Origin of the sequence: Carnobacterium mobile DSM 4848, assembly GCF_000744825.1 — a bacterium.
GTDB classification, from domain to species: Bacteria; Bacillota; Bacilli; order Lactobacillales; family Carnobacteriaceae; genus Carnobacterium_A; species Carnobacterium_A mobile.
Window position 1 is genome coordinate 980415 of sequence record NZ_JQMR01000001.1, and the last position, 115343, is coordinate 1095757.

At 36.0% G+C, this 115343-nt stretch carries 137 protein-coding genes, 1 pseudogene and 1 riboswitch (1 of these 139 only partly in view); of the genes and pseudogenes, 29 read left to right on the top strand and 109 right to left on the bottom strand.

Annotated features, from left to right (window positions below; translation table 11 throughout):
* The 4 genes from BR87_RS04420 to BR87_RS04435 form a co-directional block, all read right to left on the bottom strand.
* Nucleotides 1-1099, bottom strand: partial view of an ABC transporter ATP-binding protein gene (locus tag BR87_RS04420; RefSeq protein ID WP_425304605.1) — the 5' portion only. The gene continues 449 nt to the left of window position 1, outside the view; 1099 of the gene's 1548 nt are visible here — the first part of the coding sequence; the start codon lies at nt 1097-1099; its stop codon lies beyond the left edge, outside the window.
* 282 nt (nt 1100-1381) lie between these two features.
* Complete coding sequence (locus BR87_RS04425; RefSeq protein ID WP_035029202.1) at nt 1382-2443, bottom strand: BMP family lipoprotein; 1062 nt, start codon at nt 2441-2443, stop codon at nt 1382-1384.
* A gap of 334 nt (nt 2444-2777) precedes the next feature.
* Nucleotides 2778-5120: a DNA translocase FtsK gene (locus BR87_RS04430; RefSeq protein WP_035029205.1), complete on the bottom strand. Its 2343-nt coding sequence runs from the start codon at nt 5118-5120 to the stop codon at nt 2778-2780.
* A 130-nt stretch (nt 5121-5250) separates the two neighbouring features.
* Nucleotides 5251-7332, bottom strand: a complete 2082-nt coding sequence (locus BR87_RS04435; RefSeq protein ID WP_035029208.1) for a DNA topoisomerase 3 — start codon at nt 7330-7332, stop codon at nt 5251-5253.
* Between the two features lie 344 nt (nt 7333-7676).
* Here BR87_RS04435 and BR87_RS04440 point away from each other — a divergent pair, with 344 nt between their 5' ends.
* The gene (locus tag BR87_RS04440; protein ID WP_035029211.1) at nt 7677-7952 is read left to right on the top strand and encodes an acylphosphatase; all 276 of its coding nucleotides are present in this window, start codon (nt 7677-7679) and stop codon (nt 7950-7952) included.
* Between the two features lie 68 nt (nt 7953-8020).
* A complete protein-coding gene (yidC, locus tag BR87_RS04445; protein ID WP_035029213.1) occupies nt 8021-8950 on the top strand; it encodes a membrane protein insertase YidC in 930 nt (309 codons plus the stop codon).
* Between the two features lie 177 nt (nt 8951-9127).
* On the opposite strand, the gene BR87_RS04450 is transcribed toward yidC, so the two are convergent.
* The 3 genes from BR87_RS04450 to gndA all read right to left on the bottom strand — a co-directional run bounded on the left by BR87_RS04450 (nt 9128) and on the right by gndA (nt 13075).
* The gene (locus BR87_RS04450) at nt 9128-10615 is read right to left on the bottom strand and encodes a HAMP domain-containing sensor histidine kinase (protein WP_244877026.1); all 1488 of its coding nucleotides are present in this window, start codon (nt 10613-10615) and stop codon (nt 9128-9130) included.
* 68 nt (nt 10616-10683) lie between these two features.
* Nucleotides 10684-11376: a response regulator transcription factor gene (locus BR87_RS04455; RefSeq protein ID WP_035029218.1), complete on the bottom strand. Its 693-nt coding sequence runs from the start codon at nt 11374-11376 to the stop codon at nt 10684-10686.
* 265 nt (nt 11377-11641) lie between these two features.
* Complete coding sequence (gndA, locus tag BR87_RS04460) at nt 11642-13075, bottom strand: NADP-dependent phosphogluconate dehydrogenase (protein ID WP_035029219.1); 1434 nt, start codon at nt 13073-13075, stop codon at nt 11642-11644.
* A gap of 430 nt (nt 13076-13505) precedes the next feature.
* Here gndA and BR87_RS04465 point away from each other — a divergent pair, with 430 nt between their 5' ends.
* Nucleotides 13506-14462, top strand: a complete 957-nt coding sequence (locus BR87_RS04465) for a magnesium transporter CorA family protein (protein WP_035029220.1) — start codon at nt 13506-13508, stop codon at nt 14460-14462.
* Nucleotides 14463-14537: 75 nt separating this feature from the next.
* Entirely contained in the window at nt 14538-14669 is a 132-nt protein-coding gene (locus BR87_RS12815; protein WP_084683560.1) for a DUF4044 domain-containing protein, read from the top strand.
* 350 nt (nt 14670-15019) lie between these two features.
* Here the strand turns inward: BR87_RS12815 and recN are convergent, their stop codons facing one another.
* The 16 genes from recN to comGC form a co-directional block, all read right to left on the bottom strand.
* On the bottom strand, nt 15020-16732 hold the full coding sequence (recN, locus tag BR87_RS04475; RefSeq protein WP_035029222.1) for a DNA repair protein RecN: 1713 nt from the start codon (nt 16730-16732) through the stop codon (nt 15020-15022).
* Nucleotides 16733-16772: 40 nt separating this feature from the next.
* The gene (gene argR / locus BR87_RS04480; protein ID WP_035029223.1) at nt 16773-17222 is read right to left on the bottom strand and encodes an arginine repressor; all 450 of its coding nucleotides are present in this window, start codon (nt 17220-17222) and stop codon (nt 16773-16775) included.
* Between the two features lie 160 nt (nt 17223-17382).
* Nucleotides 17383-18210, bottom strand: a complete 828-nt coding sequence (locus tag BR87_RS04485; protein ID WP_035029224.1) for a TlyA family RNA methyltransferase — start codon at nt 18208-18210, stop codon at nt 17383-17385.
* Nucleotides 18211-18225: 15 nt separating this feature from the next.
* A complete protein-coding gene (locus tag BR87_RS04490) occupies nt 18226-19125 on the bottom strand; it encodes a polyprenyl synthetase family protein (RefSeq protein WP_035029227.1) in 900 nt (299 codons plus the stop codon).
* Nucleotides 19126-19142: 17 nt separating this feature from the next.
* Nucleotides 19143-19385 (bottom strand): exodeoxyribonuclease VII small subunit, encoded by a 243-nt coding sequence (locus tag BR87_RS04495; RefSeq protein ID WP_404813335.1) that lies wholly within the window; start codon nt 19383-19385, stop codon nt 19143-19145.
* Complete coding sequence (gene xseA / locus BR87_RS04500) at nt 19382-20716, bottom strand: exodeoxyribonuclease VII large subunit (RefSeq protein WP_035029233.1); 1335 nt, start codon at nt 20714-20716, stop codon at nt 19382-19384. The genes BR87_RS04495 and xseA overlap by 4 nt, the downstream gene beginning before the upstream one ends.
* A gap of 28 nt (nt 20717-20744) precedes the next feature.
* On the bottom strand, nt 20745-21593 hold the full coding sequence (gene folD / locus BR87_RS04505; RefSeq protein ID WP_035029237.1) for a bifunctional methylenetetrahydrofolate dehydrogenase/methenyltetrahydrofolate cyclohydrolase FolD: 849 nt from the start codon (nt 21591-21593) through the stop codon (nt 20745-20747).
* A gap of 120 nt (nt 21594-21713) precedes the next feature.
* Entirely contained in the window at nt 21714-22157 is a 444-nt protein-coding gene (nusB, locus tag BR87_RS04510) for a transcription antitermination factor NusB (RefSeq protein WP_035029239.1), read from the bottom strand.
* Nucleotides 22154-22579: an Asp23/Gls24 family envelope stress response protein gene (locus tag BR87_RS04515; protein ID WP_035029243.1), complete on the bottom strand. Its 426-nt coding sequence runs from the start codon at nt 22577-22579 to the stop codon at nt 22154-22156. Before BR87_RS04515 ends, nusB begins: the two co-directional genes overlap by 4 nt.
* 40 nt (nt 22580-22619) lie before the next feature.
* The gene (gene efp, locus BR87_RS04520) at nt 22620-23177 is read right to left on the bottom strand and encodes an elongation factor P (RefSeq protein WP_035029245.1); all 558 of its coding nucleotides are present in this window, start codon (nt 23175-23177) and stop codon (nt 22620-22622) included.
* A 95-nt stretch (nt 23178-23272) separates the two neighbouring features.
* Nucleotides 23273-24334, bottom strand: a complete 1062-nt coding sequence (locus BR87_RS04525) for a M24 family metallopeptidase (RefSeq protein ID WP_035029248.1) — start codon at nt 24332-24334, stop codon at nt 23273-23275.
* Between the two features lie 117 nt (nt 24335-24451).
* Nucleotides 24452-24883, bottom strand: coding sequence for a hypothetical protein (locus BR87_RS04530; protein ID WP_035029251.1), 432 nt, complete (start codon nt 24881-24883; stop codon nt 24452-24454).
* Nucleotides 24880-25437, bottom strand: a complete 558-nt coding sequence (comGF, locus tag BR87_RS04535) for a competence type IV pilus minor pilin ComGF (RefSeq protein ID WP_084683561.1) — start codon at nt 25435-25437, stop codon at nt 24880-24882. The genes BR87_RS04530 and comGF overlap by 4 nt, the downstream gene beginning before the upstream one ends.
* Nucleotides 25334-25681, bottom strand: coding sequence for a hypothetical protein (locus tag BR87_RS13165; protein ID WP_035029254.1), 348 nt, complete (start codon nt 25679-25681; stop codon nt 25334-25336). Before BR87_RS13165 ends, comGF begins: the two co-directional genes overlap by 104 nt.
* Nucleotides 25659-26072 (bottom strand): competence type IV pilus minor pilin ComGD, encoded by a 414-nt coding sequence (comGD, locus tag BR87_RS04545; protein ID WP_051929661.1) that lies wholly within the window; start codon nt 26070-26072, stop codon nt 25659-25661. Before comGD ends, BR87_RS13165 begins: the two co-directional genes overlap by 23 nt.
* Before the next feature lie 20 nt (nt 26073-26092).
* Nucleotides 26093-26368, bottom strand: coding sequence for a competence type IV pilus major pilin ComGC (comGC, locus tag BR87_RS04550; protein WP_051929663.1), 276 nt, complete (start codon nt 26366-26368; stop codon nt 26093-26095).
* Between the two features lie 170 nt (nt 26369-26538).
* Here comGC and BR87_RS04555 point away from each other — a divergent pair, with 170 nt between their 5' ends.
* From BR87_RS04555 to BR87_RS04575, 5 genes are all read left to right on the top strand, one after another.
* Nucleotides 26539-26778, top strand: coding sequence for a hypothetical protein (locus BR87_RS04555; protein WP_035029258.1), 240 nt, complete (start codon nt 26539-26541; stop codon nt 26776-26778).
* A gap of 111 nt (nt 26779-26889) precedes the next feature.
* The gene (locus tag BR87_RS04560; RefSeq protein ID WP_244877027.1) at nt 26890-27153 is read left to right on the top strand and encodes a hypothetical protein; all 264 of its coding nucleotides are present in this window, start codon (nt 26890-26892) and stop codon (nt 27151-27153) included.
* Between the two features lie 85 nt (nt 27154-27238).
* Nucleotides 27239-27550 (top strand): single stranded DNA-binding domain-containing protein, encoded by a 312-nt coding sequence (locus tag BR87_RS04565; protein WP_035029262.1) that lies wholly within the window; start codon nt 27239-27241, stop codon nt 27548-27550.
* Nucleotides 27551-27685: 135 nt separating this feature from the next.
* Entirely contained in the window at nt 27686-28216 is a 531-nt protein-coding gene (locus tag BR87_RS04570; protein ID WP_035029264.1) for a Panacea domain-containing protein, read from the top strand.
* Entirely contained in the window at nt 28213-28947 is a 735-nt protein-coding gene (locus BR87_RS04575; protein ID WP_035029267.1) for a hypothetical protein, read from the top strand. The genes BR87_RS04570 and BR87_RS04575 overlap by 4 nt, the downstream gene beginning before the upstream one ends.
* Nucleotides 28948-29026: 79 nt before the next feature.
* Here BR87_RS04575 and BR87_RS12590 read toward each other — a convergent pair whose 3' ends face one another.
* The 22 genes from BR87_RS12590 to BR87_RS04685 all read right to left on the bottom strand — a co-directional run bounded on the left by BR87_RS12590 (nt 29027) and on the right by BR87_RS04685 (nt 47524).
* Nucleotides 29027-30298: a peptidoglycan recognition protein family protein gene (locus BR87_RS12590; RefSeq protein WP_051929665.1), complete on the bottom strand. Its 1272-nt coding sequence runs from the start codon at nt 30296-30298 to the stop codon at nt 29027-29029.
* Nucleotides 30299-30300: 2 nt separating this feature from the next.
* Nucleotides 30301-30567 (bottom strand): hypothetical protein, encoded by a 267-nt coding sequence (locus BR87_RS04585; protein WP_035029270.1) that lies wholly within the window; start codon nt 30565-30567, stop codon nt 30301-30303.
* 2 nt (nt 30568-30569) lie between these two features.
* Nucleotides 30570-30917: a hypothetical protein gene (locus BR87_RS04590; RefSeq protein WP_035029273.1), complete on the bottom strand. Its 348-nt coding sequence runs from the start codon at nt 30915-30917 to the stop codon at nt 30570-30572.
* A 22-nt stretch (nt 30918-30939) separates the two neighbouring features.
* Nucleotides 30940-31299 (bottom strand): hypothetical protein, encoded by a 360-nt coding sequence (locus BR87_RS04595; RefSeq protein ID WP_035029275.1) that lies wholly within the window; start codon nt 31297-31299, stop codon nt 30940-30942.
* An 89-nt stretch (nt 31300-31388) separates the two neighbouring features.
* On the bottom strand, nt 31389-31757 hold the full coding sequence (locus BR87_RS04600; RefSeq protein ID WP_035029277.1) for a hypothetical protein: 369 nt from the start codon (nt 31755-31757) through the stop codon (nt 31389-31391).
* A 67-nt stretch (nt 31758-31824) separates the two neighbouring features.
* Nucleotides 31825-32070: a hypothetical protein gene (locus BR87_RS04605; RefSeq protein ID WP_035029280.1), complete on the bottom strand. Its 246-nt coding sequence runs from the start codon at nt 32068-32070 to the stop codon at nt 31825-31827.
* Between the two features lies 1 nt (nt 32071).
* Nucleotides 32072-32545 (bottom strand): DUF1617 family protein, encoded by a 474-nt coding sequence (locus BR87_RS04610; RefSeq protein ID WP_035029284.1) that lies wholly within the window; start codon nt 32543-32545, stop codon nt 32072-32074.
* Nucleotides 32542-36516 (bottom strand): hypothetical protein, encoded by a 3975-nt coding sequence (locus BR87_RS12595; protein WP_051929667.1) that lies wholly within the window; start codon nt 36514-36516, stop codon nt 32542-32544. The genes BR87_RS04610 and BR87_RS12595 overlap by 4 nt, the downstream gene beginning before the upstream one ends.
* A gap of 13 nt (nt 36517-36529) precedes the next feature.
* Nucleotides 36530-36895 carry a DUF6711 family protein gene (locus tag BR87_RS04620; RefSeq protein ID WP_035029287.1) on the bottom strand — a complete coding sequence of 122 codons (366 nt, stop codon included), beginning with the start codon at nt 36893-36895 and terminating at the stop codon, nt 36530-36532.
* 15 nt (nt 36896-36910) lie between these two features.
* Entirely contained in the window at nt 36911-41806 is a 4896-nt protein-coding gene (locus BR87_RS13470) for a peptidoglycan DD-metalloendopeptidase family protein (protein WP_035029289.1), read from the bottom strand.
* The gene (locus tag BR87_RS04630; RefSeq protein WP_035029292.1) at nt 41807-42160 is read right to left on the bottom strand and encodes a hypothetical protein; all 354 of its coding nucleotides are present in this window, start codon (nt 42158-42160) and stop codon (nt 41807-41809) included. It lies immediately after the preceding gene.
* A gap of 35 nt (nt 42161-42195) precedes the next feature.
* Nucleotides 42196-42606: a DUF6096 family protein gene (locus BR87_RS04635; protein WP_035029295.1), complete on the bottom strand. Its 411-nt coding sequence runs from the start codon at nt 42604-42606 to the stop codon at nt 42196-42198.
* Nucleotides 42607-42735: 129 nt separating this feature from the next.
* Entirely contained in the window at nt 42736-43215 is a 480-nt protein-coding gene (locus tag BR87_RS04640; protein ID WP_211249969.1) for a phage tail tube protein, read from the bottom strand.
* Between the two features lie 19 nt (nt 43216-43234).
* A complete protein-coding gene (locus tag BR87_RS04645; RefSeq protein ID WP_035029298.1) occupies nt 43235-43597 on the bottom strand; it encodes a hypothetical protein in 363 nt (120 codons plus the stop codon).
* The gene (locus tag BR87_RS04650; protein ID WP_035029300.1) at nt 43597-44142 is read right to left on the bottom strand and encodes a hypothetical protein; all 546 of its coding nucleotides are present in this window, start codon (nt 44140-44142) and stop codon (nt 43597-43599) included. The genes BR87_RS04645 and BR87_RS04650 overlap by 1 nt, the downstream gene beginning before the upstream one ends.
* A 4-nt stretch (nt 44143-44146) precedes the next feature.
* Nucleotides 44147-44473 carry a hypothetical protein gene (locus BR87_RS04655; RefSeq protein WP_035029304.1) on the bottom strand — a complete coding sequence of 109 codons (327 nt, stop codon included), beginning with the start codon at nt 44471-44473 and terminating at the stop codon, nt 44147-44149.
* On the bottom strand, nt 44470-44802 hold the full coding sequence (locus tag BR87_RS04660; RefSeq protein ID WP_051929669.1) for a phage head-tail connector protein: 333 nt from the start codon (nt 44800-44802) through the stop codon (nt 44470-44472). The genes BR87_RS04655 and BR87_RS04660 overlap by 4 nt, the downstream gene beginning before the upstream one ends.
* A gap of 11 nt (nt 44803-44813) precedes the next feature.
* Nucleotides 44814-45131 (bottom strand): hypothetical protein, encoded by a 318-nt coding sequence (locus BR87_RS04665; protein WP_035029307.1) that lies wholly within the window; start codon nt 45129-45131, stop codon nt 44814-44816.
* A gap of 15 nt (nt 45132-45146) precedes the next feature.
* The gene (locus tag BR87_RS04670; protein ID WP_035029311.1) at nt 45147-45407 is read right to left on the bottom strand and encodes a hypothetical protein; all 261 of its coding nucleotides are present in this window, start codon (nt 45405-45407) and stop codon (nt 45147-45149) included.
* Nucleotides 45408-45426: 19 nt separating this feature from the next.
* Nucleotides 45427-46494 carry a major capsid protein gene (locus tag BR87_RS04675; protein ID WP_244877028.1) on the bottom strand — a complete coding sequence of 356 codons (1068 nt, stop codon included), beginning with the start codon at nt 46492-46494 and terminating at the stop codon, nt 45427-45429.
* A gap of 27 nt (nt 46495-46521) precedes the next feature.
* Entirely contained in the window at nt 46522-46836 is a 315-nt protein-coding gene (locus BR87_RS04680; RefSeq protein ID WP_035029314.1) for a hypothetical protein, read from the bottom strand.
* Nucleotides 46837-46852: 16 nt separating this feature from the next.
* A complete protein-coding gene (locus BR87_RS04685; protein WP_051929672.1) occupies nt 46853-47524 on the bottom strand; it encodes a DUF4355 domain-containing protein in 672 nt (223 codons plus the stop codon).
* A gap of 276 nt (nt 47525-47800) precedes the next feature.
* Here BR87_RS04685 and BR87_RS04690 point away from each other — a divergent pair, with 276 nt between their 5' ends.
* Nucleotides 47801-48298 (top strand): hypothetical protein, encoded by a 498-nt coding sequence (locus tag BR87_RS04690; RefSeq protein ID WP_035029317.1) that lies wholly within the window; start codon nt 47801-47803, stop codon nt 48296-48298.
* A gap of 66 nt (nt 48299-48364) precedes the next feature.
* Here BR87_RS04690 and BR87_RS04695 read toward each other — a convergent pair whose 3' ends face one another.
* From BR87_RS04695 to BR87_RS04860, 38 genes are all read right to left on the bottom strand, one after another.
* Entirely contained in the window at nt 48365-48616 is a 252-nt protein-coding gene (locus BR87_RS04695; RefSeq protein ID WP_035029318.1) for a hypothetical protein, read from the bottom strand.
* Nucleotides 48617-48634: 18 nt separating this feature from the next.
* Complete coding sequence (locus BR87_RS13015) at nt 48635-48784, bottom strand: hypothetical protein (RefSeq protein ID WP_156959082.1); 150 nt, start codon at nt 48782-48784, stop codon at nt 48635-48637.
* A gap of 9 nt (nt 48785-48793) precedes the next feature.
* Nucleotides 48794-48991, bottom strand: coding sequence for a hypothetical protein (locus BR87_RS04700; RefSeq protein ID WP_035029321.1), 198 nt, complete (start codon nt 48989-48991; stop codon nt 48794-48796).
* A gap of 64 nt (nt 48992-49055) precedes the next feature.
* Entirely contained in the window at nt 49056-49232 is a 177-nt protein-coding gene (locus BR87_RS13020; protein WP_156959083.1) for a hypothetical protein, read from the bottom strand.
* A complete protein-coding gene (locus BR87_RS04705; protein WP_084683562.1) occupies nt 49229-50956 on the bottom strand; it encodes a minor capsid protein in 1728 nt (575 codons plus the stop codon). Before BR87_RS04705 ends, BR87_RS13020 begins: the two co-directional genes overlap by 4 nt.
* Nucleotides 50957-51011: 55 nt before the next feature.
* On the bottom strand, nt 51012-51770 hold the full coding sequence (locus tag BR87_RS04710) for a hypothetical protein (RefSeq protein ID WP_035029324.1): 759 nt from the start codon (nt 51768-51770) through the stop codon (nt 51012-51014).
* A 65-nt stretch (nt 51771-51835) separates the two neighbouring features.
* Nucleotides 51836-52147, bottom strand: a complete 312-nt coding sequence (locus BR87_RS04715; RefSeq protein ID WP_035029328.1) for a ribosomal-processing cysteine protease Prp — start codon at nt 52145-52147, stop codon at nt 51836-51838.
* On the bottom strand, nt 52144-52419 hold the full coding sequence (locus BR87_RS04720; protein WP_035029331.1) for a hypothetical protein: 276 nt from the start codon (nt 52417-52419) through the stop codon (nt 52144-52146). The genes BR87_RS04715 and BR87_RS04720 overlap by 4 nt, the downstream gene beginning before the upstream one ends.
* A complete protein-coding gene (locus BR87_RS04725; protein WP_035029333.1) occupies nt 52400-53803 on the bottom strand; it encodes a phage portal protein in 1404 nt (467 codons plus the stop codon). Before BR87_RS04725 ends, BR87_RS04720 begins: the two co-directional genes overlap by 20 nt.
* A gap of 11 nt (nt 53804-53814) precedes the next feature.
* Nucleotides 53815-55107, bottom strand: a complete 1293-nt coding sequence (locus BR87_RS04730; protein WP_035029335.1) for a PBSX family phage terminase large subunit — start codon at nt 55105-55107, stop codon at nt 53815-53817.
* Nucleotides 55097-55894, bottom strand: coding sequence for a phage terminase small subunit (gene terS / locus BR87_RS04735; RefSeq protein WP_035029337.1), 798 nt, complete (start codon nt 55892-55894; stop codon nt 55097-55099). The genes BR87_RS04730 and terS overlap by 11 nt, the downstream gene beginning before the upstream one ends.
* 99 nt (nt 55895-55993) lie before the next feature.
* Nucleotides 55994-56320, bottom strand: coding sequence for a hypothetical protein (locus tag BR87_RS04740; protein ID WP_035029339.1), 327 nt, complete (start codon nt 56318-56320; stop codon nt 55994-55996).
* A gap of 163 nt (nt 56321-56483) precedes the next feature.
* Nucleotides 56484-56888 (bottom strand): hypothetical protein, encoded by a 405-nt coding sequence (locus tag BR87_RS04745; protein WP_035029341.1) that lies wholly within the window; start codon nt 56886-56888, stop codon nt 56484-56486.
* Between the two features lie 13 nt (nt 56889-56901).
* Nucleotides 56902-57105 carry a hypothetical protein gene (locus BR87_RS04750; RefSeq protein WP_035029342.1) on the bottom strand — a complete coding sequence of 68 codons (204 nt, stop codon included), beginning with the start codon at nt 57103-57105 and terminating at the stop codon, nt 56902-56904.
* A gap of 72 nt (nt 57106-57177) precedes the next feature.
* Nucleotides 57178-57663 carry a single-stranded DNA-binding protein gene (gene ssb / locus BR87_RS04755; RefSeq protein WP_035029345.1) on the bottom strand — a complete coding sequence of 162 codons (486 nt, stop codon included), beginning with the start codon at nt 57661-57663 and terminating at the stop codon, nt 57178-57180.
* On the bottom strand, nt 57660-57854 hold the full coding sequence (locus BR87_RS04760) for a hypothetical protein (protein ID WP_035029348.1): 195 nt from the start codon (nt 57852-57854) through the stop codon (nt 57660-57662). The genes ssb and BR87_RS04760 overlap by 4 nt, the downstream gene beginning before the upstream one ends.
* A complete protein-coding gene (locus BR87_RS04765) occupies nt 57851-58039 on the bottom strand; it encodes a hypothetical protein (protein WP_035029352.1) in 189 nt (62 codons plus the stop codon). Before BR87_RS04765 ends, BR87_RS04760 begins: the two co-directional genes overlap by 4 nt.
* Before the next feature lie 11 nt (nt 58040-58050).
* Complete coding sequence (locus BR87_RS13025; protein WP_156959084.1) at nt 58051-58221, bottom strand: hypothetical protein; 171 nt, start codon at nt 58219-58221, stop codon at nt 58051-58053.
* On the bottom strand, nt 58221-58532 hold the full coding sequence (locus BR87_RS04770; RefSeq protein WP_035032824.1) for a DUF1140 family protein: 312 nt from the start codon (nt 58530-58532) through the stop codon (nt 58221-58223). The genes BR87_RS13025 and BR87_RS04770 overlap by 1 nt, the downstream gene beginning before the upstream one ends.
* Nucleotides 58533-58609: 77 nt before the next feature.
* Nucleotides 58610-58819, bottom strand: coding sequence for a hypothetical protein (locus BR87_RS04775; RefSeq protein WP_035029354.1), 210 nt, complete (start codon nt 58817-58819; stop codon nt 58610-58612).
* A complete protein-coding gene (locus BR87_RS04780) occupies nt 58816-59073 on the bottom strand; it encodes a hypothetical protein (RefSeq protein WP_035029356.1) in 258 nt (85 codons plus the stop codon). Before BR87_RS04780 ends, BR87_RS04775 begins: the two co-directional genes overlap by 4 nt.
* 85 nt (nt 59074-59158) lie before the next feature.
* A complete protein-coding gene (locus tag BR87_RS04785; RefSeq protein WP_035029357.1) occupies nt 59159-59545 on the bottom strand; it encodes a hypothetical protein in 387 nt (128 codons plus the stop codon).
* Complete coding sequence (locus BR87_RS04790; RefSeq protein WP_035029358.1) at nt 59546-59731, bottom strand: hypothetical protein; 186 nt, start codon at nt 59729-59731, stop codon at nt 59546-59548.
* Entirely contained in the window at nt 59731-59955 is a 225-nt protein-coding gene (locus tag BR87_RS04795) for a helix-turn-helix domain-containing protein (RefSeq protein WP_035029361.1), read from the bottom strand. The genes BR87_RS04790 and BR87_RS04795 overlap by 1 nt, the downstream gene beginning before the upstream one ends.
* A 43-nt stretch (nt 59956-59998) precedes the next feature.
* On the bottom strand, nt 59999-60787 hold the full coding sequence (locus BR87_RS04800; protein WP_211249995.1) for a DNA-methyltransferase: 789 nt from the start codon (nt 60785-60787) through the stop codon (nt 59999-60001).
* Between the two features lie 11 nt (nt 60788-60798).
* Complete coding sequence (locus BR87_RS04805; protein WP_035029368.1) at nt 60799-61131, bottom strand: hypothetical protein; 333 nt, start codon at nt 61129-61131, stop codon at nt 60799-60801.
* A gap of 10 nt (nt 61132-61141) precedes the next feature.
* Nucleotides 61142-61723 carry a Holliday junction resolvase RecU gene (locus BR87_RS04810; protein ID WP_051929674.1) on the bottom strand — a complete coding sequence of 194 codons (582 nt, stop codon included), beginning with the start codon at nt 61721-61723 and terminating at the stop codon, nt 61142-61144.
* A complete protein-coding gene (locus tag BR87_RS04815) occupies nt 61720-62004 on the bottom strand; it encodes a hypothetical protein (protein WP_035029371.1) in 285 nt (94 codons plus the stop codon). Before BR87_RS04815 ends, BR87_RS04810 begins: the two co-directional genes overlap by 4 nt.
* Nucleotides 62005-62219: 215 nt before the next feature.
* Nucleotides 62220-63212, bottom strand: a complete 993-nt coding sequence (locus BR87_RS04825; protein ID WP_051929677.1) for a Lin1244/Lin1753 domain-containing protein — start codon at nt 63210-63212, stop codon at nt 62220-62222.
* A gap of 15 nt (nt 63213-63227) precedes the next feature.
* Nucleotides 63228-63923, bottom strand: coding sequence for an MBL fold metallo-hydrolase (locus BR87_RS04830; RefSeq protein ID WP_035029376.1), 696 nt, complete (start codon nt 63921-63923; stop codon nt 63228-63230).
* A gap of 2 nt (nt 63924-63925) precedes the next feature.
* Nucleotides 63926-64828, bottom strand: coding sequence for a recombinase RecT (locus BR87_RS04835; RefSeq protein ID WP_051929678.1), 903 nt, complete (start codon nt 64826-64828; stop codon nt 63926-63928).
* Complete coding sequence (locus BR87_RS04840) at nt 64829-66883, bottom strand: AAA family ATPase (protein ID WP_035029379.1); 2055 nt, start codon at nt 66881-66883, stop codon at nt 64829-64831. It abuts the gene before it with no gap.
* Between the two features lie 54 nt (nt 66884-66937).
* Nucleotides 66938-67153, bottom strand: a complete 216-nt coding sequence (locus BR87_RS04845; protein ID WP_035029383.1) for a hypothetical protein — start codon at nt 67151-67153, stop codon at nt 66938-66940.
* Nucleotides 67150-67404 (bottom strand): hypothetical protein, encoded by a 255-nt coding sequence (locus BR87_RS04850; protein ID WP_035029386.1) that lies wholly within the window; start codon nt 67402-67404, stop codon nt 67150-67152. The genes BR87_RS04845 and BR87_RS04850 overlap by 4 nt, the downstream gene beginning before the upstream one ends.
* A gap of 196 nt (nt 67405-67600) precedes the next feature.
* Nucleotides 67601-67753 carry a hypothetical protein gene (locus BR87_RS13170; protein WP_169741132.1) on the bottom strand — a complete coding sequence of 51 codons (153 nt, stop codon included), beginning with the start codon at nt 67751-67753 and terminating at the stop codon, nt 67601-67603.
* Between the two features lie 39 nt (nt 67754-67792).
* On the bottom strand, nt 67793-68110 hold the full coding sequence (locus BR87_RS13175) for a hypothetical protein (protein WP_169741133.1): 318 nt from the start codon (nt 68108-68110) through the stop codon (nt 67793-67795).
* Nucleotides 68086-68241 carry a BOW99_gp33 family protein gene (locus BR87_RS13180; protein WP_169741134.1) on the bottom strand — a complete coding sequence of 52 codons (156 nt, stop codon included), beginning with the start codon at nt 68239-68241 and terminating at the stop codon, nt 68086-68088. The genes BR87_RS13175 and BR87_RS13180 overlap by 25 nt, the downstream gene beginning before the upstream one ends.
* A 16-nt stretch (nt 68242-68257) precedes the next feature.
* Nucleotides 68258-68455 (bottom strand): helix-turn-helix domain-containing protein, encoded by a 198-nt coding sequence (locus BR87_RS04860; protein ID WP_035029390.1) that lies wholly within the window; start codon nt 68453-68455, stop codon nt 68258-68260.
* 138 nt (nt 68456-68593) lie between these two features.
* Here BR87_RS04860 and BR87_RS04865 point away from each other — a divergent pair, with 138 nt between their 5' ends.
* Complete coding sequence (locus BR87_RS04865) at nt 68594-68797, top strand: zinc ribbon domain-containing protein (RefSeq protein ID WP_035029393.1); 204 nt, start codon at nt 68594-68596, stop codon at nt 68795-68797.
* A gap of 49 nt (nt 68798-68846) precedes the next feature.
* The gene (locus tag BR87_RS04870) at nt 68847-69032 is read left to right on the top strand and encodes a hypothetical protein (RefSeq protein WP_035029395.1); all 186 of its coding nucleotides are present in this window, start codon (nt 68847-68849) and stop codon (nt 69030-69032) included.
* 123 nt (nt 69033-69155) lie between these two features.
* Here the strand turns inward: BR87_RS04870 and BR87_RS04875 are convergent, their stop codons facing one another.
* Complete coding sequence (locus BR87_RS04875) at nt 69156-69872, bottom strand: BRO family protein (RefSeq protein ID WP_035029398.1); 717 nt, start codon at nt 69870-69872, stop codon at nt 69156-69158.
* Nucleotides 69873-70130: an XRE family transcriptional regulator gene (locus BR87_RS04880; protein WP_244877029.1), complete on the bottom strand. Its 258-nt coding sequence runs from the start codon at nt 70128-70130 to the stop codon at nt 69873-69875.
* A 141-nt stretch (nt 70131-70271) separates the two neighbouring features.
* Here BR87_RS04880 and BR87_RS04885 point away from each other — a divergent pair, with 141 nt between their 5' ends.
* From BR87_RS04885 to BR87_RS04905, 5 genes are all read left to right on the top strand, one after another.
* Entirely contained in the window at nt 70272-70661 is a 390-nt protein-coding gene (locus BR87_RS04885) for a helix-turn-helix domain-containing protein (protein ID WP_035029401.1), read from the top strand.
* Between the two features lie 3 nt (nt 70662-70664).
* Entirely contained in the window at nt 70665-71096 is a 432-nt protein-coding gene (locus BR87_RS04890; protein WP_035029403.1) for an ImmA/IrrE family metallo-endopeptidase, read from the top strand.
* Nucleotides 71097-71116: 20 nt separating this feature from the next.
* Nucleotides 71117-71428, top strand: a complete 312-nt coding sequence (locus BR87_RS04895) for a hypothetical protein (RefSeq protein WP_035029406.1) — start codon at nt 71117-71119, stop codon at nt 71426-71428.
* A 97-nt stretch (nt 71429-71525) separates the two neighbouring features.
* Nucleotides 71526-72092 carry a DUF5067 domain-containing protein gene (locus BR87_RS04900; RefSeq protein ID WP_035029409.1) on the top strand — a complete coding sequence of 189 codons (567 nt, stop codon included), beginning with the start codon at nt 71526-71528 and terminating at the stop codon, nt 72090-72092.
* Nucleotides 72093-72210: 118 nt separating this feature from the next.
* A complete protein-coding gene (locus tag BR87_RS04905; RefSeq protein WP_035029412.1) occupies nt 72211-73644 on the top strand; it encodes a recombinase family protein in 1434 nt (477 codons plus the stop codon).
* 71 nt (nt 73645-73715) lie between these two features.
* Here the strand turns inward: BR87_RS04905 and comGB are convergent, their stop codons facing one another.
* From comGB to mgtA, 5 genes are all read right to left on the bottom strand, one after another.
* On the bottom strand, nt 73716-74789 hold the full coding sequence (comGB, locus tag BR87_RS04910; RefSeq protein WP_342341575.1) for a competence type IV pilus assembly protein ComGB: 1074 nt from the start codon (nt 74787-74789) through the stop codon (nt 73716-73718).
* Nucleotides 74737-75804, bottom strand: coding sequence for a competence type IV pilus ATPase ComGA (gene comGA / locus BR87_RS04915; RefSeq protein ID WP_035029417.1), 1068 nt, complete (start codon nt 75802-75804; stop codon nt 74737-74739). Before comGA ends, comGB begins: the two co-directional genes overlap by 53 nt.
* A gap of 307 nt (nt 75805-76111) precedes the next feature.
* Nucleotides 76112-76837, bottom strand: coding sequence for a YebC/PmpR family DNA-binding transcriptional regulator (locus tag BR87_RS04920; RefSeq protein ID WP_035029419.1), 726 nt, complete (start codon nt 76835-76837; stop codon nt 76112-76114).
* A 105-nt stretch (nt 76838-76942) separates the two neighbouring features.
* The gene (locus tag BR87_RS04925) at nt 76943-77470 is read right to left on the bottom strand and encodes a VanZ family protein (protein ID WP_035029422.1); all 528 of its coding nucleotides are present in this window, start codon (nt 77468-77470) and stop codon (nt 76943-76945) included.
* Nucleotides 77471-77665: 195 nt separating this feature from the next.
* Nucleotides 77666-80281 carry a magnesium-translocating P-type ATPase gene (gene mgtA / locus BR87_RS04930; protein ID WP_035029424.1) on the bottom strand — a complete coding sequence of 872 codons (2616 nt, stop codon included), beginning with the start codon at nt 80279-80281 and terminating at the stop codon, nt 77666-77668.
* A gap of 353 nt (nt 80282-80634) precedes the next feature.
* Nucleotides 80635-80800: riboswitch (M-box (ykoK) riboswitch) on the bottom strand.
* Nucleotides 80801-80953: 153 nt separating this feature from the next.
* Between mgtA and BR87_RS04935 the strand changes: the two genes are divergently transcribed.
* The gene (locus BR87_RS04935; RefSeq protein WP_035029427.1) at nt 80954-82762 is read left to right on the top strand and encodes a M3 family oligoendopeptidase; all 1809 of its coding nucleotides are present in this window, start codon (nt 80954-80956) and stop codon (nt 82760-82762) included.
* Between the two features lie 158 nt (nt 82763-82920).
* Here the strand turns inward: BR87_RS04935 and BR87_RS04940 are convergent, their stop codons facing one another.
* The 3 genes from BR87_RS04940 to BR87_RS04950 form a co-directional block, all read right to left on the bottom strand.
* Nucleotides 82921-85203, bottom strand: a complete 2283-nt coding sequence (locus tag BR87_RS04940) for a nitric-oxide reductase large subunit (protein WP_244877030.1) — start codon at nt 85201-85203, stop codon at nt 82921-82923.
* Nucleotides 85204-86031: 828 nt separating this feature from the next.
* Nucleotides 86032-87507: a C40 family peptidase gene (locus BR87_RS04945; protein WP_035029434.1), complete on the bottom strand. Its 1476-nt coding sequence runs from the start codon at nt 87505-87507 to the stop codon at nt 86032-86034.
* A 178-nt stretch (nt 87508-87685) separates the two neighbouring features.
* On the bottom strand, nt 87686-88231 hold the full coding sequence (locus BR87_RS04950) for a DNA-3-methyladenine glycosylase I (RefSeq protein ID WP_035029437.1): 546 nt from the start codon (nt 88229-88231) through the stop codon (nt 87686-87688).
* 322 nt (nt 88232-88553) lie between these two features.
* Between BR87_RS04950 and BR87_RS13320 the strand changes: the two genes are divergently transcribed.
* From BR87_RS13320 to trhO, 3 genes are all read left to right on the top strand, one after another.
* Complete coding sequence (locus BR87_RS13320; protein ID WP_051929680.1) at nt 88554-88862, top strand: transposase; 309 nt, start codon at nt 88554-88556, stop codon at nt 88860-88862.
* Entirely contained in the window at nt 88805-89587 is a 783-nt protein-coding gene (locus tag BR87_RS13325) for a transposase (protein WP_244877031.1), read from the top strand. The genes BR87_RS13320 and BR87_RS13325 overlap by 58 nt, the downstream gene beginning before the upstream one ends.
* Nucleotides 89588-90120: 533 nt before the next feature.
* Nucleotides 90121-91089 carry an oxygen-dependent tRNA uridine(34) hydroxylase TrhO gene (trhO, locus tag BR87_RS04960; RefSeq protein WP_035029440.1) on the top strand — a complete coding sequence of 323 codons (969 nt, stop codon included), beginning with the start codon at nt 90121-90123 and terminating at the stop codon, nt 91087-91089.
* Nucleotides 91090-91136: 47 nt separating this feature from the next.
* On the opposite strand, the gene BR87_RS04965 is transcribed toward trhO, so the two are convergent.
* Genes BR87_RS04965 through BR87_RS04975 form a run of 3 tightly spaced genes read right to left on the bottom strand, consistent with a single transcriptional unit; the run spans nt 91137 to nt 93838 of the window.
* Nucleotides 91137-91940 (bottom strand): ABC transporter ATP-binding protein, encoded by an 804-nt coding sequence (locus BR87_RS04965; RefSeq protein WP_035029443.1) that lies wholly within the window; start codon nt 91938-91940, stop codon nt 91137-91139.
* A 1-nt stretch (nt 91941) separates the two neighbouring features.
* Nucleotides 91942-92847 carry an ABC transporter permease gene (locus BR87_RS04970; protein ID WP_035029445.1) on the bottom strand — a complete coding sequence of 302 codons (906 nt, stop codon included), beginning with the start codon at nt 92845-92847 and terminating at the stop codon, nt 91942-91944.
* Nucleotides 92848-92875: 28 nt separating this feature from the next.
* Nucleotides 92876-93838: an ABC transporter substrate-binding protein gene (locus BR87_RS04975; RefSeq protein ID WP_035029448.1), complete on the bottom strand. Its 963-nt coding sequence runs from the start codon at nt 93836-93838 to the stop codon at nt 92876-92878.
* Nucleotides 93839-94399: 561 nt separating this feature from the next.
* On the opposite strand from BR87_RS04975, the gene BR87_RS04980 reads away from it, so the two are divergent.
* A complete protein-coding gene (locus BR87_RS04980; protein WP_244877032.1) occupies nt 94400-97375 on the top strand; it encodes a transglycosylase domain-containing protein in 2976 nt (991 codons plus the stop codon).
* 55 nt (nt 97376-97430) lie between these two features.
* On the opposite strand, the gene ccpA is transcribed toward BR87_RS04980, so the two are convergent.
* Nucleotides 97431-98435: a catabolite control protein A gene (gene ccpA / locus BR87_RS04985; protein WP_035029451.1), complete on the bottom strand. Its 1005-nt coding sequence runs from the start codon at nt 98433-98435 to the stop codon at nt 97431-97433.
* 240 nt (nt 98436-98675) lie between these two features.
* On the opposite strand from ccpA, the gene BR87_RS04990 reads away from it, so the two are divergent.
* Complete coding sequence (locus BR87_RS04990) at nt 98676-99773, top strand: M24 family metallopeptidase (RefSeq protein ID WP_035029454.1); 1098 nt, start codon at nt 98676-98678, stop codon at nt 99771-99773.
* A gap of 128 nt (nt 99774-99901) precedes the next feature.
* On the opposite strand, the gene BR87_RS04995 is transcribed toward BR87_RS04990, so the two are convergent.
* Both BR87_RS04995 and BR87_RS05000 read right to left on the bottom strand, forming a co-directional pair.
* Nucleotides 99902-100720, bottom strand: a complete 819-nt coding sequence (locus BR87_RS04995) for a YtxH domain-containing protein (protein WP_035029457.1) — start codon at nt 100718-100720, stop codon at nt 99902-99904.
* 58 nt (nt 100721-100778) lie between these two features.
* Nucleotides 100779-101201, bottom strand: coding sequence for a DUF948 domain-containing protein (locus tag BR87_RS05000; protein WP_035029458.1), 423 nt, complete (start codon nt 101199-101201; stop codon nt 100779-100781).
* A 333-nt stretch (nt 101202-101534) separates the two neighbouring features.
* On the opposite strand from BR87_RS05000, the gene BR87_RS05005 reads away from it, so the two are divergent.
* From BR87_RS05005 to BR87_RS05015, 3 genes are all read left to right on the top strand, one after another.
* Complete coding sequence (locus tag BR87_RS05005) at nt 101535-102431, top strand: mechanosensitive ion channel family protein (protein WP_035029461.1); 897 nt, start codon at nt 101535-101537, stop codon at nt 102429-102431.
* 205 nt (nt 102432-102636) lie between these two features.
* A complete protein-coding gene (locus BR87_RS05010) occupies nt 102637-103797 on the top strand; it encodes an MGDG synthase family glycosyltransferase (RefSeq protein WP_035029464.1) in 1161 nt (386 codons plus the stop codon).
* Nucleotides 103769-104917 carry an MFS transporter gene (locus BR87_RS05015; RefSeq protein ID WP_244877033.1) on the top strand — a complete coding sequence of 383 codons (1149 nt, stop codon included), beginning with the start codon at nt 103769-103771 and terminating at the stop codon, nt 104915-104917. Before BR87_RS05010 ends, BR87_RS05015 begins: the two co-directional genes overlap by 29 nt.
* A gap of 52 nt (nt 104918-104969) precedes the next feature.
* Here the strand turns inward: BR87_RS05015 and cbpB are convergent, their stop codons facing one another.
* The 4 genes from cbpB to racE form a co-directional block, all read right to left on the bottom strand.
* Nucleotides 104970-105446, bottom strand: a complete 477-nt coding sequence (gene cbpB, locus BR87_RS05020) for a cyclic-di-AMP-binding protein CbpB (RefSeq protein WP_035029467.1) — start codon at nt 105444-105446, stop codon at nt 104970-104972.
* 124 nt (nt 105447-105570) lie between these two features.
* Nucleotides 105571-106089 (bottom strand): YfcE family phosphodiesterase, encoded by a 519-nt coding sequence (locus BR87_RS05025; protein ID WP_035029470.1) that lies wholly within the window; start codon nt 106087-106089, stop codon nt 105571-105573.
* 10 nt (nt 106090-106099) lie between these two features.
* The gene (gene rph, locus BR87_RS05030) at nt 106100-107464 is read right to left on the bottom strand and encodes a ribonuclease PH (RefSeq protein ID WP_035029473.1); all 1365 of its coding nucleotides are present in this window, start codon (nt 107462-107464) and stop codon (nt 106100-106102) included.
* Nucleotides 107465-107491: 27 nt separating this feature from the next.
* The gene (gene racE / locus BR87_RS05035) at nt 107492-108298 is read right to left on the bottom strand and encodes a glutamate racemase (protein WP_035029475.1); all 807 of its coding nucleotides are present in this window, start codon (nt 108296-108298) and stop codon (nt 107492-107494) included.
* 193 nt (nt 108299-108491) lie between these two features.
* On the opposite strand from racE, the gene BR87_RS12825 reads away from it, so the two are divergent.
* Nucleotides 108492-109190 carry a YslB family protein gene (locus tag BR87_RS12825; protein WP_084683566.1) on the top strand — a complete coding sequence of 233 codons (699 nt, stop codon included), beginning with the start codon at nt 108492-108494 and terminating at the stop codon, nt 109188-109190.
* 56 nt (nt 109191-109246) lie between these two features.
* On the opposite strand, the gene BR87_RS05045 is transcribed toward BR87_RS12825, so the two are convergent.
* The 3 genes and pseudogenes from BR87_RS05045 to BR87_RS05050 form a co-directional block, all read right to left on the bottom strand.
* A complete protein-coding gene (locus BR87_RS05045; RefSeq protein WP_035029477.1) occupies nt 109247-110512 on the bottom strand; it encodes an ABC transporter permease in 1266 nt (421 codons plus the stop codon).
* Nucleotides 110505-110714: an ATP-binding protein DrrA1-3 family domain-containing protein gene (locus BR87_RS13660; RefSeq protein WP_425304606.1), complete on the bottom strand. Its 210-nt coding sequence runs from the start codon at nt 110712-110714 to the stop codon at nt 110505-110507. Before BR87_RS13660 ends, BR87_RS05045 begins: the two co-directional genes overlap by 8 nt.
* Nucleotides 110714-111404: pseudogene (locus BR87_RS05050) on the bottom strand (ABC transporter ATP-binding protein); the annotation flags it as partial. The pseudogene BR87_RS05050 and the gene BR87_RS13660, both read right to left, overlap by 1 nt.
* A gap of 209 nt (nt 111405-111613) precedes the next feature.
* Between BR87_RS05050 and BR87_RS05055 the strand changes: the two are divergent.
* Complete coding sequence (locus BR87_RS05055) at nt 111614-112321, top strand: Bax inhibitor-1/YccA family protein (protein ID WP_035029481.1); 708 nt, start codon at nt 111614-111616, stop codon at nt 112319-112321.
* Nucleotides 112322-112465: 144 nt separating this feature from the next.
* On the opposite strand, the gene BR87_RS05060 is transcribed toward BR87_RS05055, so the two are convergent.
* From BR87_RS05060 to BR87_RS05070, 3 genes are all read right to left on the bottom strand, one after another.
* Nucleotides 112466-112903 carry a PH domain-containing protein gene (locus tag BR87_RS05060; RefSeq protein WP_035029484.1) on the bottom strand — a complete coding sequence of 146 codons (438 nt, stop codon included), beginning with the start codon at nt 112901-112903 and terminating at the stop codon, nt 112466-112468.
* An 18-nt stretch (nt 112904-112921) separates the two neighbouring features.
* Entirely contained in the window at nt 112922-113635 is a 714-nt protein-coding gene (locus BR87_RS05065) for an alpha/beta fold hydrolase (RefSeq protein WP_051929684.1), read from the bottom strand.
* Nucleotides 113636-113812: 177 nt separating this feature from the next.
* A complete protein-coding gene (locus BR87_RS05070; protein ID WP_035029487.1) occupies nt 113813-114067 on the bottom strand; it encodes a hypothetical protein in 255 nt (84 codons plus the stop codon).
* A 383-nt stretch (nt 114068-114450) separates the two neighbouring features.
* On the opposite strand from BR87_RS05070, the gene BR87_RS05075 reads away from it, so the two are divergent.
* Nucleotides 114451-115326 (top strand): helix-turn-helix domain-containing protein, encoded by an 876-nt coding sequence (locus BR87_RS05075; RefSeq protein ID WP_035029490.1) that lies wholly within the window; start codon nt 114451-114453, stop codon nt 115324-115326.
* Nucleotides 115327-115343 lie beyond the last annotated feature (17 nt).

A 115343-nucleotide genomic window follows, 5' to 3' on the forward strand; every position in this document is an offset into this window, starting at 1 on the left:
TCAAGAAACCGTTCTTGCTCAGTGGTTTTTGATAGTACGTTTGCAATGCAATATTTTCTTCTAAACTCATAGGTAGGATCAACCCATATTTATGTCGGTCTTCCGGAATATGTCCTAAGCCATTTTCAGTGATTTTACGTGGCGGATTATTTTGAATTTCTTTTCCATTCAAACTAATTTTTCCACTCTCTACTTTAGCCAATCCTGTGATAGCTTGGATCAACTCGCTTTGTCCATTTCCATCTATTCCAGCAATTCCCAGCACTTCACCTGCATGTACTTCTAAACTCAGTTTCTTAACAGCTTCTAACCCGCGATCTTCTTTGACTGTGATATCTTGAACAGAAAGAACAACTTCTTTAGGCTGCGCTTCTTTTTTTTCGGTTTTAAAGGAAACTGAACGCCCTACCATCATATCTGCTAGTTCTTGTTGAGAAGTAGCAGATACATCTACTGTATCAATACTTTGTCCGCGACGAATAACAGTACACCGATTAGCCACTTGCTTAATTTCATCCAGTTTATGTGTAATTAAAATAATTGATTTTCCTTCATGCGTAAGAGCCTTCATAATTTGCATCAATTCTTTGATTTCTTGAGGAGTCAATACAGCGGTAGGCTCATCAAAAATCAAGATTTCTGCTCCACGATATAACGTTTTAAGAATTTCTACCCGTTGCTCCATTCCAACTGAGATAGATTCTACTTTTGCAGCTGGGTCTACTAATAATCCATATTTTTCCGATAAATCTTTTATTGCTTGTTTTGCTGTTTTTTTATCCAAAAAACCAGCTGTATTTGGTTCACTGCCTAAAATGATATTTTCAGTTACCGTGAACTTTTTTACCAGCATAAAATGTTGATGAACCATTCCGATTCCCAGTTTATTAGCCACACCTGGAGAATGAATCGTCACTTCTTTTCCATTCATCAGGATTTTTCCTGAAGTCGGCTCTAAAAGTCCTGATAAAATGTTCATCAAAGTAGATTTCCCTGCTCCATTTTCACCTAACAGCGCATGAATTTCACCTTTTTTTAGCTGCAAATTGATATTATCGTTCGCTTTAAAGGTACCAAATTCCTTGGTAATACCTTTCATTTCTATGACGAAATCCGTTTCCGACACGATAGACTCACTCCTTTTCACCTGCTTGAATTCATTATCCATTATACGTTATTTACTAACAAGGAGCTACAGAGAATTTTCTTTTTATTCTAATCGTAAATCCAGCGCTTTCACTTTTTTCATTTTTTAAGCTGCTCCTCAATATGGTACAGTGCAAGAAATATTTTAGTGTTTTATAAAAAACGATAAGAGATGAAAAGGCCGGAATAAATACCCGGCCTTTTTGTCGACATTCAACTTCGTCTTACTAATTTCTTATTTTTCTGGAGTTTGAGGTACTTCAATGTCGCCATTGATGATTTTTTCTTTGTAATCTGCTACTGTCTTTTTAACTTCGTCTGTTAAGTTGCCGTCTGTTATATCAACGCCGCCTTCAGCTAAACCAAAGTTTGTTGTTTCTCCACCAGTAAAGTTTCCAGCCATTGCATCATTCGAAATATCTTTCACTGCTGCGCCTACACCTTTAAGCGTAGAAGTTAAAGTCAAGTTACCTGAATCATATTTACCTTCAGCTTCTTGGTCGCGGTCTACACCGATTACCCATATTTTTTTAGAAGAATCAGCTTTCATACGGTCTTTAGCCTCTGAGAACACGCCATTACCTGAATCACCAGCTGCTTGATAAATAATATCGATGCCGCTGCTGTACATTGCCGCTGCTAATTGTTTTCCACGTGCTGCATCTCCGAAAGAACCCACATATTCCACTTTTACATCGATAGATGGATCAACTTCTTTAACGCCGGCAACAAAACCAGCTTCAAAACGTGAGATAACATCACTTTCTTGTCCGCCGATAAATCCGATTTTACCTGTTTCTGTTGATTCTGCTGCAGCTACACCTGCTAAGAAAGCTGCTTCATGGTCTTTGAACAAAACAGATTCAACGTTTGGAGCATCTATAACATCATCAATAATAACAAAATGTTGATCTTCGTTTTGTTCTGCCACATCTGTCATGGCTTCTTTTAATTTATAACCGATACCAAAAATCAAGTCAAAATCAGCATTTACTCCACTATTTAAATTGGTTACAAAATCTGAGTCTTCATTTGATTGTATATAAGTATACCCTTCTGCGCCTTCTTTTTTACCGTTATCTTTACCCCATTCTTGCATACCTTCCCATGCAGATTGGTTAAAAGATTTATCATCTACTCCACCTACGTCAGTGACCATCATGACAGAAAAATCGTCACCTGATTTTTTTGCAGAATCTGAAGAAGCTGTATCTGAATCATTTGATCCACAGGCTGCTAACGTCGCACCTGAAACTAATCCTAAAGCTAAAAGACTCATAAAATTGCGTTTTTTCATTAAAAAAACCCCCAACATTTTTTTAGTGCGAATAAATTACCATTCATTCACCCTCAATAAGTATAGTACCATCTTTAATCTATAAAATAAACAACAAAACGATGATTGCAAACGTTTTACTCAAAAATTGTTCACTTTTTAATCTCCTTCTCATCTAAGATAAAAAAACTTGTTAAAACAGGAATAGGGCAAACAACATTTAGAGCTGAAGCTGATGCATTCCTAATAAATCCGAGTCCGATTTTTTTTGTAAATCTCAGATAACAACTGTGACAATAAGCAAAAAGAGATAAGCATTTGTCTCATCTCTCCTCACTCTTTCCTTTTACTTTATTTAAATTCCTGCATTTTCTTCTTCAGGATTACCAGGTACTTCTGTAATGTTTACTTTTCTTGGCTTGCTTCCTTCTGAAGGTCCTATTATCCCCCGCATCTCCATCTCGTCAATCAAACGAGCAGCTCGGTTGTATCCAATTCTAAAACGTCTTTGCAATAAAGAAATACTGGCTGTCTGCATTTCCACAATCATTTGGACAGCTTCATCGTATACTTCGTCTTGGACTTCTCCACTGACAGATTCCGGTTCATCAACAGGCATCATTTCCTCTACGTAGTTGGCTCCCTGTTGACCTGTAACATATGAAACGACACGTTCTACTTCATCGTCTGAAATAAACGCTCCTTGAACACGAACCGGTTTGTTTTCTCCCATTGGCAAGTAAAGCATATCTCCTCTTCCAAGAAGTTTTTCAGCTCCGCTGCTATCAATGATCGTTCGTGAATCCGTTCCACTTGAAACGGCAAACGCAATACGTGAGGGAACGTTTGCTTTGATGATACCAGTTATGACATCGACACTTGGCCGTTGTGTAGCCAAAATCATATGGATTCCAGCTGCTCTTGCCATTTGTGCCAAGCGTATAATAGCATCTTCCACTTCATTACTTGCTACCATCATTAAATCAGCCAACTCATCTACAACGACTACAATAAAAGGAAGTGTAGGATGATTCGCACCCTCTTCTAAGTTCTTTTCTAGCACGAACTGATTGTACCCGGTAATGTTCCGCTGACCGCTGGCAGCAAAAAGTTCATACCGTTGTTCCATTTCAGCAACTACTTTTTGTAGAGCCTGTGCTGCTTTCTTAGGATTTGTGACAACAGGTGTCAATAAATGCGGGATACCGTTATAAACATTCAATTCTACCATTTTAGGATCGATCATCATTAATTTCACTTCATTTGGTTTAGCTTTCATCAACAGACTAGTAATTATTCCATTAATACAGACCGATTTTCCGCTTCCTGTTGAACCCGCCACTAATAAATGGGGCATTTTAGTTAAATCAGCCATCGCCACATTGCCTGAAATGTCTCTGCCTAGAGGTACTTCTAAAAGTTTTTCGTTGTTTTTTACTTGTCCTTCAATTACATTACGAAAAGCCACTAAACTCACTTCACTATTTGGAACTTCTATTCCAATAAACGGTTTCCCCGGAATCGGAGCTTCCATTCGAATGTCTTTCGCTGCTAATGCTAGTGCTAAATCATCGCTTAAACTTACTATCTTGCTAACTTTTACGCCGACAGCCGGTTGAATCTCATATTTAGTCACAGCCGGTCCCAAATTAGCTTTGGTTACTTTAGCATCTACACCAAAACTTGCAAAAGTTTCTTCTAGTTTTTTTACATTTTGTTGAATCAACGTGTATTCATTTGTTTGGTCCGTCTCTTTTATTTCATCTAGTAACGTAACCGGCGGAAGTTGGTAATCTGTATTTTCAACTTCCATTTTAATTTCAAAATCTAAATTATTTTCATTGACTGGCTCTTCTTCGACTGCTCTTTTTTTATTTTGTTCATCTGTTTGTACCCGTCTTTGATAACTGTCGATTTCTAATTGCTGCTGCTCGACATCATCAGGTAGCACATTATTTTCTATTTGTCCTGATGAATGTTCTTTTTTTAATGGTTTTTTTTCAGGTTTTAACGTCTTCTTGTTCGTTTCCTTATCCATTACTGAGGAAGTTTTATTTTTTTCTTTCAGTTTCTGCCGTTCTCGAATCCTCGCTAAAATTGAAGCAAAGAATGATTGAACAAATTGACTGATCTGTTTAACTGCGCTTCGTATTATCTCCATAAATTTTTTAAAAGATAAGTCAAAAATAAAAAAGAACCCGATAAACCAAAAAATGCCAACTAACAAATACGTCCCCCATTGAGAGAATAGGAAATAACTGGCTGCGTATAAAACTGCTCCAATCAGCCCGCCGCCTAAAGACTGGACAATTTCATTTTTAGCCATGTCCGTCATAAAAAAACGCAAGGTTGCTGAGATCACATTTAAATCTGAGTGAATAATGGGAGAAAACAAGCGAGCATGCAGCAACAATAAAATACCTGCATAAAGTATTCCCAAGCCAATCAATCGTTTGTTTTTAAACGGCGGCTCTGTTCCTTTAAAAATTAAATAGCCACCGTATAAAGCGACTAATAATGCAGCAAACATAAATGTATTCCCTACAAAAAAGCGGAATAAGTTCGCACTTAAAATACCGACAAATCCTAATTGAGAGGCTGCAAATAAACTTAAAATAATAAATAGTATTCCAATAATTTCAATTGAAAAACTTTGTTGTTCTCTTTTTTTAGTCGTACTCTTTTTTTTAGCTGCCACAACTACAGAACCTCCTTTGACACTTCTTTCCTATTATACACAAAATAAATAAAAAGCGGAATCGTCTCTCTAAACAAACACAAAGCCTTATATTTCAACTTTCAAAATATAAGGCTTTTGTATTTTCCTTTTAATTTCCTTGTTTTTCCATAGCAGCTTTTAAAGCAAGTGCCAATGGGCTTTCAACTTCTTCTTGGGCTTCTTGATTTACTTTTTTCAACAAGCGCTTGGTTTCGTGTTTAGTGATTTTTTTGTTTTTATTGTCTCCCATTTTTTCAGAAAGATTGCAGTATTTGCATTTAAAATATTTTCCTTTTTTTCCTTCATGAATCTCCATTTTCCGATGACATTGAGCACAACGTCGATTAGAGATTTTTGGTTCTTTAAACCGTCTGTACGAACAAGATGTGCTGCTGCAAACTAATAATTTACCTTCTCGCCCATTGCGTTCTTTTAATAATTCACCGCAATCTGGACAAATTTTAGTGGTAATCGAATGGTCTTTATATGTTTGTTCGCTCATTTTTATTTCTTTAACTAATCGATTGGCTTCTTTTTTTATTTCTTTCAAAAAAGCTTCTTTTTTTAGTTGACCTAAAGCTATTTTTTCCAGTGAGTTCTCCCATTTGCTTGTCAATTCCGGTGTGACCAAAGCCGGATTCACTAACGTTAATAATTGTTTCCCTTTTGGAGAAACTGATAATTTCGTAGTTTTTCGCTCCATTAATTCACTGCTGATCAATTTCTCAATGATTTCCGCCCGAGTCGCCGGTGTCCCTAAACCATATCTTTCCATTTTTTGAAGCAAGGCCGATTCAGTTAAACGATTGGGAGCTTTAGTTAATTGTTTTTTCACCTTGACTGTCGCTTGCTTTAATTGTTCGCCTTGCTTGTACTGTTTTTTACTTTTTGTCGGCTCAACTTGCCGCCAGCCATTTTCCAATACGACTTCTTGCTGCAACTTAAATGTTACATCTTCAACAGCTAACCAATAAGTTGTTTGAGCCACTTTATAAGCTGGTAAAAACAAACCTAAAAACCGTTCTACGATCATGCGATAAACACGCAATTCATCCTGATCCATTTTTTCTGGTCGCGGCCGTTCTTCCGTTGGAATAATCCCGTGGTGATCAGTAACTTTACTGTTATCAAATACGCCTTTTTGAGTCACTTTTGATCCTTTTTTCACTACCTCTTTTACTTCTGAGCTGGCAAATGACTGGATAGCTTGTAAGCGATCTTTCATTGTATTTTGCATATCCGTTGTCAGATGCTTTGAATCTGTTCTGGGATAAGAAACAACTTTATGCCGCTCATAAAGAGTTTGCATAATATTCAATGTCTTTTTCGCTGAATATTGATAACGCTGATTGGCTTCTCGTTGCAGTTCTGTTAAATCATAGGGCAATGGAGCTGCAGAACTGCGGATTTTCTCTTTCACTTCTTTAACTAAGATTGGTTTCGAAGATAGGCGGTCAGCTAATTTTTCTGCTTCTATTCGTTCATGAAATTTTTGTGGAGCTCCTTCCACCAAGCTAGCAGCTTGCTCATCCACAATTATCTCTAGCGTAAAGTAGGTTTCTGGTACAAATGCTTCAATTGCTGCTTCTTGTTTCCTCACCATCGCTAAAGTTGGAGTTTGGACCCGTCCAGCTGATAAGCTATCTTGGTATTTAACTGTCAAAGCCCTAGTTACATTCAATCCTATTAACCAATCTGCTTCAGAACGTGCTATCGCTGCGTCATATAAGTCATCGTATTTCTGGCTCGGCTGCAGCTGTTTAAAACCTGTACGGATAGCTTGATCTGTTTGCGACGAAATCCATAAACGTTTTACCGGTTTATTGAACTTGCTATATTCTAGGATCCAACGAGCTACAAGTTCTCCTTCGCGTCCTGCATCTGTTGCTATCACAGCTTGGCCAACATCTTTTCGTTGTGCTAAGCGTTTAATTGCTTTTAGTTGATGTTCTGTATTTTTTAAAGGTTTGATTTGCATCTTTTCTGGAATCAATGGCAAAGTTTCCATATTCCACGTCGCCCATTCTGGTTTATAATCTTCAGGCATCTTCAATCCCACTAAATGGCCTAGCGCCCAGGTGATAATGACTTCTTTACCTTCAATATAATTTTTGTTTTTTTGATTTGCTCCTAGTACTCTGGCGATTTCTTTGCCAACACTTGGTTTTTCAGCAATAATTAGAGTTTTCATTTTATTTCCTTTCTGTGCGTATCTATTCGTCTATGGTCTTTATTCCGTCCGTTTGTTTTCCTTTAATAAGGACAAAGCTAAAATAATTGTATGCTATCTTTAGACCCAACGCAATACCAGTACTCTGATTCTTTGCTCATCTATAAATTATTTGACGGATTCCTTTTGTACTTATAAAATAGAGATAATAACATACCGAAATTTCAACTGTTTTTGCCAACTTTCCATTAGAAAGTGAGGTCTCTAAGAGATGGTTAATTTTAATCGAATCAAAGAGAGCATGCAACAGTACTTGCCTTTCAAAAAAAAAAACAAACATATCTGAACCACTAGGAGGAAAACCGATGAAAAAAGTGAAACTGACAGTAAAGGGACGTGTTCAGGGAGTAGGATTTCGTTACATGACAAAGACGGTAGCCGACCAATTGGGTGTCTTCGGGATAGTTCGCAATGAATCCGATGGCAGTGTTTATATTGAAGCAAATGGCGAACCAGAAAAAATTGATGCTTTTATTGAAGAAATAAGAAAATCGCCATCTCCAAGCGGAAAAGTCGAACATATTGATCTGACAGAAGATGCCACATTGCCTACAAAAGATAATTTTTCAGTAAGTAATTGAATTCGCTTCACAAATCCTGTATAGTTGGTGTGTTATCGGTAAAAAACATTAATGAAGGATAGTGAACAATGAAAAAAAATAACAAACTTCTCTTAACTGGATCACTTTTAGGCGTCATGCTCTTTCTTTCTGGTTGTATGAGTACAGATAAACAAGGTAATCCTAAAGGTTTTATTTACGAATTTTTAGTTGTTCCTACACAACAACTGATTATTTGGTTAGCTGATACATTTAACGGTAACTATGGTTTTGCAATTATTATCATTACATTAATTGTTCGAATCATTATCTTGCCTTTAAATTTAAGCCAATCGAAGAAATCTTTAACACAACAGGAAAGAATGGCTTTTATCAAACCTGAAATGGATGCCATTCAAGCTAAACAAAAAGCTGCTGTTACTCCTGAAGAAAAAGCAGTTGCTCAACAAGACTTAATGGCGTTATATAAAGATAATAATATGAGTATGCTCGGTGGAATCGGCTGCTTGCCATTATTGATTCAAATGCCAATTTTTACAGCCATGTTCCAAGCCATTCGGTTATCGCCTGAAATTGCTAATAGTACATTTTTGGGTATCAGTTTAGGTGTCCGTAATATTCCTTTAGCTATTGCAGCTGGGCTGATTTATCTTGTACAAGCTTATGTTTCGATGATTGGTGTAGCACCTGAACAAAAGAAACAGATGAAAACCATGATGTATATGAATCCAATCATGATTTTGATGTTTACCATTTCTTCTCCGGCTGGATTAGGTTTATATTGGTTAGTTGGTGGATTCTTCGGAGTTTTCCAAACTTTGATTACCAACTTCTACTTCAAACCAAGAATCAAAGCACAAATAACAGAAGAAATGAAAGATCGTCCAAAAAAAGAACGAGTCATTAAAACTGTTGAACCTTTAAATGAACAACCTACGTTAACAGCTAATTCTATGCCTAGACAAACTGCTTCTAAAAATAGAAATGGCCGCAATGCGGGTAAACAACAAAGAAGATAAAAAAAGATTCCTGCTTTTAAAAAAGCAGGAATCTTTTTTTTTAGAGTTGAGTATTATAAGTTTTTCTGCAATCAATGTCTAGCGTTCAAGCCCTGATCTCATGGTACGCTTGATCTTTGCTCACAGTGCTACTTTCCTAAATTTCTTTCGAGTCAAAGCGGGCTTGTCCCGCTTTTCTTATTTAACGGTATTTTCTATTTCTTGGGCTTCTTGGTCATTTAGTTCTTGGTAAAGCGGTAATTTGATTCTAAAAATAGAGCCGTATCCTAAAACACTATTTACAGAAATAGAACCTTTATATCCTGTCAAAAGTTCTCTAGCAATTGCTAATCCTAATCCATTTCCGCCTTTGTGCCGACTTCTGGCTTTATCTACACGATAAAATCGGTTAAAGATTTTTTCTGTGTCTTCTTGTGTCATACCTTCCCCAAAATCTTGAATCGCAATATTCAATTCTTGATTTTCTACCGCAATAGAAACATGAACTTCTTGACGGTCGGTAGAATATTTTACAGCATTATCCATTAAAATAATGAGGATTTGTTCTAAATGATTTCGATAGATAGGTACATAAACTTCTCCATCAATTGCATCATCTAAATTAAACACAAAATCCGGATAAATCATTTTAAAATTGTTAACTGTTTGCAAAACCAGCGGCCGAATGGCTGTTTTTTCATTTTTATAATGAATTTCGACTTGTTCAGCTCTTGATAGATCCAGCATTTCTTGTACTAAACTTTTCATTCGTTCAATTTCTTGCAAAGAAGCTAAAAGAGACTCATCTAAAATTTCAGGATCATCTTTTCCCCAACGATTTAATAATTTCAAATGTCCTTCCATTACAGCAACAGGTGTTCTCAACTCATGAGAGACATCTTCAACAAATTGCTTTTGTTGTTCAATGTATTGTTGCATTTTGTCCAACATATCATTAAACACATTCGATAAATGTGTCAGTTCGTCATTGCCTTCAGCAACTTCGATTCGAGAAGTTGATTGAGTATCTTTTCGAATGTCGTTCATTGTATTGGTAATTTGTTTGATGGGCTTTAAGAAATTTACAGCCAACATATACCCTATGATACTGCTGAATACCAGCGCTAGGATATTAATAGTAACCAGAGCGAAAAAAATCCGTTCGTTCGTTCGATAGTAGTTGGCCATTTCGCTTGTAACTTGAATATAGCCAATCAGCTGCTGAGTTCTTTTTGAATAAATGGGCATAGTCCCTTGCAACCCTTGTACACCATTGATATCGATCGGTACGACCACTGGTTGAGCGGTTCTTTCAAAAGGAATATCTTTCTGTTTAGACTCAAATAATAAACGAGAAGTCGGACTGTACACACGTACCATTACTCCTTCTTCGTTCATTTTCGCAAAAATAGTATCTTGAAAATTACTCGGCTGTCCATAGGCTAAATTACGCTGGTCGAATTCATCGTCCATTTCAATAGGAGTTGATGTATACATACCGCCTAAAGCCATGTAAACTGCTTCTTTTGATAAACTTCCAGTTTCATTGTTCAATCGATTGGCGACTCCAAATAATGTTTCTTTTACATCTTCATTTTCTTGAGTCAGCAAGATTTGCCGGAAGCCGATAAAAATGATGATAGAAAATATAGAGAAAGTGAAGAAAATGGCTAATGCAGCTCCCATTGTCCACTTCCATTTTAACGAAATTCGTTTTTTCCTTTTTCGTTCTTTTCCTTTAAAAGAAAATGATTTCACGAACGCATCACGTATCCTGTTCCACGAACGGTTTGGATATAGCCTTCCCCACCCGGAACATCAATTTTATTTCGCAAATAGCGGATATAAACATCTACCACATTTGTTTCTACTTCTGTTTCATAACCCCAAACTTTATTTAATAAAACATCTCGTGCCAATACAACGTTGACATTTTCCATTAATTCCAATAATAATTCATATTCTCTTTTTGTCAGCTCAATGATCTCATCACCACGGCGAACAACCCGATTTTCTTTTTCAATAGTTAAATCACGGTAAGTTACTGTTGTCTGTTTGGTAATATTTTGTTCATTTTCAATTTCTATCCGGCGGAATAATGCACGCATCCGCGCCAATAATTCTTCTATAGCAAACGGTTTGACAATATAATCGTCTGCTCCATGATCTAAACCAGAAACACGGTCGATAACTGAGTCTCTAGCAGTCATCATAATAATGGGTACACTGCTAACTTGACGAATACGACGGCAAACATCAATTCCGTTCAGTTCTGGAAGCATTAAGTCAAGCAAAATAACATCCCACTTTTCCTCTTCATTCAATGCTGCTTCCAATCCCGCGCGTCCATTATAACGTACCTCTGTCTCATACCCTTCATGTTTTAATTCTAATTCAACAAAACGGGCCAAGTTTTTTTCATCTTCAATAATTAATATTCTATTCATTCTATTCCCACCTGTTCTTCTATTTTCATCGAACTTCGCTTTTGTTACAATACCATGCTATTCTTAAATTCTCAATAAGATTCTCATCTCATTATAATTTTACCATAAAACAGATGAAAATAAGAAGTTTTAAAAATCCTTTTGTTTTTTTAAATCAATTTGATTTTCAAGTAAGAAAAACGTTCGAAAAAAAAGGAGCTGAGATCGGTCCTCAGCTTCCTTAATCAATGAGTGATTCAATTATCTTATCGTTGTCTCCAAACGATTAAAGTTCTTCTTGTCCATTGTCTCCATACCAATCAAAATGAAAAGTTCCACTTCTGTCTGTTCTTTCATATGTGTGAGCGCCAAAATAGTCTCTTTGTGCTTGAATGATATTAGCAGGCAAACTAGCTGCACGGTATGAATCATAATAAGCAATTGCAGAAGAGAATGTCGGAACAGGAACACCTGATTTTACAGCAATCCCAATAACATCACGAACTGCATCTTGATAATTTTTTGTAATGTCCATAAAGTAATCATCCAACATTAAATTTTTCAGTTCTGGATTTTTATCATAAGCATCTGTAATTTTTTGTAAGAAACGTGCACGGATAATACAACCTGCGCGGAAAATCTTTGCAATTTCTCCATATTGTAAATTCCAGTCGTATTCTTCACTAGCTGTCCGCATTTGAGCAAATCCTTGAGCATAACTCATGATCTTGCTGAAATACAAAGCTTTACGAATATTTTCTACTAAAACCGCTTTGTCTCCATCAAATGAATACTCAGCTGGCTTTGGTAAAATTTCACTTGCGGCTACTCTTTCTTCTTTCAAAGCAGAGATGTAACGGGCAAAAACGGATTCCGTAATCAATGGAAGAGGGACACCTAAGTCTAATGCACTTTGTGAAGTCCATTTACCTGTTCCTTTGTTCCCCGCACGGTCTAAAATAATATCTACCATTGGCTTACCTGTTTCAGGATCTTTTTTTGTTAATGCATTAGCCGTAATTTCAATTAAAAAGCTATCTAACTCGCCTTTGTTCCATTCAGCAAAAACTTCTGCCACTTCATCAACTGATAGACCAACCACTTTACGCAATACATCATAAGATTCAGCAATTAATTGCATATCTCCGTATTCGATTCCATTATGAACCATTTTAACATAATGACCGGCTCCATTAGGTCCAATGTAAGTTACACAAGGTTCTCCGTCTTCAGCAACGGCAGCAATTTTTTCTAAGATGGGCGCTACTAGATCGTAAGCTTCTTTTTGTCCGCCTGGCATAATTGCAGGTCCTAGTAAAGCTCCTTCTTCTCCGCCGGAAACTCCTGTTCCAATAAAGTTAATACCAGATTCGGCTAACTCTTCGTTACGGCGCATTGTATCTTTGAAGAAAGTATTTCCCCCATCAATCAATACGTCTCCAGCATCAAGGTGAGGTAAAAGACCTTGAATTGTTGCATCTGTACCTTTTCCAGCTTGAACCATCAATAAAATCCGACGCGGTTTTTCTAATGAAGCAACAAACTCTTCAATTGTATAGGTAGGAACTAATTTTTTATCTGGGTGTTCTGCCACCACTGCTTCTGTTTTTGATCCAGTTCGGTTAAAAATCGAAACAGTATATCCTCTACTTTCAATATTTAAAGCTAAGTTTTTTCCCATTACGGCCATGCCCACTACGCCAATTTGTTGTTTACTCATGCGTAAACTCTCCCCTCGGTACTCGATTTTCTTGTTACTTGTTATATTTCTTCTGTCTTTACTATCCTACCAAAAAAATCCTGAAATTAAAAGGAAGGAATGTCCGAGAAAAGTTATTTATCAGCTAATGCAGCCAACTAGTTCTCAACTTTTGCTGGCTATTTTTGTAGAGAATTTTGATTAGCCATTCGCCTATAAATTCCAGCTGCATTCTTGGTCGCGTTTTGCTCCCTAACTTCTTCTTTAATTGTATTTAAGCATTATAGCTGATTATTTAAAGGAGTCTTCCATACAGTGTAAATTAACCCCAATGTTTTCATTTAGCTGCCTTTTACTACCTGCTTTTATTTAAAATAGTGTATGATAAGCTTATCTAAGTAAATAAATTACATTTCTCTTAGATTTTTATTCTATCTCAAGGGGGATTATCATGTATCAATCTTATCACACTGATTCTGACGGCAAAATAGTAGTAGATGAAAAAGACCAAATAACCGATTGGCTGCACGTGGCAAAGTCGACTGATGAAGAAATAGAACAATTGTCAAAAAAATTTCATTTCCCAAAAGACTTTCTTACAAGTGTAAAAGATCCTGATGAGGTTGCTCGACAAGAAAAGTTGGGGATGGATCCGGCAAAAGAACCTAACTTGATTGTATTTAACTACCCTTATAAAGAAACAAATGAACTAGGGTATGATGAATACATAACCATACCTTTGGCGATTATTCTAACTGAACATACTATTATTACGACTGCTGAAAAAACACCTTTTTTCATAGATAAAATGATTCGCAATCAAACAGATAATCCAATAAATACAAAAAATCCGGAACAATTTGTCTTAGAAGTAGCTTGGCAAATCTCTTCTCTTTATATCTTTTATTTAAAAGAAATTGTCAAAAAAACAGAAGCAATGGAACAACAACTGACACGATCAACCGAAAATGAACAGCTTTTTGCTTTGATGTCGCTCCAAAAAAGTCTCGTTTACTTTAATTCTTCTATTGAGGCAAGTCATCCTATTTTTAATGAATTAAAAGAAATTGAAGTCTTTACACAGCATCCTGAAAATCGTAGTTTGCTGCATGATGTGATTGTCGAAAACCGACAAGCTGAAGTAATGATCAAAGAAACCAACCAACTATTGACGCAAATCAGTGCTGTTTTTTCTTCCGTTATTTCTAATAATTTAAATAATATTATGAAATTTTTGACTTCTATTACCATCGTTTTAACTATACCTACCATTATTGGGGGGCTTTGGGGGATGAATGTTAATTTACCTATTGACGATACACCTGGAGCTTTTTGGATTATGATGTTCTTGATTGTCGTGGTCAGTATCTTTACCACTTGGGTTTTGAAAAAACACAATTATTTTTAAAAACCACTTGATATTACGTCCTTATTCAGGGTAAAATAGAGGAAATATACGCAATGAAAGTAGGCGAATCACCTCATGGCGAATAAAAAAGATACTAAACAGATTTCGGCAACTAAAAAATGGACCAAAGTTTTTGTTTGGGTCATGTTAGTTTCTATGCTAGGTTCCGGATTTATTTCTGTGATTTATACATTATTAGCTTCTTAAAAAAATAAACTTCATTGCTCACTTAGTGAGTAATGAAGTTTTTTAATGGTTCTATTATTTTTAGTGTTGGTAAGAAGAATGAGTCTATTCCACAACTTGAAATTTTCGGAGGAATAGCGGCTCCTTGCAGCCGTGTAAAGGATTCTTAAAAAACGAAGAACTGTGGGCATACGCCCAAGTGTATCATGTCTGTAAAACTGCTAAAGCAGCAACAGCCATGACAAGGCTTGAAAGGCTGGAGACATGTAAGGCTCCAGTCGTTCCCATGGCTCTTGCAAGCAGACGCGTAAATTCCGGAGGAAATTTCATTATTAAGCATGACCAACACAATTCGATAAAGAACCGTTTAATTATATCAGTTGTTTGCTCTTTTGTGTTTTAGCTAGTTCTCGCAGCTCTTTTGCATGTTCTAATGTCAGCTTCGTAATTTCTGTACCGGCTAACATGCGGGCAACTTCTTCTACTTTCTCCTCTTCTTCCAAAGGTTCAACATGTGTTTCAGTTCGTTCATCCACTTCTGTTTTAGAAATAAATAGGTGATGATCGGCCATAGCGGCAACTTGTGGTAAATGAGTGATACATAAAACTTGTGAATGCATGGCCACCATATAAATTTTATTAGCAATGGCTTGAGCTACACGACCGCTCACTCCGGTGTCTACTTCATCAAAAATAATACTAGTCAACCCTTGTGTTTTTGAGAATATAGTTTTCATAGCCAGCATCATTCTAGATAATTCGCCTCCAGATGCTACTTTCACAAGTGCTTTAAGTGGTTCTCCTAAATTAGCAGCAATATAAAATTCAACTTGATCAAAACCAATTTCGTGAGCATGGGCTGCATCGCTTTCTTTTTCTTGATTAAAGAAGCGTACTTCAAAGATTACTTTTTCCATAAACAATTCTTTTAATTGATCGTGGATGGCTGTTTCTAATTGTTTCGCCACGGCTTGTCTTTTTTTAGTTAACTCTTTTCCTTGTTGAATCAATTTTTCAGAAAGGCTGCTCAATTTTTTAACTAATTGATTAACGTGATCTTCTCGGTTTTGCAATTGATCTAATTCAACTACGATTTTTTCATAATAAGTTTTGATTTCTTCAAAAGAATCCCCATATTTTCGTTTCATCTGATGAATTAATTCTAGCCTTTTTTCAATTTCATTCAATCGATCTTCATCGTAAGCTAGTTGATCCAATTCTCTTAACATATCACTGGCTAGTTCTTGTAGCTGAAAGTAACTATTCGCAATATTTTCAGAAAACTGTTTATAAGTAGTATCAATATCTTCAATTGTACTTATTTCTGTCATGGCACGTCCGATTAAATCAATTCCGTTGGTTTCTTCTCCTTGTAAAGCATCATAACTTTCCGCTAAAACAGACGTAATCTTTTGAAAATTAGTTAACAGATTTCTTTCTTCTAGTAACTCCTCTTCTTCTTGTTCACGTAACTCAGCCATTTCGATGTCATTAACTTGGAATTGAAGCATATCCAACCTTTGAGCTAATTCTTGTTCGCTATTTTGCCACTTATCATAAGCTGTTTTAGCAGCTTTATATGCCGCAAAAGTTACAGCATAAGCTTCTTTCATCTTTAACAATTCTTTGTCGCCAAATTGGTCTAACATTTCCAAATGACGTTCTGGATTCATCAATTCTTGGTGTTCATTTTGTCCATGAATATCGATCAATGTTTCACCAATCAGTCGCAGTGTAGCAATATTAACTAAACGTCCATTAATACGGCAAACATTTTTACCGTTACGGTGAATATCTCGTTGAATAATTAATGTATCATCTTCTGTTTCGATATCATATGTTTTCAATAATTCATAAGTGATGGGGTTACTTTCCATTGTAAAAAGTCCTTCCAGCACACATTTGTTTTCGCCATACCGGATAAATTCATTTGACCCGCGTCCGCCAGCCAATAAGCCGACTGCATCAATAATAATTGATTTTCCGGCTCCCGTTTCTCCTGTCAAGACAGTCATTCCAGATTCAAAGCTTAAGCTTAAATCATGAATGATGGCAAAATTTTTAATCGTCAATTCCTGTAACATTTTATTTCACTCCTGTCAGCTTTTCTATAATTAAACTTAGTTAAATTAAACTGATAAAATGATTTTTTAATTTTTTTGCTGACTCCGCAGAGCGACAAATGATCAAAACACTATCGTCGCCAGAAATCGTCCCAAAAATTTCTTCAAAATTTGATAAATCAATTAAAGATCCCATAGCAAAAGCATTACCGGGAATCGTATGAAGCAGCAGAAAATAGTCTTGTATATCAACAGATACGAATGCATCTCTCATTAAGCGTTCTAATTTTTTGGATGTATCATACTGAACATCAGGCGGCAAACTATAGCGGTATCCTCCAGATAAAGCAGGAACTTTTACTAATTGGAGTTCTTTAATATCTCTTGAAATAGTAGCTTGTGTTACTTCAATACCCTTTTCCTCTAAAATACGCACGAAGTCCTCTTGCTTTTCAATTACATGATCTTGAATGAGATTTTGTAATAATTGATGCCGATCCTTCTTCTTCATATTTTCACCTCAATTTAATATTCAGTATAAATATACATTATTTTCTTTATCATACCCTACTTGGCACAGATAGAAAAGTAAATTATTACAAGGATTTTCGGTTGGATATCAGTAAAAACAAAAAAACAAACTTTGTATACGAATATACAAAACTTGTTTTCTAATTGTGTTTGCTTGCAAATGTTTCATGAGCAGCTGCTACTGTTTCTTTAACTTTTACATCAGCAGCTTTAGTTCCAGTAGGTTTTCCAGACCATTTTAAATGTGCTAAAAATTCAATGTTGCCTTCTCCGCCAGTAATCGGTGAAAAATCGAGCGCTTGAACATCATAACCCAAGGTAAGAGAAAAATGAAGGAGTTCTTGTACTATTTTCTGGTGAATATCGGAATCTCGGATAATACCTTTTTCTCCCACATCTTCTCGATTGGCTTCAAATTGGGGTTTGATTAAAGCTAACACGTCTCCATTTATGGCTATAATATCTTTTAACACAGGCAAAATTACGCGTAAAGAAATAAAAGAAACATCAATCGAAACCAGGTTAGGTTGACCTTTTGTAAAGTCCTTTAATGTACTATTTCTAAAATTGGTTTGCTCCATGACCACAACCCGCGGGTCTTGTCTTAATTTCCAAGCCAACTGATTGGTCCCTACATCTAAGGCATAGCTCATTTTCGCTCCATGCTGTAAAGCAGCGTCTGTGAAACCGCCAGTTGAAGATCCTATATCCAATAGAATCTTATCTTGCACCCCTACATTAAAAACTTTTATCGCTTTTTCTAACTTTAAACCTCCACGGCTGACATACCGTAGCTGTTCCCCTTTACACTTTAATTGAGTAGTCACAGGAATTTTTTCTCCAGCTGTATCAATTCGCTCGTTGTTATCGGTTAATACAATCCCTGCCATAATTGCTCGTTTAGCTTTATCAATAGAACTAAATAAACCTTGTTCTACGAGAAGGACATCTGCACGTTCTTTTTTCATAACTTCTTCCCCTCTTTACTGAACGGATAGTAAATCAAGCAAATCAAACAATAACTGACTATCCAATTCTTTATCCGCTTGCTTATACGCCATTTCAATTTGTCTCAAGTTTTCTTTAGCTTTTGTAATTTCGTTTCTTAAAGCTTCTTTTGCTCCTTCTAAAGTTAACAAAGCCGGATAAGTACTTTTACTTAAGACTGCATCCTTACCAGTCTGTTTACCTAATGTCTTTGTATCGCCGATCACATCAAGAATATCATCTAAAATTTGAAAAGCCAATCCAAAATGAGTCGCAAAATCAAGCAACAACCGTTCAACATCTGCTGAAACTTCAGCTATGAGCCCGCCTGCATAAACAGCAAACTTCAATAGTTCACCTGTTTTTTTCTCATGAACAGCCTTTAAAGCTGCTAACGATAATGCTTGATTTTCTCCTTCCATGTCTTCTACTTGTCCAGCTACCATCCCATTTGGTCCTGCAGCTTGAGCCAAAGCTAGAATCAAGGCTACTTTTTTTGAAGCCGGCAATAAACTGCCAGCTAAAATTTCAAACGCTTGTGTCAGTAAGCCATCTCCGGCTAAAATCGCTATATCTTCGCCATAAACTTTATGGTTAGTAGGTTTCCCACGTCTTAAATCATCATCATCCATTGCAGGGAGGTCATCATGAATCAAAGAATAGGTATGAATAAATTCCAATGCTGCTGCAGCTTCGTAGCCTTGGCTTACTTCTCCACCGAGAGCTTGAATAGTAGCTAACAATAACAGTGGCCGGATTCGTTTGCCGCCAGCAGTCAGCGAATAATGCATCGCTTGATGAAGTGTGCCATTTGAATTTGATTGTTCTTCTAAATAAGCGACAAGAACTTTCTCAATTTGAGGTTTTTCTTTTTGCTGAAACAGATTAAATTCCATTCGTTGCTTTCCCCCTTTTACTCTGTACCCTCTGCATTTTCAAAAATGGTTTCTGCTCCATTTTCATCGACAATTTTTGTGAGTGTCTTTTCTGCATTTTGCAAAGTCTCTTTACAAACTTTACTCAACGCTACACCTTTTTGGAATTGGTCTAATGCTTCTTCTAAAGGAACGTCTCCTCTTTCCAGTTTAGTAACTATTTCTTCTAGTTGCTGCATAGCTTCTTCAAATTTTACAGTTTCTTTTGTACTCACTTTTATTCCTCCATTTTGTTCACTACTTTTGCTTCAATACTGCCTTCATGTAAATGAATATGCACTAAATCTTCAACTTGAACTTGTTCTGCATTTTTAATAACTTTATCGTCTTTTGTAATGTAGCTGTACCCGCGATTCATGATTTTTAACGGACTTAGATAATCCAACGACTGTACCGCGTAATCAAATCGCTTTACTTGATTCTCCATAAAACGATTCATTTCAGTTTGCAACTGTTGGTTCAGTGTTTGTAAGTCGTCTTGCTTTTGCTTTACAAGGTGGCTTGGATCACTCAACATCAGTTTGTAAGTCAATAAACTATAATGTTGCTTTTCGGTTTTTACTCTTTCTGACAATGAACGTGTCAAACGTTCTGAAAGAAAATCTAAATTTTGAGCGTATCCTTCATAAAGTCTCTGAGGCTGTTTAAAAATATAAGATTCTAGACTTCGATTCAACCGCTGACTCAGAACTTCTAATTTTCTTATATAACTTTGAATCAAACGCAACCGCATTTGTTCTATTTTTAAAATTTCATCTGATAATAACGGTACGGACAATTCTGCTGCGGCAGTAGGTGTAGCTGCACGAACATCTGCCACTAAATCAGCTATCGTTGTGTCTGTTTCATGTCCGACTGATGAAATAATCGGCGTCTTCGCTTCAAAAATAGCACGGGCTACTTTTTCTTCATTAAACGGCCATAAATCTTCAATCGACCCTCCGCCTCGCGCTATTATCATTGTATCAAAATCTCCTTTAGCTTCTACCAACTCAATGCTTTTAACAATATCGTCAGCAGCTTTAGTTCCTTGTACTAAAGTAGGAAATACAACCAATTGGACTATAGGATAGCGACGTTTGATCGTTGTCATGATATCTCGCACTACAGCACCTGAAGGACTTGTAACAACCGCTATTTTTTTAGGAAATGTAGAAATCAGTTGTTTAGGTGCATCAAAAAGCCCTTCTTTTTTCAATTTTTGTTTCATTTCTTCTAAAGCTTGATACAAAGCTCCTATTCCATCGGGTTCCATGTGTTCAATGTACATTTGGTAATTCCCGCTTGCTTCATACAAAGAAATACGTCCGATAACTAAAACTTTCATTCCTTCTTCTGGTGTAAATTTCAACTTTTGATAAGCTCCTTTGAACATCATCGCTGAAATTTTTGCGCGGTCGTCTTTTATACTGAAATATTGGTGTGCATTAGGTCTATTTCTAAAGTTAGAAATTTCGCCGGTTAAATAAACACGTTCTAAGTAAGGATCTTGTTCAAACTTTCTTTTAATATATTTTGTCAAGGCCGTGACAGTTAAATAGTGTTCTGACAAATAACCCCTCCTGACTTTTTATGCTGATTTAGATTGTTTTTTGGGCACTTATAATTGTTTGGTACAATAACATCGTAATCGTCATCGGTCCGACTCCGCCTGGTACAGGTGTCAAATATCCCGCTACTTCTGAGACTTCATCAGCTTTAACATCACCTATCAATTTTCCGTTTTGATCACGATTCATGCCAACATCGATTACCGCAGCACCTGGCTTAATAAAATCTTTCGTGACAAAGTGACCGCGTCCAATTGCCACAACCAAGATATCCGCTGTTCGTGCGATAGCAGCTAAGTTTTTTGTTTTTGAATGAGCCATTGTCACTGTCGCGTCGTTCATTAATAATAATTGCGCCATTGGTTTCCCCACAATATTACTACGTCCGATAACAACAGCTGTTTTCCCTGCTATCTCAATTTGATGGCGTTCCAATAGTTTCATGATTCCATATGGTGTACACGCAATTTTATCAGGTTTCCCAATCAACAGCTTCCCCATATTGATAGGATGAAAGCCATCGATATCTTTTTTTGAATCAATCGCATTTAATATTTTCTCAGAATCGATTTGTTTAGGCAACGGCAATTGAACGAGAATACCATGAATCATCGGATCTTGATTGAAACGGTCAAGTTCATTTAAGAGTTGTTCCTCACTGATTGTATCTGAGTAGCGTTCTATTACTGAATGAAAACCTAAAGCTTGTGCACGCTTTTCTTTATTGCGTACATAGGTTTGACTAGCCGGATCTTCTCCAACTAACAGTACCACTAGTCCGGGAATGACACCTTTCATTTTCAGCTCTTCAACCATAGCTTGCATTTCTTCGTTCATTTCAGCTGCTAGTTCTTTTCCGCTCATCATAATTGCACTCATAGAAAACCCCGCCTTTTTCTGTCTAATTGACGCTCTTTAATTTCATTATGCTCATTTTACCATACAGATTCTTAATGTAGTATGGCTTTTATACCTTTTTAATCTAAAAGAAAAAGAGGCCTATTCAGCCTCTTTTTCCTCTAACTCATTGACAATATTTGCTAATACTCCATTAACAAATTTTCTTGATTTTTCATCACTGTATAATTTGGTAATTTCAAGTGCTTCATTCAAAGCAACTTTTGCTGGTACATCTGGCACATACAGCATTTCAAAAATAGCAATGCGCATAATGACTCTATCCGTTTTTGCTAATCGATCCATTGACCAATTTTCAAGATGACTTTGAATCTTCTCATCAATTTCTGCTTGGTACTCCACCACGCCGGTTACCAATAAATCTAGGTAACTTGGCACTGAAACTATTTCTACTTCATCTGATAAATCTTCTGCACTTGTTAAAGCCTGTTGCATAGCTTCTTCAATCGTAAGATCTTTATTAGCCGATAGTTGAAATAGAGACTGTAAAGCTTTTTCTCTAATTTCACGTCTAGTTAAACTCACTCTTCTTCACCGTCTTCGTCATCCAAACTAAACAAATCTTTTAATTCTGTTTTTTCCGGTACGATCCCTACAATATGGACGTTTACTTCTTTTAACTCGATATCAGTCATTTGAACTAATTGTTCGCGTACTTTTTCTTGCAGTTCTAACGCTACTTTCGGTACTGAAACCCCATAGTTTAAATAACAATAAATATCGACCTTTAAGCCCTCTTCATCAGAGGTTAAGTGCACTCCTTTTTTATGATCTACGCGACCAAATAATTCGGAAACACCTGAAGTTAACTTGCCTTGCATTGCATAAACACCGGCTACTTTATTTGCAGCAATCCCCGAAATGATTTCAATGACTTCTGGTGCCACTTCGATTTCGCCAAGAGTTCCTTTTGTCTCGTTTACTGCAAAATTTAATTCTTCAGCCATAAGGCAGACCTCCTAATTGGTTTTTCTCTAAAAAGTATTCTTATGCACGCGAAACGTATGAACCATCTTGGGTATTGACCACGATCATATCATCCACATTTACAAAAAATGGAACGTTAACATTTGTACCTGTTTCTAACTTAGCCGTTTTAGTTCCGCCTGAAGAAGTATCGCCTCGGATGCCAGGTTCAGTTTCTGCAATTCTTAAAATAACCGTGTTTGGCAATTCAACCCCTAATATTTCTGAGTTATACATCATGATATGAACTTCCATATTTTCTTTCAAATATTTTAGCTCTTCTGTAATAGACTCTGCGGGCAGTTCAATTTGTTCATAGTTTTCTGAATCCATGAAAACATGAGAATCTCCGCTTTCATACAAATATTGCATTTTACGATTATCAATTTGAGCTTTCCCAACTTTTTCACCAGCCCGGAAAGTTTTTTCTTGAACCGCGCCATTTCTTAAATTTCTTAATTTAGAACGGACAAAAGCAGCACCTTTACCTGGTTTAACATGTTGGAAATCGATAACACGCCAAATTCCTCCATCAAATTCAATCGTTAATCCTGTTTTAAAATCATTTACAGAAATCATTTAATTTTCCTCCTAGAATCGTTCCTATTTTCTGTTTCAGTGTATCATTTTTTCAAACAACTTCCTAATAAAAATTGTTCTGTTATCACTAATTTCTACAGAATAATCAGTTCTTTAGGCGAATGAACGATTACTTCATTTCCAAATTCTGTGATGACTAAATCGTCTTCTATCCGTACGCCTCCGATTCCCGGCAAATAAATACCCGGTTCGTCTGTGATCACATTTCCTGGAACAAATAATTTAGTGGCTGATTTTGAAACATTCGGTCCTTCATGGATTTCTAATCCAATACCATGTCCTGTTGAATGACCAAAAGCTTCGCCATAACCGTAGCTTGCGATATGATCACGCGCCACAGCGTCTAATTCCACTCCTGACATTCCTGGTTTAGCAGCATCAATTACTTTTAATTGAGCTTCCAACGTAATTGCATAAATTTCTTTTAGCTTTTCATCCGGTTCTCCCACAGCAAAAGTACGTGTCATATCTGAAACGTATCCTTCGTAGTAACAACCAAAATCAATGGTAACGAAGTCGCCTGTTTCAATCAATTTCTGACTTGCTACACCGTGAGGCATAGCTGAACGAATACCGCTGGCTACGATTGTATCAAATGAAACCCCTGTTGCTCCTAATCCACGCATATGGAAATCTAGTAAATTTGCCACTTCTATTTCAGACATTCCTGGTTTGATCTCACCTAAAATATATTGGAAAGCTGCATCAGAAATTGAACAAGCTTTTTTGATCGTTTCAATTTCAACATCTTCTTTGACTTCTCGTAATTCTTCTATTAAGTTTGAAACAGGTATTAATTCACTTGAGATAACTTGTTCTAATAATTCAAATGTACTAAAAGTAACAAAGTCCTGTTCAAAACCAAGCGTTTCAATTTTATCTGCTTCTGCTATCCGCGCTACTTCATCATAAATAGGTCCACTATTTTGTACAATTTCAAATCCGACGGCTTGAGCAGCAGCTTGTTCTGTATAACGAAAGTCAGTTATAAAGTAAGCAGTATGATGAGTGATCACACTTAATCCTGTAGTGCCGGTAAAATTGGATACGTAACGTAAATTATAAGGGCTAGTGATTAGTAATGCATCTAAGCCTCTTTGTCTCATGCCTTCTCTTACTTTTTTCAATCGAGACATTCATCCTCACTCCTCATCTTTTAGTTTCTTGTTAAAACTAATTGTCGTGCATAACTCAGCATAATTCAACCCATTATACCAAATTATGAATTAAAAAGAAATAACCCTCAGATTTTCCTAAGGGCTACTTCTTTTTTGAGAGACCTGCTCATTTTCAGTGTATTCTGCAGATTCGTATTCACTTGTGTCTTGTTCCGCCGTACCTGATACTGTTGAATCAGCAGGCATATCAACCGTAATAGACAGTTGCTTTAAAAATGATTTATCTGCTGTACCAGTCAATAAATAAGAGGTTCCGCTAATCTTTTTCACGCGTACTGTTCCAGTTTTGAAAGTAAAAAAAGCTTCTTGCAGATCAGGATCAATCGTTAACTGCTCTCTTAATTCTGCTTTAGATAGTTCTAACATGGTTTGGATCACATAATAATTTTCAGTTGTCTTCATTTGCTGCATCTGATTTTTATAAATCCGAGCTGTGCTCATCGTAACGGTTGCTAATAGAAAAACAAAAATAACTACAGAAGGTAAAATAGCTCCTTTTTGATTCATTTTTGCGGCACCTCAATCGTTTGAGCAAGGTTTATTTGGGCTGCATACGTTTCTTTGTTGGAAAATGTCACTTGTAAAATCAAAATATCTTCTTTTTTTGAAAAAGAAAATTTACTGACTTGCATCAATAACGGTTGGTAACCCCCCGCATCAGTAGTTTTGATAAACACCGGTTTCTTCAGATCTTTTTGATAAATAATTATACGTTGAACTTTTCCTACTGTATTTTTTTCTTCAAATCTTACTTTACTAGCCGTTACATCACTCAGTGCCAGCCCTTTGATTTCATATTCAAATTGATTTAGAAATAGCTGCCATTCTAGTTGGCGATCTTGAAAAGTTTGAGCGCGAATCGTTTGAAATTGGCCGATTGAAAAACTGATCAAGGAAACACTCAACATTAAAACGGACATACCAATAAGCGTTTCTAATAAAACAAACCCTTTACTGTTAAGGGAGATTGATTTTAGATGAAAGCAGTTCGACTGTTCGTTGGTGTTGATTATCCCGGATGCAGATTTTCTTTTTTTGGCTGCTTTCCACAATAATTTCATATACGTTGCCTCCTGTTTGCCAAGAGGTATCTACTTCTTGACCAAGCGCAATTTTTTGTGATTGTTCATATCCAATTCGCACCATATCCACTGTCTTTTTTTCTTCTTTAATAGTAACGAGTAGATCTGTAACTACCGGCAGATAAACGCTGATACAAAGAGTGATGATCAAAAAAGCCGTTAAACTTTCTAATAAAACATATCCCTTTTGATTTAACCGTTTAATCCCAATGATAACGACCACTTCCTAACTGAAATACTAACCCATGCCGTATTCCATCAATATCAAAATACAAAGTGGAAAAACTTTGCAGATTTCCGCTGCCTCCATTAAAAATATATTGCTTGTTTGACGGTGTTGTTACATTTTCCGGTAACTGCAATTGATATGTCACTTCTTTTTCTGCTTCAGGAAACGTTCTAAAAGAAATCATGCCTTTCTTTGCCGAAACATCTATTACAGACCAATTTCCTGATAATACCGCATGATTTTGCGCCATTGTTATGCTGCTCTGCAAATCTTCAATAAATAATTGTGTTGCTGTATCTTTAATTATTTTTTGAGAAAATACTGTTGGAACACTTAACATCGTAGCTGTGATCAATAAGACTAAAAGCATTTCAATGAATACCATTCCTTGGCAATTTAACCTCTTCATGGACTAGTAGACTTAGCGCTGACTTTTCCGTTGCTTATTTCAAGTTTTTCATTTGCCTGCTTTAATTGGGCATCGCTTAGATAATCAGCAGCTTTCAATACTTCAAAATTAGGTGCTTTTTCATTTTGTTCCATCTCATATAATTCGACTTGAGTTTGTACAACGGTCACAAGTGCTTTCGTACCTTGGTTATCGACTTTTTGTTTTTGCTGTACTACATTTGGTATGATCAATAACATCAAAATTGAAATCACAAAAAGCACTAAAACCATCTCAATAATAGATATTCAATATATTTAATTGTGCAAAAAAAGAACCTACCTATATAATAGGCGGGTTCTTTTTCATTGTGAGTAGGATGACAATTTATTTTAACGTTTTTAAAGTTAATTGATATTATCTGCATATATTATAAGTACCACATAAAAAAGGAGAATAATTTATGGAAAAGAATTTGAAAGAACTGCATCCCGATTCATCAATGTTCCTGTTTGAAGATAATGGTTTAAGAATTGAAGCTTTTGGTTCAATTGATGGTCCTTATGTAAAAGTTAGCTATGAGGAACATCTATCCACCTATTCTTGCTACAATGTTATGAAGGCAATTGTGCTTGCGAAAACATTGGTCAATGAATACAAAAATAAGATAAAATCTATTGAAGATCTTTTTGATGCACTTTAAATATAATGAATCATCCTTTTACCCTTACAGATTATTTGTGAGGGTATTTTAATATTCTGTTCGCTTTACAAATCGAACACTCGTTCGTATAATAAATGTGAGGTGAAGGATATGAAGAAAAAGATGACTATACAAGAATTCAATCAGGACTACATGCTAATAAACGAGCAGCAAATGCTATTTGAAGACTATCCAGAAAAAGCACAATTCGATTACATACGAAAGCACTGTTACCATGAAGAAAATATAAAGTTCACTATCAACTATATGGGAATGCTTTCTGATATCCGTATGGGAGAACCAGGAAGTCACAGAATGGATGGAGTTCCTTTTGGGTACAATGCTTTTAGATTCATTATTGAAGCGGAGGTATGATTATGGATGACGTTTGGGGTTTGGGAGAAAGTAGTTTAGTCAATATAGAAAATGAAATAGAGAGCCTATTGAAGGAGGAACAATCATGAATTTTGCTATTTTGACAGGTAAAGTTATTTCGGAAGTTAAAGTGATCAATACGGAAAATGGCACTCCCCTATGCCGTTTCACGTTAGAAGTAGATGATCGCAAATTTAATTGTATAGTCGCTGGAATGAAGGCTTACAAATTTATGTATGACGTCGAAGAGGATGCAGTCATTACTATCGAAGGAACTATCAATGATCGGATGCAGTTAGTTGTTCAGAAGTATGTGATTGAGTCTAGACCTAGCTATTTCGGGCAGATATTTGATTATAAAGGAAGAAAGATGCCACATAAGAAGGTTATGTTTTAGATAACTTGGTTTTATTTTTTTGGCGTTAAAGCAAATTCCCTTTACATAGGTTTTTTCTACCTATATACTAAGGTTAATAATAGATTATTTATAAAGCAAACTAAAAACTAATAGCAATAAAAGGAGTTGACTGTGATGACAAAAGATAACAACTACTTTTTTAAAAGCGTAGATGATCTTGTCACTCATTTAAAAACATTAAATCCGGATATCGGGCCACTTAGATTACAAAAAACGTTGTATTTCCTCTATGCTTTTTATGGCGCAACATACGGTTCAATCAAGGCCGGCGATGGCATCTCAGAAATCAGTAGCAATACAAATTATCCAACTAGACTTTTTGAGGGTAATTTCGAAGCTTGGCAATACGGTCCGGTTTTTAGAGAGGTCTATTTTAAAAACAAAGCAGGCAATTATGATGGTGTTGCAGATAAAACAGAAACTGATTATAAAACTACTAAACAACAAGATGTAATTAAATTTGTTGATGGACTGGTGGAAGATTTGGACGAAATGAGTGATTTTGCGCTGGTAGATAGAACTCATCAAGACGAAGCGTGGAAAAATAAATTCGATCAGGCTGATCCTCGTAAAAGCAGCGATATAGATAATGACGAACTTGTAGCAGAATACGTCAAAAAAATTGCTGAGACAAGTTCTATATGAACTCATTGTTTAAGCAAGTTTTAAATAATGATGCACATAAAGAGTCTGCTTCCATCCATAAAAAAGTATTGACGGAGAGTGCTTCTGCAAATAAAGAAGTGCTCTCTTCTTCCAGTAGCAAAAAAGTTTTAGATACTAAACCTAATTATTCAGCAGCTATTCAACAACCTGAACCTACTATAAAATGTAGATTATTCAAGGATAAGGTTTTTGATTCAATTGACATACCTAATGAAGAGTTTATAAATTTTCTTCCAGAAAAGCTTTTAATAGATGATGACACTATAACCCAATTAAATATTATTGCTGAGGATGAAAGTTGCCTTCACAAAAATTATGATCGTCGAGAAGCTCCGCCAGTTGGTTATTATGGATTACATAAGAATCATATATTAAATATTATCAGAGCGTATGAAAATAAATTCAACTGTAGTAGCAAAGAATTAGAAAATGCATTATTAGAAGGTAGGATAAGAAAATCTACTCTACCTAGCGGTACATCTAAAGGCAAAACAAGAGTCATTTCTTTGTATGAAAAAGATATTGAAGAAAACCAATCATATTTTAATCTGCTTTTTATTGACCTTTATCATCTTTTTGTTCCTAGCGGACACGCCGGGCTTGATTCCGTGACGTCTTTAAAACGAACGTATAATGACTATAAACGTAACCCCACTCATATCCACGAGATTTTAAAAAAAGAAAAGTTTACTTGGCATAATGAGTCGTAATATGTATAAAAGACCTCCAACCATAATCGGCTAGAGGTCTTTTTCTAAACTGGTCGATTTCGACCATGTTAGATTTATATTATCTAAACAACGCTGCAAAAGTAGCTTTACCTACAATACCATCAACTTTCAACCCGTTTTTACGTTGGAATTCTTTAACAGCTTTTTCAAGTCCTTCTAAGAATATTCCATCGAATCCACCGACTTTGTAGCCTTTGCAGATTAATGTTGCTTGAATTAAGCGACTGATATCTCCGCGAGCACCTGGACGTACCGTGATGCAAGCATTTTCTGTCTTAGGTCCCCATGCGCCATCTTCATTTAATCCGGCTTTAAACTGTTTGTTTAATTCCATTTGAAGAGCTTTGATTAAAGCTTTTTTAGTTGCTTGACCCATTTTATTATCTACTTCTAACTTGCCGTAGAACCATCTATTTAAGAACATTTGCACACCCGCAACTGATTCTGACTGAGTTGTTGTTCCTGTAATAGCAGGTTTGGTTGTAGGGGTAGCTTTATCAGTATTGCCTCCGCCTGCTGTTTTAAACCCTTCTACGTCTTGTTCTAATAGCCAACCAGTGGCAACCTTTCCTTTACCGATCAAATAGGCTTTTTTAGAGCGAGATTTGCTAACTGGTTTAGAAGCTAATACATCATAGCGTTGTCCAATGACGAACGCCGGGATATTTGAACCTGTCTCCCATTGTTTAGCTTGTTTTCCCACCACTAATGTTTTTCCATCAGGTTGTGGTGTAACTGTGTTTGGTACAGTTGGTGCTGGTGCCGAAACACCTTCTTTTTTCAACATTTCTTCAACTGTTTTACCTAATGACATATAGTGTGCGATTTTGCTAATGAAATAATCTTTAACAGAATTAACAGACTTACCGTGTAGATCCCACGAGCGGTGTGGACATGTTGTAGAAGAGAATTGTTTATGCAACATAACCGTATTCCGATTAGGTTTCAATCCATAAAAATGGAAGTCTTCAGCTACTTGCCGTAAAACCATGTCTTCATTTAAAAGGAAATCTTTGTCTGAAATGATTCCGTAGTAACTTTGAACAACTTCATACCCTAAGAACCATGTGTTGCCTTCTGGATTTGCTGTATGCCATTCTTTGTTATTTGTGTTGTCTACGCGTAGCATAGTTGTACGGTCTCCGTAATATCCAGCAAACCCTAAAGGTAGTTGTCCGCGGTTTTTGCGAGAAATAAGCCAAGGTAAGTATGCTTCTGCCGACATAGCGCCTGCATCGTTGTGAATTACTCCTCCTTTTGGCTTACCAGGTCTTTTACCAGCAATACCATTAATAACATCGTCACGATTAATTTTAATAACTTCGCCCATCTTTACATTCCCCCTTTAGATTCTTTATAAGTGTTGAATGCCCCAACGCTTGCCCAACCTGTTAAGAAGCCGGTCAGCAATGATTGAGCGAGTGGCAAGGCAAAGACCAAAGCAATAGCTCCGAATAGCACTACGCCTGTAAGTAAGGCAAATACAATAACCCAAATACCGGATAACTTGCTGTTTTGTTTCACTACTTCTGTAATTCCGGAAACAACCATGCTGCCTCCGATTGCTGATAAAATTAATGTGGTTAAAATTTCTTCCATGTTTAAATCTTCCTCTCTTTTTCTAATTCTCCGACACGTTTCTCAAGGTTTTCTACTTTTTCTTTTAAAGCTCCGTTTTCTTCAACCAATTGTTCTTTTTCAGCTTTTTCTCTCTTTAGCTGCCATTCCAAAGATTTGTTTTCATTCATCAACGTTTGATTCCGTTCTTCCGATTGACGATAAAGCCGGTACAATTCATCTATTTTGTTATCTTGTTCTTTTAATTCTTTGTTGATGTCTGCGCGTTCTTCTTGAAGCAATTTAATAAAATTTTGTTCGTTAACTTTTGTATTGTTTTTACCCGCAATAATATTTCCAAGAAATCCACCACCAATTAAAGTAGTGATCAACCCTAATATCTCGCGCCAGTATTCAATCAGAATAATCACCTCGATAAAGTTGGATGTAACACAACCCAGCCATACCGATAGAAATGACGTAACTTGTGTTCGTTGTGGGACTGTTTAAATAAAACCAAGTGACCAATAGCCACATTAGCGCGATCCCAATTAATGATATTTTTTTTACGTACTGCCATCTTGAAAGAAGCGAAACAACTTTCGTAATTGATAAAACGATCATGCACAATCCGACGTAAATATCAAAGCTGTCTTCAAATAACTTCAAACGCTCAATCACGTTTTCGGCATTGTAAATCAGCAAAAAACCGAACCATGCTGTTACGAAACAAATCCAATAAGTCACGGCATAGTATTTTATTGCGTTTTTCATTCGACACCGCCTTTCGATAAAATAAAAAGAGCAACCCGGTTAGGAAGCTCTTTGGTAATATAAAAAGGCTGCCCGAATGGACAACCTTTTTATTGATATTTAAAAAATAATTTTAATGCTCCTACAACAACTCCTATAACAAATCCCTCAAGGCCTCTATCGAAAAGTTGTTTTCCAATATATATATTTATATTCTCTGACGAATCATTCTTTTTTTCATTTATTCCAAGTGTTAGCAATCCCGCCCCCATACAACCAATTAAGATTCCCTCTATTGAAAGTATAAGATTTATATCTCTAGAACCAAGAAAGAAAAGAATTGCTCCTACTGCTAATAATAATCCACCTATCTCTTTTTTATTGCAATGATTAGAGTAGTAAATACTACTTTCTTTTCTTAACTTATCCATTATTTTATTACTTTTTTTATACTTTTTAAAGTCTTTACTATCTTTCAACTTTTATCACTCCTATTGTATATATACAAACAATATCGGAGGATATACGAAAAACTTTAATTAGATTTTATTCTACGACTTCTTCAGTACGCACCATTTCATCTTCAACTTCATATACATCATTTTGAAATTCAGTGACGTCTCGTCTCGCTTCAGTTTTATTAGTATTATATAGTTCAGCGTTTTGTACATATTGACTAACTTGTCCAACTCCTGTATTGCTTGGAACTGTAGCTGATAAATTCATGACTGGTTGATCTCCGACAAAAGCTGTAGCATTTAATGTGATTGATTTTTGCTTATTTCTTAACATATTATTTTTCCTCCTCTTTTTTATCTTCATTTACTTCAAAAGCCTCTTCCAAAATCTCCATCAGCGTTTCGAAATCCTCATCACGTAATCCTTCTTTTCCGGTAAATTCGTCTTTTTCTAAAGCATCAAAAAAGGATTTTATTTTGGATTCATGTTCTACCAAATCAATTCCTATTTCTTCTTCATTCAATTCTTTAATCTGATCGTTTGCTTTCTTTTTAAGATGTGGGTCTTTTTCGCATTCGTCCAACCAAACAAAAGAATCGCCGTTGACTTCAAAGGTTCCATCTTCTTTTTTCTTGAAGAAGTCAGAACGAATCTCTTCTAAGTCTTCCGAATATTCCGTGTTCTTTTGACTCAATTGTTTTTGAAGTTGTCCCTTTCCGCGACGTGGCTTTCTGCCTTCAACGACGATATTTTCTAAAGCTTGATAAACGGGAATGACTTCTTTATTTTTTAATTTGATTGTTTTCATGCTGCACTCTCCAGTTTCTCTATTTTTTGTTTGAGTAATTTATTTTCTTTTTCTAAGACGGCTAGTCTCTTGTCGTGTTCATTTAAAAATCGATCATGTGAGTAAGTGATTTGGGTTAACTCCTGAACAGACCTTCCTGTCAAGCTAATCAATGAATACAAATCAACTGTTGTCTGGTCTTTAGAAAGAAGTTGCAAAGGTGCTTCATCAGTTATTAGCCCGATTTCTGATTCCCCATTTTTGATGTACTTATGGAATTTAATTGAACTTAAAAGGCTTAGTGCATTATCAAAATCGTTGATGTCGCTCTTGAATCGTCTTTCTGAAGAAACTTTGAAGTTGGAAGCCTCAACAGCATGGTATTGCTTCAAAGCTCTATCGGCTACTCTTATATTCCCATTTCGTGAAGGTTCGATATAAATGTGTGTGTCGTTTGTATTGGTCGTTCTAATCCAGTTCTCAATAATCTCCATGTCATTTACAGTTCCAGAAGTTTCGAAACTCCTTGCCTTTATTGGTCGCCATTCGCCTGTTCCGTAATACCTTTGCACCCGGAATGAATCATTAACATATGCCGTTAAATAAATTGAGTCACTTTCCAAGCGTTGTAAGGTCAGCCCAGCATTAGAGATAAATTGAAGATACGCTTTATCACCTTGTAAGTGTAATGAGGTGTTTCGAGTATACCCGGTGTTCTCTGTTCCATGAGTAATAATGATACCTTCATCATGATAGTTAATGTATCGGGATCCCATTCCACCTCTAACGAATCTAATTTGACCTTGGGTTAGTACTAGATTACCGCCAGCTGATACAGGATTATAGAAGGTTTGCATTCCAGTATTTAGGTTTAAATCTAAATTAGCACCTCTTAAAGTTCCAGAAGTTATGCTGCCTGCATTTAAACCAATCACGTTCATAGTAGCTGCATTAAATATTCCGCCATTGATTTTATCAGCGCTGATTTCCACAGCTTTTACTGAATTGATAAATGCTGTTTTTGCCGTAAACCGCTGTACGTTTGCATCATTGATAAATATTTTATCAATCAAGGCCGTATCAGATTTGAGCATTGTTGAAGTAATGACATCGGACGTTAACATTTTCGTTCTTACAGTCGCTATGTCTGCAATAACTGCATCTACCGAATGAACTTTCATTTTATTGATAAAAGCTGCATCCATATAAGTGTCGCCACTTAGCGTAATCTTGTTTGAAGCAATTAGAATTGATTCAGGACTTATGTTGATTTGGCTAATTAGTCTATTAGCATCTGCTACCTTTTCCCAAACTCCCCAGCTCGAGGAACCTCGCCGTTGGTAAACTCCTGATGCAGTGCTAAACGTTTGAGTAATTGCACCACCAGAACTATCAGACCACGGCACCTTAGTGGTTAACAGACCATAAGCATTATTGGAAGCGGGCAACGCCCCTATCACATTACCGGACTTAAATTCTTCTACTGTTTGCTTTTTATAGTTAGTAAAATACCAACTTGGTAGCTGGTTATCATTGCGGGTATCTTTAACAGTTTTATCTACCAATATAGCCTCTGTCACTTGCGAAGAAGTGACTCTTAAATTGATTTGTTCTCCTAGATTACTAATTTGACCAGTGTGTCCATTGACCAACGCAGTGGTTTGTGTCCACTGATTAGCTAGTTGAGTCACTTCTGTTTTGTCAGCTTTATTCCCTACAGTAGTCTGCAAACCTCTTACAGTAGCGTCTATTGTGGTAAACTGTTCTAGTGTTGCCATATCTTCTGGTGCAGGTGTCCAACCAGTGTCTTTTTCGCCTTCAACTACTTTTATTTCAAAATAAAATTCTCGGTTCCCAGAAACTAAATTTTCATCAGCACTATAAAACAAAATTGTGTCAATAACTTGGCTTGTGTTTGTAAAAACATTAGTCACACTACCACCTATAGGCACTGTGAAAACAGTTCCAACTGCATTTCCGATACTAGTAGATGTCCCGCCCCTATCGTCTCTTGTAGAAACTAACACAGAATCGTGACTAACTACTTCCGTAACATACTCTCTGTAACCAATAGAAATAGTGTATTTTTGGTTCGGAAAAATAGGTTTACTCAATCTTTTTGTTACATACCTAGTTGTAGGCGATATTTCTATTTTTTTGGATTCTAGTAGTAAGTTCCGCCCACCAATCTCCAAATTACTCAGATCAGAACTAACTTGAGTCAGTGCTAAATTCCATTGTGTAGAAGTAGCTGTCAACTGCGCCTGATTCACATAGCCCTTAGCAGAAACCAAACTATCAACTTGAGTAGAAGTCATACGCAAATCGATTTCTCTAGCATTAGTAGCGATAGATAATTCATGTTGGTTAACTTGTTTCGTAACGGCATCAACTGTTGTTTTCTCCGCTTTAAAACTAACTGTTTTAGTCAACTCGTCCACATTAAAAGATAACGTATTAAGATTATCTGTGGCCGTCTGCGCTTTTGTTAAAGCATCGATAGCGTTCTGTTTCGTTGTGTTTAAATCAATTTGCATGAAACCAACATCAGCAATGGATTGATTAGCCCTGGCTACCGCATCGTTTGCTTTTATAACCGTATCAGCCACATCAGCTCTAACTATTTCTAGCTGACCGTTGAATTCGTTCGCTTTTTGTTCGGTGTAGGCTTTTGCGTCGGCAACTGATTGATCGAGTTTTTGTTCGGTTTCTATGCGGTCGGCGTCGGCTTGATTAATCACATCTTCGACTTCTTTAGCCACTTTATCTATATCGGCAGTGGATATCTGAGGTTCCCAAAATAAAGAGCCGTCTGCACGTTTTTTATAGATTAAGATTTCCTTATCTGGACCAACTACTTTAAACCACAAGTCGCCTTCTTTTGGATTGGCCGGTTCGTCAATACCTTCATAAACAACGTTCCCACCAGCTGCATCAATTCGTGCGTGAATCCATTCAATCTTTTGCTGTAAAGGACTTTTATACTGGTAAGTGGCATCTGATTGAGTGACTGTCTCAGCACTACTTTTAGCAGACAAACCACCATTAAAAGATAGAGAGTAACTAAGGTTAGGCGTTTTGAACTTATTCCCTTGTAAATCTTCAACTTCTATCCAATCACCAGTTTCTAATACTGGATTTCCTTGCCAATTTAAAGAGAAGGGATAATAATTTATCGTTTGAATCTTTTGATAAATTTTATCTAACAAAGTTTTAGTCATTACCCTGTTTTCTAAAATCACTTGATTCCCTGCTGTATTTCCACTTTGGATAACTGTGTCGCTATCATCCGTTGTACAACTAATTCCACCTAAACGAAAAAATACCTCGTTTTTTACGAGACCTTTTGAAAAATAATTATCAGGTGGTATAGCAAAGTTTGGATCAGATAGTGTTCTAATTTCTAATTTTCCGTAACGGTTAAAAGTAGCGAATCCTGCTTCAAACTGAGCGATTAAACCGATTGCTTCCCGATACGTATACCCTTCTGGTTTGGCTATTATATCTGCATTTAAACGATCAAACGTATCAGCTACTTGAACACCAGCTTTATTGGCTATTTCTAGCGCAACTTCTCGAATAGCTGCTGGATAACTTAAAGACGACACATAAGCGCCGCCCAACATGACCATTCTATCCATACATTCGATTGTTGTTTTGTTATTGTTGCGGTCCATTTCAATTGCATCATTGATAACGAAAACACCCATAGGCACGTATTCAATCTTTCCGTTAGCTAATTTAATACCAATTTCATAGGTTACTTCATCCAATTCTTTTAAGCCTTCTACTAATTCACTAAACGTGATTTTAATAGAATTTGAATACGTTGATCCAATCGCAAAAACTTCACCTGATAAACTTCCAGCATCATAATCAACAGAAATAACATTGTTGTTATCAAACGTTCGATTCCCAATTTTTATTCGTACATAAATGGTTCTTTCGTCTTTCATAAATGCATTCTTTAATTCATTACTTACTGTTAACACATAACATCACCTCCTACTGTTCAATAAAGTTCATGGATAAACCTTCCCATTTCATTGACTTATATTTATCACTCCAAGAATATGAAGGAGCTGTTCGATCTCCTACATAAAACGTTCCTGTTCTTTGGCCACCTGTCATTGCATCTGGATAGCTAACAGAAAAGAAAGGGGCATTGACTGCTTGTAGGATAGAAGATATTTCTCCATCGCTAAGTGATCCCCACTCTAATTCTATTTTGCGGATGCCTGTCCGGATAATATCTCTTGTCATTTTCCCTCTAGCATTACGCGTAGATTCTCCATCTAGGTCCATCACACCAAAATTAAAAGATTTAGGAGCCTTGATTTGCACTCCATTTATCGCTAAACTTCCAGCCATATCTAAGACTCCTTTCTACATAATAATTTGTGGTTTACCTGTTTTCTTCGTTTGTTTATTGATACTCTTTATAGCGATTTTTCCAAATGTATCAGAATCAACTACCATCGTTACTTCAATCGGTCCGCTATCTGAAGATTCTTGTTTTTCTCCTAAAATGACCGTTATAGCTTTCTTGAATGCTGAACTCATTGAATCAGCCATGCTTTCAATATTTTCAGTAGAACCAGAACTGTCGAATGAACTGTCACCTAAAGCAAACGATTCATAAGAAGGCTGTAAAGCTGTTGGCATAGTCAAGTCACCAAAATCCATTCCCATGTAGTCTAACGATTGAGCGATTAATTCAAGCGCACGACTAGGTTTAGTTAGTGGGATGATCATTTCATCATTGTTACCTTCGCCAACTCGAATCATTTGTTCTTGCCTGATTAAGCCGCCATTGTCATAGCCGTGACCATGACCAATAACACCTAACATGCTTGTGGAGCCATAGCGATTCTTAGCGTAATTGATAGCTGCTAAAGCGTTATCGTAACCATTGAATATATTTCCATGACCACTGTGTTTGTAGGCATTAAACGTAGCAGAAATGGTTTGTAATAACCCTTTTGCCAAGTCGCCGGTTCTGTTGTTAATATCTCCAATGTTTCCTTGGACAGCTTTTTCGTTTCCGCCGGATTCAGACTGAACTTGTCTCAACCACGCGTTAGTGTATACAGCATTCGCTGGCAATCCGTTCATAGACAATGCTCTTTGAATCGTTGAGCGCCATCTTTCAACGCCTCTACCTGCAGGTGCAGCAAGTCCAACTCCTGGTACCGTTTCTGGATTAATTGGACTTCCGTTTTTACGAACTTCATAGTGGACGTGTGGCCCTGTACTATCTCCCGTGCTTCCCATTAAGCCAATCTTTTGACCGGCTTTAACGTTATCACCACGAGAGACTAAGGCCTTAGACAAGTGAGCGTAGATGTAATCATAGACACCTTTTTGCATATTGACCCATGTTCCGTAACCACTACCTGATGGACCAGCTTGTTTAACCTTACCAGCTGTTTGTGCATGAATAGGATGGCCAATACCGCCGCCACCGCCATAATCGACACCAGCATGAAGTTTACGTTGTCCTGTAATTGGATGTGTTCTCCAACCAAAATCAGATGTCTTTACTAGACCTTGGAAGTTGACTCCGCCACCTCCACCAAAAGCAAAGGCATCTTTTACCATTTGGATTGCTCCAGATGAAGCAGTAGAAATAGCCCCTTTAGCAATCGATAGTCCAGGATCTTTAACCTTGCTTAAGTTGGTAAATTTACTAATGGCGTTTTTAACTAATTCTTCTGGTTTTTTGACATAATCCCAAACATCTCCAGCTAGTTCTTTTGCACCATTCCATTTTTCTGATAACCAATTACCTACTCCATTTTTATATTGAGGTATGATTTGTTCTTTAGCAGTTCGTGCAGCAGTTAAAACTTTTGTGTTAGCTGGCAAATCAACCATCATATTGCGGACTTTAGGGAACAAACCTTTAGTTCCGTCTGGTAGTTCGTAAGCCTCTTGGTAAGTTGAACCAGGAGCATCATTGACTAAAGCGGGTCCTCCCGGATGTCGGTTTGTACCCTTAGCGTATTCCGGCACTTTCCACTCTGCTAGTTTTTTGTCTGAACCAACTTTGTCTAGTACCCAATTGACCCCTTTAATTGTTCCGTTCACACCTTTTCCGAGGGCATTAACTAAACCTTGTGACATTTCCTTAGCTGCTTTTTTTACGCCGTCAATTCCGTCACGCAAGCCTTTGGAAATACGACCACCAAGATCTGAAGCCCAGCTTACAACTTGGTCAAACCCTTTTTTAGAACTATCTTTGATGTTAGTCATATATTCACCCGTTCTATCTTTCATGACAGACCAGGCTATAATGGCATTATCTCTTGCATTTTGTGAGTTTTTAGACACCGAATCTTTCAAATCAGTAAATTTGGTTTTTGCAGCACCGCTAACTTCGCCAAATCTTGTAGAAGTGTTTTCAGACAATTCTTTCCACTTTCCAGATGCTGCATCATAAGCTGATTTTGCTTTTGTCGTGACTTTAGAACTGACTTCTTCCCAGGTATCCTTCGTCTTGGACCACACTTTTCCAAACCAGCTTACAGTAGCACCTGATACTTCTGTCCAGTTTTTGACTACTGATTTTTTAGCTGCTTCTGTATTTTCAGATATCGTTTTACTTAAATTAGGGAATATTTTAGAAACTAATTTTCCTATGTTGCCAAAAACGCTTGAACTGTTAACTTCTAGCTCGTCAAAATTAAATTTAGCATCATCTTTCGACTTTTTAGATCCACCAGTTATAAACTCGACGACACTTCCCCAAACTTTACCGCCTTTTTCTTTTAGATCTTTAAACTTTTCAAGTGTCTTGTCAGATAATTCAGCAAAAGCTTTTTTAGGATTTTCAACCGCATCTGCTAAGAACTTAAATCCGTCTCTTATACTTTCTAATTCAGCTACTAATTTTTTACCAACCCATTTACCCATAGGTTTTAATAAATTTTCCCAAAGCCAACTTAAGACAGGCTTGGCTCTTTCAATAACATTTCCTAAGAATCTGAACGCTTCAGAAATTGCATCAATAGCAACTGGTAATGCATTCTCTATGGCCCATTTAGCTATTGGAAGTAAAATATTTCGGTATAACCAACTTAAACCAGCACCGATATTGTCAACTACAGGACGGATATTTTTAAACAAACCAGCAATAGAAGATAGTAAAGGCGTAAAGTCTAACTTTTTGGCCCATTTCTCTGTTGCATCTGTCACATCATTGATATGCCCTAATATATCGCCTACAGTTCCTAAAATGCTGTCAAATATACTAGTGCCATTATCTCCTTCTCTCCACGCTTTTTTTAGACCATCAGCAATGTTACCAATAGTTTTAAAAATGTTAGTGAAGATTTCTAAAAGATGTCCTGCGATTCGTTCACCGTTGCCATTATTCCAAGCTTTTCTAAATGAAACGGCTATTTCATGTAGCAATTCAAGCACACCGTTCCAAGCATTGAAAATCGATTGGATAAGCTTCGTTCCTCGGTTATTATTATTCCAGGCATCTTTAAACGCTTTTGCAATATCCCCGATAATATTTAGAACATCCGCTAACAAAATCAATAAGTTTCCGACAAATCGTTCTCCTGTTCCATTTGTCCAAACTTCCATGAAGCTCTTGCCTATGGAAGAAATCAATCCACCTACTTCGCTAAGTGCATATTTCCAGGCATCCATGACCTTTTTTCCATGTTTATCCCAAGCTGCTTTGATCGGTGCGAATAAATCTTTTAGGACAGATTTAAATCGATCAGCAAAAGTATTTAGCCATGCGGGAATACCTGGATCGGCAATCCCAAAATCAATCCCGTTAGCAGGACCTTTACCTGTTAAGCTGTCATCATCGGAATCTGTTTTAAAATCAAGAGTGTTAATCTCATCAAATCCAGCTAAGACGTTTTGGAACTTTTTGACTTTCTCTTTCGCTTTATCCGCATTCGCTCCCGTGTCACCCATAGCAGCTATATTTTCGTTTAAAGCACTAGCGCCCTTTTTAGCTGCGCTGTATGTGGTTCCGAATAAAGTAGCAATGAATGACGCCATATAGGCTGTTGCTTTAGATAACCATGAAATCAAAGCATTTAAAGCCGGCATCACTGCTGTATAGATTGGATAAAAAGCCGTGGCCAAATTTACTTTCACTTCATTTAGTGATTTAGAGAATTGTTCATTTGATAGAACAGCTTTACCCATATAAGAAGCCATTCCAGCAAAGGATTTATAAGCTAACCCGGCAATGAGCAATCTTCTTACAAATGAACGAAGTGTCTTGTTAACAGAGTTGAATGGCTTATTCATAGATGGACCGCTTTTTGACATATTCCTGCTTGTTCGATTGAACAGGTTAGAGAACATCCCTAACTTGTTTCTGCTTTTACCAATTGAATCTCCTACTTTGTCTACGTTTTTACTTGTAGCTTGGTAGTCCTCAGTAGAACCTAAAGTAGTATTTAATTTACTAATAACCGGACTAAGAGCCCTAGCCCTGTCCTGGGTCTTGGCATAAGCTTGTTGTAGATTGTCATTTTCTGCAATCAACTTATTCATGGCTGCCGTTTGCTTATCAATTAAAGCTGCTGTTTTAGCTGAAGACTTGGTTTCACCACTATCTTCAAACCCTTTACCAAAGCTACCTACAGGTTTTAGTTGATCGTTATAAGTAACTTGTAGATTCCTTATTTTCGAACGCATGCTCTCGATTTGAGCTTCATTCTTGTCCATTGCAGTAGAAATGCCTTCTAATGATTTAGGCAACGAAATAAATTCCCGCCTCATGGTACGCGCTAGATTTTCAGCAGACGTTTGATACCTAGTCATAGCTGCTTGAGCGTTTGCTATTTGTTCATCAAATTTCACTACACCACTTGTATCGCCAACGTTAGTAGCTGCTTGACGTTGCGTTTTAAGAAAGGCTAGCTTCTCTTGTTGCGACTTAGCTTGCATCATTTTTGCATTAATATCTTTAACGAGGGCATCTACATCTTTGTTCACTTGTGTACGTCCTTTAGCAAAGCCTTTTGACATGCTTTTACCAACATTAGCAGAAGTTCTTTCGGTTACTTTTTCCATAACAGCCATTTGTTTTTCCATTATGTTATTCATCTTTTCTAGCTGCTTCTCAATGTTCGTTGCACCTTTATCAATGTCCAGGTTCTTTTCTGTCTGGTCCATTGATTTACCAGTTACACGTTCAATTTTTCCCATCATATTATTAATTGAAGGTAAAATTTTATCAATACCAGCTTGAACCTTCTCCGTATTCATCTCTAGCACGACTTGTAGTGTCTCTAAATCCACTTACTCACCTCCCATTCGTTTTCTTCTATCTCTTGTTGCTTTAATCTGCATAGCTTGCTGCATCATTAATGCTTTATCAGATTGCCAATCTTCTAAATCTGGTTCAGGTTGTTCGATCTTTCTTACTTTTTCATCAACTAGATACGGATAATGTTTTTCTGCAGTCGGCATCTTGCTCGGATCGTTGAATGCATACATATTCAATTGAGCTGATTTGTAGTCAAACATGGCTTTCTCTTTCAGTTCTGTCTCACGCTTACGCTTATTTGACTCAACTTGTGCCATAATCTCTCCAAAAGTCATCATCCAATATTCAGTAGCCGGGATTCCATAATCAATTGCTGCAGGTTCCATATCATTTAAAAGGTCTGTGACTCGTTCATAGGTTTTTACTCCAGAAGGCTGCTGTGTTCCTCTAGATTCGCTTCCGGTTCCTCTAGCAGTACCAATCCCCCATCTTGGTTCTCTTCTTCCGTCTCTTTCTTTCCGAAAAAACCGGCTTCATCCAGTAACTCTTGAATAATCGTCATTAGGTCAGTCGTGCTTTTACCAGTAGATAAATAGATATCCAACAAGTCGTACATATCTGACTCTTTAATACCGTGAGTAGTATTTGCAGCATGTAGAATCAACAGCATTTCACCTGTTTTAGGGAATGTCATTTTTCCGTTGTCAATAAAAAGTGATAATAAGTTCTTATTTAATTTATTCTCAATTTGAACGATCGTCTTTCCATCTAGACGTAAAACCAATTCTTTTCCACCGAAATGAACTTTTTTCGTTTTTAATAAAGTAGCCATGTATAATTTCCTCCAATTTTTATATAAAAATAAAGAAGACTAGAATAAACTAGTCTTCTGCTAAATATGTGATTACTCCCTCGTCTTGCCTATTCCTCTTCAGGTTCTGGTTCGACTTCTTCGGGATCCTTAGGGTGCAGGCACAAAGTCAGGTCCTTTTGAGACCACGACAATAATTTGGAATGCCAAAGCGCCATTGATTTCAGCGCCGTTAAATACTAATGAAAATGCGCCTGTGAACGTAAATGATGTGCCATCCGGATAAGTGATTTTCCAATCGTAAACGGTATCCGTCTTTTCAGCTGCTTTCAATGTGTTAAAGATTGACTTCCGATACACTGCAGCAAATGTTAAGTTGTCTTGATCCTGCAGACCTTTAATGTATTGACGTTTTGAGTCAGTTAATGTTGTTACGTCAACTTTTTCTGGTTCTGAACCAATGTCTGGAATAGAAGTTACTGATCCGATAGTTGTGAATGTTCCTGGTTCTGCACCAGTTGGTTTATAGCCTAATGTTGACCCTTTAGATAAAAGGCCTACTGGATCATCAGCAAACCGTTGTAAGTCCATTTTGGCTAGTTTTGTACTGTTTAATAATTGTTTTTTCATGTTTGTATTCCTCCTGTTTCTATAGTTGATAGGTTTGTCTTGTTTCATTGTCTACAATTGCTTTAAATTCACGAGTTACCCGAATTAATGAAGCTGTATTTGAATCTACTGCGTTCCCCACAAAGCCAATGCTCTTCATTTTTTCGGATACTTTCGAAACAATAGAAGTTAAGCTTGTGTCAGAATATAGATCAATCGTGACTGTCCATAAGGTTTGCAGTTCATTTTTATCTGCATCGATTGCATAAGGTGTTTGAGTTGTACGATAAATAGCACTAGGAAATATCGTCCAAATCACTGGGTATTCCGTTGCCACTTTCTTAATCTCAGGTATTTCTTTCAATAAACTAACGATAATAGGCTTAATGTTGATGACATCCATTATCTAAGCCCCTTTCTTAATCGATCTGTTACATGGCGCTTGACGATCTCTTCAGAATCTTTTGTTCCAGATTTTAAAGCTGGATAAAGCCAAGGTCTAGCAGGTTGTCCGCTTGTTTTGTAGAATTCTTTTCCTTTGATTGTGATCTTAAACATGCCATATAAAGCAGTTAAGTCTTGATCAACTGAATCAACAGGAAAGAACCAAGGCGTTTGCGTGTAAACAGGATAGATACCTTCTGGTAAGTTTTTTTGAGAAGCTTCTCCATTCGGTCCAGTTCCGAATTCTCTAAAGATTCCAGTTTTTTTATCTGTCCATACACGCCCGGTACTGCTACCTTTTCCGTTAGTAGCTACTTCTGTTTTTAAACTTCCAACTAGCTCACCGCTAGCGTGTTTCACACTTGAAGCAAGGTTACTTTCTGCGTCTCCACGAACCAATTCGACTAATTCTTCATTGGCACTTTCAACAGCCTTAGAAACCAAATTAGGTATTGATTTCATTTGCTGATTAAACTTACCTAAACCTTTAATTTCTACACCCATTGCATCAAATCCTTTTAAGCGTGATATTCAAGTGAGTAGAAAAAGGTTGGATGGAAATCACTTCATAATCAGGCTTTTCTTTTTTATCAACGTATAGACAAATGCCGTCTTTTTCTTGGATGTTAGTATTTCCTTGATACTTACAAACTTTGACATAAGGCAATTCTGAACCATAAAGAGTAGCTGCAATCTGCCCACCGGCACTTTGTACGTTCATTCTAAGCTCAATAGCTTCATCTGAATAACCTTTGATAGAATTACCCTCATCATCCTCAATCTCTTGCCACCGCTTCAAATAGACAGTAGAAAGGTCACGTTCTCTTAGTCTCATGAAAGTTTCCTCGCTCTCGCTACTCGATAGCTGTTTAATTGACTGCGAATCTTTTTAGGAATCCCTTCTTCAAAAGATTGAGAGACGCCACCTTCTGACCGTGACGTCTCTCCTTCAGTATCTCTTTGATTAAACCGTATTTTTGCTAGATCACGAACACTAGAAGCCATACCGATGTCAAGATCTGTTCGATTACAATAGTTCAAAGCTTCTTGTTCCGCGTCGTTGAAATCATCTCTTAACAGCTCTGCTTCATCAGACAGTACTTCGATTTCTTTATATCTTCTCAATAAAATATTAAATTGTTTTTCTGAATCATATTTTTCCAATAGGACCACTCCTATTCTTCACCGTCTTTAGCTAATGCTAGTAAATCGTCTTTCTTAGCATCTTCATCAAAAGGCACGCCATTTTTACTTAAGTGAACTTTAAGCTCTTCTTTGGTGTACTTATTTAGTGGCTTATCTTCATCAGCTTCTTTCGTATTCTCATCCATAATGAAAGGAACTTTTGAACTGTTGTTGTTTGTTCTTAAAGTTTCTAATTCTTCTTCAGTTACTTTTATCGAACTATCTTTATGTGGAAAAACATCTCCAATATTATATAAACGATCATTGTCTCTATGGTGCACAAACCTATTAATAACTTTGTCGCTCATTAGTTATCGTCCTTTCTACTTAGCGGCTTCTAGCAATGCAAGCAAATCATTTTTAGTTGCTGCAGCTTCGTATTCAATTCTTTTTTCATCAAGCAAAGCTTGCAGCTCTTCTTTTTTTAATTTACTTACATCTTCGGGTTTATCAATATCAGAAGTTTCTTTGACAACAGAAAAAAGCGCATCGTTATGATCCTCTTTCTTGATTTCGAACTCTTCTCCAGCTTCATGACGTTCTCCATCATAAAATACCGGCATGTCTTTAACTTTAACGATCATATCCAAATCCTCCTCTTATTTATGCGATTGGTTGAGCTTGGAACACTTCATCAGCAGCTGCGAATGAAGGCAAGGCTACAGTAACAGCTTTTTCCCATGTAGAAACTGGGTCAGCACTTTCTTCGTACACGGCAGTAAAGACATTACCAACCATGCTAGTATCGATTGAAGGGTCACGAGACAAGCGGTTTTCTTCTGCTGTAGGCCCATAGATCGTTTCTCCTAACAAATCATCGTTAAACATAACAAATTTGTTTTCAGGGAAGTAGCGAGCTTTTGTATAGCTGCCATCTTTATTTTGTTTCCGGTACTTTTCATCATAGGTGCGGATAACTGGCATTCCGTTAGATTGCATAAATGCGTCTAATTCAGCACGAGTCAATACTTTGCCAGTGTCGCTGCCAAATACAGAAGCTTTCACTTGAGGATGGCGTAGCAAAGCATTCAATACCTTTTTAGAGGTCAATGCACGAGTTGGAGTTGTGTCCATCGCTTCAATCCAACGATCAATGTCTTCTAAAGGTTTAGCTAGGGGATCTGTCCATAAATCTGTACCAGACAATGCTTCTTTATGATCAGCTGGCACATTATAGTCAATGGTTGCATCTAAGCCATTTTCATTGATTTTAATTTTACCGTTAGCTAATACTTCCATACGCATTAACTCTGTACGGGCATTCACTCCACGAACCAATACATCTAAGTCATTAAATACTTGGCTCATCAAGTATTGTTGTTCTGCTGGTGTACGTGGATTTTCCAACGCAATGATATCTTTTTCTTTCAACTGCATTTTACGTTTGATCAATGCCAATTCCAGAGTTGCTTTAGCAGCCTGACGAGAACCAATTTCAGATTCAGTATCGAATGCATGTACAGAAGCAATGATTGGTGAGCTTCCGCCACCTGTAATTTGTTCCAACTCTAAGCTTTGTGTTTTACGTGCTGGGAATAATGTTTCTCCTAACAAAACAGGGAGTTCACGGTTACGCGTGTAGTCCAACACTTCCTTTTGGTTAAATAGATCTAAAATACTTTTAGCAGCAAAACGCTGTAAATTCATTTGAAAATATTTATTTTTCTTCATAGTGTTAATTTCCTCCTTCAATCCGTCTTAGCGGTATTTGATTTCTTTCATTGCTATTTTTGCTTCTTCAGATGGCTCAACTGGTAATCGCTCAGCAATTACATAGCCTTCGACGATAACGCCTACTGGTTGAGGTCCATCAGTCACATCAACTGGGTTAATAGTGATACCTTCCGCCGTTGCATCATTTGCCGGGAAGACACTTCCTGCCGGTAAAATTTTGCGACCATCATTACCTGCAGTTGCTATTGACGTTTCTGCTTGTTTAGTAAAGCTGATGAAATGTGCGCTTCCCATAAAATTAATTTCTTCTACTGTTTCTCTTTTTCCTACATAGACCATTATTTATTTCCTCCTTTTAATCCCAAAATGATTTAGTTGCTGGTTTTGATTGTTCGTTTAATTGTTTGGCCATTGCTTCACCTTGGCTAATAGCTGTGCTTGTGTTTCCGGAGCCTGGTACATCAGCTGATTGAGCTAATCGCTTATTTACACCATCTTCAACTGATTTACGGAATGCTTTTTCAATAGCATCAATAGAAGCATTACAAGAATCTGCATCGGTAAATACGACAACATCAATCAATTCTTTTGGCAGTTCTTTCTCAGCTAGTTTTTCCAGTGATTGAGCACGCAATTCACGACGAGTGATATCCGCTTCACGTTCGTTGATTTTCTTCAAACGTTCTTGCTCTTCATGTTCTGCTTTTTGATCAGCAGTCATTTGAGCCATCTTTTCGGCTTCAGTTTTAGCAGCTTCAATTTTAGTTTGAGTATCTGCTTCCCATTTAGCCCGCGCTGTTTCTAAAGCTTTAGCTGTGCGTTTATCGAAATAGCTGTCACGTTCCGCTTCTGTTGCAAACGTTAAAGGTTCGCCACCTTCTCCGCTAGACGTATTTGGATCACCTCCGCCTTTATCTCCTTCGCCGCCTCCTGTTCCAGGATCGTCACCATCAGCGAATAGTTGGAGTTTAAAAGGCATCAAATTTTTACTATTTAATAAGCTTTCTTTTAAAGACATTTTTGGCATGTTGTTTCTCTCCTTTTTAGCCCATGAACATTTACCCTTACATCAGCAAATTGCATCCCATGCACACCATTAAGGCCCACACACAACGATTATTGCTTTTCGATATAAGTTATTAAACACTCACACACTTATGTTTTCTAGTTGTTCTTTATGACGTCCGCAACAAGAAAAAGGACAATAAAAATAGCCGTTACCGTTTTGGTAGCGACTTTCTTAAAAAATATATGTTTTTATAAATGAAAACGTTATACTAACTACATATAGGGAGGTGATAAAATGGATTATTGTAAAATGATTTTAGCTGAACATATGGTAAGGACAATCATTAACAAACATGGTAAACAAAAATTTAATATGCTATTTAAAATGGATGGCATCTTATATACAGGTCAGTTCTTAAGGTACGAAGATTACGAACAACCACATACATTACGTTTCAATGCTATGTGGGGATACGATAAAAATCATGATGCTTTTACTATTGAGCATAGCAGCACTTTACAAACAATTAGGAGTTCTTTTTTTGAATTTGCTTTTGGACCTGAAAAATCTGGAGCCAATGTAGAAAGTTATGTTGCTTATCCAGATTTGGTTTTACGTGATATCATATCTTTTGTAGAACAATACGATGCAGAGTTTTTAAACCCAATTGTAAAAGATACAAATTGTATATATAACCTTAAAAATATCAACACTGGAATGACAATTGATTTCTATATGCTTTCTGAAGAAAATATGTTTCCTGTTTCGTTAATCAAGCAAGAACAAGAATAGTATGTTTTTTAATACCGTCTCTTCGAGGCGGTATTTTTAGTTTAATTATTTATTCTTATCAGTCTGTTAATTTATGATGTCATAAGTTTTTTCAAAAATATCCGGCTTGCATGGATAAAACTCTCCATTTACACCTTTGATAATGTAGTCACCTAAAGAAACGTACATATTTCCCTCTAATGTTTGGATGAAATATTGATTTTTATTAGGATCATAAACAAGCCACTTACCTACAAAATCTTGAACTTCAAAGATATTAGAACCATCCTTTTTTAACCTAACTACATTAATTACTAATGGTTTCTTTCTAGCTTTCATTTACTCACTCCCATTCATTTAAAATAATAACGTTCCTAACAAAGCTACAATCCCAAAACAAACAATGACAACCATCCCAGAGCGTAACTGATCATTTTCTCTCTCGCCAATTGCTCCAAACATGCCAATAAAGGTGATTAAAGCAATAAAAACCCGTACAAATATCATTTAATCACCTCACAATAATTTTAAATTAGGTTTCCCATCGATGTCTTTATCAATCTTGCTGTCAAAAGAGTCATACGTATCAATGATTCTTTGCTCCATTGCCGTAGGGTTATTTTTATACCGCAAATAGCTGACCGCATTCGCTATACCTTCTATAAAGTCAGAAGTAGGCTCAATATCGGTTATAGATATTTCAATATCAATCATATGGACCTCCTAAAAAAAGTGTACAAAAATAGCACCTAGCTCATTTATTTGGCTACGTGCTGTTTTATGCATTTGATTTTCTTATTACTTTTTGAATATCTTCAATACCAATGTCCTCGAAAACCGGTTCGGTAGCAGAAGGACTGACATCAATCATAAAATGTGTTTCGTCATATTGTTCAATCAACGTTCCTTTTCTGCCATCTTTTAAAAGAACATCATCATATACTTTTATTTTCATCCTTTTGCCTCCTCTATAAAGGTAGTTGTTAAATGAGTACTTTCTCCATTAACTAACCAAGCGGTCTTTAAATTGACTGGCTCTTTATTTTTATTATATAGAATCATATTCACTTCATATCGTGAACCATATTTGTTGTCGCCTTTATGGATTGATGGATAATTTTTAGCATTAGCAATGATTTCATCTTTAAATTCACTGTAGTTTGATAAGTCATATCCAAGTTTAGAAGTTATTAGTTTTCCTTTCGGATACCCTGTTTCACTATTTCGATCAAATAAATAATTTACGAATTTAGAATCATCTGCTTTTACTACTTCAGCGTTTGGTAACTTTAACTCCGGATTACTTTTAAGCTTCATTCTACGATTATAATCTGTTTTAATAAGCTTATAATCCCTGCCCTCATTATACTTCATATCTTGGAAATCATCTAATGTTTTAGGTGTATTTTCCGGACCAATAACTGATTTATAACGATTGAATTGTTTTAAGTCTGCGTTAAAGTTCTTAACTTTCTTTCTGGCTAACTGTAAATCCTCTTTACCGTGCTGATCAATTAGCATCTGCTCCCATTTCTTATAGGAATCCGCATGAGATATTTCAAATTGTTTACCTGAGATTGGATCATTAGCGAATCGTTTCCCGCTTAATGTCTTTTCGTTAAACCATGCTCTAGCAACTGATCTACACCAAGGGTGGAAGGGCGGATAGTTTACATTTACTTTCGCTTCAGATACTTTATACTTCTCTCCATCTTGATCCTGACATAACTTAGACGTTCGTAAATCTAAGGTGGCCACAATGACATAGTACTCAACACCTTGTGCTATCCAACCTTTGAGCTTTCCTTGCCCGGCCATATAGTTTGCTTCAGTTCTGATTAAACGTCTTGCTACACCCCTAGAAACGTCAAAAACCTTTTGTATCTCTTTGACCATATCTCTTTCAGACATACCTGTCATTGCTTCAACGGTAAAAAGTTCTTCTAATTTCCTGGCTAATAGATCCGTGTCATTCCAAATTCGTTTTGAATAGTTAGAGCCTTGCCAATTCGTATCGAGAACGTTCCGGACTTGCTTAGTAGACATTTCTTTGAATTTAGGAATGTCTTTTTCATCTTTAAGTTTAATCGTTTTAATTTTCTTATTCGTTTCAGAATCTCTGAGAACAATAAATGAATCTGCATCATTAAATGTATAAGTTGGGTACCGGCCATCATCATATAATCTTAAAGCTGATTCAGACTTGCCAATGATCGCTTCAGCACTCGCTTGATTGTAGGATTCTTTGATGACATCAATATAGTAATCAGTATACCGCCTAAGCTGCACATCTGCTACTTGTTTAGATACCAGATAAGACTTTGCCTTCAAGTCTTCTAATCGAGTGATACGACTCTTAACTGCTAACCCGGTTAAATAGTTTTGCATTTGTTCTTTAACATCTAAGTTTTTTACAGTTTTGATAAGAGAGCTTAATTCTGCAATTTCATTTGGACTAGCTGAAGTATTTAGTATCTGTTTAACATCTGCTTCTGATAAATCAGTTTTAGCAAGATAGCGCCTGTATATCTTTTTAACTTCATCCGTTAAATAAGACTGTGCTTTTTGATAGGACTTCATGACTTTGTTTTCAATGACATTCAACTCATCATGAACCTTTACATCTTGATCAATCGCTCGTCTATCCCAGTAAGGCAGCTTCTTTTTCTTTTTGGTCATTAGTCACTATCCTTTCTGGGTAAAATAAAAAGGACTCTAACTTAATCCTCTTATCTTACTTACCTTGTTTAGCTTTACTCCACTCGTTTTTTAAATATAACCTCATAATATTATTCAACTTATAGAGATAGTTTTTATATTCATTAGATGGCGTAAGAAATACTTTTATTTTTTTGTCAATATTACTTACTTGGCTTTTAGCATTTAAGTTTATATATTTATGTTCTTTTATAGTCATCACTTCTCCGGAGTCTTCATCCATTACTTCGTACGTATCATATTCTTGTTCTGGAAATTCATACATTTCATTCATAGCATTATTTCTAGATTGCTGTAAGTTATCTAGGATTTTAGAGTTTATATTTTCATAGTACATTTCAAAGTACTCAAATAGCACCTGTAGATATGTAACTATATATTCATTTTTAAAATCGTTGTTAACTGTGTTAAATAATTTTGCGACAGCGTCTTCGCTCAATCCTATCGTGTTGTCTTCTTTAATAAAAACTTCTTTAGAAAAATCTGAATTGTTATTGTTTTCATCAGGTCCAAAGAACAATATTAATAATTCAGTTTTCTCTTTTATTTTTAGCATAATATCCGATGAATCATTTTTCTGATTTTTATCGAATAATTTGTAATACAGAATTAACAACTCCGATGTTTCTCTTCTAACTTCTTGAATCCACTCAATTCTTGCTTTTGAAACAAGATCCGCTTTTATTTTTTTGTTATTCATATAAATGGTAACAATAATATTAACACCAACCAATATTAAACTTACTATAGATACTCCAACACTTATAAATTCCAATTTTCTATACTCCTTTTTTTCTTGAATTATATCCTTTATAGACATAAAAAGAAAAGGAGGTTTTATTAAATATTATTTATTACTACGTTATCTGGATACTCTTCTTGTATTCCTTCTAACGAAAGTAACATCGAGTTCAAAAGAATATTACTATATGCAGTTGGTTCTTTAATCTCCACGCTTGTAAATCCGTGACTTACCGTAGTATCAAAAGTTGCATCAGTTAAAACTTCTATTCCATTAATCGTTCCAACAACTAATGCTGACACAGCAGCACAAACCACATCGCGTCCAGAAGGAGCATAACCAGCATGACCCTCTACTTTGAAAGAAACGATCTCGCCTTTGTCATTCCTGTTAAAAGTTGCTTGAATCATTCTGCCACCTTCTCATATAACGTTTCAAAGTAAGTGCCATTCATGACAATATATCCCTCATCAGTTCGAATGATATAATCACCAAAAGAAGCGCGTTCTGTTCCTTTCATCGTTTGGACGTATAATCCTTTGATTTCTACCCTTTCAGCAAATTCTTCTACTTCTCCAACCATTAAGTGATCTTCTCCAACAAAAGATAAAACTTCATTCAGGATTTCTTTCTGGATTTGAATCGCATCAATAATTTCTTTCTTAATCTTCTGATACTTCATCTTCATCCTCCTCTGGTTCGTCGTCTAAGTTATCGTGACTAGCACCTGTACCGCCCATTTTATTGGCTAATTCAATGTTTTGTTTCTTTTGATCAATCAGTTTCTTGATTTCTTCGCCCGGATCATCAATATCTGGCAGCCATGAAAGAAGAGTTTCTAAAGGTAAGATTTCAACCGCCTTAACAATTTGATCGATGATATCACTTGTGTTGATTGGTAAGTTAGGTTTGATTTTGATTTTAGCCCCACTAGCATCAACATTTCCACCTTTTACATTCAATACATTAGCCATCAATTGTAGCCTTTGTCGCAATCCTTTAGTCATGTAGCGTGATTTAATGGACATCAACTGTAGCAGACCAAACAATTTATATTTCATAGCCTCTCCACTAATGTTCCCAGCAAAGTTCTCGTCATTCATGTTAGGCACATAAGTGACCTTATGAATATTGTCCTCGATTGATTTAGAAAGCAGCTGGACCTGAGACTCATCGAAAGTCTTAGTCAGCCATTCAGCATCCGCTCCATCTTCTCCTTTGCCAGGAGCCTCAATCAAACCATCTTTGACACTACCTTCCAATGTAAACCCATAGATAATAAGCAATGCATCAATGAAAGCTTCCTTGTCGCTTATTCGGTCACTCTGTAGCACGTTGTATGCATCAACCAAAGTGATAGCTTGCTCAAAGTCACCTTGCTTTTCTTCATTGTTACGGTACTCAATGACTTGTACACCTCCGAAGTATTGAGGTACTGCTTTGTCGATTGTCACATCAGTTAAGGCTAAATCCTTCGCTTTACGTGTGATGATAGTCTTAGGTGTGTAAATATTGAACAACCATCCAATCAACTTGCCGTTTAAATCAAATTTCTTGTAATAATGAACGGCAAATAAAGGATTCTTTTCAATCGTGTCATCTGTTACTAAGAAAATACCCCGCGGATCTACAACTTTAATTCTTGTTTCAGTTTTGTTTTCCTTACCTGGAACTTTTCTTAGGTAAATTAGTTCTAAAGCAATACCGAAAACAGATAAGTCTTTCTCCAATTCCGTATCATGAGAAACAACGTCCATTTCTTCGTATGCTTCTAAAACTGGATTAATATTCTTATCCTTTCCGGAACTGTATGAGATAGGATTTCCAACTAAGAAGCCAACATTCATATCCGTCACATACTTAGCATGATTGACCATCACTTTATTGTTTTTCGTATTTTCATTATCTAGCTTTCGTTCCAACACTTCATGTTTACCATCATAATAATCTGATAGCTTTTGAAGTCGTTCTAATTCTTTTTGATGCTGATCTATGCAGTATTTTAAAACAGCGGTAGAAGGATTGTTGATATCTCCTGCCAATTCTCTATCAATTGCTATCGCCATGGTTTACCTCCTTATCTTATGCCGTATTTAGACTTCTTACCGGTCTTAGCTTGTTTCTTGAAGATAACTTTGAATACAAAGTATCTTAGTGCATCTGCACAGTGGTCATGCTCTTTAATTGGTTTATCTGTTCCGCTAAGAGCAGCCTTTTCATCCCAAACATATGATGCAAACTCTTTAAATAGGTGTTTGCACTTACTCGTAAATTTGATTGTTCCTTCATTCATAGCTGTTTGTGTTGCTCTTATTCCGTCTAATACATCATTCTTAGCTCTTTCGACTGTAAAGCCATCATTCCGTAATTGGGCAATAAAAGAGGCAGCAGAAGGGTCAACGATAATCGTTGGCTTTCTGTCGCCTACAAACTCTCTTAAATCATCACTGTATTGTTTATCTGTTTTTTGCTTGCTGCTTTCTCGCCCGCTATGATAATACTCATCTAAACAATACCAGGTGCCTTTATACCGTCCCCATAACAAGAAGACTGTTGGGTTTTGAGTCCCATAGTCAATTGACACATAGTACTTATCGCACACAGCATCTTCTGGTAAGTCTTCCACCATGGTATCTTTATCAAAGTTATCGTAAATGATTCCTTCCGACATCACCCACATACCTAAGATGAAACGCAAATAAAACACACCAGAATACATGCGTTTATAACGTTCTTTCACTTTATCCGATAAAGAAGGGTTGTCGTCCATCGTAAAGTGGATGTGAAGAGCGTTCTTTTCGATTAGCTTATCTATCCACTCTAATTTGAACCAATGATACGGGCCTTCCGGGTTCATGTTAAACCAAAGCTTTGCGCCTTCAACCGAACAACGCGCTGTTGCTTGGTCAATAAATGATTTCGGCATTAATGCTGCTTCATCAAAAAAGAACCCTGCAGCTGTTAGCCCTTGGACTAAGTCTTGTGAGGATTCATCTTTACCACCAAATAAGAAATAGTGGTTTGTTTTTCCTTTTTTAGTTATTTCAAGAATATTATCGCTTCGTAAATCTTTAACCTTGTATCCTCTAAAGAAAAGAATTGTTTTGAGTAGATTAATAACATTCCGTCTTAGAGATCCAATGGTTTTACCGGCTATCCCGAACTGTTGGCCATCAAATGACTGCATGGACCAGATAATATAGGACAATGACATAATCAACGTTTTACCTGCACGAACAGAACCATCACATATAATTGCATCTTTCTCTTTATGCTTTGGATGTTCCCACCAACTTAACACTTGAAGCTGCTTAGTAGAGAACGGGCTGAATATAAAAGTTGCACGTTTCCGTTTAAATCTAGTCTTCATCCGGCCACACCTCTTTGTTTGTGACCATGCCTTTTATAGCATCCATGAAGCCATCATCTTCAATTATCTCATCATCAAAATCGCCGTTTTCAGCTTTAACTCTGTATAACTGGGCTTTAGTTAGTTCTAAACCAGTTTGCATTTGGTCTAACTTCAATCTTCGTTCATCGGCTTCATCAGCAAAAGAAATAAACTGTTTGATGAGAGAGCGCAACTCACTCATGGCTCTTGATTGAGCATTCATAAAAGTGACTTGTTTATCCCAGGCGAATTGAACAGTGAAGGTTTCTCCGCCGCCAGATTCGCCCCATGATTCGCCAGTTTTTTCTTTGGTCATATCGTCTTGATCTTGAACAAACATAATCTTCTGCGCTCTTATAATGGCGGTATATTGGAACATGATTGAATCCCAAAGCATGTCTGCTTGGTCTCTATTTTGAATGGCTTCCATAATCTCTTGTGATTCTTCAGGAAGCCATTTAGCGAAGAAGCCATGAGTTACGGCATTCTTATTTCCTTTGGGAGCACTGCCGCCTTTGTTACCAACAGCATTTTGATTACGTAATTGTCCACCTTTTTTCTTAGACGTAGTTAGTGGAGTACTCCGTTCGTTTGATTGGAGTACTCCACTTGTTTTTTCTAACCATTTATCTTTAGATTTCCATCCGCCGACTGTTTTTTCTGAGATACCTAATTGTTCAGCAATTGTTCTGTTTTTGATAATCCCGTTATGTTCTTTGAATATTTCAAAGGCCTTATCACGGTTTGGGCTTCTTGACCTAGCCATTCATTTGCACCACCTCACTCATTCGTGTTTGTTTTGTAATTTTATGTATTAAAAAAGACCTCAATCGAGGTCTGAACTTAAGGCAATTCTTTTTTGTGTCTATAATTCAATATAATCAAGCTTTTCGTATCCCATTGTTTTTAGTTCCTTTAGAACATCTTTTAGTTTTTTTAATTTTATTTCATTATAATTATGAGTCGACAAAGCGAATCTTAAATATTTATTAAAGCTATCAAGTTCGTTTTCATCTAAATAATACGTAAACCTATCCTTAATATCATGATTCAATGCGTATATATTATTATTGTGGCAATATACAAGGCTATCGTACTTCGGCAAGTGAATTCCACCAAATACAATAATTAAATACTCTTTTTCAGTATCTTTTAACAAAGCATTAATGTCGTCAATAGCAATTTCATTCATTAACTTACACTCCTTTTTTTCATTATACCAAAAACTCCTACAAATTAATGCAGGAGTTTCCAAAAGGAGGCATTTGATTCAATATTCCACACTACCATTTTATCACTTTTTAAGTTTCAAAGTGTTGCATTTTGTTGCAACACGTTGCATAGTGTTGCGGTTTTCATTCTTTTATCGCTTTATCCAACACATTTCTGAATGTTTTAAGTATTTCTTTCCTCCAACGCCACAAATTACTACGATCTGTTTTTAATTTATCAGCGATTTCATTGTCTTTTACACCAAATTCTCTATAGAAATAAAAATCTTCCATCACTTTTCTTTTATCCAAAGACATGTTGGCGTATGTTATCTTGATAGAAAAATATATTTTGTTTGCTAATGTTTCATTATCTACTAATTGCATGACGACAGACTCAGTTGGATTCGTTACAAAGCCACTCCTTCCGCCGCCCGTATTTGTGTCTTCTAGTTTAAACGGGGCCATTATGCCTTCTTCAGATATCTCACTTTTTAGATAACGAAAATTAAACAAAAATGTTTCTAAATCTTTGTCAGTGTATTTCAATCACTTACCCTCCCTATTCAAAATCTACTGGTTCACCTTTTCGCATCTTCTCTGCAAAGTCAATATATCTATAGCCTATCGTTTCCATGATGTCGGTTATACGAGCGACCTGCTGAAAAGCTAAAACCCCTTCGTTTGTTAGCTTTTCAAGTTTTTTACTTTCTTGAGTGAGTAAAACATTCAATTGTTCTAGTGTAAATTGATCGTAGTTAATCATAATTAACCCTCCTGATGATTTTCGTTGTACCAGTTACCTTTTAATATCATTATCGGTCATTTAGTCCCTCTATTAAAACGGTAAATCATCTTCATCGATATCCATTGGCTGACTGCTCTTCTCAAACGGATCGCTTTGCTTTTGATAATTGTTATTCGTTCCATAGTTGCTTGTGGTGCTACTTTGATTCTGTTGCTGCGTATTTGTCTGCTGACCTGTTGAAGTTCCGCTATTCGCTTGCTTTGTGTCCAATAATGAGAAAGAATCAACAACTACCTCTGTCACATAAACTCTTTTTCCGTCTTTATCATCATAACTCCTTGTTTGAATTCTGCCTTCTAATCCGACCATAGAACCTTTCTTCGTATATTTCGCCATATTTTCTGCTGATTTCCGCCAAATTACGCAGTTGATGAAATCTGCTTCTCGTTCGCCTTTTTGGTTCGTGAATTGTCTATTGACTGCCATCGTGAAAGATCCAACTGCTGTTCCGTTTCCTGTATAGCGTAAATCAAGTTCCTTAGTCAGTCTTCCAACTAAAACGACTCTATTGATCATTCCGCATCCTCCTCAACAAACATTGGGTAGATAACAACAACCTGAGTTTCTAAATCTGTTGATTCAAATTCTCGTGTTATCGTCTGATTTACGCCACTCACGTCGATCAAATAACCTTTACCATCGCTTATAGTTACTTCCATATTATTAGGCAAAGTTGACAAATACTCTTTTAGCTCCTTTACTTTCATTCAGCATCCTCCTTAGGTATATAAATGAGCTTTATTCCGAACTCGCTTCCCTTTAAATCAACATGAGGGATGATATTTACAACAGTTTGGATTTTGTGTTTGTTTGTTTCTATAAAGCTTTCAATGCCTTTTTTAGCGTTTTGCAAAGTGTCAGATAATATTATTTCTGTTTTTGTTCCGCTCACAATATTTCCTCCTAATATTTCTTAAATATTTCTGCTAAAAATTTTATGCTCTCTTGAATTTTTTCCAATTCATTATGAACGAACATATCTTGTGTATCTGATTTTTCATAAATATCATCTAGAATCAATTGAATAACTCTTAAATTGTGTTTAATAATTCGATCGCTTTTAGTTGATATCATTAAACAACCTCCTTGTGATAACCGATATACTCTTCTAATACTTCCTCGTATTTCTCCATAAATTTAAACCGTTCTTGGTGCAGATTATCGCTCCAGCTCGTCAGTCTATCTAGCTCTTTCATCTGCCGATAACCTTTGACCATCTCGTTATAATAAAATTCAGAGTCAGCTGCTGCTTTCCAATGTCGTTGCGTTCGTACGCTTTTCCCATCCAACGAATTTTCTGAACGTCTTTCTTCTGCTCGGTTTTTAGCTTTCTGATCTCTTTGAATTTTAGTGACTATCTTTTTCAAAATTACGTCACAGTACATTTTTACTAAGTCGGTCAACTATAATTCCTCCCTGTGGTGTTCTTCGAATTCCGGAAACAGCCAGTCTAGTAGTTTGGTTAGCATGGTGGTCGCTCCTTGTTTAATTCCCACTCTACAAGAACTTTGGTAACCTCTAATTCTTCCTTCCAACTAAGAAGGTTGTATGCATTGCTTGCTTCGCCGTCAATGTAACTGACAGCATTACTTAATTCGTTTATTACACCAAACCTACTTTTTTCTACATTATTCTTTAACCATTTCAATACAGCTTCTTGGTTTCTATTCATCCCTTCCACCCCTCAATCGAATCTGTGCCAGACAATTCTTCCAAAGAATACAAACCCTCAGGATTCTCAAATAATCCTATACACTCTTCTGCCTTTGCCATGATTACTTGATAGCCTATATCCTCTTCTGATAACTCGTCATTATTGTATAAATAATTTTCTGCATATTTTTTATGTTTTTTATATGCTTCTAAACAGAACACATAGTCCCCTATACAGACTAAACCATCTTCTTTATCCCATACTATCCACATTATTCCTTCCACCCCTCAATCAACTTCATCGCTTCGTCTTCTGGTAGTTCTGTTTTGTAAACCGTGCTGTCGTAGTTTTTGACGATTACTTGTAAGGTTTTTGGTGATTCGATTGTGTAGCCGTAGAGCCACGCACGAGCAAAAGTTCCTGATGTTCATCGCTATCGCGACCAACGTGTAAATAATCATTAACCTTCGTTGACAAAGTTGACATATGGTTAATTGCTCTTGAGAGTGTCCATCCATGTTTTTTACAAAATTCTATATAATCAGCCACAAACTGCGGAATCTCAACAAGTTGAGTGGTTCGTTCGTTTTCTGCACATACCACTTGTTCTGGTTCGTCTAGTTGATCGATTAGTTCTAACATACCTTCAATTGCTTGCCATCTTCCTAGATGATACTGCTCTCGATAGTGTGGTTTATCACCTTTAACTTCTTCTATATGGTTAATCAAATCTTGTTTATTCATTTAATCGTCCTCCTCCAACGGTATCGCTATCCGTCTGTTTACTGCATTTTTAGCTCTTTTTTGATAACTCGGGTATTGATAAAACAAGATAGTCTGCTTTGTCACGTTCAAAGCTTCAGCACATTCTTCTGCGGTTCCGATGCATAATAGATCATCGCCTTTATAGACAGCGTACTCTTGGCTCATCACTCTTCGCCTCTATCTGCGACTAAAAATACCACCGATACGCCTAGCACCTTAGAATAATCAGCTAAGGTCCGTATATTCATCCCGCGTTTTCCAACCTCAACTTCTCTGACGATCGCTGGCGGAATCAACATACGTCTAGCTAACTTTTCAACCGTCATCCCTTTCTCTTTACGATAATAAGCAACATTTGAACCGACAATATCCATTATATTTCTGCTCATGTAATCACTCCTTGTCTGTTTTATTCTTCCTAAAATACGATTTTTAAATACCCATTTCCAGTTGTTCGCTTTTGATAATATGTTCAACATTCAACATTGTTTCTTTGGATTTTTCGTAAAAATCTTTTTCGATTTCAAAACCATAGCTATTTCGATTTAGCTCATAAGCAGCTCTTAGTGTAGAACCACTTCCAGCGCAAGGATCAATGACTACATCTCCCTCGTCTGTAAAAATTTCGATCAATTCTTTTATAACATTTACAGGTTTTTGAGTAGGATGAACTCTTGGATATTCTTTTTTGCTATCACGTTTCCATTCAAACCAATTTTTTATCATTTTACCTTTCACATCTTCGGTTTTTCCGTTTCTGAACTTAGGTAACTTGTCACGATAAAGTACTACAGCGTGCTCAGTTGCTCCAACTATTTTCATGTTTGACTTTAAAACTTGTGAACTGGTATTTTTTATAAAAAATAGTGGATAAGATTTTGCGAAACCATATTTCCTTCCATATTCCTCAACCATTGGCATTTGCTGGTAAGAACAAAATACAATCATAGCTGGAGCTTGATTTTTTTCTTTTGGTTCTTTTTTTAATAATTTACTGCAAAAGTGCATGTATTCAGCTAAATTGAAATTCTCGTCTGTTTTAAAAAAAGAAGTGTTCGCTAACTTACTTTCGCCATTCTTATTATCTCCGCCAACGTACCATTGATTACTTGAAGCGTAAGCGTTGTTCCCTAGGTTGTATGGGATATCTGCTATTACCAGTTGTGCTTTTGGTATGTTATATCTTTTATAGTTTTGAAAATGATCTCTGTATAATTCCATTTTGATGTTATTCAATTTAATTCCTCCAATAAGCATTCTAATAGTTTAATATCTCCAATAATCCCAATAAGAGATTCTTCATCAAAATGTTCTGTTGCATCTGCTTTTTTACGATAGAGACTAGCAAGCATGTCATCGATACGATCCCTTACTTCAATACCAGTTAACGCAATGACATTGATCTTTCTCAATTCTTGAATCGTTAAGCTATCAGCTCTTTTAGTCCGAATAGACCGCATATATGCCTTGTCATCTGCTAAGCCTCTTTTTTTATCCGGATCAACTGTTTCTGGAAAAGTGTCGTTCTTTTCTTGTCCAATCCATGACCGCCTAGTTCGTTCCATTTGTTTTCCCTCACTTGTCTAAAAAGTTTAATCGACCATTCAAATAACTGACTTCATACCCTTTGATGTCTGCCTGGTTAACAGATTTCTTTTTATAAATGAACTCCATGTCATTCCAGATAGACCAAGGTATCTTGTAAAAGTTTTTCATCTCAAAACTGACTAACACAAAGCACTCAGCACCTAATTGATTATGGTTCTTAAAGTTCTCTATCTGCTCATCACTCAATCTGTTTTTAGCAATGCTCTTTCCGTTTGTATGCTTTGCTTCGAAGATGATAGTCTGTCCACCATGTAGAACTCCTTTAAAGTCCGGTTGAGCTTGTTTTTCGAATACAGCTTTGAATATGGCTTTCTTTTTATCCAAGACACTCAGAACCTTCATGGGTTCCGGTGTCTTTTGAATATCTGCTATTCCTTTTTGCCGATAATACCTGCAGCTTGATTCAATGATATTTTCAAAGTATTGACCGTTGCATTTTGCTGCAGCGCCTTCAGTTCGTTTCTTTTGGTTACCAGTTGTTTCAGTTAATGGTTGTTTTGCTTTTAATCGAGATCCATTTGGGTAGTTTTTAGGGATAAATTTAGTCATTGATTTGTGTTCTCCACATCTTCTTGCAGCTGCCATTTCAGCCCTTCATTCTGCGAAGACAGCAACTGAATCGTGTTGTCTTTCTCATGCAGTTTAATATCTCTCTCCAACAACAAGCCACCATAGCTTTTCAAATCAGCATTCAGTTTGCTTATTTCCGCCTCATTCTCATCAATTTCCTCTTTCAAACTGTCTTTTTCCGCTCCACCGATAACTAGAGCTGCTAACAAAATAGCAATTAACAACATTTCCAAAATATTACCTACCGTCTTTTTAGTCATTCTTTTCCCTCTCTTTCAAATAGTTTTCTGCAGTTTTATCCCAATCAATCTTTTTACCGTTGAACGTATCCACGATGCGGCAAAGGATTAGAAATATGTTTTCAGATCTCTTGTCCGTAACCTTACCGCCCTCAGCTACATGCTTCCTCATTTCATCTTTAATCGATTCAAGATAGTTAGCTGGTAGTCCATCCGGTAAAGGATAGGCTATGATTTCATTTGCCCAATTCTTCAGGATATTCACCCCTTGCTAGTTTTTGGAATTCTTCTTCTTTTTCTGCTGTCCATTCAGATTTAGTTTCAGGAGGCATGTATTCTTCTTGCGCCCAATCTGGGAGTGTTTCTTTTCTAACCGGTTGTTTAGAGTACGAAGGCTTCTTTTTATTTTGGTTAGCAAAAGCAACATCTTCCGCTTCAACTTGATCTATGGTTCTAATGTTCTTTTTATCCCAGTTTTTCATGATGCCTTCAGCATATCTAAAACCCTTTTGATCAATAGCAGCTCTTCTCATAGCTTCAATCACTAACTCTTCACTTAAATCATCAATCCAATAATCAATTGATTGCATAGTTGTTGGATTTTCTACACCAAAGTTGTTTTGATAAAATTCATGAGCATTTATTTTAGATATAGGATCAGCAGCAGGAGTATTTTTTTCTTCTGTACTACTGTTGTTTACTTTAGTTTTATTTACTTTACTTTCCTTTACTTTACTTTGTGTACTTGATTCTTGAATAACCCCAGTAGTTCCTTGATTAACTTGTGTTCTTTCTTGATTAACCCTTTTAAAGGTCATTTTAGGACACAAAGACATTACTTCATCCTTTTCAATCAATAGGTATTCTTCAATAATTAGCCCTACTTTTCTTTTTCCTACAGCTGTAAAGAAACGCTTTTGTATGCCATCGCTAGTAAGAATTTTGTGCTGATCAAATAGTTCTTTATCGAATAAATCATATTTAACGCAATCGTTTATGATGTTTTTCAGTGAATTACTATCAATTCCAATACGTTTCGCCATGAGTAACTCTTCTTTTTCTTCCCATTTGTAGTAAAAACCAACACTATAAATTTTCATAAATATTTTAATTACTGAAGCAAATCCAGTAGGACCATAAAGGCTTTCAATCAACTGAAATTTGTCATCATAATCTGAATCAACGTCTAAAGGGAAATAACTTAGTCCTTCTTTTATCGGCCTTGCCATCGCCTTAGCTCCTTTCTAAGCGATATAAACCGGCACGCCAGTTATCGCCTGTATTTCCTTTTTAAACCGTTCTGCATCTGCATTCGAACTCGATAGATGCAGCAGCCATACTTTTTTCAATTGGCTCATATCATTTGATTCTATAAAGTGTTTGACGTTTTCTAACTCAAAGTGACTTCTTACAATCCGCTTTCTTAGGAAGTTACCAATTTGGCCTGTTTCAACATTTTCGTTTAGAATATCGATTGAATAGTTGCATTCAATCATCAAGTGTGTGATACCAGGTAGCTTGTACTTGATGTAATAAGTGTCTGTCGCAAACAATAACTTGTCACCATGTTTCGATTGAATGAAGAACCCTAGTGGTTCATTTACATCGTGTTGTACATCAAACGGTAGAACCGTCCAGTTCCCAATATTTTGCTGATTTAAAGCTTTTAAAGTCTTTATGCGGTAACTAGGTAGTCTCAAAGCTTCTTGCGTACCTGCGCTTAAAAACACATCAATTCCAGTCTGATTAATAACGTTCATCGCGTATTTACTATGGTCACCATGTTCATGAGTGATGAGGCAGCCATCAATCGACTGCCAATCAACATCTTTCATATTTTTTAAATGAATTCCGGCTTCTAACATGAGAGAACGCTCGCCATCAGATATCACATAAGCATTCCCTGCGCTGCTAGAGCCATATGACTTAATCTCAATCATAATTAGAAACCTGGTTTCACTTGATCGATAGGTGGTGTTCTAACATCGAAAAGAGCTTCTTGTTGTGCATCTTCGCTTTCAGGAACAGCATTAGCTTGTTTCATTGCTTTCTTTTGTTCTTTCGGTTCGTCTTTAAAATCAATGACTTGCTGATTAGCGTTACTATCAATTTCTTCTTGTACATCTTGAATAGGGCTAACATCTTTTCTCTCGTTGTCATATTCGTTTTCAGTTGATTGATTAATTGCTTCAATGAGAAGATCACTATCATCACTTGTATTAATGATATTTTTAGCCGCACGATTGATAACAGTACGTTTTGCCATTTCTTGAGGGAATTTATTTTGAACGTTTTTTGTTTTCCCTTGGCTCCAAGCAGCTTCGACTTCTTTTCTTGTCATGACAGTTAACACTTGCTCGCCATCTTCTTTTTCAATGATGCAATAAACTCCTTTAATCTCATTATCTCGATTCTCAAATTTGGTCTTATGTTCTAACAAAACTTCACGACCTTTAACGATACCTAACGTAAATTCATCACCTTCATAGATTACGTTAGCCCAGACGTCTTTTATATTATTCAATCGTTTGAGAACCATTTGCGTGCCGAAATAAGAACGATTCAACTTCAATTGATCTCCATAAGGAATGAAATAACATTGTGTTTTAGCTGGACTTAAACCCTGCGTCACCATATTTAGCAAAGAGTTAGCAATTGAATCAGGTGTACATTTTTCTAATAAATTCCCTGAATTGCTATTTGTCATTGCGAAGAAAGCCGATTTTAAAGCATTGCTAGGATTATAGTTTTGTGGCAGCTGCAATCCCTCTTCTTTTAAAACCTTTATTTTTCCGCCTACTTGATCTGTAATATCCTTTTGCATAACTGCTAAATTGTTTGACATTTATTTTTCCTCCTCGATTTTCAATGTTTTTTGACCTTTTACAGCATTCAATTTAATTAATTGGAAGTTAACATCTAACTCTTTCGTTAACCCTTCAGCGTTATCAATGAATACAGGAGCACTGACTCCTTTCAACCTTGTTAATGTATTAATGATGTCAAGACCGGCTTCCATTCGTTCTCCATTACTCGCATCACTGAAATTGATACCATGTAGCAATGGATCACATGCTTCTTCTAAGGAACCATTATTTTTAATTTCAAATAATTTGAAGGTTACTAGTTTAAATTCAGCATTAATTTTGTCTGTTAGAAGAGAAACTTTAGCTTTTACAAAATCATTTAATAATCCGATTTGGTATTCGATTTGTCCTCCTCTGACTGCTAGAGCTTTTTGCTGCTCAATTAATTCATTTTTTCGTTCTTCTTGCTTAGCTGCTAGAACAAATTGATATAAGTCACCATTGATTTGATTGATTGCAGATTTCAGTTCTGTAATTTTGGCTTGCAGGTCATCCACGCCGCTTTGATAAGACTTGTTCATCGAATTGATTTCTTCTTGGACCGCATTGACCATTGCTGTTCCTTCTGTATATTCTTTTGTTTCTTCGAATGGAGCTGCTTTAGATTGCAACTCTTTAACCGTTTGTTGAATCTGTTCATATTCTTTTTTCGCTTCATCTCGTTTTAACTCGAGTTCACTAACTTCTTTTTTCATTTCCTCTTTTAGTTGGATAGATTCTTTTTCAAGTTGGTCTTTATGGCTGTTCAATTCATCTAATTCTTTTTTAACTGAAGCTAATTTAGCGGTTAACTCTTTTCCTTTTTCGTTAATGCCTTCCAGTTCAGTTGCTTTGTTCGTGTTAAAAGCCATCTTTTCTTGTTCGTAATTCTTTTTGATTGTTTCCTTTTTATCTTCCGGATAATCTTGGCCACAATACTGGCAAGACGTTGCGTGTTCATCAAATTCAAGAAATACTTCAGAAGCAATGACCATGTAGGACTCTCTTAAATCACTAATTGTTTTTTCTGTTGCAGCTATTTCCTCTTTTTTCGCTTTGATGGCTAATTCAGATTCTTTCAGTTCTTTTTCTTTCGGGTTTCGTTTTGCTTCGTTTTCTTTTGCTAAAAATGCGTTTTGTGCATCCATCGCTTTTTCAAACAAGTTTTGTTTAGTAATTTGTAGGCCGTCTATTTTTCCGTTTTGTTTCGCTAAATGTTGGCTTCTTAATGTTTCCAATTCAGCTTGCAATGTTTTGATATCCGCTTGTTTCGTGACTACTGCACTGCCGTTTTTAATGCTGCTGATCTTAGCTTGAAGTTGATCGATTTCTTTTTCAGCTTTCGCCTTATCAGTTTTGAGCGTTTCGCGGTCTAGATTACTTAAATCAATTACATTACGGTCAGCTTCATCAATCCGAACATCGACTTCTTTTTGTTCTTGTTTATTTTTTGGTCGTTCTTCCATTAGTAGAGCGCGTTTATCATCTACGCTATAGTTACCAAGGATCTCAATTAACGGAGCCAATTCGTCTTTGCTTTCGATTACTTCCATATCTGACAAGTCGACCACTAAATCGAATAGCAAGGCTCTACGTGCTTTTTTATCCATCTTTTCAGCGACATAATAGATACTCGTTATTTGTTTGAATGTTTCTTCATCAATAATTTCAGCAATTTTCTTGTTGTAATCTTTTTGAAGCATCTTAACGCCGTCTACTCGATAAGTTGATGTATAACCTTTCGCTTTGCCTGCTCCTACCTTAGCCATTCTGGAAAAAGTGATAGGGTTGCCTGAAACAGCCAATTCTAGAATGACTTCTGTTTCCAAGTGTTCAATCGGCTCGTTATTTTCATCTAAGGGCATGAATTTGAAATCACTTAGATATTGGCTATTTTTACCGAAGATGGCCCACATAAAGGCATCAAATAAAGAAGTCTTTCTTGTTCCGTTTTCTCCAAATACAGCTAGGTTTTGACCGTCAACTTTAAATTCAAATTCTTTAAATCCTCGAAAGTTCCGTATTTTCATGTTGTTTAATTCAATTCTTTTCATGCTTTTTCTCCTTTTGTGTGATATGATTTAGACAAATATATTTTCGTAAGCGCGCTAATTGGGATTGCACTCCTGATTAGCTTTTTTTATTTTCTCTATTTCTTCTCTTAACTGGTTCCTCTCATTCATGTAAAAATCTAGTTCCGTTTGGTTTTTGATGTAGTTAATGTCTCCTTTCTCTATTAATCCGTTGATGTGGTCCGTTAATATCTCAATTCGATTTGTGAAATATTCGATCCATACATTTTTAGTCGGTTCAGTTTCATTCATGAGTTCACCTTCTTTATTATTAAAGGTTCTGGATAAAGCTTTTTTATCACTCTTGTTTTCGTTATTTCTGGATTTTTATTTGATTCTTCGCTCGGGTACTTATCTATTAAAAACTGATGGACCATCTCTTTGGTTTCTCCTAATGCATATCGTTTCTTACTGATTTCGCCGATTGCTTCGTACATTTGCCATTCCTCTTTACTCAATTTTTTCGCAATCTTCACAAGTTCTTGGATAACCCACTTCTTCAAAGTCTTCCATCCAGGAGCCGCACACTTGACAAACTAATCCATTCAATACGTCTTCCATTTAAATCATCCCTTCAATTTTTATTACATTAGCCTGATAGCCTAAGCTAACCAACTTGTTCCTGAAACCATACGCTTGCTCTATGCTGTAAGCTGTAGCTATTGTGGGTAAATCTGTTGATGTTATATAGAACACTGATTACCACTCTCCTAATAAGCCTATTGTGAATAATGGCTGTCCTGTTTCATCGCTGCACACTTCAATCCCACCAATTTTAAAAGCTTCTTTAATCCAATAGTCAGGCCGTTCATGGTAAGAACTTTCTGGAATCTGTTCTGCTGCTCTGTTCATTATTTATTCCTCCTTCTAATTTTTTCACCACGTAACTTCTTAATTCCCCCACACATAACCAGTTTCGATCCCACCGGCTATTCCAATTAACATCAACAAAATAATCAAACCGATAATTGAGGCGCTATTTGTTAGATCTCCATTTTCATCAAATACTTTAAATTTGTTCCGCTTGTTTTTGATATAAACATTACGGCTAGACCAGATTAATTTTTTAATCATTTCTAATGACATCCAACTCACTCCTTTATTAGATAGATAATTAATTTTGATATGATAATCACTCCCGAATAAAAAGAAATGATTAGGAATAGTTTGAACAAAATACTTATTTAAATGACCTCCTCTTTTTTCCATTCTCTTTCTTCAGTAGAAGATTGAAAAACAGCAAAAACTTTATCTGAAAATTCTTTTGGAAGGACAAAACCTTCCATAGTGTCTAATTCAGTACCATCTCGCAAAACGTTAATAACTTTGTACTTAGGCACGATCTACACTCCTTTTCTATTTGCTCCTAAATTCATCTAGCCCAATTCCTAACGCATCAACTATTTTACAAATGGTCTTGAATCTTAAATCGCTCACTCTTCCACTTTTCAGTTCATAAAGAGTATTTTGAGCAATACCAGATTTTTTCGTTAATTCGTAAATAGTTATGTTCTTGTCTTCTAATTGATTATTTATTTTTTTCCATAAATCCATAAACACCCTCCTGAAAACACTGTATAATGTGTTATTTAATATTTAACGCACAATATATTGTGTTATAATATAATTATATAAATCGACTAATCTACCAACTGAGATTTATATAAAATAAACTAAGTGAGGTGATTGTATTTGTCTAAAAAAAGTGGACTAACCATAAAATCTAATGGATTAGGTAAAGCATTATCAAATCCAGAAAAGATTGCTAAAGATATGTTGAAGCAAGGTGGATCATTTGAAGTGAAATGTCCTAATTGTGGAAAACAATTCAAAGCGAAAGTTGGATTGAATTTATGTCCTCACTGTAAAAAAGAAATTGATTTCAAAATTAAATAGTTTCTTATCAGCAAGTGGTCTGCTGAAATACTGATAAGGAGGTGATTAAATGAGTAAAACTGATAAAGAATTAGCTATAGACGTTGCTAAAGCGCTTATAGAAGCTAACTCTGTAAAATTTGGAGTCGGCCCTAACAATGTTGCTAAACAAACATATGGTTTAAATCTAGAATCAATTCAAAATGTAATTAAAGGAGTTTATACAACCCTTCAAAATTTGCCTGAGGAAAAATAGAAATTGTTACAGCAATTTCATATTTGTCTTTTAGAGCTTCTAACTCATTTAGAAGCTCTTTCGCTTCTTCAAAAGTCATTACTTGAATTTCGATGTTAAGAATTATCTTTTGTTCCTTCATGGTTATACCTCCATTTCAATTTGATTATTTAAATGTTTAATCTCAAATGACAGTTCCATCGAAGGTGCCCACATAGCAGCTATCTCCATTGCTTCTTCAAATCTCAACTTTGGAATTTCTTCATAACTAGCCACTTCAAAGTAATTTTTGATTTCTCTCCAGTGTTCTGAAACAGCTACTCGGTATAGTTCTTTATACGCGTTTGATTTCTTTCCTCCTACAGCAGCCATCACATTTGCTTTAACTAGTTTTGATAATTGAGATTTTTGCAGTCTGCTTAGATCGATTTCTTTTTTTAGTCCTTCTACATCATTTGAAACAGTGTTTAAACGTTGCTTGATTTCCTTTTGTGTTTCTAAAGTGGCAATCATGATGTCTTCTTGGGACATCGAAGTTTGGTAACTTCCTGTTTTTCTGATTGAAGGCAATACTTCGCTTGTTACCCAACGCTTGAATTTTTTTGCATTAGGAAGTTTTGATTTAATGATTAGGCTATATAGACCTGATTCATTGATAATTGTCACCTCTCTATTTTGACCTGCCATAACGATTCGTTCGGTCAGCTTGTCATCCTCATCTACGTGATCTTTTAATGCTTTTGGTGAATTTGAGTAACCTAGCAAATCTGATACATCTTTTCCAATAAACCATGGTTGGCCATCAATTAATTGGGTTCTTACTTCGTTGCTTTCGAAATTGAATATTTGTAGATCGTTCATTTAACTTACCTCCCGTCTATTTTTAATTGTATAACTTAAAGTTGACTCACAGTTAAAAAAAATATTATCTCTCGATATGTTATAAATTTTGCTAAACGCATTTGCGAATTTAATAGGCGTATCATCTGGATGCTGTTCGTAGTATGCAACCTTCTGTCTAGTGACTTTCTCACCTAAAATTGCTGACAACGCTTCAGCTGCTTCTTCTTGTTTCATTCCAACATTAACTCTAGCTGCTGCTAAGGTTATTCTTAACATATAACTCACCTCCTTGGTTACATAATAATATAACTTAAAGTTATAGTCAATAACTTTGTACAACTTTCTAAAACTTTTTGTTGTGTTTTTTAAACTTTAAGTTATACTATAAATATAAACTTCATTATAAGGAGCAAAAAAATGACTAACGAAAACGAAACAAAAATTCCTCAACAAATTACATTACTTCGTTCAAGGTTCGGATGGACTCAACAAGAATTAGCAGATAAAATCGGCTTTTCTAAACAAACTATCTCTAATTGGGAGACAGGATTGAAAGTACCTCGTATGGGAGCAATACAAAAGATGGCAGATTTGTTTGGTGTTTCGATAAGTTTTATTATTGACGGTGATGAAAACACTCCTGAATGGGCTGATGAGAAAGATATTTTAGATTTAAAGGATATGTTAGAAAATAATGTAAATATGGCTTATGGTGGCGAAGAACTAACTGATGAAGAAAAACAAAGGGTTAAAGATGTTTTAACAGGAATATTTTGGGAGAAAAATAAGCAAAGAAAGGATAAGTAATCTATGGATCAAAGAATTTTGCAGCTTATTAAAGAATTGTACTTGAGATATAACTCTTATAATCCTTTTGTTCTTTCCGAATTATTAAACCTGGAAGTTAAATATGTATCCTTTGGAAATAGTCCTCTTGGTCAAGTCGCTTACATTTATGAAACGCCTATCATTTTATTAAACGAATATCTAAAAGACAGTAATGAAAGGTTTTTCGTTTGTGCCCATGAGTTATACCATGCGCTGGAACACACAGACTTATCGAGCTATTATATTTCTAACAGGATCGCTAAAAATAAAATGGAAACAGAAGCAAATACATTTGCTACCATTATTCTATTTAATGATTTTATCGAAAATAACCAGTTTCTTCCTGAGTCTTTTGACTCCCTTGCTCATACATATGGTTTTCCGGAAAGCTCCAAAATGATTTTAGGAATATAGCTTAGCTTAGGAGGTAAATAATGACATTTAAAGAATTTTTAGAATATATAAACGAAAATTTAAGCGGAAAGAGCACTTTTTATGAAAAAGCAATGGAAGACCAATTAGCTCGCAACGGAAGACGTGCTCCTGCTAAACGGTGGAATGAAACGAAGATAGATCGAGCAATTGATAAGATGTGGGTTGAATTAGTTCGCAATATTTATGATAAGTTTAAATCTACCATCAATTCTAAATCATCTGACCCTTACCAAGGATGGATTGATTTTATGAACAAAAATGAATCTCTAGAAAAGTTAGATGAAATGATTGTCGATCTAGAATTCGAGTAAAAAAATAACCCTAATAACTGCTGGAACAGTTCTAGGGCTAAGTTCTATCTCTTCTATCTCAAATAAATTATAACATATTTTATTGGAGGAGTTTAGAATGAAGAAAATTATTGGTTTGCTATTAGCATCAAGTTTTATTTTAGTAGCATGTGATGACACGTCTAATGCTTCAAATGACACTGAAACAATTATTACCGAAAAGTCTTCTGAATCATCAAGCGAACTTACACAAGCCGAATGGGTAGAACAATACGGACCTGAAACTGCTACATATGAAGACGAGACGTTGACAACTCAATATGGTACCTTCGGTTTCAAGGAATCAGATTACACAGAAAGCCTTGATGGATCTCCAGTAGTGATTGTTAGATTCGATTACACAAATACAACAGATGAGAATCAAAATATAGAGTCTTTGATATGGGACTATTTTGACGGTAAACAAGTTTTTGAGAATACTACTGAAGCAACTGGATATTTGATTATGGATGAAGAGGAACCTTATTACGACGAATATAATAATACTCAAGTAGAAATAAATCCTGGTGCTACTGTTTCTGGCGCTTATGGAATAACGTTGAAAGATAATTCAGTTCCTTTGACATTGGATTTTAAAGATGAAAATGGAGAAGTAATCGGAACCAAAGAATTTGTATTAGAATAGAAAACAAAAAGAACACCCCTGCCCTCGCCAAAGTTTAGGAGTGTCCAACAAACAAAAATTAACCTAAAATAGGTCTCTTTTCTATGTCCTATTTTAGCACAAATAGGAGGAATTTTACATGAAAAAAGTAGCAATATACGCTAGAGTTAGTACCTTGAATCAAGCGAAAGAAGGATATTCGATAGATGGTCAAATAAATGCTTTAACCAAATATTGCGAAGCTATGGATTGGAAGATTGTTGACACCTATACTGATGCTGGATATTCTGGCTCAAGTATTGATAGACCAGCCATGAAGCGAATGCTTTTAGATATCGAAAACAAAAGATTAGACGCTGTTATCGTTTATAAATTAGACCGGCTTTCAAGAAACGTCCAAGATACTTTGGACTTAATAAAAAATGTTTTTAATGAGAATAGCATTGATTTTATTTCACTTAGCGAAAATATTGATACTTCATCAGCAATGGGTGGGTTGTTTTTAACACTTTTATCCGCTATTGCTGAATTCGAACGCGAACAGATAACCGAGCGCATGCATATGGGGAAGGTTGGACGAGCGAGATCTGGAAAACCGATGGGATGGACAAGGCCGCCATTTGGGTACACTTATGCTGATGGAAATTATATTGTCGACGATTTTAAAGCATTGATAATTAAAAAGATATATAAAGAATACCTTTCTGGAACTTCTATTACGAAATTGAGAGATAAACTAAACGAAGAGGGACATATTGGAAAAGACATCAAGTGGTCTTACCGTGCTGTCCGACTTATTTTAGATAATCCTGTTTATGCTGGTTACATAAACTTTAAAGAGGAAGTTTATAAAGGTAATCATAAGCCCATCGTCTCAAAAGAAACTTTTGATAAAGTGCAATTAGAATTAGATATTCGTCAAAAGCAAGCTTACGCTAATAATAACAACCCTCGTCCTTTCCAAGGGAAATATATGTTAAGTGGCTTAGCTCGGTGTGGCTATTGTGGTGCGCCTTTAGAATCAACGTTAGGCAACATACGTAAAGATGGTACAAGACTTAAAAAGTATCAATGCATGAATCGAACTGTTAAATTAAGAACGACTAATTATAACAATAATAAAAAATGTGTTTCAGGTTTTTATCACATGAATGTACTAGAAGAATATGTAGTAGATGAAATATCTAAGCTTCAAATGAATCCTAAAACTGCTTTTGAACAAACAGAAACAAAAAGTGAAGATCATACTGAAATTTATGAACAAAGGATAATCAGCATCGATAAGAAAATAAATAAATTATCTGATTTGTATATGAATGATCTTATCAGTTTAGAGGATATGCAACTTAAAGCTAAATCTTTAAAAGATGAAAGAAGTAATCTGATAGATAAAATTTATCGTTCTGAAAATAACCTTAAAAATATAAAAAAAGAAAAAGCTCAAACCTACTTGGATAATTTAGAAAAGAATATAAACGAAGAAACTTATGAGAATAAAAAGAAAATTATAAATATCTTGATTGAAAAAGTTTATGTGAAAGCTGATGAAATCAAGGTTAATTGGAAGTTCTAACTAAACATATTTACTATACATCATCTCAATTAAAGTGAAACCGTTATCATTTAACTTTTTTTGTTTTCTCATTACACGATCCCCTCCATCATTGAAAAACTGGGCAGTAATAAAGCTAAGTAAATACATAAAATAAAGAAAGCTACCAAAAGGAAAATAAATGGCTGAATCCAGCCAAGCATTTTTTGCAATTGGTGTACCATACGTTCCTGGCAATCTTCAGCATAAATAGCCAGTTCGCTTGCTAATTGACTAGTCGCTTCTCCATGCAAAATAATCAAACCCAATTCTTTGTTGAAAAACGGCCATTCACTCATGGATTCTTTAAAATTTAAACCTGATTTTAGTTTTTCTTCCATTATACTGGCTACTTCCCGCATTAAAGCGGTTGTTTCTTTTGCTTGCATCAATTCAATTATTGCATTCATTTGATACCCGCTTTTAAGCAATTGACTCCATTCGTAACTAAAAAAGTGAGTATAGTACAACCGCAATAGATTGCTAGCCAATGGAATTTTCATATAAAAAGTAGCTTGTTTGATAGCTGACCATCTTTTTAATTCTCTGAAAATCAGTATAAAAATGAGTAAGCAAACTAGTCCGGAAATCAATAATATAGTAGGGAATTCTTCTATGAATCCTATCGCAAATCGATTGATCCATGAAAGGTTGCGAGCAGATGTATCATAAAGTTGCTGGAAATTTGGTAATAAAACCAAACGCATAGCAATTAAAATTCCTATCATAAAGACCATCAAAACCAATGGATATTGTAATAACCTGAATAGTTGCTTTTTTTGTTTATTTTTAGCGTCTAAATACTGGCCGCTTGAATAAAGTGCTTCTGCGAACCGACCATGAATCAGGGATAAATAAACTTGGGTAGATACACGTTCAGAAAAACCAAGGCTTTTGATAATTTCATCAAACCGTTCCCCATTTTCTAATTGTTTCAAGATTATTTGAATCCACTGGTTTTCTTTCGGCATGATCGTTGCTAAAAAAAGCAAGGCTTCCCTTAAGGTGAAGCCTTCTTGAATTAATGAAGCTAATTTCATTAAAAATGATGCTTGCACAGCTATCAGGGGTACTTTATGGGATTTGGTATTTTTGAAAATTTTTTTTAGTAATAAAACCATAAGCATACGCCTTTCTCAATAAACAGTTGAATGATCTGGATGTATTTTCCGATGATTCTTCAAAAGAAAAATCAGCAGATAGACAATGCTGCAACTGCTTTTTCGCTAGTACTTCATAAATAACTGCTCGTTTCTCATAGATGTCTAAATGTGTACAGTTAATTTGACAATCTCCTTCACAAAAAGGGCAGCTTTTTGGAATTAATTTTTGGAAAATCACTCCTAAAAGAGTTTGCTTCAGCTGCTCCATGCTTACACCAAGTTCTAACAGCCGGGAAAGTACGCCTACAGCATTTTTTGCATGAATACTGGCAATCATCAAATGACCTGTAAGGGCTCCGCGCATTACCATTTTTGCCGTTTCTTCGTCTCGAATTTCGCCAACAATCAATGTATCTGGATGGTGTCTTAAACTCGACCTTAGCAGACTCTCATAAGAAATCCCAGCTTTTTCATTGATTTGTGTTTGTAAAAAAGCTGGTTCTTCTATTTCTATGGGGTCTTCGACTGTGATAACTTGTTGTTTATTTTCAGAATGGCAATCACGGATCAACTGGTACATTGTCGTTGTCTTTCCTGAACCAACTGGGCCTGAAAATAACAGTAATCCACTTTTAAAACGGACCAAATCGGTCATTTCCTCAACTTCTTGTTGAAAAAAAGCAGTTTGTTTTAAGGTTCCCATATTATTTTGAATTAATAAGCGGATCACCAAAGATTCTTGACCACGGAAATTAGTGATTGTTGAAAAACGTAAAGCTTGCTTTTTTTTGTTTATCTTTATTTGAACAGAACCGCTTTGGGGTTTTCTTCTTTCGCCAACATCCATATTTCCAAGATATTTAAAGTAAGAAATCAATCGGTTGCCTTCTTCTTGTGTCAGTAACAGCATCTGCAGCAATTCCCCACTGATTCTGAAAAATAGTATATACTGATTTAATTCAGGTAAAATATGAATATCGCTGGCTCCTTTAGTCTGCGCATCTAATACGATATGTTCAGCAAATTGTTCTATCTCCATACTTTCTGCCGATACATTGTCTCAATCTAGGCCCTCTAATTGAACTTGGGTATCTGGCCATTCCCTCCTTTTTATTTTTTATCTTGTTTCTTTCAGTTTTTTCCCCCTCCTTTAACAACTTTTACTCTCCACTCTAACTATCTGCATCTTTTTCTATTTCTATTTTTTTTAATAAAAAAATATCTATTAGAGAATTCAATCTACTAGATTATTTCCTGCTGCTTTAACAAGCGACTAATTTAGCCACTAAAAAAATACTTGTCCCTTACCAATTGATAAGGAACAAGTATTTTTTAAATTTATTGACTTACATTTCTGCATTATGAAAGACTTCTGAAACATCGTCATCATCTTCTAATTTATCCAACATTTGTTCAAAAATAGCTTTTTTATCTTCTGGCATTTCAACGGTTGTTTGAGGAACCATTGTTACTTCTGATTTAGCCAAAGTGTAGCCTTCTTTTTCTAAAGCATCACGGACTGCTGGAAAATCAGATGGATCTGTATAAATTTCAAACACTTCTTCTGAAGTCTCCATTTCTTCTCCGCCCGCTTCTAAAACGCTCATCAGCATAGTATCTTCATCCACATCTAAGCCTTCGCGTTCAATTGCAATATATCCTTTACGTTCAAACATATAGCTGACAGAACCTTTTTCACCCATCGTTCCGCCATTTTTATTGAAAGCAACACGTACGTTCGTACCTGTCCGATTTAAGTTATCTGTTAAAGCATGTACTAAAACAGCGATGCCGTTTGGTCCATACCCTTCATAAGTTACTTCATCATAGTTTTCATTTTCTGCTGTATTACTGCCTTTTTTTATGGCACGTTCAATATTGTCATTTGGCATATTATTTGACTTTGCTTTATCCATCACCATGCGCAATGAAGGATTTGTGCTGGGGTCAGGTCCACCGCTTTTCACAGCCATATAAATTTCTCTTGATATTTTTTGAAAAATTTTGCCGCGTTTTGAATCTTGTGCATTTTTACGTCCTTGGATATTATTCCATTTTGAATGTCCTGACATTCCATTCCCTCATTTCATTGTGTATTTAGGCAAACAAGCCTTATCTATTTTACCAAAAAACCTACCATCGAGCAAACTTTTCTTTAATAACAATGTGGTTTTATCTTAACGTAAAGAACGAAAACTTTTTTTTCGTTTCTTTTTAGGACTATGAAAAAAGAAAAAGAGCAGCGCTAGTATGATTGCAGTCATTGCTCCTATACTATCTAATTGAACGTCTTGCAGCAAAGGCGTTCGGTTAGGTGTGATGCCTTGATGGAATTCATCGACAGCAGCATACCCAGTCGTTAAGAACCATGAAACTAATGCCGCCAAACTTATACTTGTCATTTTATTTTTCAGTCCTAAAAACCAGCATAAGCCCAATAAAAAGTAAGTTCCGAAATGAGCTCCTTTGCGAATAAAAAATTCTATAAATTTACTATAACCTAAAGCTGAGATACTGACCTCGCTTTCAGAATAAGTAAATTGCACATTACTCAATACGTTTTTTAATGGTTCTTTCGCTAATAACTGATCTAATACAGGTGTAATAGACTGTTTTTCATATGGCTGAGAAGAACTATAGAATAATACAATCATAATAGCTAATGCTAATCCGATAAATAAATTGTCTTTTGTTGCTAAGCGCATTTCTTTCCTTCCTTCCTTCCTTTCACCAACCTGCCTTCTAGATTTAATACAAACTATAAAAAGGCAGCGTTATTTACAACTCACTATCATCAGTATAGCAAAAAAAACTTTTTTTCTATAGAAAAATAAAGTAAAGTAGCGTTCTATCATTGCTGATAAAACGCTGCTTGGTTTGCATTCTCTATTCTATTCTCTTTATAACCATTGTTTATTTACTTTAATATAAATATCTTTAACTATTTGAGTTAATACAATATAGGCTAAAACGATTAGAATCATCCATTTCCAGTAATTTTCCGGTAAAGCTACAAAATCAAAGAAGGTACCGAATGTGCTTCCTGGAATCAATACAGCAGCCGCTACAACGGCAATTGTTGAGAGTATCACACTCATGCTGGCTCTGCTTTGGATAAAGGGTATTTTTTTCGTTCTAATGACGTGTACGACAACTGTTTGAGTGATCAACCCGATCACAAACCAGCCGGAGTGGAATAAAGCAGCGTCTTGGACAGTATTGGCATGGAAAACAAACCACATCAGCATAAAGGTTAAGATATCAAAAATAGAACTGATCGGTCCCACACTAAAAGTAAATTTTAATAAATCAGACGTTCCCCATTTAGCTGGTTTTATTAAATCTTCCTCATCCATCTTATCCCAAGGAATCGTTAATTGAGCAACATCATAGATCAGATTTTGGACTAAGAGTTGAATCGAAAGCATTGGTAAGAACGGTAAAAAGGCACTGGCTACTAATACACTAAAGACATTTCCAAAGTTCGAACTGATGGTCATTTTAATGTATTTCATCATGTTGCCAAAAACAGTCCGACCTTCTAACACGCCATCTTCTAAAACCGTTAAACTCTTTTCTAACAGAATGATTGAGCTAGCTTCTTTCGTAATATCGGCTGCAGTATCAACAGAAATTCCTACATCAGCTGTTCTTAAAGCAGGGGCATCATTGATACCATCACCCATAAATCCAACGGTGTGCCCTTTCTGTTGCAATAATTCAATGATTCTTGCTTTTTGGGTAGGGTTTAACTTCGCAAAAAGATTGACCTCTTCTGTTGCATCCATCAATTTTTTATCATCCATTGTCTCAAGTTCCGTGCCAAGAATCACGCGGTTTACTTCAATCCCAACTTCTTTGCAGATTTTTTGAGCAACGATCTCGTTATCGCCAGTCAACACTTTTACGTTCACGCCATGTTCATGAAGCGACTGAATAGCTGTGATCGAAGATTGTTTCGGCGGATCTAAGAACCCCATGAATCCTACTAACACCATGTCTGCTTCATCTTTAATAGAATAAACAGCTGAATCATGCACATTTTTCTTGTAAGCAACGCCTAAAGCACGCATGCCTTCTTTATTCATTTTGATACTGACTTCTTCCATTGTTTTTTGTAATTCTGGTGTCAATGAAACAACTTCGCCGTTTAATTCAACATACTGACAAACTTTCAGCATTTCTTCTACTGCACCCTTGGTAATCATCAACTGCTGATCTCCTGCTTTGACAGCTACCGTTAAACGACGTCTTGAAAAATCGAATGGAATCTCATCGATTTTTTCAATTTTCTCTAATTCACTTTCTTCACGGTTTTCACTAAAGTATTCAATAACAGCGTGATCCATCACGTTTTTCCAACCCGTTTGGTAATTTGAATTCATATAGGCTAATTCTAAAACTCGGTCGCTTTCTTCTCCGATCGGATTTATATGGCGTACCAAAACAACTTTATCTTCTGTGATGGTTCCAGTTTTATCTGTACATAAAACATCCATGGCGCCTAAGTTTTGAATAGCATTTAGTTCTTTAACAATTACTTTTTTCTTAGACATTGTAATTGCGCCTTTAGCTAAGTTGCTTGTGATGATCATCGGCAGCATTTCTGGTGTGAGGCCGACTGCTACTGCGATTGAGAAGAAGAACGCCTCCCCCCAATCGCCTTTTGAAATCCCATTGATCAAAAATACAATAGGCACCATAACCAGCATAAAGTTGATCAATAATTTACTGACATTTTTTACTCCGCGGTCGAAACTCGTTTCTCCTCTAGATTTAGAAGATTTAGCAGCAATGTCTCCAAAGAAAGTATCTTCTCCCGTTTTTAATACGACTACTTTTCCTTGTCCGCTCAAAACATCTGTACCCATAAAAGCTAAATTGTGAAGGTCCAAAGCCGTCATATTCGCGTCTTTTTTCTCATTCTCGATATGAACAAATTTTTCAATTGGCATTGATTCGCCCGTTAATGACGATTGATTGACGAATAAGTCTTTGGCCCAAATCAAACGAGCATCAGCTGGAATCAAGTCTCCTGTCGACAAATTAATAATATCTCCAGGAACCACTTCATCAATTGGGGTTTCTTTTGTTACCCCTTCTCTGGTTACTGCACAAGTGGTTTCAATCAGCTCTTTTAAAGCTAAGCTGGCTTTTTGAGAACGGTATTCTTGAATAAAATGAAGTCCCGCACTAAATAAAATCATTAGGCTCATAACAATACTAGCCTCAAAATCTTTAGTAGCAGCTGAGACAACTAATAAAAGTGCTAAAACATAAATAAAGGGATCTTTGAATGCTTGGAGCAACAGTAAATACCAAGGAATCGGTTTTTGGGAAGCTACTTCATTCAATCCAAATTCTTCTAAGCGTTTTTCCGCTTCTGATTTGCTTAAGCCTGATGCTTCTGTCTTCAATTGTTTTAAAACCGCTTCTTCTGTCAAGTAACCTAGTTCTTTCAATTGATTGTTTTTAGATTTCTTTTCTGTATAAATGTGTTTTTTTTGATTTGCCATCATTTTTTCCTCCTCTTGTCTTACCGGAAAAAATAAGTTTTACTACACTCTTATCCTAACTAAGAGGTTTATGGTAGGTTTACTTATTTTTTCTTTATTTTTCCAACAATCATCATCTGGATGATCACTACTAGATCCTTTTTCCATACCATTCACCTCTTTCCCATTTTGTTAGGTTTTGTTCTACTGAAAACTAGCTGTTGCTCATAATGGATAAGTTTTTCAGTTTAATCGACACAACAAAAAAAGTACATACTCTATTCCGCGATAGAGTATGTACCTGAATTGTTTATCTCAAATAAACGGTTCACATATTTAATACTGAATGAAGTGCAAAACAAATAAAGACACAGTATTAGTTCTCCATCGTCGAGTTTTAGCACTATATGGCGTAGATTATTCATCAGCTACATTAAATATGGCCTTAATTCGACCATCTCTGTTGACCCATTGGTGTCTCTCGACGTTTTTGGGCAGCAGCATATTTCCATATAGGAGCCTCACCTAACAGAAGCTTATTCATTTCTTGTCACCTACTAAGCTAACTCATCTCAGCGGAGATGTCAACCAACACGCTGGTTTTAATTTTCCGTAATTTACAAAAGGATGGTTTTAAACTAAGGACAACTAGATTATAATAAAAGAAGACACATGCAGAAGGGAAGTTTTTAAATGAAGTACAGTATGAATTGGGACCTAGATTCTATTTTTTCAGGCGGCAGTCATTCCACAGAATTACAAGAAAAAATAACGTTGATTCAAGAGCAATTAACTGAATTCTCTACTGCTGTTAAAGAATGGAACAGCAAAGAGGATAAGCCTTATTTCCATCAATTTTCTTCTATTTTAGGACTACAAGAAAAACTCACTTTTGGCTTAACACAAGTACATACTTTTGTTGAAGCTGTTCAGTCAGCTGATGTCAATGATAAACAGACTACTACTTTATTTGGACAAATATTCTCCTTGAGCAGTAGTTTCAATACGATCCAAACTATCCTCACAAAAAAACTTGTTGCTATGCCGGAAGAGGAATGGAAAAAGTTACTTGCTTTGCCCGAATTCCGTCCGGTTGAATTTGTCTTACAAGAGACAAGAACACAAGGAAAAGAATTATTAAGTGAATCCGAAGAGTCTTTAATTAACGCTCTTTCGATTGATGGCTTCCAAGGTTGGAGTGACCACTACGATACTTTAGTCGCTACTATTGAAATTCCATTTGAAGAACAAGATGGAACCATTATCGATCTTTCCGCTGGACAAGCCTATAATAAAATGAATACAGATCCTGACAGCGAAGTCAGAAAACAAATTTTTGATAAATGGGAAACCGCTTGGTCCGAAAAAGCTCCTTTATTTGGCGATACACTAAATCATTTAGCCGGTTTTCGACTAGCCGATTATAAAGCACATGGTGTCTCTGACTTTTTAAAACGCCCTTTAGAATACAACCGAATGAAAAAAGAGACTTTAGATACAATGTGGAAAGCTGTCAGTGACCATAAACAACCATTTATTGACTACTTAAACCGTAAAGCTCAATTAATGGGCAAAGAACGATTAGACTGGCAAGATATTGAAGCACCTGTTTTAGTTGGGGATGCTAAGCCGCAAGTTTATCCTTATGATAAAGGAGCCGCATTTATCATTGAAAACTTCAAAAAAGTCAGTCCTAAAATGGCAAATTTTGCTCAGTCTGCTTTTGAAAAAAACTGGATTGAAGCAGAAAATCGTAATGGCAAACGCCCAGGAGGGTATTGTGCAGAATTGCCGGAAAGCAACGAATCTCGTATTTTTATGACTTATGCTGATTCACCCGGAGAAGTTTCTACTTTGGCTCATGAATTAGGTCATGCTTTCCATAGTCATGTAATGAACGATCTTCCAGCTTTAAATCAGCAATATGCTATGAATGTTGCTGAAACTGCAAGCACCTTTGCAGAACTGATTGTTGCAGACGCCACCGTAAAAGACGCCAAGTCAAAAGAAGAAAAAATCGGTCTGCTTGATACAAAAATCCAAAATGCTTTGGCTATGTTCTTAAATATCCATGCCCGCTTTATTTTTGAATCAACATTCTATGAAGAACGTCAGATGGGAGTAGTAACAGATGAACGGTTGTCTGAATTGATGGAAACAGCTCAAAAAGAAGCTTACCAAAACTCTTTAAATTCTTATCACCCGCATTTTTGGGCTAGTAAGCTTCATTTCTTTATTGCAGATGTTCCTTTTTACAATTTCCCTTATACATTTGGCTATCTTTTCAGTTTAGGAATTTATGCTCAATCTCTAGAAAACAGTAATGGCTTTGAAGATCGGTACATTGCCTTATTACGGGATACAGCTTCAATGACTACAGAAGATTTAGCTAAGAAGCATTTGAATGCTGATTTAACGAAACCTGATTTTTGGACAGCTGGTATCGAAATCATGGAAAATGATATCAAAACTTTCCTAGAATTAACTGAAGAATACCTTTAAAAGATAATAGACCGGCAATCATGAAAGATAAGATTGCCGGTCTATCATTTTTTTTATCATCATTCGACTTGATGCTGACAGCTTTTGACCAACATTGAAATGAGACATATTCGTCTGCCTTAACTTTCAAATAAACTCACAATAATCTATTGTTGTTCTCATTTATGTTCTGCTGGCTTCAAGTTTCGCATAACTTTTATAACAATCACAAGAAGTAAAATAACACCTGCAGTAAAAATTAAGTCTGGAAGCATACGTGCCCATAGCAATTCATAAACAGGAGAAGTCTTATAGAAAGAAGTTTGACGAGCATGCCAATACCCATTGTCTAATGCGTCTTTTAACTGTAAGTAGCCCACAGGCAATAATGTAATAGAAACCATACCTGCAAGTCCGATATTTAACAACCAACTAGACCAGGTAATCATTTTCTCCATTTTTTTATCCCAAATTTCTTTTTTAGAAATATTGCGTAAAGCGTAAAGCATAATGGCGATAGAAAACATACCATAAACACCGGCCATAGAAGCGTGCGCATGTGCAGATGTCCATTGTGTCCCATGTTCAAAGTAGTTAATGGCCGGAGCATTGATTAAAAATCCTAATGCTCCTGCACCAATTGCATTCCAAATGCCTGTTGCTGCCAGAAAATTAAATGTTCCTTTATAAGGAAATTCTTTTCCACTATCACGCATAATTTTATAATGTGTGTAGGCATCCCAAATGAGTAAGCAAAGAGGAACAACTTCCAAAGCTGAAAAACAGGCACCTAGCGCTAGCCAAATGGAATGATCGCCTTCCCAAAAATAATGATGTCCCATACCGACTACGCCCGCGCCTAACAATAAAATCAATTGGAAATAAAGCATCCGAACAGTTGAACGAACAGTCGTTAACTTCATATTTACCATCAGATAGCCAATTAAAATAACCGCAAAGGATTCAAAAATTCCTTCTACCCATAAATGGACGATCCACCAGCGCCAATAATCTGCGAAGGTAATGTGAGAATCAGGAATAATAAACAAAGATGCTAAATAGAATGCGGGTATAGCTATTGACCCGAATAATAATAATGTAATCAAAACTGTTTTATCATCTTTTTTGTGTGTCTTTATACGCGGTATAAATCCGCGAAGCAAAATAATAACCCAAAGCACCATGCCACCAATAAATAGAATTTGCCAAAACTTACCTAATTCAAGATATTCCCAGCCAAAATGACCTACTATCCACCAATTGTCGTTAATAACGTTTAAAATCGAACCCCATTCCCCTAACATACTGCCGCCGATAACAAAAATAAGAGCCCAGAAAAGAAGATCGACTAGTTTACCTTGATGTTTAGGTTCTTTTCCAAATACACGCGGGACAATATAAACCCCGGTTGCTAACCAAGCTGTGGCAATCCAAAAGATAGCAAGCTGCAAGTGCCATGTTTTGGCAATATTAAATGGAAAGAGTCTTTCGATCGGCAAACCGAAGAAACCATTTTCAATATAGTAATGCGACATCAACTCTCCCAACATAATCTGAAGAAGCAGCATTAACACAACAATTAAGAAAAATTTTCCTGTCTTACGTTGGCTTGAAGTAATGGGCATATCAGCATTTACATCTGGTATATTATCGCCAGCATAAGCTTGATCCATTTCAAAATGATAACGGCGTTGTACATACAGAATTGCTGCAACTCCAACAACTAAAACAGCAACACTAATCGCTGTCCAAACCATAGCTTCAGACGTCATAACATTTCCTGCATCTATATCATATGGCCAGTTATTGGTATAGCTGAATATCATGCCAGGACGATTCGTGGAAGACACCCAAGCACTCCAGAAAAAGAAATTCGTTAAATGGTCAATTTTATTTCCTTCTGTCATATAATCGGAAGTTTTTACTTGATCGATCATATTTTCAGGCAGTCCCGCTTCTGTTGGGTTATTAATAAACTTCTCACGATAGTATTCTCTTAAATAATTCACACCAAATACTTGCGCATCCGTCAAAATTAAGGTATCAGTTTTTTTGGTATATCGGTTCTCGCGGATCTCCTGTTTGACTTTCTCTTTAATCCCACCTAGTTCCGTATCTGATAGCTGGTTATACTTCTTAGAATACAACTCATCACCATAATAATGATACATCCCTTCTAAATAAATATGTAAACTTTGTGCTGTATAATCAGGTCCTAAGTACGATCCATTTCCAAGAATCGAACCATAATCAGCTAACCCATACTTTTCATAAACTGCTTGTCCACTTATTAGTTCATCTTTTGTCATTACAACAGTACCATCTTCTGATACCATTTTTGCAGGACGAGGCGCTTCATTCTTAAAAATCAAAATCCCTCCTGCTATTAAAATTGAAAACACCACTGCAAGCACAACTAACAATATTTTGGTTAAACGTCTAAAAGGATGTTCTTCCAACACTATCTTTTCCTCCTCTGATTAATTTGACTTTTCCATCTGCTTTGGTCTAGCTTTTAAACTATCTCATTTTATAAATCAATCATTTACTAGTTTCTTATTTTTAAGTCGATTCATTTAAAGGCACAATCAAAACCTTATACATCATAGTCTTAATTTTTTTGAAATAAATTGATCTAAATCAATGTTTTTACTTATAAGAAATAATATTTTTACTCACATAAATTGATACGTCTCGCTAAACAAAGAAAATGCATATTCTACTCTTATACCGAGAAACATTGTTATACATTAAAAGTACAAGTCTTCTATAAAAAAATCATATTTATTAAAATAGAGGAAAAACAGAATCTCTAGCAAAACCATGAAGAACACTCAATATACAGATCCTCAAAGCTGATTAAAACCGGTTTTCTTAAGGGTCTGTGATTTTTGGTGTTGGTAAGCAAAATGACTCTATTCCACAATCTTGAAATGTTTGGAGGAATAGTGGATACTTGCGGCCATGTAAAGGATTCAAAAAAAGGAAGTACTGTAGGCATGCGCCCAAGTGTATCCTGTCTGTAAGACTGCTGAAGTAGCAATAGCCATGACAAGGCTTGAAAGACTGGAGACAGTAAAGCTCCAGTCGTTTCCATGGCTTCTTGCAAGCAGACACGTAAATTTCGGAGGAAATTTCACTATCTAAGAGTTACCAATACGATTGATAAAGAGCCTTTCTTAACTACTTAGCTTTTTTAAGCAAAAAAAAGGAAGCCCGGAGGCTCCCCAAAAATTTATTATTATTGTTTCATTTTGAAATCGTCAATTTTTAATTAACAAAGATTTTCTTTAGTAACGTCCAAATCCAACAACTTTATTAGCCCACCATCCAGAAGTATAAGAAGTATACGCTACCCCTGTACTGCTTTGTGATCCGATGAATCCACCGCCACCAGTAACGATGCCCACATGGTCAACAGTTGAACCGCCTAATGAGAAGAACACTAAGTCTCCTGGTTGAGGATTAGAAACATGAGTTGATGCACTATATTGTGCAGATGCTACACGTGGAATTGAAACTCCAACATTGTTAAAGACGTATTGCGTAAATCCAGAACAGTCAAATCCACCTGATAGCGATGTTCCGCCCCATAAATAAGGTTTGCCTGCAGCTAAAGCAGCATTGATCGCTGGTTGCATCGCTGATAACGATGTTCCGCCAGATGACGGAGCTGGAGCTGGCGTCGGAGCTGGTTTTTTAGCCGGTGTTGAGTCTGCAGCTGGTTTGCTGGTTGCTGGCTTAGTTGAACTACTTGTGCTTGAACTGTGTGAACTTGACGTATTGTTATTTGCTGTTTGATTTGATTCACTTGATTCGCTGCTTGATTGACTTGCTTGGCTAGTTGATGCAGCTGGTGTTGCTGCTTCTGCTGCCGCTGTTTCTGTGTTATTTTGTTCTGAAGAGCTGGTTGCGGATACTGATTCACTTGCTGCTTCATTTTCTACCTTTTCAGCAGCTTCAGCTTCTTCTGCTTTTTTCTGTTCAAATGCTACTTGCACAGCTTTTTCTGCTGCTTCTTGAGCTGAAGTATATTCAGCTACTGCACTTTCTGCTGCTGCTTTTTGTGCTAAAAATGCATCTTTATCTTCTTGAGCTGTAGCCATTTCAGAAGCTAATTGAGAAACAATTACTTCTTTTTCTAATAACTGTTGTTCAAGTGAAGTTTGTGCATCTTCCAATTGTGCAGCTAAAGCGTTTTGTTGTACAATCGTTTGTTCAGTTTTTGTTTTCTTTTCAACAACTAATTTTTGGTCTGCTACTTGTTCTTCAACAAGTGTTTTATTGGCATTAACCATTTGACTGACTACATCTACGCGTCCCAGTACATCTACTAACGACTCTGCTTCGATAATAAATTCTATGTAGTTCTGTGTGTCACCATTTGTTTGAACTGTCCGAGCTTGTTGATCCAATTGTTCATTACGTTGCTCAATCTTTTCTTCTAACGTTGTGATTTCAGATTGCAATGAATCCATTTCTTTTTGAGATTTTTGAATATCTGCAACTAGTTTTTGAGATTTTTCTTTGTTCACACGGATAGTGTTATTGATGTTTTCCAATTGCCCTTGTGTATTGTCTTTTTCTGATGCTAACCCTTTTATTTTTTGATCAGTTTCATCTATATTTTTTTGGTTTTGATTTGCATTTTGTTTGGCTTCTTCAATTTTATCAGTATACGATTCGGCACTTGCTGTTGTTGGTAAAATAAGAGAACTAAAAGTCATTGTTCCTAAAATAGCAATTGAAAGTAATTTTTTATTCACTAATATTTCTCCTCCAAAAATTTATTTTCATTTCTTTAAATAAATTTAATAGTCTGTTCACAAGAACTAGTATAGCATGAACAGCACGTCAATAAGATTTCTTTTAGGTTACAGTTAAGTGTCAAATAAGAAAATTTATCACTTAATTTATCACTTAATGGAACAATGTCTGCCAAATCTATTTAAATTGACATGTTGATTCATGGTCATTGACCAATCCTGCCGCTTGCAGAAATGCATAACAAGTTACGGGCCCAACGAAAGAAAAGCCTTTCTTTTTCATGTCTTTTGCTATTTTTTCTGATAAAGCTGTTTTTATTGGTGTCTTTTCTCCTTCTTCATAAAAGTTAACAATCGTTTGATAACCTACAAAAGACCAGAGATAAGCATCAAAAGAGCCATATTCTTTTTGAACAGCCAAAAAAGCTGCTGCATTTTTAGGTATAGAGTACATTTTCAACTTATTTCGAACCAAACCGGGATTCAACAATAATTCTTCAATTTTGGTTTGATCGTAATATTGAATCTTTACAGGATCGAACCCTTCTAAGGCTGCTCGATAATTTTCTCTTTTTGCTAAAATAGTAGACCAGCTTAAGCCAGCTTGCATGGTTTCAAGAATTAGGAGTTCAAACAACGCTGCATCTTCATGATGCGGTTTTCCCCATTCTTGGTCATGGTACTGCTTATCCAAATCTGACTTTGCCCAAGCACAGCGCTCCATCGTCCCCATCCTTTCAATTTCTACTTTATTATTCGATTATAAATAGCTTGAGAGTTTATTTTACCGGTATCCGCTTAAAAAGTAAATTAACTGTTTAAGAATAAATCACGTTGTTGGCGAGCCCATGGAGCTCTAAGGCTGTAAATGTGGTTAAAATAAAAATCGCCAATAAGAAAGACTGCTGTATCAGCATTTTCTTATTGGCGATTGATCATTTTTGGTATTTTGCGACTAATTAAAAAAATAAGAGAAAAAGTGCCTCAAACTACTGAAACAGTAATAAAATATGGTTATCAGACTCATATAAGGAGGTCACTTTTCCATGAATAGAATAACACAATTATCATTATTTGAAAACCATGAATTAGGCGATTTAGAAAAGTTGAATGATGTATTAACGGCATTACCGGGTGAAAATCTGTTAACTGCATTAGAAGAAGAACGTGGAAAGGGCAGAAATGATTATCCAGTTCATACCATGTGGCGTGCTTTCGTAGCTAGTTTTGTCTTTCAACATCGCTCTGTCGCTTCTTTGATTCGAGAGTTGAAGCGGAATAGCCAACTCAGAGAACTATGCGGATTTCACCTCATTTTTCGCGCTCACAAAAAGGCAAGTATAGGGTTCAACTAGCTCCCACAGAAGCTGCTTTTTCTCGATTTTTAAAAAAGTTACTGCTCCATCAACACCTATTAGATGAGATGTTTACTGAATTGGTCACTACTTTATATGAAACACTGGATGGATTTGGGCAAACGTTAGCTTTAGATGGAAAAATCATCCCTTCTTATGCTACAAAACCAAATAAAAAAGTAGAACATGATGGCAGAAGAGATACTGAAGCAGATTTCACACTAAAACAATATACCACTACGACAGCCAATGGCGAGAAGATAACAAAGAAGAAAACATGGTTTGGTTATCGACTTCATTTAATCGTTGATGCAAATTATGAATTGCCTGTAGCCTACGAAGTGACTAAAGCATCTGAAGGCGAACCGACGGTCGCAAAAAGACTGATCAAACATTTTTCTACCTCACAAGCAAAACAGTGTGACTATCTTCTAGCTGACAGAGGATATGATGGAGCTCCATTATTAAGTCTCATTGAATCTAAAGAAATAATTCCCATTATTGATATTAAAAACCAGTGGGATAAAGATACGCTAACCAAACAATATCGAGATACAGATTTAATTTATACGTATAACGGAGCGGTTTCCTATGTCGATGAAAAAGGAAATGAGATAAAGCTAGCGTATATGGGACATGATAAGAAAACAGATTGTTTACGTTATGGATTTAAATCTCAATATCAGGATAACCGGCTTTTCAGAATAAAATGTGAAGAAGACTGACGTATATTTAACAAAGTCGCTAGGGATAGTTTTAAGTTCAAACGAATCTACAAAAAGCGAACCTCTATTGAGCGAGTAAATGGACGAATCGATCGAGATTACCTATTTGAGAATCATACGATACGAGGAAAAAAGAAACTGAATCTTTTTGTGACGATGACTTTTCTCATTATGTTAGCCTTTGCGAAAGATAAGATCAGTAAAAACCATCTAGCTTATCTAACTGCTTGGGTAGCTTAATTTTTTTAAAATTAGAAGGGATCGTTTATTTGACGTACGCAAAAATAAAAGCGGAGTAAAAAAACAGACACTTTTTTTACACAAACCATGGAATGAACTGACTACTTTCCGCTATTTTACAAATAAGGAAGCCTACGGCTTATTTCGATGCTAGTTATTTTCACAAAAAATGGTACAACGTAATTTATTCTTTAATTTTACATCTTGCTTTCTTGAAATAAGATAGTGTATAATATAGTGTCAGATAGTTTGTCTATCTATCATGTAAAGTAAGATATTTAGGAGGATTTACAATGTCTAAAGATTACCGTGTATTGCTTTATTACCAATACGTTCCTATTGAAGACCCTGAGCAATTTACAACAGAGCATCTTGCTTTTTGTAAAGAGATTGGTTTAAAAGGAAGAATCTTAGTAGCTGCAGAAGGTATCAATGGCACAGTTTCTGGGACGTTTGAACAAACTCAGCGTTATATGGACGAGATGCATGCCGATGCTCGTTTTGCTGATATGGTCTTTAAAATCGATGAAGAAAGCACAGAAGCTTTTAAAAAGATGCACGTCCGTTATCGTCAGGAATTAGTTGCCTTAAACCTGGAAGATGACATCGATCCAAATGAGATTACAGGTACTTATTTAGATCCAAAAGAATTTCGCGAAGCTATTTTAGATGAAAATACAATTGTTATTGATGCTCGTAATGACTATGAATATGATTTAGGACATTTTAGAGGAGCTGTGCGACCAGAAATCCGTACGTTCCGTGAACTTCCACAATGGATCCGCGAAAATAAAGAACAGTTTATGGATAAACGAGTCGTTACTTATTGTACTGGCGGAATCCGTTGCGAAAAATTTTCAGGCTGGCTCCTTAAAGAAGGATTTAAAGACGTAGGTCAATTACATGGCGGAATTGCTACGTATGGTAAAGATCCGGAAGTACAAGGCGAACTATGGGATGGAAAAATGTACGTTTTCGACAGTCGTATTAGTGTTCCTGTTAACCAAAAAGAACATGTAATAGTTGGACGCGACTGGTTCGACGGTTTACCTTGTGAACGGTACGTTAACTGTGCAAATCCTAGTTGTAACCGTCAAATTCTATCTTCAGAAGAAAATGAACACAAATATTTACGTGGCTGCTGTCATGAGTGTCGTGTTGCACCTGAGAACTTGTATGTTAAGCACCATCATTTGAGTCAAGAAGAAGTAAGCGAGCGCTTAGCGGCTATTGGAGAAAAAATGCCAACAGCTAATCTATAAACAAAAAAAAGCTGAGAACTCAGCTTTTTTTTTGTTGTTTTTTTTAATTATCCTAAAATCAAGGCATCATCACTTACACGGTCTCCACTGTTTTTATGGAACAACTCCAGCAAATCGGGAACTGTCATATTTTGTTTTTCCTTACCAGAAACATCTACTGCTACTTGACCATTATACAGCATGATCAACCGGTTGCCGTATTCAATCGCGTTCTCCATGTTATGGGTGATCATCATGGTAGTTAACTGTTCCTCTTTTACAACTTTATCCGTTAATTCAAGTACCATTTTACTTGTTTTTGGATCCAAGGCAGCTGTATGTTCGTCTAACAATAATAGTTTTGGTGTTTGTAATGTGGCCATCAGTAAAGTTAACGCCTGCCTTTGCCCTCCGGATAAAAGGCCTACTTCCATTTTCAAACGAGTTTCTAATCCCAAATCCAATTGCTTTAATCGTTCGCAAAATTCTATGCGCTGCTTTTCTTTAACTCCAAGTGACAGTCCGCGTTTTTTTCCACGATTATAGGCAACTGCTAAGTTCTCTTCAATACTTAACCTTGTAGCTGTTCCCATTTTAGGGTCTTGAAAGACACGCCCAATATTTTTAGCTCGTTCTGCTGTTTTTTGATGCGTTACATCTTCACCATCTAGAAAAATGTGTCCTGATTCAACAAAAAAGCTTCCAGCAATACTGTTTAAGAGTGTTGATTTCCCAGCACCATTTCCTCCAATAATCGTAACAAATTCGCCTTCTTCAATAGTTAGATTCAGGCCTTTTAATACATGGTTTTCATTAATTGTTCCCATTTCAAAACTTTTATGGATATTTTTAATTTGTAAAATAGCTGTCACTTTAATTCACTCCTTTCTTCCATCTATTTTTGAACTGCAGCGGATCTTTTTTTCTTTTCTTTTTCAATAAGGGGGTTGAAAGCGCAATAGCTAGGATTAATGCTGAAAACAGCTTAATATCTTGAGGATCAACACCCAATTGTAAAACTAAATCAATAATCAAGCGGTAAACTATCGACCCAATTACAATTGTTCCTAAACGTTTAACAAAAGACAAATTACGGAAAAGAACTTCTCCAATAATGACTGAAGCTAAGCCAATCACAATCGTTCCAATTCCCATACCAATATCTGCGTAACTGTTATTTTGGGCAATCAATGCACCAGATAAGGCAATCAATCCATTACTCAACATATAGCCGATAATTTTCATGGTATTCGTATGGATGCCATTTGCTTCACTCATCGCTTCATTATCGCCAGTCGAACGAATAGCCAACCCAATCTCAGTATTAAAAAAGAGGTATAAAATAAGAATGACTAATGCACTGGCAATTGCTCCTACAACTAAGACCGCCGTTCGGTTAGTTAATCCATAAGCTTGCATTATCCGCATCAAAGTTTCTTTCCCAAGTAAAGTGATATTGGCTTTTCCCATAATTCTCAAATTAATAGAATACAATCCTGTCATAGTCAAAATACCAGTCAACAGCGCAGGAATTTTTAATTTAGTATGCAGCAAGCCTGATACTGTGCCTGCCAGCATTCCACCTAATAAAGCGGCTGCTGTAGACCATAAAGGAGAAACTCCATAAGCAATCAGACTTGCACAGATTGCTGCTCCAAGCGGAAAGCTCCCTTCCGCCGTTAAATCGGCAATGTCCAATATGCGAAAAGTTAAATAAACACCAATAGCCATGATTGACCATAATAAACCTTGTGAGATGCTGGATAATAAGATACTCATAATTATGAAATTCTCCCTTTTTTATTTCTTATTTTGGTACGCTAATACTTTCAGGATCTATACCTAGAGCTTTAGCCATTTCTTCGTTAATAACCAGTTCTAAGTTTTTTGAAGTTTCAATAGAAAGTTCGGCTGGATCAGCGCCTTCCTTGATGATTTTCAAAGCCAACTCTGCTGTTTGTCCGCCTAAATCAGAATAGTTGATGCCATAAGTTGCTAAAGCTCCTGCTTCTACCATCTCTGCCGAACCTGGAACAACTGGTAGTTTGTATTCTGTCGCGATTTCCCCAACAGTCGGCATAGTACTTGCTAATGTGTTATCTGTAGGAATATAAACAGCTTCAACTTCTTGCGCTAAAGTCGTCATGACTTGTTGCACATCATTTGTCGTCGTTACGGTTAAAACTTTCACTTTTACTCCTTGATCTTCAAGGGCTTTTTCAGCTAAATCAGCTTGGATTTTTGAATTTGGTTCGCTGGAATTATAGATAATTCCAATTGTCTTTGCTTCTGGAGCTATTGATAACAACAAAGCAATTTGCTCTTCAATGGGAACCATATCACTTGTACCAGTTAAATTCCCTCCCGGTTTTTCCATGCTCTCAACTAATCCTGCATCAACTGGATCTGTAACAGCTGTAAATAAAATAGGATCTTCTTTTGTACTGTTCGCTACTGCTTGAGCAGCAGGAGTTGCAATTGTCAGGATGACATCATTTTCTCCAGCTAATCGTTCGCTCATACTTTGCAGATTAGACTGATCTCCTTGCGCATTTTGGTAATCTACCGTTAAGTTTTCCCCTTCCACATATCCTTCTTCTTCCAGCTTAGCTAAAAAACCTTTGCGTGCTAACGATAAAGAATCATGTTCCATATACTGCAATATCCCTATATTGACCTCTTCTCCTTTATCCGCTTTATCTGAATTGCCACATGCTGCTAATACCAATCCTGCAGTTAGTGCTACTAGACTTAATAATGTTTTCTTCATTTTCTTTTCCTCCTCGTTTTTATGTTCTTATCAGACGGAGCTAAGCAATAAACTAAAAAAACACCCACTTAGATAATAAACAATCTAAGTGGGTGTTTCGTTTATTTTAAATAAAAATAAAATAAGGTCATCTATGCACCACTTAGATTTAACTTTCATCTATGTGGTACAATCAGCTCAATACAAAATGCCTTAGCCATCATAGATACAAACATTACTGTTTCCTGTTTGTATCCAAGTCTTCCCTGTCTACAAACAGTTTCTAAAATAGCTAAAGAAATAATTATTTAGTTGTAGAGAAGATACTGGTAAGCAGTTCATATTGAATTCCTCGCAATCCGTATTTGATAATACTTAGTATAAAAACAAAAGAACCTATTGTCAACAACTTTATTAAATAATTCTCATTTACTTATTAATCAGAACTCATACTGTGATTTTTCTATCATCCTTTTTCCCGTTACTCCTTGCTTTTTTTCTCAAAAGTTAGGTTTTTTTATAACTTTTTGATATAATCAACGGAGTAACTTTCTCTAACTAAGAATATGAGGTGAATTAAATTTGAAAGAACCGAAAAAAGACACTATTTCAATGTTCTTAACAAAAATCAAATCCTTTTTTGTTGCTGCAGGACAAAAACTAAAAAAGAAATGGGTCTCTTTCAAACATAATGATAAAGTAGCTAAACCCCAATCAGTCAAGGAGGAGCCACATTCTGACTTCATACCGGATAGTCAAACTCGTTCAGAAAAAGAACAAAGAACAAAGAATACGCGTAAACAAACAGATTTGGATTCTGCAACTCCTAGCAATAAATTTGTTGCTGGTTTATTAGCTCTTAAAGGATGGTTCATGATGAAAGGAAAAAATGTAAAACAAACTTTCAGCACTAAATCTTCTTCTGGGAAGCATCAAAAGCAGGAAGAAAAGGAAGTGCAGCGCTCCTCCCGTCATACTATTTTATTTGGCTTCAATGTAGGTTATACTGTCTTAAAAAATCTTTTTATAGCATTTATTGTCATTTTTTTAATTGGCACTGCTTTTGCAGGCGGAGCTGGTTTAGGTTATTTTGCCTATCTCGTTTCACAGGATGAGCCTCCTACTTATGAAGAAATGAACGCAGACATCAAAAATATAGAAACGACTTCTTCTATCTATTATGCCGGTGGAGAATTGATCAGCGATTTGAGAACAGACTTAAAAAGAACTTCTATTCCTTTAGCTGATATGTCTCCACTTGTTCAACACGCTATTGTTGCAACAGAAGATGAATACTTCTATAAGCATAAAGGTGTTGTCCCTAAAGCTGTTGCTCGTGCTTTATTTCAAGAAGTAGTTGGATCGTCTTCTACTTCAGGCGGATCCACTCTTACACAACAGCTGATTAAACAGCAAATTTTAACAAATGAAGTTTCATTTAAACGAAAAGCAAATGAAATCTTACTCGCTTATCGTTTAGAAAATTATTTTACAAAAGATGAAATTCTAGAAGCATATTTAAATGTTTCTCCATTTGGCCGAAATAATCGTGGGGAAAATATTGCAGGTCTTCATGAAGCTGCCTTAGGAATATTTGGCGTTTCTCCTAGGGATTTAACATTGCCGCAAGCTGCTTTCATTGCTGGGTTACCACAAAACCCGATTATTTACAGTCCATATACACAGAATGGAGAAACTAAAAAAGATTTGGCTCCAGGATTATCTCGAAAAAACGAAGTCCTTTTTAGAATGTTCCGTGAAGGATATATCAATAAAAAAGAATATGCAGATGCTAAATCATATGATTTAACTGCTGATTTTGTTCAACAAGATAGTTCAAATCAGCCAAATAACTCTTACCTTTACAATGCTGTTGAAAAAGAAGCTCGCAAAATCTTAATGGAAAAATTATATACAGCCGATAAATTAACGGCTTCAGACTTAGCAGCTGATAAAAGTTTGTATGATGAATATTACGAAAAAGCCGATCAACAATTACGAATGAAAGGCTATAAGATCCATTCGACTATTGATAAACCTGTCTATGAAGCTATGCAGAATGTAGTCGCTGCTAACGCAGACAGCTTAGGTTATAAAAAAGAAATTAATTGGACTAATCCAGATACTGGTGAAACGACGACGATCATTGAGCCGGTTCAAAATGGTAGTGTCTTAATGAATAATACTACTGGGGCTATCATTTCTTTTGTTGGCGGTGTGGACTTTGAGCTTTCACAAATAAACCATGCGTTAGATATGAAAGGTCGCTCGCCCGGCTCCACAATTAAACCCCTTTTAGTGTATGCACCTGCCTTGGAAAATGGAACCATTACTCCAGCGACTATCGTTCCAGAAACTAAACTAGTCGTGCCTGATGGAACAAATGGAACTCATGAAATTACCAATGATGGTGAACAAGTGCCCAATACGTGGGTTAGCGCACGGGAAGGTTTAGCAAAATCAAGTAACTTAGTTACAACAAGAATTTATTTAGAAATGCAGAAATCATTTGTTCCTGGAGAATATTTGCCAAAAATGGGTATTGGAACAGATTCAATTTCTGAAAAAGAATATGCTAATGCGGCCTTAGCCATTGGTGGAACAGAAGGCGGCGCATCTGTGTTAGAACAAACAAATGCATTTGCTACTTTAGCTAATAAAGGAACGTATACGGAAAATTATATGATCGAATCTATCGAAGATTCATCAGGCGCTGTTATTTATCAGCACGAAACTAAATCAAACCCGGTCTTCTCCCCTCAAACAGCTTATCTCACTATTGATATGCTGAGAGACGTTTTAGATGCAGGAACTGCTACTGAAGTTAAAGGTCAGTTGAATTTTAGTGCAGATTTAGCTGGAAAAACGGGTACTTCTGAAAATCAAAAAGATATTTGGTTTGTTGCTAGCACCCCTCAAGTAACATTAGGGTCTTGGATCGGCTATGATAATTCTGTTGAAGATAATTATTTAGACAATTATTCAGGAGTCGGCAGTTCTGGTCGGCGTAATCGTGCTTTCTGGGCAAAACTTGCGAACGCTGTTAATAATGCTAATCCTGCTATTATGGGTGCAAATCAGTCTTTCCAACAACCAGAAGGAATCGTTTCTACTACAGTTAATAAAAAAACGGGGATGAAAGCTGGGAAAGTTACTTTAGGTAACGGTAAGGTTGCTACTGTCTCTGGAGAAACACAAACAGAAATCTTTAATAACCAATTCCTTCCTGGAACAACGACTTATAATTTTGCTATTGGAGCAAATGAAAAAGAACTGCAAGATTATTGGGGCGGAATTGCATCTGCAGAAGCTAAAGAAAAAGCCCAAAAAAAAGCTAAAGAAGAAGCTGAGAAAAAGGCTAAAGCAGATGCTGAGAAGAAAGCCAAAGCGGAAGCTGATGCTAAGGCTAAAGCGGAGTCTGACGCTAAAGCTAAAGCCGATGCTGAGAAGAAAGCCAAAGCGGAAGCTGACGCTAAGGATAAAGCTGAAGCTGAGAAAAAAGCCAAGGCAGAGTCTGACGCTAAAGCTAAAGCCGAAGCTGAGAAGAAAGCAGATTAATATTTTTAACAACAAAAACACCTTTTTTGAAAAAATTCAAAAAAGGTTTTTTGTGTTATTTAGATGTTCCTCTATTAGCGATATGATGTGGTAAAATGATTGTTTTTTCATCTACTTCTTCTTTATTCATCAGTTTTGTCAATAAACGCATTGAAACAGCTCCGATATCATATAGCGGTTGAGTAATTGTACTCAATTTAGGTCTAACCATTTCTGTCAATTTTGAATTATTAGCTGTAATAATTTCAAATTCTTCAGGAACACGAACGTCTAGATCCAACGCTCCATTTAAAACTCCTACTGCTAGTTCATCGTCTCCGATAAAAGCAGCTGTGGCACCTGCTTCAGCTAATTTAGAATAAACTTCCTCACCAGCTGTAAAGTTGTAATCTGTTTCGAAAATTAAGCTTTCATCAAATTCCATCCCAGCGTTCTCAAGAGCTTTTTTGTATCCTTTCATCCGATAAACACTATTGATTGGTTCTTCACTTTGTGAACCAGATACAAATGCGATCCGTTGGTGACCTTTACCAATCAATTCAGTGATTACTTCTTCTGTTGCTGCTTCATAATCAATGTTTACACTGCCAACTTGTTCATCTGGATCAACCGTTCCTGCTAATACAACTGGAATTTTAGAACGTGAAAACTCTGCACGTAATTCATCTGTGATCTTATGTCCCATATAAATTAATCCGTCTACTTGTTTTGCTAATAATGTATTGAGTACATTTACTTCTTTTTGATCATTTTGATCAGAATTCGCTAAAATAATATTGTATTTATACATAGTGGCAATATCATCAATTCCTCTTGCTAATGATGAAAAATATAAGTTGGTTACATCTGGAATAATTACCCCTACAGTTGTAGTTTTTTTACTTGCAAGTCCACGTGCTATAGCATTTGGTCGGTAATCCAACCGATCAATAACTTCTAAAACTTTTTTTCTAGTAGTTGGTTTCACATTTGGGTTTCCATTCACTACACGTGAAACGGTGGCCATTGAAACATTTGCTTCTCTTGCTACATCATAAATCGTTATTGTTTGTTTTTCCATTTCCAGTATCCCCTTTAAATTTACTTTTTGATAGGTCAGTTTTATTCTTATACAATTTATCAAACTTTCGAAAATAATGCAAGCGTTTTAATTCTATTTTCATGAAAATTTCAATATTCATTTCATTTTTTTTGTTTTTTTAGCTATTCGTCTCTTTTTTTACATCTTTCCTTTTTTAAATGCAGGATGGAGTGATACAATTGATACTAGTCAGATAGATTAAGAAAGTAGGTTGTATGTATGAAAAAACGTTTAGCTGATTTACAAGAATGGTTAAAAGAAACCCACACGGATGGCGTTTTTATTAATGACCCAGGAAGTATCGCTTATTTTAGCGGTTATGAAAGTGATCCTCATGAACGGATCCTCGCTTTAGTTGTCTTTCCCTTTGCGGACCCGTTTCTATTTACCCCTTCTTTAGAAAAAGAAGATGCTAAGAATAGCGAATGGGGTTTTGAAGTCTATAGTTATTTAGATAACGAAGATCCTTGGACTAGTATTGCTGAAAAAATACGACAAAAAGGAACTCCTATCCACCGTTTTGCCATTGAAAAAACATTTTTAACCGTTGATCGTTATGAAAAGTTAGAAAAACTTTTTGAACAGGTTGAATTTATTGATACAACTGAAAAAATTCAACAAATGAAATTAATTAAAACACCAGAAGAAATAGAACGGATGATAGAAGCAGGAAAATGGGCTGATACAGCTTTAGAAATTGGTTTTAATGCTATTAAAGAAGGGATTTCTGAACAAGAAATCGTCGCCGAAATAGAATACCAGCTAAAAAAACAAGGTATTAAAGAAATGAGCTTTGAGACCATGGTCCTTGCTGGAGACAATGCAGCTAGCCCACATGGTACCCCCGGTTCGCGAAAAATCCAAAAAGACGAACTGGTTCTTTTCGACTTAGGAGTTGTCTATCATGGCTATACAAGTGATGTTACTCGTACGGCTGTATTTGGTACTCCTCCTAAAGAAGCTGAAGAAATTTATTCTGTTGTACTTAAAGCCTACCAAGCGGCTGTTGCAGCGGTAAAGCCTGGTATAACTGCTGGGCAACTGGATAAAATTGCTCGTGATGTGATTACTGAAGCAGGTTATGGCCCTTACTTTACTCATCGTTTAGGTCATGGTTTAGGAAGCAGTGTACATGAATACCCTTCTATCATGGAAGGCAGTGAGTTGATTATCCAAGAAGGTATGTGCTTCTCTATTGAACCTGGAGTCTATGTTCCAGGTGTTGCTGGTGTTCGGATTGAAGATTGCGTATATGTGACTAAAAATGGCTGTGAAGTTTTCACTCACACTCCAAAAACCTATACTTCTATCCTGTAAAACAAAAAGTTCATTAAGACAATAGCAAAACCGCCGAAAGCTTTAATTTCGGCGGTTTTTTGTCTATTAACTTATTCATTTTCTAGATACTTCTATTAACGGATAAGCTAATAACTTATTTGGATTTATTAAATCCCAACGTTTGTATTCGTTGTTTTTTTATCTTTGGAATCAGAATCGCTCTTTCTTTGTTCAGTGCTGGTATTAACAGAAGATAACTTCTCATCTTCAGCAGCTTTTTCTTGGTCGTAAGTAAAGTCCATTGTATTTCTTTCAACTTCTTCTTTTAAAGAATCTGAGTCTAATTTAATCCCTGTTTGGAAGTCTTTTCCTTTTGTTTCATCTTTTTTTTTCATCGCTTCTTTTGAAGCATCTGCTGCTTTGTCTTTTACTTCATCTTTTGCATCCATTGCTGTTTCTTTTACATCCGATGAAGTATCTTTAACTTGTTCTTTTGCGTCTTTGGCTGCATCTTTTACATCTGAAGATGCTTCTTTAACTGATTGTTTCGCATCTGCTGCAACATCAGCTGCTTTGTCTTTTGCATCTCCCATAGTTGAAGCAACATCTTCTTTTGCATCCGAAGCAACATCACCTAAATCAGATTTTACTTTATCGGTACTGTCCATTACTTCCTCGCGGATATTTTGTAGATTTTCTCCCACTTCTTTAGAAGTATGGCTTAATTGGTCTTTCATTTGAGAAGCTGTGTCCTTCAAACTAATTTTGATATCTTCTGATGCGTCTTTAGCAACATTTTTAATTTCTGATCCTTTTTCTTTGGCAATATCTGTATAATCTTTTGCAGTACCTTTAGCATTTGAAGCTTGTTGTGTTAAATCTTCGCGTAATTCTTTTCCTGATTTAGGAGCAAATAATAATGCTGCGATACTAGCTGTTGCTGCTCCGATAATTGTTCCTAATAAAAAACCATTTTTCTTTGCCATAGTTGATTTCTCCTCTTCTATATCTTTTTAGTTTGTCTACTGATTAATTTGTTTCTTTTTATTTAGACTTGCGTTTACGATTCATATTTAAAGCTGTTTTACCTACTTTTGCAACCATACCTGACTTAACTGTTTTTTTCGTTGTACCTGTAACATGTTCTGCCAAGTTACGCGTTGAGGAATTCAAACTTGATACCGAAACTCCTAAATCTCCAATCGCTTGGAATACCGGATCTGTTTTACCCAATTTTCCGTTTACATCATCCAATGTTGTATTGGTTTTATTCAAGAGACCTTCAACTTCGATCAAAAGACTATCAGCGTCTTTAGTGATTACTTCGATGCTGGTATTTGCTTCTTTAACCGTTTTTGATACCTCTTCGATTACCTTTGTAACTTTTAATAATACCACAATTAGAAAAACGACTAATGCAGCAAACGCTATCGCAGCAATTAATGCTGCTATTTCTCCACCTGTCATCTTAATTCCTCACTTCCTCCAGTTTACTGGTTTATAATTTAGTGCACCTACAAGGAAAAAACTTCGCACTACGCTAAGCAATTCCTTAATTTAGAAACATTAAATCTTATTTCATGTTTAGAATACCATTAAATTTTTATCACTTCAAATAATATGATACCGATTACTAAAAAAACATGAAGTTGTCTCCTTTTCCTCTCAATCTAAAGGTACATCAAAAATATAGCTGAATCGTAAAAAAAAATGCTGGTTTATTTTCCTTTCTTTTGTTAATTTGTTATGATTAAAAATAGTTACTTAGTTTTTTTAAATTGTTAGCAAAGGAGTTTTACTATGGAGAACCAACTGGATAGTTCTGTTACGACAGAAGTAGTAAATTCCGTGGCAGAACAAACATCTTTTTTTATGAAATTTTGGCATGATATCAACTGGAATAGTATTTTAGCTACTGGTATCGCTAAAGCCATTCAAATTATTTTTTTCTTAATTGTTTTTTTGATTCTAAAAAAAATCGGTAACCTGTTTATCAATAAAACTTTTCAAAATTATCGCAAAAAGAAAGATATTTCTTTGAACCGGTTAGCTACATTAGACCGCCTTACCCACAATCTTTTTAATTCAGTGATCGGTTTTTTTCTTGCTTACGCCCTTTTATCTGCAGTCGGTATTCCGGTTGGTACATTACTTGCCGGTGCTGGTGTTATAGGTCTGGCTCTGTCTTTAGGTGCTCAAGGTTTTGTCAGTGATATTGTGAATGGTTTTTTCATTCTGCTTGAAAAGCAAGTAGATGTTGGAGACGTTGTTACACTTGATGAAGTATCTGGAACAGTTGTCGATGTTAATCTAAAAACAACTACTGTTAAAAGTTTTGATGGTACTTTAAATTTCGTTCCAAATCGTTACATTACCATTGTCAGTAATAAATCAAGAGAAGACATGCGAGCTCAGATTGATATCCGTCTACTGCCCGATGTGGATATTATTAAGGTCAACACAATTATTGACCAAGTAAATCAACGATTAGTTCCGCTGCATCCAGAAATTACACAAGAGCCAAACAATTTAGGATTGATAGATATTGGGAATGGGCATTTAGCTATTCGAATTATTATTTTTACGCTTAACGGCAGCCAATTTACTATTCAAAACATTTTTTTCCAAGAATACGTAACTGCGCTGACTGAACAAGGAATCGAAATTCCATCTACTATTTTAAATTATCCATCTTAGGATATGGTATAATCTTAAATTGGTAAGCTAAGCAGCCTTGTTTCAGTCAAAAGTCGCATAGACTTTTCTGACTCAAGGAAATAAACTAATGTTATATTTGTTTTCTTTAAAGGAACTAACGGGCTTTTTCTATATGTTTCTGATGAGAATGATTCAAGTTGAAAAGAAACAGCCTAGTTTCTACGAATGAAAGGAATGGATAAACGTGTTGAAATCCCCAAAAATTTTGCTTTTAACAGGAAGCTACGGCAACGGACACCTTGAAGTCACTCGTGCTTTAGTTGCTGAACTTAATAAAAGGGGCATTACTGATATTGTCGTTTCTGACTTGTTCTATGAAGCTCATCCTATATTGACTAATGTTACTAAGCAACTTTATCTTAAAAGTTTTACTAAAGGACAAAGTATTTATGGCTTTTTATATTATAATTCAGATGCACGGCTGACGGATTTCCGTATCGACCGTATTATTGATCGCTATGGCTATGTCCGCATCAATCAATTAATGAATACTTATAGCTTTGATGCCGTAATCAATACTTTCCCCATGCAAGCCTTGCCTATTTACAAACAAAAAAACAAACAAAACATTCCATTTGTAAATGTTTTGACTGATTTTTGTTTGCATTCACGTTGGCTCTCAAATGAAATCGATCACTTTTTTGTTGCCTGTGATTCTTTAAAAGACGAATTAGTGGCATCTGAAATCAGTCCCGAAAAGATAACAGTTTCAGGAATACCAATCAAGGAACGGTTTTATCAACTCGGCATGGGTGAAGCTGATACTTTACAGAATGAGAACCAAACTAAACATTTAGTGGTCTCTGCCGGGGCATTTGGCGTCTTAAAAAAGCTTCCTAACTTGATTGAAGAACTGAGTTTTCAAGAAAATTTAACCATTACCGTTGTTTGCGGACAGAACAAAGAACTTTATGAGTTACTGACAGAGCAATTTAAATCCAAGCCTTTTATAACCATTTTAAGTTATGTTGAAGATATGGCAAATCTTATGAAACAAGCGGATATTATGGTTACTAAACCAGGCGGCATCTCGCTTTCTGAAGCTATTGCCCTTCAAACCCCGTTAATTTTAACACCTGCTGTACCAGGACAAGAATTAGATAATGCTAAATTATTCGAAAAAGAAGGTATGGCCATTATGACTCAGCAAGAAAGTGAGATTGTTCCTGCTGTTCTTCACTTATTAAAAAACCCAACAGCTGTAAGTGAACTAAAACAAAATATGAAAAAACATTTTTATCCTTATGCTGCTGCTGTCATTATTGATAACGTCTTAACAACTATTGAAAAAAGTACTTCTTCAAAGGAGAACGATAATGAAAAAGAATTCATTAGTTATAGATAAAGAATTTATTTTTTTACTTCTTTCATTAATGTTAATTGAATACGTACGCGCAGCTTACGTAATCAGTTACTTACCGGTTCAATCGGCTGTAGGCAATCGGTTTTCTGTTGCTTTTGTTGGTTTGGCAGTTAGCTTGCATTTCATCAGCGATGCTTTTTCCAATTTCCAAGTCGGCTTTTTAATGAATCGATTTGGAGTTAAAAGAATTGTTTCTCTTTCTTTAGTGATGTGCTTGCTGGTATTGATTCTTGTACCTGTACTTCATTTTAATTCTTTCTCTGTTCTTCTTGCTGCTATCGTGCTGGGGTTAGGGGCTTGCCCAATTTGGATTATTGTTTTAGCTAAAGCAAGTAGCGGTGCACGAGGTTCCAATATGGGGTTGGTTTACTTTTGTTGGCTGGTAGGTATTGCTGGCGGAGTAATATTAATGAATTACTTAATGAATCTTTATTTGCTTTTTGCCTATTGGTTATTGCCTTTTTTAATTGTGGCAGCTTTTATTTTCTTTTACCTTTCTGGTGAACACCCTAATCCAGGAAAAGAAAATCAAACTTTTAAAGACATTCTAACGCAAGCCTTGACCGTGTTAAAAAGAAGCCGGAAAATACTGCCCGGTACACTGCTGCAAAGTATTGCTGTCGGAATGATGATTCCGATTTTACCTACATTTGTCTTACAAGACTTGCACTTTGAGTACAATTACTATACCTTATTGATTATGACCGCCGGGATAACGGCCGCTGTTTTGATGATTCCTTTAGGGCGTTTGACAGATTATTTAAAAACTAAAGGCATGTTTATTAGCGGTTTTGTTCTGTTCGGATCAGGTTTGATTTTATTGACAACTACTTCTTCTTTAAAATTTGTCTTTTTGATGGTAGTCGCGTTGGCGATTGCCTATACTACTTATTTGCCTTCTTGGAATGCATTTGTTGCTGGGAACATCCATCAAGACGACCAAAATGTAAGCTGGGGAATTATCTCTTCTTTTCAAGGTGTCGGAACTATGCTGGGCCCTATTATCGGTGGGTTGATCGCCACACTGGGAGCTAGTGTGACTATTATGATCAGCGGCATTTGCTTTATCGCTATGGCTCTATTTTACCTCATCGTTAAATAGAAAAAGCTAGCTAACAGGTTTTTAAACCTGTTAGCTAGCTTTTTCTATTTCTTTAAACACATTCAACTTTACGTTTTACATCGTATTTATTTTCAAATTCATGCGCAATATGATTTGTGGCTTTAAGTATTTCGCTCCTCGTAACGATGCCAGTAAAACTGTCATCCTCACTAGCTACACATACAAATGAATTTTGAACGAGTAAGTGAAGAACTTCTTCTAAGTCATATGGATTATTTATTACCGCAAAATCTGTTTGCATGACTTCATCAACTCGTATATCACCTAATTTAGAAAATTCAATATCTTTAATACTGGTAATCGCATCGATGATCATTGACATTGAGATCAAGCCTTTAATTTTAAATTCTGCATCTAATACAGGAATAACATTGTATCCTATTTTGGTTAATACTAATAAAGCATGATCCAAGCGATTGGTCACTTGAATATGTGCTACACGCTCTGCTGGAATCAAAAAATTTTCTTGGTTTTCTAATAACATTTTTCCTATTTCTTTGCCTATCATGTCTACAAGATTCCTTCCTCTATAATGAACTCCACATTCATTTTACGCGAAAACTCTAAAAATGGATAGTAAAACACCACTTATCCTCTTATTTTTGTTTGCCTCAGTTCTTTAAGAGGTTTTTTTATTTGGATCTGGTAAATGTACGCTTAAGTTCCACAATCGGTTGATGCAATCGATTGTAATACGTTACATGAACCAATTGACCGTCTGTTTCTACTAATGCGTATGTTTTAACTTTATGCGCGCCACGCGGCAATAAAATACTTCCTGGGTTTAGCACAAGGATGTTCTCAATCATTTCTACACCTAGTTCATGGGTATGGCCAAAAAAAGCAAAACCTGCTTGAGCATTTTTTGCAGCTTGTACTAGTGTCTGCATTGAATTTTTGACATCATGTAAATGTCCATGCACCCACATAATCCGTTCTTTACCAATAGTTTCTACACGTTCAGTCAAATAAGACTGATCAAAGTCCGTATTGCCTTTGACGGGCATCATCTCTTGCCAAACCGAATCTGAAGCTTCCAACTCTGAATCCCCACAATGGATCATTGCATCTACTTTTCCTTTATACTGTTTGATCAAATCAACTAAAACATCACGATCTCCATGATTATCACTGACAACTAGCACTTTCATTTCCTTCACCTCATTTAATGATTTCATTTTCTATCCACTCGTCCCATACTTGTTCTAATTTTGCTAAAGCAATTGCCCGATGGCTGATTTTATTTTTTTCTGCTTCTGACAATTCGGCCATTGATTTTTCCTGAGCTGCTACATAAAATAATGGATCATAGCCAAAGCCATTTGCCCCACGAGGAACACCTAAAATTTTTCCTTCGACCTCTCCTTCAACAATTAAGCTGTCCTTTCCAGGATAAGCTAATGCCAAAGTGCAATGAAATTGAGCAGTTCTTTCTGCAGGTGGAAAATCAGCCAATTCATGTAATAATTTTGCGTTATTTGCAGCATCACTCTTAGGTTCGCCGGCATATCTAGCTGAATATACGCCAGGTCTTCCTTCTAATGCATCGACTTTCAACCCAGAATCATCTGCCAGTACCATCATATTTAAGGTAGCAGCAATTGTTTCGGCTTTTAATAAGGCATTCTCGGCAAACGTTGTTCCTGTTTCTTCTACTTCAGGAATTTCTGGATAATCAAGCAGTGTTTTAACCAATAATCCTTTTTTTGCAAATAATGCTTCAAATTCGCGCGCTTTCCCAGGGTTTTTAGTAGCAATTAGAATAGTATCCGTCATAACCGGTGCTTGAATGGCTTTTTTCACTTTGCTTTCTTTAAGGGCTTGCGTTTGAATTTGGAATAATTCATTTAGCCCTTTTTTACCCAATTCCAACATTTCCATTAATTGATCAGTAGAAAATGTAGCTTCTTCTCCGGTACCTTGTAGTTCAGAAAACTCGCCGTTAGCTGTCATGACTAAATTCATATCAACTGCTGCTGAACTATCTTCTAGATAATCCAAATCCAAAACAGCTTCTCCTTGTTTTGTGATCCCTACACTGACAGCTGCTATATTTTCTTTAACAGGATCTTCCGTCAGTTGACCACTGTCCAGCAACGTTTGAATAGCCATTTTTAACGCAACAAAAGCTCCAGTGATGCTGGCCGTTCTAGTGCCGCCATCAGCCTGAATAACGTCACAGTCCACCGTGATGGCGCGCTCACCCAACTTCTCCAAATCAATAACAGAACGCAAAGAACGAGCAATCAGTCGTTGGATCTCCATGGTTCTTCCGGTTAATTTTCCTTTAGCTGCTTCACGAATTGTCCGCGTATTTGTCGCTCTAGGCAACATAGCATATTCTGCATGGATCCACCCTTTTCCCTGTCCCCGCATAAAGGGCGGTACTTTAGGTTCAACAGTCGCATTGCAGATTACTTTTGTATCGCCAAAAGATACCAGCACAGAACCTTCAGGGTGTTTTAAATAATTTGTTTCTATTGTCACTAAACGAAGCTCATCATTTTTTCGTGTATTTGTTCGCATTTTTCTCCTCTATTCTAAACAAATTTTTTATCCTAAAGTAATATGTTCTACAGCTAAATCATCCAGCTGCAACCATTCAGAAGCAATCGCATGAAACATTTGTGTCGAACCGGTTGTATAGAAATTGCGTTCTGCTTTTTCTTTATTTTGGCTATCCACAGCTAGGTTAAAATAATCTAGAATCGTACTTACTTCACTAACCGTTTCCGCACCTGAATCAATCAATGTAACGGAGTCACCCAACGTATTTTGAATAATCGGACGCAATAAAGGATAATGTGTACAGCCTAGGATAAGCGTATCTAGCCCTTCATTTTTTAATGGCCGCAATGTCTCGGCCACAACTTTTTTAGCGATGGCACTGCTGTATTCGTTGCTTTCAACTAATGGAACAAACTTAGGGCAAGCTAAGCTGGTAACAAGTGCTTTAGTGTCTTTCGAATGAATCATCTTTTTGTATTGATTGCTTTTAACTGTTCCTTCTGTTCCGATCACACCGATTCGATTAGTGTGAGTAGCCTTTATAGCTGCTCGACTTCCTGGCAAAATCACTCCAATAACCGGAATCGCAAGTTTTTTCTTAATGTCTTTTAACGCAGCTGCTGTTGCTGTGTTGCAGGCAATCACGAGCATTTTAATATCTTTATCCAATAAAAAATGTGTCATTTCCCAAGTGAATTTTCTTACTTGATCTTCAGGTCTCGGACCATACGGGCATCTGGCAGTATCGCCGACATAATAAATGGATTCATTTGGCAATTGCCGCATAGCTTCTTTAACGACAGTCAATCCTCCTACACCTGAATCAATAAATCCTATTGCTTGTTTTTTCATATTTAACAACCTTTATTTAAAGTCAATTTTTTCTTATCTCTATCTTCGCTTTTTTTCAAGAAAAATTCAAGCACAATAAGAAAATACTTACTCTTTCTATTAAGTTCCGATAAGCATCCTAACAAAAAGATAGGCTTCTCTGTCATTCCACGTTATAATAGATTAGGAAAAACAGAGAGGTGAATAAAAACCAATGAACGACCAAAGAAATTCAGTTGATTTAAACATTGTTGAAGGAAATGATTCATTATTCAGTTACACTTTAATTCGTGATGCGCTGATTCCCAATTTATTAGGTCAGGAAACAAATGAAATCCTTTATTGGGCCGGTAAAGAGCTAGCCAGACAATATCCTTTAAACAATCAGCAGGATACAATCCTTTTCTTTAAAAAAGCAGGGTTCGGCACCTTAACAGTAGATAGCCACCATAAAAACAAAGTCATTTTCCGACTTTCTGGCTTTGTAGTTGAAAACCGGTTAGCAATGGTGAAAGAGCCTAGTTTTAATTTGGAAGCTGGTTTTTTAGCCGAACAAATTCAACAACAAGAAAGTCTTTATACCGAAGCTATCTACGAGATAAAATCAAAAGCAAAAAGCGTCTTGATTACTTTACAGCAAGATACCAAAGACCTAAGCCCAATTGCTAAACCAGATACTTATTTTGTCTTCAACCAAACAGATAAGGAAAAACTTTCTGCAGATGAACACGAAGAAACCGCACTTGAAAAACTAGATGAGGTTTTTGCTGATCCAGTTGCTCAAGCTATTGATGAAACAGTGGAAGAAGTTCTTGATGAGCAAGCTTTAGAAGAGCAACATCCTTTAAAAGAGGAAGCCCCTTCTGTTTTTGATGAATGGCCTTCACGATCCGCAAAACATAAAAAGAAATAAAAAACACAGCAGGAATGAGACTTTTCGTCTCAACTCTGCTGTGTTTGTTTCAATTTTTAAGCTTCTTTCTTTTTTTCATTGCGCATGGTGCTCCACGACGCTTTCATGGTTTTAAACATTCCCGCATCTGAATAAACCAAGACGTTAGAACGGTATAACATAAGGGACACATAAGAGCACAAAATTGTAAAAATAACCATTAACCCAATTGATAATAAGTTGCCTGCGGTAGAAACTGTTTCACTTGCTACTCGAAAAGGCATGATCATTGGGGTAAAAAATGGAACATAAGAAGCGATTTTAACAATCATTTGTGTCGGACTAGCAAAGGCAAACATCCCACCGTAAAAGCCGATCATAGAAAGAAATACCAGTGGCGTTACTGCTTTATTGACATCTTCAATTTTTGAAACAAGCGAACCTAAGAAGGCTGCTATTGCAGCGTATAAAATAATCCCTAAAACAAAATAAATAATTGAATATCCCAACAGGCCCTGCAGCAATTCTTTAATATCAATCCCCTGCAAAACATTTTGAACAGGTTCAAAAGATTGCCCAAATTGATAAGCAACTAGTCCAATAACTCCGTAAATAACAACTTGCGTTAAACAAACTAATAAGATTCCCACTAATTTCCCAAAAAAGTGGACTGATGAACTAACACTAGACAATATGATTTCCATGATGCGCGTTCCTTTTTCCGAAGCTATTTCTTGAGCAATAATACTAGCGTAATTAATAATAAAAATAAATACTGCAATACCCACAACATAGGCACTCCACATTTTTATAGAAGTATCTTGATCATTTTGACTGGTAATATTTTCTCCTTCAAAACGGATGACTCTATCATCCAACTTAGGCGGTGCCATTAGTTTTGCTACTTCTGCTTCTGTTAACCCTAATTGAGATGCCGTCCGATTCAATTGAGTAACAGACAATACCGACTGTAAAGAAGATAGATCCAACGACTGGCCTGATGATGTATGTACATAATTCCCGTTGATTGAATCATTTTCTATTGCAATCTCTAAATAACCATCCAATTTCTCAGCTTTCATTTGTTTTTCGGCTTCTGCAATAGAGGTAACTTTTTTGGCTACTTTAAATTCTTCCGTTTCAGACTCTAAAGCTGTGCGAATGTCTTGATCGTTTGTAATCAATGCGATAGTAGGTGGTTCGCTAAAAGAAGACCCGACAAAATAAATGACTGCTCCTATGATTAATAAAATAACAATTGGCGATAAGACCATTGAAATAAAACCGACTGATTTTACATTTTTTTTATAAACTTCTTCTACAATAATCGCAAACTTATTCATTAGGCACACCCGCTTTCAATCTAAATATTTCTTCCAACGTTGGGGGTTGTTGACTAAAAGTTGAAATATAGCCGTTTTTAGTTACAAGCTCAAACAACTCATGACCATAAGCAGGGTCCGATAAATCTAGAACGGTCAAGCCATCCATTGTTTTCTTAAGATTCGTAACTCCTGGCATCGTTCTCAGCGTTTCATCTGGAATGCCTGTTTCAAGGAATAATTTTGTCCGACCGAATTGCTCACGAATCTCACGAACGGTTCCATCCAACACCATTGCTCCGTTCCGCAACATAATTAAGTTATCACAAATTTCTTCTACATTATTCATATTATGGCTGGAAAAAATAACACACGATCCCTGTTTTCTTAATTCTTTGATCCCTTCTTCTAGCAAGCTGGCATTGACTGGATCGAGACCACTAAAAGGCTCATCTAAGATAATTAATTTAGGTTGATGGATCAATGTACAAATCAATTGGACTTTCTGTTGATTTCCTTTAGAAAGTGATTTGATCTTATCTGTTTTCTTTCCTTTAACTTCAAACTTTTTCATCCAATCATCAATTAAAGGTTTGATTTTTTTTTTTGTTTTTCCTCGTAGTCGAGCAAAATAAATAATTTGATCTTCAATCGTTACTTTAGGATATAGGCCGCGTTCTTCGGGCAAATAACCGATAATATTGTAATCTGTTTTTTTCAAAGGACGTCCATTCCATAATACTTCTCCTTGATCAGCCATTAGGAAATTTAAAATTAAACGAAAAGTGGTTGTTTTTCCAGCTCCATTTTGCCCGATCATACCCATTATTTCTCCATCTTGAATCGTAAAGCTGATATTATCAACTGCTGTTAAAGACCCAAAAGATTTCTTGAGATTCCTTACTTCCAACATGTTATCTCCTCCAAATCACATTAAGCTTTTATCTTACTCTTACTATTCTTTTATAGTTTAACATACCTCTTTTTTAATTTATATCCTTTACTGCATCTCTTCTTTTTGCTTTTTTAATAGCTTCTATTTGACGAAATTCGTTTAATTACGTATGATACATTTGTCAAACCTTTTTTTTATTAATCAACAAAAGTTAGGAGGCAATTAAAATGAAGGAAGAAAAATTAGAAGTAAAAAGTAGTTTTCCCAGTTTTATGTCCAAAATATACGCTTGGATGGCAGGGGGAATTTTACTCAGTGCTGTAACTGTCTATACCATCCTTTATACTTTTTCTCCAATAGCTAATGCTTTTTGGAATTTAATGGAAGCTACGAATGGATGGGCTGCTTATGGATTTATTATTTTAGAACTCGTTTTAGTATTCAGTTTTCGCTTTAACCCTGAAAAAATGCAGCATACAGCTAATTATGCCACAAAGTTCATTGCTTACTCGATCGTTAACGGTGTGACTCTTGCTATTATTTTATTGATGTACACTGAAGCCAGTATTTTGAATGCCTTTATCTCTACTTTTGCACTTTTTGTTGTTATGAGCGCCATTGGTTTTATCACAAAAAGAGATTTATCTAAACTAGGCGGTATCTTATTCAGTATGTTGATTGGATTGATTATTGCTTCAGTGATCAATTTATTTTTACTGAGAAGTTCAACTGCTGACTTTATTCTTTCGATTATTACTGTTATCATCTTCACTGGACTAACAGCATATGATACACAAAAATGTAAAGCGATTTATGCTCAATATGGCGAAACGACTACAGTAAGCAGTCTCGCAATCATTTGTGCCCTAGAACTTTACCTTGATTTCATCAATCTGTTTTTAGGCATCTTGCGCATTTTCGGAAACCGCAAATAGCTCACTCTAACAGTAAAAGGACTAGATCAGGTTACGTAACGTGTAATCTAATCTAGTCCTTTTTTGTGTTATTTTATTGTCTTATGGTTGAAAAAAAAATCAGTCTATCAACTCAGACCTCCTATTATTTCTGCTTTTTGTTTTCTATTTTTGAACTTTTTTACTTAGTTCCGTTAAAAATACTTCTTTGTCCATTGGCGATAGTTTGATACTCTTCTTTCCAAAGTTAGTTGTGTAATAAAGAATAACGCCTTCTTTTGAAGAGAGTACTCTATTCCCTGTCATTACATCTGCCAACTTAAACTGTACCGATTCAGTCCTGTCTATTTGTTTGTAGGAAATGCGCTTCACAAATGGCCCATTCCGTATAATTAAACCATTTTGCTGAAGTTCGTAAACAATAAAATAATTGGCAGAAAGCCAACTAACAACAGCTAAGACTAAAACTAGCGTTAATATGCCTTGAATCGCTTGGTTAAGCGGCAAGAGAGAACGTGCAACAACAAGAGCAATCAACCATAAAAAACTATTGGACGAAAATAAAATAATGAAAAAAAGATCATGCTTTGTTTTAAATTTCATCTTGTTCTCCTTCTTTGCTTATTTATTTGCAGTAAAAAAGCGTACGGCCATTGAATTAAACGCTGCTGGTTTTTCCAGCATCAAAAAATGTGTAGCTGCTGGAAAAATAATTTTTTGACTAGTATTTATCAACTGGTGCATTTGTTCAGTATGCTGCGGTTTTATGACGTCCTGTTCTCCTGCTACAATAAGTGTAGGAATTGTGATTTTTTTTAAATCTTCCTCTGTTAAATCCAACTGATGCCACATTAAATCAATAATTTCTTTACGTTTACGCTGACGTTCACTATATTTCCCCAACTTATTTAAATAATAATAGTGGCATTGAACAAAAAGAAAATCTTTTTTTCTTAACCCATTTGCCTTAAAATTAGCACCGACAAGTACCATTTTTTCTACTTTTGCTGGGTAGTGACTGGCTAAATATAAGGCTAAATTCCCTCCGTCGCTAAACCCTATGATAGAGACTCGTTCAAGCTTCAAATAATCTAAAACAGATAAGATATCCTTGGCCATTTTTTCGAAAGACAACGGTGTTCTTCCATGATCAGAACGACCATGTCCCCGGCTGTCTAATGCAATAACGTGATAAGTCTGATTAAAATATGGCACTTGGTATTTAAAGATTTCATGATTTTCTTCGCTTCCATGCAGCAAAAGCAATGGCTTCCCTTTACCGCTAGTTTTACAAAACAAATAGCCGTCTTCTGTGGGTATATACATGGCTTTCATTTTCTTCCTCCTCACAAGGATCTCCTCACTCCATTCTAACAAAACATACGCGTTCCCTACAACTGATCTTCAGTTAAAATTAAACACAAAAAAACATCAATCTCTCTCCAAAGATTGATGCTCTATGGGACTTATCTCAACACAGGGGAGCATTAAGATAAAATCCTTCATTTTACTTTAAATGTTAATATCTAAATTGATGATTTTTAACGTAATCATTAATTGATTTTCACGTCTAACAAATAATAATCGCGTTACTTTCATCTTATTTAAATCAGCCAGCGAGAGATTGTGTCTTCTCAAAACACCATCAAGGGGACAATCCAGCATACCATCTGCATTTTCTATAAAATCTTCCTTAACTATTTGCAAGATATTTTTCGCATCTTTTCCTTCAATAATATAGGCGTATTCTTCATTTATTTGTTTCATGCTGATGATTTCCCCTCCTACTTTAGGCTTGTAATGTGTTCACCATCTGTAATTACTAAGTGTAGAAGTTCTTTGCTGTTTATTAAATTGAATATGCAACTCCTCCTATCCTCCAAATACATTCCTTTACCTCTCGAGTAATTTACCAGCAAGTATTATGGAAAACAGTTGGTTACTATGACTTGACGTTGTCGTCTAGCCGCCGCCACCAACAAACCAAAGTACTGGTAAGATTGCCATAAGCTTTTTCAAGACTTTAATATAGTCCATCTTCATGTAATCCCTCCGTTCTTGAATATAGTATACCAAAAGAAATGCAATTTAATGTATAATGTGCATATAGTAACATTATTTTTTAAAAATGAAAAAAGTGGGTGAAATAGTTGGTTAATCAGAAAAAACCGTTTGGTCCAGATCTTAAGAAAATCCGTGAAAATAAAGGTTATACACAAGAAGTGGTAGCCCGCAATGCAATGAGTCGCTCTACTTATACTCGTTTTGAAACAGAAATCATCACTACGACCGTTCCAAAATATTTTCAGATTCTTAACAATTTAGATATGTCGCACAAAGAATTTTCTTATATTCATAATAAATATCATTTAAGTGACAAAGAAGCAATTCTCTATCAATTTAATTCAGTTACTACAAACTCTGATCTTCTTCTTTTAAAAACATTAAAGCTGGAAGCAGAGAATTACCTGCTAAAAAATGACGACCCTGTTATTAAAGATATTGTTGAAATCTATGAGGCACTGCTCACCTTAGCTCATACACATGATTTAAAATTAGCTTATGCTCATGCTGAAAAGGTTTGGTTCCGGCTCGAAAAAATGGATAAATGGTACTTGACTGAACTTCGTTTATTAAACAACATCTTATTTTTCTTTTTGCCAGAAACTTCTCTGTTCATTTCTAAACGGGCACTTCTTGATTTAAATAATTATCGTCATTTTAGAGAAGCAACTGAATTAAAAATGGCTTTTTCAATGAATTTAGTTTATTTATTGATGGAAAACCAAGACTTTAAACAGTCTCTACTCCACGCAGATGCCTTGATTGAAGATTGCAAAGCAGAATCAAAGTATATTATGCTGGCTGTGCTCTATGTACGTAAAGGAATTATTTTAGAAAAAATACAATCGGAAAAAGATTCAGCTATTTTTATTCAAAAAGGATTTACTATCCTTGAAGCTATTGAAGAATTGGAAATAAAAAAAGAATTAGAGCAGGAATTAAGCTACTATTTAAACTCATAAAAAGCGGACAAGTCCGC

Bases quoted from the DNA above. Each gene is read 5' to 3' on its own strand.
- BR87_RS04425 (WP_035029202.1), bottom strand. From the start codon at position 2,443: ATGAAAAAACGCAATTTTATGAGTCTTTTAGCTTTAGGATTAGTTTCA.
- BR87_RS04435 (WP_035029208.1), bottom strand. From the start codon at position 7,332: ATGAAAACTCTAATTATTGCTGAAAAACCAAGTGTTGGCAAAGAAATC.
- BR87_RS04440 (WP_035029211.1), top strand. From the start codon at position 7,677: ATGAAAAAAGTGAAACTGACAGTAAAGGGACGTGTTCAGGGAGTAGGA.
- yidC (WP_035029213.1), top strand. From the start codon at position 8,021: ATGAAAAAAAATAACAAACTTCTCTTAACTGGATCACTTTTAGGCGTC.
- BR87_RS04450 (WP_244877026.1), bottom strand. From the start codon at position 10,615: ATGGGAGCTGCATTAGCCATTTTCTTCACTTTCTCTATATTTTCTATC.
- BR87_RS04455 (WP_035029218.1), bottom strand. From the start codon at position 11,376: ATGAATAGAATATTAATTATTGAAGATGAAAAAAACTTGGCCCGTTTT.
- gndA (WP_035029219.1), bottom strand. From the start codon at position 13,075: ATGAGTAAACAACAAATTGGCGTAGTGGGCATGGCCGTAATGGGAAAA.
- BR87_RS04465 (WP_035029220.1), top strand. From the start codon at position 13,506: ATGTATCAATCTTATCACACTGATTCTGACGGCAAAATAGTAGTAGAT.
- BR87_RS12815 (WP_084683560.1), top strand. From the start codon at position 14,538: ATGGCGAATAAAAAAGATACTAAACAGATTTCGGCAACTAAAAAATGG.
- recN (WP_035029222.1), bottom strand. From the start codon at position 16,732: ATGTTACAGGAATTGACGATTAAAAATTTTGCCATCATTCATGATTTA.
- argR (WP_035029223.1), bottom strand. From the start codon at position 17,222: ATGAAGAAGAAGGATCGGCATCAATTATTACAAAATCTCATTCAAGAT.
- BR87_RS04485 (WP_035029224.1), bottom strand. From the start codon at position 18,210: ATGAAAAAAGAACGTGCAGATGTCCTTCTCGTAGAACAAGGTTTATTT.
- BR87_RS04490 (WP_035029227.1), bottom strand. From the start codon at position 19,125: ATGGAATTTAATCTGTTTCAGCAAAAAGAAAAACCTCAAATTGAGAAA.
- folD (WP_035029237.1), bottom strand. From the start codon at position 21,593: ATGAGTGCAATTATGATGAGCGGAAAAGAACTAGCAGCTGAAATGAAC.
- BR87_RS04515 (WP_035029243.1), bottom strand. From the start codon at position 22,579: ATGGCTGAAGAATTAAATTTTGCAGTAAACGAGACAAAAGGAACTCTT.
- efp (WP_035029245.1), bottom strand. From the start codon at position 23,177: ATGATTTCTGTAAATGATTTTAAAACAGGATTAACGATTGAATTTGAT.
- BR87_RS04525 (WP_035029248.1), bottom strand. From the start codon at position 24,334: ATGTCTCGATTGAAAAAAGTAAGAGAAGGCATGAGACAAAGAGGCTTA.
- BR87_RS04530 (WP_035029251.1), bottom strand. From the start codon at position 24,883: ATGAATCAAAAAGGAGCTATTTTACCTTCTGTAGTTATTTTTGTTTTT.
- comGF (WP_084683561.1), bottom strand. From the start codon at position 25,437: ATGAAATTATTGTGGAAAGCAGCCAAAAAAAGAAAATCTGCATCCGGG.
- comGD (WP_051929661.1), bottom strand. From the start codon at position 26,072: ATGGTATTCATTGAAATGCTTTTAGTCTTATTGATCACAGCTACGATG.
- comGC (WP_051929663.1), bottom strand. From the start codon at position 26,368: ATGGTTTTAGTGCTTTTTGTGATTTCAATTTTGATGTTATTGATCATA.
- BR87_RS04555 (WP_035029258.1), top strand. From the start codon at position 26,539: ATGGAAAAGAATTTGAAAGAACTGCATCCCGATTCATCAATGTTCCTG.
- BR87_RS04560 (WP_244877027.1), top strand. From the start codon at position 26,890: ATGAAGAAAAAGATGACTATACAAGAATTCAATCAGGACTACATGCTA.
- BR87_RS04565 (WP_035029262.1), top strand. From the start codon at position 27,239: ATGAATTTTGCTATTTTGACAGGTAAAGTTATTTCGGAAGTTAAAGTG.
- BR87_RS04570 (WP_035029264.1), top strand. From the start codon at position 27,686: ATGACAAAAGATAACAACTACTTTTTTAAAAGCGTAGATGATCTTGTC.
- BR87_RS04575 (WP_035029267.1), top strand. From the start codon at position 28,213: ATGAACTCATTGTTTAAGCAAGTTTTAAATAATGATGCACATAAAGAG.
- BR87_RS12590 (WP_051929665.1), bottom strand. From the start codon at position 30,298: ATGGGCGAAGTTATTAAAATTAATCGTGACGATGTTATTAATGGTATT.
- BR87_RS04585 (WP_035029270.1), bottom strand. From the start codon at position 30,567: ATGGAAGAAATTTTAACCACATTAATTTTATCAGCAATCGGAGGCAGC.
- BR87_RS04595 (WP_035029275.1), bottom strand. From the start codon at position 31,299: ATGAAAAACGCAATAAAATACTATGCCGTGACTTATTGGATTTGTTTC.
- BR87_RS04605 (WP_035029280.1), bottom strand. From the start codon at position 32,070: ATGTTAAGAAATAAGCAAAAATCAATCACATTAAATGCTACAGCTTTT.
- BR87_RS04610 (WP_035029284.1), bottom strand. From the start codon at position 32,545: ATGAAAACAATCAAATTAAAAAATAAAGAAGTCATTCCCGTTTATCAA.
- BR87_RS04620 (WP_035029287.1), bottom strand. From the start codon at position 36,895: ATGGCTGGAAGTTTAGCGATAAATGGAGTGCAAATCAAGGCTCCTAAA.
- BR87_RS04630 (WP_035029292.1), bottom strand. From the start codon at position 42,160: ATGGAACCTGCAGCAATTGATTATGGAATCCCGGCTACTGAATATTGG.
- BR87_RS04635 (WP_035029295.1), bottom strand. From the start codon at position 42,606: ATGGCTACTTTATTAAAAACGAAAAAAGTTCATTTCGGTGGAAAAGAA.
- BR87_RS04640 (WP_211249969.1), bottom strand. From the start codon at position 43,215: ATGAAAAAACAATTATTAAACAGTACAAAACTAGCCAAAATGGACTTA.
- BR87_RS04645 (WP_035029298.1), bottom strand. From the start codon at position 43,597: ATGGATGTCATCAACATTAAGCCTATTATCGTTAGTTTATTGAAAGAA.
- BR87_RS04650 (WP_035029300.1), bottom strand. From the start codon at position 44,142: ATGGGTGTAGAAATTAAAGGTTTAGGTAAGTTTAATCAGCAAATGAAA.
- BR87_RS04655 (WP_035029304.1), bottom strand. From the start codon at position 44,473: ATGAGACTAAGAGAACGTGACCTTTCTACTGTCTATTTGAAGCGGTGG.
- BR87_RS04665 (WP_035029307.1), bottom strand. From the start codon at position 45,131: ATGAGCGACAAAGTTATTAATAGGTTTGTGCACCATAGAGACAATGAT.
- BR87_RS04670 (WP_035029311.1), bottom strand. From the start codon at position 45,407: ATGATCGTTAAAGTTAAAGACATGCCGGTATTTTATGATGGAGAACGT.
- BR87_RS04675 (WP_244877028.1), bottom strand. From the start codon at position 46,494: ATGAAGAAAAATAAATATTTTCAAATGAATTTACAGCGTTTTGCTGCT.
- BR87_RS04680 (WP_035029314.1), bottom strand. From the start codon at position 46,836: ATGGTCTATGTAGGAAAAAGAGAAACAGTAGAAGAAATTAATTTTATG.
- BR87_RS04685 (WP_051929672.1), bottom strand. From the start codon at position 47,524: ATGCCAAAAATGTCTTTAAAAGAAAGCTTATTAAATAGTAAAAATTTG.
- BR87_RS04690 (WP_035029317.1), top strand. From the start codon at position 47,801: ATGGATTATTGTAAAATGATTTTAGCTGAACATATGGTAAGGACAATC.
- BR87_RS04695 (WP_035029318.1), bottom strand. From the start codon at position 48,616: ATGAAAGCTAGAAAGAAACCATTAGTAATTAATGTAGTTAGGTTAAAA.
- BR87_RS13015 (WP_156959082.1), bottom strand. From the start codon at position 48,784: ATGATATTTGTACGGGTTTTTATTGCTTTAATCACCTTTATTGGCATG.
- BR87_RS04700 (WP_035029321.1), bottom strand. From the start codon at position 48,991: ATGATTGATATTGAAATATCTATAACCGATATTGAGCCTACTTCTGAC.
- BR87_RS13020 (WP_156959083.1), bottom strand. From the start codon at position 49,232: ATGAAAATAAAAGTATATGATGATGTTCTTTTAAAAGATGGCAGAAAA.
- BR87_RS04705 (WP_084683562.1), bottom strand. From the start codon at position 50,956: ATGACCAAAAAGAAAAAGAAGCTGCCTTACTGGGATAGACGAGCGATT.
- BR87_RS04715 (WP_035029328.1), bottom strand. From the start codon at position 52,147: ATGATTCAAGCAACTTTTAACAGGAATGACAAAGGCGAGATCGTTTCT.
- BR87_RS04720 (WP_035029331.1), bottom strand. From the start codon at position 52,419: ATGAAGTATCAGAAGATTAAGAAAGAAATTATTGATGCGATTCAAATC.
- BR87_RS04725 (WP_035029333.1), bottom strand. From the start codon at position 53,803: ATGGCGATAGCAATTGATAGAGAATTGGCAGGAGATATCAACAATCCT.
- BR87_RS04730 (WP_035029335.1), bottom strand. From the start codon at position 55,107: ATGAAGACTAGATTTAAACGGAAACGTGCAACTTTTATATTCAGCCCG.
- terS (WP_035029337.1), bottom strand. From the start codon at position 55,894: ATGGCTAGGTCAAGAAGCCCAAACCGTGATAAGGCCTTTGAAATATTC.
- BR87_RS04740 (WP_035029339.1), bottom strand. From the start codon at position 56,320: ATGAATGAAATTGCTATTGACGACATTAATGCTTTGTTAAAAGATACT.
- BR87_RS04750 (WP_035029342.1), bottom strand. From the start codon at position 57,105: ATGATTAACTACGATCAATTTACACTAGAACAATTGAATGTTTTACTC.
- ssb (WP_035029345.1), bottom strand. From the start codon at position 57,663: ATGATCAATAGAGTCGTTTTAGTTGGAAGACTGACTAAGGAACTTGAT.
- BR87_RS04760 (WP_035029348.1), bottom strand. From the start codon at position 57,854: ATGAAAGTAAAGGAGCTAAAAGAGTATTTGTCAACTTTGCCTAATAAT.
- BR87_RS13025 (WP_156959084.1), bottom strand. From the start codon at position 58,221: ATGATATCAACTAAAAGCGATCGAATTATTAAACACAATTTAAGAGTT.
- BR87_RS04770 (WP_035032824.1), bottom strand. From the start codon at position 58,532: ATGTACTGTGACGTAATTTTGAAAAAGATAGTCACTAAAATTCAAAGA.
- BR87_RS04775 (WP_035029354.1), bottom strand. From the start codon at position 58,819: ATGAATAGAAACCAAGAAGCTGTATTGAAATGGTTAAAGAATAATGTA.
- BR87_RS04780 (WP_035029356.1), bottom strand. From the start codon at position 59,073: ATGTGGATAGTATGGGATAAAGAAGATGGTTTAGTCTGTATAGGGGAC.
- BR87_RS04785 (WP_035029357.1), bottom strand. From the start codon at position 59,545: ATGAATAAACAAGATTTGATTAACCATATAGAAGAAGTTAAAGGTGAT.
- BR87_RS04790 (WP_035029358.1), bottom strand. From the start codon at position 59,731: ATGAGCCAAGAGTACGCTGTCTATAAAGGCGATGATCTATTATGCATC.
- BR87_RS04795 (WP_035029361.1), bottom strand. From the start codon at position 59,955: ATGAGCAGAAATATAATGGATATTGTCGGTTCAAATGTTGCTTATTAT.
- BR87_RS04800 (WP_211249995.1), bottom strand. From the start codon at position 60,787: ATGGAATTATACAGAGATCATTTTCAAAACTATAAAAGATATAACATA.
- BR87_RS04805 (WP_035029368.1), bottom strand. From the start codon at position 61,131: ATGGAACGAACTAGGCGGTCATGGATTGGACAAGAAAAGAACGACACT.
- BR87_RS04810 (WP_051929674.1), bottom strand. From the start codon at position 61,723: ATGACTAAATTTATCCCTAAAAACTACCCAAATGGATCTCGATTAAAA.
- BR87_RS04815 (WP_035029371.1), bottom strand. From the start codon at position 62,004: ATGACTAAAAAGACGGTAGGTAATATTTTGGAAATGTTGTTAATTGCT.
- BR87_RS04825 (WP_051929677.1), bottom strand. From the start codon at position 63,212: ATGGCAAGGCCGATAAAAGAAGGACTAAGTTATTTCCCTTTAGACGTT.
- BR87_RS04830 (WP_035029376.1), bottom strand. From the start codon at position 63,923: ATGATTGAGATTAAGTCATATGGCTCTAGCAGCGCAGGGAATGCTTAT.
- BR87_RS04835 (WP_051929678.1), bottom strand. From the start codon at position 64,828: ATGTCAAACAATTTAGCAGTTATGCAAAAGGATATTACAGATCAAGTA.
- BR87_RS04840 (WP_035029379.1), bottom strand. From the start codon at position 66,883: ATGAAAAGAATTGAATTAAACAACATGAAAATACGGAACTTTCGAGGA.
- BR87_RS04845 (WP_035029383.1), bottom strand. From the start codon at position 67,153: ATGAATGAAACTGAACCGACTAAAAATGTATGGATCGAATATTTCACA.
- BR87_RS13170 (WP_169741132.1), bottom strand. From the start codon at position 67,753: ATGAACAGAGCAGCAGAACAGATTCCAGAAAGTTCTTACCATGAACGG.
- BR87_RS13175 (WP_169741133.1), bottom strand. From the start codon at position 68,110: ATGGAAAAAAGAGGAGGTCATTTAAATAAGTATTTTGTTCAAACTATT.
- BR87_RS04860 (WP_035029390.1), bottom strand. From the start codon at position 68,455: ATGGATTTATGGAAAAAAATAAATAATCAATTAGAAGACAAGAACATA.
- BR87_RS04870 (WP_035029395.1), top strand. From the start codon at position 68,847: ATGAGTAAAACTGATAAAGAATTAGCTATAGACGTTGCTAAAGCGCTT.
- BR87_RS04875 (WP_035029398.1), bottom strand. From the start codon at position 69,872: ATGAACGATCTACAAATATTCAATTTCGAAAGCAACGAAGTAAGAACC.
- BR87_RS04880 (WP_244877029.1), bottom strand. From the start codon at position 70,130: ATGTTAAGAATAACCTTAGCAGCAGCTAGAGTTAATGTTGGAATGAAA.
- BR87_RS04885 (WP_035029401.1), top strand. From the start codon at position 70,272: ATGACTAACGAAAACGAAACAAAAATTCCTCAACAAATTACATTACTT.
- BR87_RS04890 (WP_035029403.1), top strand. From the start codon at position 70,665: ATGGATCAAAGAATTTTGCAGCTTATTAAAGAATTGTACTTGAGATAT.
- BR87_RS04895 (WP_035029406.1), top strand. From the start codon at position 71,117: ATGACATTTAAAGAATTTTTAGAATATATAAACGAAAATTTAAGCGGA.
- BR87_RS04900 (WP_035029409.1), top strand. From the start codon at position 71,526: ATGAAGAAAATTATTGGTTTGCTATTAGCATCAAGTTTTATTTTAGTA.
- BR87_RS04905 (WP_035029412.1), top strand. From the start codon at position 72,211: ATGAAAAAAGTAGCAATATACGCTAGAGTTAGTACCTTGAATCAAGCG.
- comGB (WP_342341575.1), bottom strand. From the start codon at position 74,789: ATGCTTATGGTTTTATTACTAAAAAAAATTTTCAAAAATACCAAATCC.
- comGA (WP_035029417.1), bottom strand. From the start codon at position 75,804: ATGGAGATAGAACAATTTGCTGAACATATCGTATTAGATGCGCAGACT.
- BR87_RS04920 (WP_035029419.1), bottom strand. From the start codon at position 76,837: ATGTCAGGACATTCAAAATGGAATAATATCCAAGGACGTAAAAATGCA.
- BR87_RS04925 (WP_035029422.1), bottom strand. From the start codon at position 77,470: ATGCGCTTAGCAACAAAAGACAATTTATTTATCGGATTAGCATTAGCT.
- mgtA (WP_035029424.1), bottom strand. From the start codon at position 80,281: ATGGCAAATCAAAAAAAACACATTTATACAGAAAAGAAATCTAAAAAC.
- BR87_RS04935 (WP_035029427.1), top strand. From the start codon at position 80,954: ATGAAGTACAGTATGAATTGGGACCTAGATTCTATTTTTTCAGGCGGC.
- BR87_RS04950 (WP_035029437.1), bottom strand. From the start codon at position 88,231: ATGGAGCGCTGTGCTTGGGCAAAGTCAGATTTGGATAAGCAGTACCAT.
- BR87_RS13320 (WP_051929680.1), top strand. From the start codon at position 88,554: ATGAATAGAATAACACAATTATCATTATTTGAAAACCATGAATTAGGC.
- BR87_RS13325 (WP_244877031.1), top strand. From the start codon at position 88,805: ATGCGGATTTCACCTCATTTTTCGCGCTCACAAAAAGGCAAGTATAGG.
- trhO (WP_035029440.1), top strand. From the start codon at position 90,121: ATGTCTAAAGATTACCGTGTATTGCTTTATTACCAATACGTTCCTATT.
- BR87_RS04970 (WP_035029445.1), bottom strand. From the start codon at position 92,847: ATGAGTATCTTATTATCCAGCATCTCACAAGGTTTATTATGGTCAATC.
- BR87_RS04975 (WP_035029448.1), bottom strand. From the start codon at position 93,838: ATGAAGAAAACATTATTAAGTCTAGTAGCACTAACTGCAGGATTGGTA.
- ccpA (WP_035029451.1), bottom strand. From the start codon at position 98,435: ATGGAAAAACAAACAATAACGATTTATGATGTAGCAAGAGAAGCAAAT.
- BR87_RS04990 (WP_035029454.1), top strand. From the start codon at position 98,676: ATGAAAAAACGTTTAGCTGATTTACAAGAATGGTTAAAAGAAACCCAC.
- BR87_RS04995 (WP_035029457.1), bottom strand. From the start codon at position 100,720: ATGGCAAAGAAAAATGGTTTTTTATTAGGAACAATTATCGGAGCAGCA.
- BR87_RS05000 (WP_035029458.1), bottom strand. From the start codon at position 101,201: ATGACAGGTGGAGAAATAGCAGCATTAATTGCTGCGATAGCGTTTGCT.
- BR87_RS05005 (WP_035029461.1), top strand. From the start codon at position 101,535: ATGGAGAACCAACTGGATAGTTCTGTTACGACAGAAGTAGTAAATTCC.
- BR87_RS05015 (WP_244877033.1), top strand. From the start codon at position 103,769: ATGAAAAAGAATTCATTAGTTATAGATAAAGAATTTATTTTTTTACTT.
- cbpB (WP_035029467.1), bottom strand. From the start codon at position 105,446: ATGATAGGCAAAGAAATAGGAAAAATGTTATTAGAAAACCAAGAAAAT.
- BR87_RS05025 (WP_035029470.1), bottom strand. From the start codon at position 106,089: ATGAAAGTGCTAGTTGTCAGTGATAATCATGGAGATCGTGATGTTTTA.
- rph (WP_035029473.1), bottom strand. From the start codon at position 107,464: ATGCGAACAAATACACGAAAAAATGATGAGCTTCGTTTAGTGACAATA.
- racE (WP_035029475.1), bottom strand. From the start codon at position 108,298: ATGAAAAAACAAGCAATAGGATTTATTGATTCAGGTGTAGGAGGATTG.
- BR87_RS12825 (WP_084683566.1), top strand. From the start codon at position 108,492: ATGAACGACCAAAGAAATTCAGTTGATTTAAACATTGTTGAAGGAAAT.
- BR87_RS05045 (WP_035029477.1), bottom strand. From the start codon at position 110,512: ATGAATAAGTTTGCGATTATTGTAGAAGAAGTTTATAAAAAAAATGTA.
- BR87_RS05055 (WP_035029481.1), top strand. From the start codon at position 111,614: ATGAAGGAAGAAAAATTAGAAGTAAAAAGTAGTTTTCCCAGTTTTATG.
- BR87_RS05060 (WP_035029484.1), bottom strand. From the start codon at position 112,903: ATGAAATTTAAAACAAAGCATGATCTTTTTTTCATTATTTTATTTTCG.
- BR87_RS05065 (WP_051929684.1), bottom strand. From the start codon at position 113,635: ATGAAAGCCATGTATATACCCACAGAAGACGGCTATTTGTTTTGTAAA.
- BR87_RS05070 (WP_035029487.1), bottom strand. From the start codon at position 114,067: ATGAAACAAATAAATGAAGAATACGCCTATATTATTGAAGGAAAAGAT.